Here is an 84,508-nt window from a genome sequence, read left to right on the forward strand (position 1 = left end):
CGATGCCGCGGCGGCCAGCCTTCTGCCGGTCTCGCGCACGAGCCGCTCCAGCTCTTCCGGGGAGTGCGTCGTTTCCAGCACGCGCAGCAGCTCGTTCAGCACCGGCTCGTAGGCCTTGGGGAACAGCGTTTCCGCGCCGGGCGTGGTTCCGTAGACGTAGGCCGGCTTGCCGACACCCTCGCGCCGCACGCCTCGCTGCTCGACGAGCCCGTCGCGCTGCAGCGCATCCAGGTGCAGCCGAACGCCATTGTCCGTCAGCCCCAGCGCTTCCGCCAGCTCGCTCACGGTGTGCTCCGAGCGACGCAGCCGGCTGAGCACCCGCCCACGCGTCGATTCGAGGAGACGCTTCCGCCAGTCCTGATCCGCCATCGTGCTGTTCCTCTCCCTGTCCCGCGCCTCGCGGCGCCGGGGACCAGTGCATGTTCCGGAATTTAACTGCGGTGCCGCTCCTTTTCCAGTTTATCAATAAATATATTGACATATTGCCACGAGCGGACGTAGGATGGGGGTGGCCCGGATGCAAGGGCCGATACCAACGAACCTCGAGGAGGTCGATCATGCGCGAGCATGGTGGATGGATGCGGGCAGCTGCGCTGCTCGTTGTGATGGCTGGATGCGCGAATGCGGACGGGGAGGAGCAGGTCGGGGAGAGCTCGACGCCGGCGGCCGAGGTGGGTGCCCCCGAGGGCGATCAGGCGGCGGCGCCGTCGCTGAACGACGCGCAGATCGCGGCGATCGTCGTTACGGCGAACGGGATCGACGTGGCGAATGGCGAGCAGGCGCTGGAGAAGTCGAGCAATGCGCAGGTACGGCAGTTTGCGGAGACCATGGTCGGCACGCACACGGCGGTGAACGAGAGCGCGGCGGAGCTGGTCGCCCGGCTCGGGGTGACGCCGGAGGAGAACGACGTGAGCCGCTCGCTGCAGGCGGACGCGGAGCAGACGCGGGCGCGCCTGGCTGCTCTTTCGGGTGCGGAGTTCGACCGGGCCTACATCGAGAACGAGATCGCCTTTCACGAAGCGGTCATCGATGCGGTCGATTCACTGCTGATCCCGAACGCGACCAATGGTGAGCTGCGCCAGACGCTGGTGGACGCGCGCCCGGTCTTCGAGGGACACCTGACGCACGCGAGGACGGTGCAGCAGCAGCTCAGCGGGTCCTGATCGTCAGCCCGGATCCGCTTCGCCGACACCGGCGCGGCGGAGCAGGTCCTCCGCGCCGACCGGCATGCGCAGCACCACGCGCACGCCGGCGGCGCGGTACTGTTTTTCGGCGACGGGATCGGGCCCGGGCAGAAGCACGACGATGCGTGTGCGGCGGGGTGCGCCCAGCTCTCCCATGATGGTGAGCAGGCCATCCACACCGCAGCGTCCGGTGATGACGAGCAGGTGGGGAGGCGTCGTGCGGACGCGCAGTACGGCGTGGTCCGGGCCCGGCACGTTTTCCACCTCGAAGCCGTGCCGCTGGAGCAGGTCGCCGATCGCGGCCTGCAGTCCGCGGGCGAACCCGACGAGCAGGGCGGAGCGTCCGCCGCTCATCCCCCGCGCTCCGCGTGGGAGGTCACTGGCGGAGGTCCACGCCTCATGCTGCTGATTCCAGCTGAGGCAGCAGGGCGTCGATCGCGGCCAGGAACGCATCGGTATCGAGCGCGCGGGGGTCCAGCACCGCCTGCACGGCGGCGCCCTTGATCAGAGCGACGAGTGCGGCCGCCATGGCGTCGACCGTGATGCCACGCAGCCGATCGGGCTCCGCGCGACGCAGTTCCTCCAGCATCGGCCGGAACGCGTCCCGTCGGCGGGCGAACTCGGCGAGCATGCGGCTCCGGATGCCGGGGTGCCGCGTGCCGATCAGCCAGAAATCGAAGAACAGGTGCACGCGACGCCGATCGCTGGTGAGGCGGGAGATCTCCTGGCGCAGCAGGGCGAGCAGCCTGGCGACCGGACCCTCCATCCTGCGGGCAGCGGGCGCCAGTGTGTACTCGGGCGTGCGTTCCAGCACCCAGTCCAGGAGCGCCAGGAGCAGCTCCGCCTTGGTGCGGAAGTGGAAGTGCACCAGGCCGTGGCTCAGGCCCGCCTCGGCCGCGACACGCCGCACGGTAAGTCGGGCGAGTCCGTCGCTGGCCGCGATCTCGTACGCTGCGGCCAGGATCTGGGCGCGACGCTCTGCCTCTCCAGCCTTCTGTCCGGGCATGCTCCCTCCATTGACCCGGTGACCAATCAAGCGTAGCGTATCCGGTATTGGCCGGCCGGTCAATAGCCTGCGCTGCCGGAGGCGATGATGCCGCCGCGGGCGCATGCAGCCGGGTTGCAGATAGAGGTCACGTGCTCGTTCCAAAGCTGGTCACCACCCTTCGCAATTACACACGCGCACAATTCACGGCTGACCTGACGGCGGGACTGATCGTCGGGATCGTCGCCCTGCCGCTGGCGATCGCATTCGCGATTGCGAGCGGTGTCACGCCCGACCGCGGTCTGTGGACGGCGATCATCGCGGGCTTTCTGATCAGCGCGCTCGGCGGCTCACGCGTGCAGATCGGCGGCCCGACGGGCGCGTTCGTCGTGATCGTGTACGGCATCGTGCAGCAGTACGGTGTGGACGGCCTGCTGATCGCGACCATCATGGCGGGGCTGCTGCTCGTCGCACTGGGGCTCACGGGACTGGGCAACGCGGTCAAGTTCATCCCGTACCCGGTCGTAATCGGATTCACGAGCGGCATCGCGCTGATCATCTTCTCGAGCCAGGTGAAGGACCTGCTCGGGCTGCGTATGGGTGAGGTGCCTGCGGATTTCCTGGAGAAGTGGGCCGCCTACCTGGACAACCTGGGCAGTGCGAATCCCGCGGCGATCGGGGTCGCCGCGCTCGCGCTCGGGATCATCCTGCTCTGGCCGCGCGTGAGCCGGCGCATTCCCGGACCCTTCGTCGCGCTCGTGGTGACCACGCTGCTCGTGCGGTTCACGCCGCTGGATGTGGAAACGATCGGCTCCCGGTTCGGCTCGATCTCCGCCTCGCTGCCGTCACCGTCGCTACCCGACGTCGATCTTGCGACGGTCCGTGCGCTGGTGGGGCCCGCCCTGGCGATCGCGCTGCTGGGCGCGATCGAATCGCTGCTCTCGGCGGTGGTCGCGGACGGCATGATCGGCGGCAAGCACCGCTCGAACATGGAGCTGGTCGCGCAGGGCGTTGCGAACGTCGTCACGCCGGTGTTCGGCGGCATTCCTGCGACGGGCGCGATCGCACGCACCGCGACCAACGTGCGCAACGGCGGCCGCACCCCCGTCGCGGGGATGGTGCACGCGGTGACGCTGCTGCTGATCACGCTGTTCTTCGGTCGGCTCGCCGCATACATCCCGTTTGCGACGCTGGGCGCGATCCTGGTCGTCGTGTCGTGGAACATGAGCGAGGCTCACGCGTTCAGGGCGGAGTTCCGCGGACCGAAGAGCGACATCCTGGTGATGCTTTCGACGTTCGGTCTCACGGTTCTCGTGGACCTCTCGGTGGCGATCCAGGTGGGTATGGTGCTGGCGACGTTCCTCTTCATGAAGCGGATGTCGGAGGTCACGAACGTGCAGGTCATGACGCGTGAGTTCCAGGACAACGGAGACACCTACCAGTCGGACCCCAACGGACTGCGCGGCCACACGATCCCGCCCGGCGTGGAAGTATACGAGATCAACGGTCCATTCTTCTTCGGTGCGGCGAAGACGTTCAAGGAGCAGGTCGAATCGGTCCTCGGGAAACCGAAGGTGCTGATCCTGCGCATGCGCAACGTGCCTGCGATCGACTCGACGGGCCTGCACGCGCTGCGGGAAATGGTACACAGCTCGCGGCGTGCGGGCACGCTCATCCTGCTGTCGGACGTGCACTCGCAGCCGATGGTAGCGCTCGGCCGCTCGCACCTGCTGGAAGACATCGGCGAAGAGGCGATCATTCCCACGCTGGAGGAGGCGCTCGCACGGGCGCGCGAGCACCTTGCGGGTGTGCAGCCCGTCGCGCACGCAGGCGCGGAGTAGCCAGGAGTCGTGCTGATTCTTCTGTTCAGAGCGTCGCGTACTTCATCGTCACACCGAGCTGCGACGCGCACGACGAACTCGCGCTTCACCTGGTCGCGGCCGCAGCACTGCTGATCGCGGCGGGGGCTGCACTGGCCGGGTATGTGCGGTGGCGTTCTGGCGACCGCGGCACTCGAGCCCTGCTGGAATCTGCCACGCCTGCCCGACCGGCCGGATGCGATGGCACCGGCGAGCATTCCGTCGTGGTCTTCGTGAGCCGCGGCGAGGAGGTGACCGGTGCAGGAGACCGAAGGGATCCAGCATGCCACGGCGCACAGGCCGTGGCCGAAGCCGCGCATGCCGTGGGTCATGTTCCAGAGCTGGCAGCGCCTCCTATTCGCACACTGGCCGCTGCCGGCTTCGGTGTTGCGGCCGCTGGTTCCGCCGCAGCTCACCCTCGAGGAGTTTGAGGGGAGTGCCTGGCTGGGCCTGACGCCCTTCATCCTGCGCGACCTGCGTCCTCGCGGGATTCCCGTGTTCCCCGTCATCTCCGATTTCCCCGAGATGAACCTGCGTACGTACGTGCGCCATGGCACGCGCGCGGGCATCTGGTTCTTCACGCTGGAAGCGGCGAGCACGCTTGCGGTGATCGCTGCGCGCACGCTGTTCCGCCTGCCGTACCACCACGCACGAATGGAAGTGCAGGACCGGGATGGCTGGATCGAGTACAGCAGTTACCGGAGGGAGGGCAATGCTGCGTTCGAGGGGCGCTACCGCCCGATGGGGACGAGCTTCGAGCCCCGGTACGGCACGCTCGAGCACTTTCTGACGGAGCGGTACGCGCTGTTCACCGTACTGCGCAACGGCTGGGTCCTGCGCGGCGACATCCACCACGTGCCCTGGCGGCTGCAGCGTGCGGAGGCCGAGATCGGGCTGAACACCGTGCCCGCAGCACACGGCATCACTCTCCCCGACGTGGCGCCGCTGCTGCATTATTCGGAGCGGCAGGACACACTGATCTGGGCTCCCGAGCTGGATGATGCACGCCCGAGCTGAGCACCCGACGCAGCTGACGCTCGTTCAACCGTCTTTCATCGACCAGGCGTTCTCACGCACCGCCGGCGTCCGGCGCAGCGAGGGCAACGCCGTGCGTGTGCTCAACAACGCGGCGGAGAACTATCCCGCCTGGCTGGACGCGATCGCCGCGGCGCAGCGTTACATCTACTTCGAGAGCTACATCCTGCGCGATGACAGCAGTGGCCGAACGTTTGCCGATGCGCTCATGGCCAGGTCCCGTGCGGGTGTCGTGGTCCGCGTCGTCTACGACTGGCTCGGGGCGATCGGCAAGACTGCGCCGGCATTCTGGCGCGCGCTGCGCGAGGCGGGCGTGGACGTGCGGGCATTCAATCCGTTCCAGGCGCTGCGGCCGTTCGCGTGGGTGCACCGCGACCATCGCAAGTCGCTCGTGGTGGATGGCGACGTCGCGTTCGTGACGGGGCTGTGCGTCGGCGATGAATGGGTCGGCAACGCGGCGCGCGGCATCGCTCCCTGGCGTGATACAGGGGTGGAGCTGCGAGGGCCCGCTGTGTCCCAGGTCGAGGATGCGTTCGCGCGCATCTGGTCACTGGCCGGGGAGCCGATCCCGGCCGGCGAGCGTGTCGACCCGGAGCTGACCCTCGCCGGCGATGTGGCACTCCGGGTGGTCGCGAGTGAGCCGGTGCGTGGTGCGCTGCTGCGCTTCGATCAGCTGCTCGCGTCCGCGGCACGCCGCACCCTGTGGCTGACCGACGCGTACTTCGCGGGGATGCCGTCCCACGTCGAGGCGCTCCGGTCCGCCGCGCTGGACGGCGTGGATGTGCGACTGCTGGTCCCCGGCACGACGGACATTCCGATCATGCGCGCGTTCTCGCGCGCGGGCTACCGGCCGCTGCTCGAGGCGGGCGTGCGCGTGTTCGAGTGGAACGGGCCGATGATCCACGCCAAGACGGCCGTTGCAGACGACCAGTGGGCGCGCATCGGCACGAGCAACCTCAACGTGGCGAGCTGGCTCGGGAACTACGAGCTGGACGTGATCGTGGAGGACCCGCGCGTTGCTGCCGCCATGAGCAGGCAGTACCTCGCCGACCTGGAGAACGCGACCGAGATCCTGCTGCGCGAGCGACGGCGTCTCCCGCGACGCGACGGGCAGGTCGTGCGCGCGCCCGGCACCGTGGGCAGCGCGGGACGGGCCGCGGCGGGTGCGCTGCGCGTGGGCAACACGGTCACCGCCGCAGTCACCAACCGGCGCGTGCTCGGGCCTCCCGATGCGGGGATCGTTTCGGGCGTCGGTGTCGTGCTCGTCGGCCTTGGCGCCGCGGCGCTGCTGTGGCCGCGCATCGTCGCAATTCCCGCCGCCGTCATAACGGGCTGGATCGGCGTTGCGCTCTTTGCGCGCGGCGTCCGTCTCTGGCGCTCGCGCCGCCGGCAGCCGCCGGTGCCCCATCCCCGGCCCCCTGATCCGTGACCCGCTCGGGCCCAGATCGAAGGACAGCCCGCGGCAGGGCCACCGGACTCACGAACCCGTCTCCACCCGGGTTTGCGCGGGAACGCGCGTTGCATGCTTGAGGGTGCGCGTAACCCCCAGCAGGGAGAGACTTTATGAATACGAAGCGGCCCCGGTTTTCGGTCCTGAGTGCACTGCTCGTCGTTCCGGCACTCGCCGCATGCGGCAGCTCGACGGCGACCACGGCCGTCGGCGCAGGCGCCGCAGCGGCGGCGGCGATCGCATACAATGACCGCGGTGCGACGTCGAACCTCGATGCCTCTGTCGGCGACATTGCGAACGCGACGACGGAAGCGTTCACTGCACTCGGCATCACGCTGACGGAACGCAAGACGGAGGACGATGGTATCGAGGTGCAGGGCACGGAGGGCGAGTGGAAATACGTCGTAGACATCGAACGCGATTCCGGCGATACACTGTCGGAGGTCGAGGTGACGGTCAGCAAGGACGTCGCCGACTACAGCCAGGACCGCGCGGAAGAACTGTTGCGCGCGATCATGCAGCGACTCTGACCGCACGCGGCGCCGGTTGCGGCCGGCGCCGCACAGCCGTGCAGGCATGAGCAGAGGACCGATGATGGAGCGGCCCTCCGCGTGGCGAGTCGCCATCGCGTTCGTGCTGACCACGCTCATCCTCCTCGTGATCGTTCCGTCCGTCGTGCAGCAGCGCGTCACCGCCCTTCGTTCACAGATCACACTCTCCGAACCGGCACGTACGCTGGTCATGCAATGGCAGTTCGATCTGGTGCGTGAGATTGCCGCACTGAACCAGCTGCTGCTCACCGGCGACAGCGTGCAGGTCACCATTTACGACGAGGCGTTTGCGGACGAGCAGCGCATCAGCGAACGCCTGGGGGAGATGGTCCAGGCACTGGGGCAGGATGTCCAGGCGCAGTTCATCGAGGCGCGCACACTTGCCGACCAGTGGCATGCGCGCGTCAACGAGGACGTGGTGCTGAGCGCGGACGCCGTGCAGCAGCCGGATCTGCTGCAGGGGGAGAGCCAGCTCTTCGTGCAGACGATGCGTAGCGTCTGGGAGGTGGACGAATCGATCCGGGACTTCACGGCTGAGGTGCGCCTCGACATCGCTTCCGCGGAACGGTTGGGGCTGGTGTTCACGGTCGCGCTGGGGCTGCTCGCGCTGGTCGCCGCCGGCGCGGTGATCGCGATCGAGATGCGTGTGCGCAGGCTGGCTGCCGTGGCCGACTATCGGCGTGCGGAAGCGGACGCGGCGCTGCAGGAGACGGAACGGCTTGCCGATGCGCGGACGCGGCTGTTACGGGGCATCACGCATGACGTGAAGAACCCGCTTGGTGCCGCGAAGGGGTACGCGGAGCTGCTGGGCATGGAGATCAAGGGGCCGCTCACGGACGGGCAGCGGCCGCTGGTGGAGGGGATCGAGCGGTCAGTCGACAGCGCTCTCTCGATCATTGCCGATCTGCTCGATCTCGCCCGCGCGGATTCCGCGGTGACCTTGCGTCGTGAGCAGGTGGAGGTTGCAGCGCTGTTGCGGGAAGCGGTGGCAGATCATCGGGCGACGGCCGTGCACACCGGACACGAGATCGAGGCGATCCTGTGCGACGAACCACTGATCGCCCACACGGATCCGATTCGCCTGCGACAGGTGCTGGACAACCTGCTGTCGAACGCGTTGAAGTACACCCCGGCCCCCGGCCGGATCGAGGTGCGCACGCGCGTCGTGCGCGATCTCGGCACGGAGCGGCCCGGGGAGTGGCTCGTCGTGGAGGTGGCGGACAGCGGCCCCGGCATTCCGCCCGAGCACCGCGACGCGATCTTCGACGAGTTCACGCGCCTGCACGACAACTCGCCGATCCGGGGGCACGGCCTGGGGCTGCCGACGGCGCGCGCCCTGGCCCGTCAGCTGGGCGGTGATCTTACGATCGAAGACTCGGTCGAGGGCGCGACGTTCGCGATCTGGATCCCGCAGCGCGACGAGGCGGCGCCGGCGGGATCACGCGATCGCCGCCGGTCCGCCACAGTCGGTTAGCCGCGCGGCACCAGCTTCCAGAGCTCGCCGTTGTCCTCGTCGGTGACGATGTAGAGAGCGCCGTCCGGACCCTGGCGCACATCACGGATGCGCTGTCCGCGATCATGCAGCAGGTGCTCCTCGCCGGTGACGCGCTCGCCTTCGACTTCCAGGCGGACCAGGCGGGCGCTCGCCATCCCCCCGATGAACAGGCTGTTCTGCCAGCGCGGGAACAGCTCCCCGGTGTACCACTGCGCACCGGACGGCGCGATCACGGGATCCCAGTAGTAGACAGGCTGCGTGAAGCCCTCCGGAGCCGGTGATGAGCCCGCGATCGGGTCGCCGCGATACTCGATGCCGTAGGCCTGGACGGGCCAGCCATAGTTGACGCCGGGGCGGATGAGGTTGAGCTCGTCGCCGCCGCGCGTGCCGTGCTCGATGAGCCACAGGCGGTCCTGCGGATCGAACGCCAGCGCCTGGATGTTGCGGTGCCCGTACGACCAGATCTCGGGCTGTGCGCCCTCCCGGCCCACGAAAGGATTGTCCTGCGGCACACTGCCATCCGCGTTGATGCGCATGACCTTGCCCAGGTGGTTGTCCAGCTCCTGGGCGTGGTGGCGCATGTCGGCGACCGAGCGGTCGCCGGTCGTGATGTAGAGTGTACCGTCGGGGCCGAAGGCGAGCCGTGAGCCGAAATGTGCCCGGCCGTCATACGTCGGTTCAACCCGGAAGATCACCTGGACCTGGCTGACGCTGGATCGGTCGTCCGAGAGCACGCCGCGGGCGACGGCGGTGCCGTTGCCACCCTCACGCGGCTCGGCGTAGCTCCAGAAGATCGTGCGGTCTTGCTGGAAGGTGGGGCTGAGCGCAACGTCGAGCAGCCCGCCCTGCCCGCGCGCGTCCACGCGCGGCAGCCCCGTGATCGGCTCGCTCACAGTCCCGCTCGCCGAAACCACACGCATCCGGCCGGGTCGCTCCGTCACGAGCAGGCTGCCGTCGGGTAGCGGCTCCACGGCCCATGGATGCTCGAGTCCGCTGGCGATCACCTCGACATCGAATGCGACACCGGAACGAACGCCGCAGGTCCGTGTCTGACCTTCGAATGCGGGCTGCTGATCCGGCGCGTTCGGGTCGTTCGTCTCCAGCGGCACACACTGCGACTCGGCGGCAGGCGCATTCTGCGCGCTTTCGGCGCCGCTCGCCCCGTCCTCCAGTTGCTGTCCGCACCCGAACAGGAGCGCGAGACCGGCGGCAAGGTGGGGAGCAGCGTTGCGGTTTCGTACCATGAGACCTCTCGCAGGAAAGCTGGTCATGTTGTCAGCGGGTCGTTCAGAACGTCATACGCCGGGACCGAAACCGCCAGTGCTGCAACGCTGTCACGCGGTATCCGCCCCTGCGGGGGCTTGTCCCGGCGCGGGAAAGCCGCGAGCGTTCCCTGACTCCCCGACGAACCCGACCCCTGTGCAATGACACGGCACCAGAAGATCGCCGCGACCGCGGCCGCGACCGTTCTCCTCGTACTGCTGCTCCTCCTGGCGCTGCCGCTGCTGTTCGGCGGCCGGATCGAAGGGCACGTGCGCACCATGATCGCGCGCAACCTGAATGCGGACGTGAGCTGGCAGGACGCCAGCGTCAGCCTGCTGCGTGGTTTCCCGCATGCGACGCTGCGCCTCGAGCGGCCGGAGATCGTCGGCCATGAGCCCTTTGCCGGCGACACGCTGCTTGCCGCCGACGGCATCGGTGTCGTGCTGGATCTCGGCAGCGTGCTGCGCGTGGTGCGAGGGACGGGTGCTCTCGAGATCCGCTCGATCACCGTCGATCGGCCGCGCGCCCGTCTGCTCGTGCTGGAGGACGGGACGGCCAGCTGGGACATTCTGCGTGCGCAGGAAGGCACACAGGAGACGGAGGAGCGGGCACTGGCGCTGCAGCTTCGCTCGCTGGAGCTGCGCGACGGGGCCGTCGTGTTCGAGAACCGGCAGTCGGGCCTGCATGCGCGGCTCAATGGCATCCGGCACGACCTGGGCGGCGATTTCACGAGCGAGCGGTTCACGATCGACGCGAGCCTTCACGCGGACAGCGCGAGCATCGAGTTCGCCGGCATGCCCTACGTGAGCAACGTCGAGCTGGAGCTGAAAACGAAGCTGGACGCCGACCGCTCCGCGCAGCGCATTACCCTTTCGGATGCAGGCCTGCGCCTCAACCGCCTGGTCCTCGCCTTCGGCGGATCCGTCGCTGCAGCGGGTGACGACGTCGCGCTGGACCTGGCGTTTCAGACGCCCGGCACGTCATTCGGCGACATCCTGTCGCTGGTGCCGGCGGTGTACGCGAACGACTTCGCGGCGCTGCAGGCATCCGGGCGGATGCGCGTCGACGGATTCGTGCGCGGGGCGTATGGACCGGCATCATTCCCGTCGTTCGCACTGAATGCGACGGTAGACGAGGGTCGGTTCCGCTACCCCGACCTGCCGCTGCCGGCGCGCGAGATCGGTGCTTCACTCGTGATCACCAATCCCGGCGGCCACGCGGACAGCACCGTGATCGCGCTGGAGCGCTTTCACATGGTGATCGGCAGCGATCCGGTGGATGCGTCCTTCACACTGCGCACGCCCGTGTCCGATCCCCAGCTCGATCTGCGCGCCGCGGGCACACTCAGGCTCGACGACCTGGCCGGCACCGTGAAGATGCCGGACGTCGAGCAGCTCGCCGGCGTGGTAACGGCTGACGTCGCGGTGCGGGCACGCTACTCCGCGCTGGACACCGGCAATTTCGAGCAGGTGGATGCGAGTGGAACGGTGGCGGCGTCGGGTGTTGCAGTGCGCACGGCGACGCTGCCGCACCCCATCCAGGTGCAGGAAGCGCGGCTGCAGCTCTCGCCGCAGCACGCGGAGCTGACGTCGTTCCGCGGCACACTGGGCAGCAGCGAGGTCCGCGCGGACGGACGGCTGGACAACCTGCTCGGCTTCGTGCTGCGTGACCAGGAGCTGCGGGGGCGCGCCAGCGTACGCAGTCCGCGCTTCGACCTCAACGAATGGCGCTCGGAGCAGGAGGACCGCGAAGTCATTCCGGTTCCGGCTGGTATCGACTTCACGCTGGATGCCGCTGCGGAGGAGCTGGTGTTCGGCCCTGTCGAGTACACGGATGCACGGGGCGCAGTGCACATCCGCGATCAGCGGATCACGCTGGACGGGTTTCGCATGAACATGCTCGGCGGCTCGGCCGTTGCCAGCGGCTGGTACGAGACGGTGCGGCCGGACTCGCCCTCGTTCGACGTGCAGCTCCGGGTCGAGGAGATCGATATCCCCTCGGCATTCGCATCGCTCAACACGGTGAAGGTGCTCGCTCCGATCGCGGAGTACGCGCAGGGGCGCGTGTCCGCGGACGTGCGGCTGAACGGCGCCATGGGCACGGACATGATGCCATTGTACGAGGCGCTCACGGGTCTGGGCTCGTTCGAGACGTCGCAGCTCGTGATCAGCGGGTTTCCCGCGTTCGCGCTGCTGAGCGACAGGCTGAACGTGAGCGCCCTCGAGCAGCCCGCGCTGAACGCGATCGCGTCGTCCTTCGAGATCCGCGGCGGGCGACTGCACGTCCAGCCGTTCGACGTCGGCATCGCCGGCGCGAAGCTGCACGTGGCCGGCTCCAACGGCATCGACCGCTCACTGGACTACGACCTGCAGCTCGAGCTGCCGCGGAACCTGCTGGGCAGCGATGCGTCGCCGATTCTGGCCAGCCTCGGCGCCGACGCATCACGGCTGGGCATCGACCTGTCGAGTGCCCAGCGCATCGCACTTGGGATCGACCTGGGCGGGACCGTCAACGATCCGACGATCGACACACGGCTTGCAAACGTCGCCGAGAGCGTCACTGGCGGGGTCGAGCAGGCGCTGCGCGACGTCGCAACGGAACGCCGCGAGGCCGCAGCCGAGCGGATCGACTCCGCGGCCGCTGCGCGTGCGGCCCAACTGGTCGCGGAGGCGGAGCAGCGTGCGGAGCAGGTCCGCGAGGAGGGACGCAGGCTCGCCGAACAGGTGCGGAGCGAGGGACATGCGCGGGCGGACTCACTGGAGGCGCGCGCGTCGAACCCCGCGACGCGCATTGCCGCCCGCACCGCCGCGGCGAAGCTGCGGCAGGAGGCGGACGAATCGGCGGACCGGATCATGGCGGAGGCCGATGCGCGCGCCGAGTCGATCGTCGCCGAGGCGCGGCGCAACGCGGAGGCCGTGCAGGGGTGAGCCGCCCGCGGCAGGGTCGCCCTGCGACGCCGTGCGCCGCGGCTGCCAGGCCTGCGTGTGCGCTTCTCGTCGCGCTTTCGGCCGGCTGCGCGACGTCCGCAGCGGCGCCCGGCATCGCAGCGGATGCGTGCACCGCCGCCGCGACGTCCGCGGCGCCCGCCATCCGCATCGCCGTGGGCGACCGCATCGACCCGCGCAACGCACCGGTTCCGACGAACAGCGACGAGCGACTGCTGTTCGCCCAGATCTATGAAGCACTCCTCCGCGTCGACTGCAACGGTGCACCGGTACCGGCGCTCGCAGAGTCGTGGTCCGCTTCGCCCGATCGGCTGACGTGGAGCTTCCGGCTGCGCCAGGGGATCCGTTTCTCGGATGGCACGCCGCTCGACGCGGCCGCAGCCGCGACATCCTTGTCGACTTCGAACCTGCCGGCGCTCGCCGCGGTTGCCGCAGCCGGTGAGCAGGAGCTGCACGTGCGGCTGAACGAGCCGCAGAACGCCTTCTTCTTCGCGCAGCCCGCGCTCTCCGTCACACGGGTCACCGGAGCGGGCGCCTGGCCGGTCGGCACCGGCGCGTACCGGCCGGAGCCGGACACGCGCGGCCTGCGGCTCGTGCGGACGCAACCGGATCCCGCCGCACCGGATACACTCCGCGCCGTACGCGTCCCGGGCGATGATCCGCGCGGCGCACTCGACTCGGGCGTCGACCTGCTCATGACAGCGCATGCGGCGACGATCGCGTATGCGCGGCTTCTCGCTGAGTATGCAGTCCGACCCCTGCCGTGGAACCGCACCTATGCCCTGGTGTCGCCGGCGGGAGAGGGCTCCATCCTTCCGGAGGAATCCGAGCGGGAGTCGCTGGCGCGGGATGCGGCGGCAACCGGAACGCGCGCGGCGGGCATGACCTCACCGGCATGGTGCACCACTGGCGCCGGGAGTGTGTCGTCTCGACCGGCGGCTGCGACCGTCGCGTACCCGCGCGGCGACGACATCGCGAGGGGCATGGCGGAACGCATTGCGGCACTGTCGTGGCCGGTGGACCGCACGCCGACGTGGCTGCGCATGCTGTTGCCGCCCACCGTCAGCGCACCGTTGACCGCGCGAGCCGTCGATGCCGATGCGCTGCTGGAAGAGATGCGTGCCGGAGCGGGCGGGCTGTTCGTCGTCGCCATGCGGCACTGCAGTGGAGCGGACCCCGCATACTCCGCTGTTGCCGCCGCGGGACTGCGCACGACGCCTCTCGTGGACGCGCGCGATCACCTGGTCCACCGCGCCGGCATCGGCAGCATCACCACCGACGCAGCAGGCACACCCCGGTTCGGCCCAGTGCGATGAGTGTCCGCACGCGAATTCTGCTCGCAAGCGTGGCGGCAGCGGCTGTCCCGCTGCTCGTCTTCGCGATCGGCGCCCGGCGCGAGGTCGCGGAGCGGCTCGGTGCGCAATACCAGGCGCGCGTGGACGGCGCCGTCGAAGTCATCCGCGCTGACCTTGCAGGGATTGCCGTCGACCTCGACGCGCGGCTCGCGGCGCTCGGCTCAGCGATCGTCGACGATGCGGCCGTACGCGCGGCGCTGATGCAGGAGGGCCGCGCCGGCGGATTGCGCGATTATGCGACGCGCGTGATGCCTGCGGCAGGCCTGGACTACCTGCTGCTGCTCGATGCCGAGGCCACGGTTCTGAGCTCGGGCCATTTCCGCAATGACTACGGACGCCGTGCCTCGGCCCTGCGTGACGCAGGATCGAGCGGCCCCATCCTGGTGCAGGCGCGACGCGCCTCGGGACGCTTTCTGGCGCTGGCGCGCGTGCACCGCTTCACCATCGCAGGGCGCACGTTCCTGCTGGCCGGTGGCATCGAGGTCGACAGCGCTTTCGTGCGGAGACTCGCACGGGACGAGTCCGGTACACTGGTCGTAACCCTGTCGCACCCCGGAGGCGAGCTCGCATCCGCTGCGGTGTCAGCAGGTGGCGGTGATTTCCTGGAAGACGTTTCGACGCCGTTCGTGGACGACATCGGCACCGCGGGGGATTCGCCGGGCGCGCGCGAACCGGTTGCGACGTGGACGATCCGGCACTCGACCGCGCCCCTGGCGGTGATCCGGCGCGGCATGGATGCCTGGCTGCTTGCTGCAATCGTTGCCGCCGTCCTGCTTGCGATCCTGATTGCGCGTGTGCTCGCGGCGCGCGTGAATCGACCACTGGAGGAGCTGGCGGCGCGCGCGCGTCGCATCGATCTCGAGCGACTCGACACCAGCTTCGCGACGCGGCGCTTCGACGAGGTCGGCTCGCTGGCTCGCGTGCTGGATGCAATGGTGCAGCGGCTGCGCGCGAGCGCGGCAGAGCTGCGCAGCGCCGAGCGCCGGGCCACCGTCGGCGACATCGCGCGCCAGGTGAACCACGATATCCGGAACGGCCTGCTCCCGATCCGCAACGTGATCCACCACCTCGACGAGGTGGCGCACGAGTCGCCTGCCGACCTGTCCCGGGTGTTTGCGGAGCGGGCACCGACGCTCCGCTCCGGCGTCGGCTACCTCGAGAAGCTCGCCACCAGCTATGCGCGGCTCACACCGGCGGCTTCGCGTGTTCCGGTCGACGTCAACGACGTCATCCGCAGTGCCGTCGACTCCACGCGGGCGGTCACGCTGCGGCTCGCCGCCGCACCGCTCGTCGTGTCGGCGGATCCCGTGTCGCTGCGACGCGTGGTCGAGAACCTGGTCGTGAACGCACTCGACAGCATCGGCAACGGCAGCGGCACCGTCACGGTCACGACGGCTGCCGAAGTCACTGCCGACGGCTCACGCGTCGTGATCAGCGTGGCCGACACGGGCAGCGGCATTGCGCCCGACGATCTCGACCGCATCTTCGACGACTTCCACACGACCAGGCCGCACGGCACGGGGCTCGGACTCTCGATCGTGCGGCGGCTCGTCAATGACATGGGCGGGCGGATCCGCGTCGCGAGTGAGCCGGGTCGCGGCGCGACCTTCCGCATCGAGCTGCCGGAGGCGGGGTGAGCGAACGCATCCTGATCGTAGACGACGTCGCCGCGATGGCCGAGCAGTACGCATACGACCTGCGCCGCCTCGGGGGCTACCGCACCCGTACCGTCGCCAGCGGCCGGGATGCGATCGCTGCGCTGGTCGAGGAGGACGTCGACTGCATGATCCTGGACCTCGAGATGCCGGGCATGGACGGGTTCGAGGTGCTGCGCACCATGCGCGAGCGCGGCCTGGACGTGCCCGTCATCGTCTATACCGGGACCGGCGACTTCGACCGCTGTGTGCAGGCGGTGCGGCTGGGCGCCTGGGGCTTCATCGACAAGGCCGAGCCGATGCAGCGTGTCGTGCAGGAGGTGCGCAACGCCCTCGAGCGCGGCCGGCTCGAAGGCGAGGTCAAGCGGTTGCGGGCGCGCGTGGAGGGGGAGAGTTCGCTGATCGGAGACGGCAGCGCCATGCGACGTCTGCACGACGAGATCCGTCGCCTCGCACCGATCCCCAGTCCCGTCCTCATCCTCGGCGAAAGCGGATCCGGCAAGGAGCTCGTCGCCCGCGACCTGCATCGCCTCGGCACCGAGCCGAAGGCGCCGTTCGTCGCATTGAACTGCGCGGCCCTGCCCGAGTCCCTCGTGGAAAGCGAGCTGTTCGGCCATGAGAAGGGCGCCTTCACCGGCGCGGACCGCGCGCGCCGCGGTGCGTTCGAGCTCGCCGGGCGGGGTACGCTCTTCCTGGACGAGATCGGAGAGCTGCCGCCCGCCGCACAGGCAAAGCTGCTGCGCGCGCTCGAGGCCCGCGAGATCACCCGGCTCGGCGCCGAACGAACCACGCCGGTCGAAGCGCGCGTCGTCGCCGCCACGCATCGTGACCTCGAGGCCGACGTCGCCGCAAAGCGATTCCGCCAGGACCTCTACTACCGCCTCAACGTGCACGTGCTGCGCGTACCCGCGCTGCGCGAGCGCTCGAGCGACGTCCCCCTCCTCGTCGATCATTTCCTGCGTTCCATCTGTGAGCGCTTCGGCATGCGCACGAAGCGGATCGACGACGAGGCACTCGCTCTCCTCCAGCGCTACGACTGGCGTCGCAACAACGTTCGCGAGCTGCGCAACATCGTCGAGCGGCTCGTCATCGCCGCGGACGACGACCTCATCCTCGCCGAGCACGTGCCGCCCGAGATCGTTGCCCCGGAAGGAAGCGAGTCGCCCACGTTGCAGGCGCGCCGCGCGGAGGCAGAGCGGCAGATCATCGTCGATGCACTCGACCGCAACGGGTGGCACATCACGAATACCGCCCGCGAGCTGGGACTGGCGGATCATGCAAGTTTGCTGAAGGTCATGCGGCGACTTCGCATCGAGCGGTCGTGAATCCCTGATATTTTCAACCACAGAGAACACGGAGCCCACGGAGTATTCCCCGAGTGCAGCCCGCGCACATCGGCCGCATGGCTTCGAGTACACGCAGACATGCCGTGGTAGAGCGTTATCAGCCGTCTCAGTTTGTTCTCTGTAGCTCTGTGTCCTCCGTGGTTAACCGATGTCATACGTGTCCATGCGGACACATCAGTCGCTGAGCCACGTGTCCGGGAGTACACGAAATCGACCTGGCCGGACCTCCGATCTCCGCCTCCGGATCTTCATAATCATCACGGACACAACGACATACAGCTGACCGGGCAGCTCCTTCCCGGAACGGTCGCACGCTTGCCTTTCCCTGGCGCCGCTGGACAACGCGAACCGCGCCGAGGGCGCACGAACAGGGGAGGAAGACATGCGGATCACGCACTTCAACGGGATGAACGGAATCGCCGCAGCACTGACGCTCGCGGGGACGGTGCTGGCCTGCGACGGCGGTGAGTCGGTGCCACGTGAGCGGCGGGTGGCAGCGGCCGCGCCCGTCTCGCAGCCGGTCACCGCCACGCCGGTGATGGATGTCGACACCATCGAGAGCGCGACACCCACCGTAACGGTGCCGGAGAACGTCACGTACTCGGACGCGGAGGCGGTGTACCACGCGGGGCGCTACGTCGACGCGACGGAGATGTTCGGTGTGTACACGACGACGCATCCCGGGAACGGCTGGGGTCACTACATGCTCGGGCTGTCTGCCTGGAAAGCGGGTGACGCCGAACGTGCGATCGCAGCGCTGGAGAGGACCGTGGAGCTGGACAGCGCGAACGTGAAGGCCCGCACCAATCTCGGCCGCGTGCTGATCGAGCAGGGCAGGGCAGAGGAGGCGCTCGCCCAGATCGAGGCCGCGCGCACGCTCGAGCCGCAGTCCGCACCGGTACTGCGCGTGATGGGCAACGCTCTCGGCGAGCTGGGCCGCGCAGAAGAGGCACTCGTCGCGTACCGCGAGGCACTTGCCATCGATCCGGAGGATGCCTGGTCGATGAACAACTACGCGCTGCAGCTGATCCGGCTCGGCCGCTTCGAGGATGCACTGCCACCGCTCGCCCGTGCAGTGGAGCTGAAGCCCGGCTCGGCGCTGTTCCAGAACAACCTCGGCGTCGCACTCGAGCGCTCGGGCGACCTGGTGTCTGCAGCCGCGGCCTACGAGGCGGCCCTCGCCGCCAACGACGCCCACGAGCGCGCTCGCGTCAGCCTCGCCCGCGTACAGCAGCGCATCAGCGGCGAGGATACGGCGTCGACGGATCTCGGCGCCCTGGCGATCGCGTTCATCAGTGAGGTCGAGTCCTGGCGGATGCCTGCCATGGAGGCGGTCGGCGTCCGGTGAGCTCCGGATACCGTGCGATGACGCACAGGGGGAACCGGGGAACGTGCACGGCCCCGCACCGATGCTGGTGCGGGGCCGTGCTGCGTAATAGCGGCTGCGAATGGAAGGCGCGTTCGCGCGCGGATCAGGTTGCGGAGATTTCCGCTTCAGGTGCCGCGGATGCGGGAGGCGGCGCCACGACGAGCGAGCCAACACCGAAGAGCAGCTCGAGATAGTTCCGGAACTGCCGCAGCTGACCGGGCAGCAGGGCAGCTTCCCGCAGCCCGCGCGCCAGCACGAAGCCGCCCTCGATCGCGGCGACCAGGCCGTCCGCCAGCTCGTCGGCTGTCACATCCAGGCGCGGTGGCTGCTGCGCCATCGCAGCCCGCAGCCGGGCAGCGACCAGCTCCCGCCAGACGAGCAGCTCGCGCCGGATCAGCGTGTGTACCTGCTCGTCGAACAGCGCTGCCTGGTAGCCGAAGGATGCGAAGAGACAGCCCGTTCGCTCGAGCGGCAGGTTCGACAGCGCCTCCTCCGCCAGCCCCACCATCAGCAGCACCTGCTGAACGGGGTCCCTGCTCAGCCGCTCCGCTCGCGCGATGGTCTGCTCCAGCATGCGACGGTCGCTCGTCGCATAGCGCTCGACCAGCGCGAGGGCGAGGTCATGCTTGGTGGGGAAGTGGTGGAACAGTGCGCCCTTGGTCAGGCCCGCCGCCTCCACCACGGCCTCAACGGACGTCGCGCCGTACCCGCGCTCCAGGTACAGCTGCTCCGCGGCGTCCAGCAGCCGCTCGCGCGTGTCCGCCCCGTTCTTCTGCATGCCGGACTTTAACATACCGCGTGGTATTTCGCAAGAAAGCGTCGTCCCGGAATATGAATCGCTCGTCCCATGGTGCTTGAGCAAGTCGATCTGTGCCCCTACATACCGCACAGTATGCTCGCAGATAGAACGACGTCGTTGTGTGCCGCTTCCGTGGGGCGCGGCCGAACGACGTCGTTTGCCTTTTCAGTCCCCGTTCAGGATGGAGACCATGAAGCCGAAGTATGTACTGATTGCCGCCGTGCTGATGGCCTGCGCGCCGGACACGGTGGACGCGCAGCACACCGGTCACGCGCCGGCGGATGTCCCGTTGTATGACAACCTTGGAACGCACGCGTACACGGTTACGACGAGTCAGCCGCGGGCACAGGAGTATTTCAACCAGGGGCTGCGGCTCTACTACGCGTTCAATCATGCCGAAGCGATCCGCGCGTTCCGTGCTGCCGCGGCGCTGGACGACACGTGTGCAATGTGCTGGTGGGGGGAGGCACTGTCGTACGGGCCGAACATCAACCTGCCAATGGACAGTGCTTCGGGCGCCGCGGCCTATGCGGCGATTGCCGAGGCGCGGGCGCGCAGTCAGCATGCGAACCCGCGGGAGCGTGCGCTGATCGAAGCGCTGGCGACGCGCTACGCGGCGGTGCCGGCGGCAGACCGCGCGTCGCTGGACTCCGCGTATGCGCGGGCGATGGCGGCGGTGGCCGCGCAGTATCCGGACGACAGCGAGGTCGCGTCGCTGTACGCGGAAGCGATCATGGATCTCAGCCCGTGGAACTACTGGGAGCGGGACGGCTCGCCGCGGCCGCAGACGAGTGCGCTGCTGAGCGCGCTGGAAACGGTGATCGAGAGGGCGCCGAACCATCCGGGCGCGAACCACTTCTACATTCATGCAGTGGAGGCGGTGGACCCGGAGCGAGCGGTGAGTGCGGCGGAGCGGCTGGCGGGGCTGATGCCGGGTGCAGGCCACCTGGTTCACATGCCGGGCCACATCTACGTGCGCGTGGGCCGCTACCGCGACGCGATTGCCGCCAACGAGCATGCGGTGCACGCGGATGAGACGTACATCCGTGATCAGAAGCCGGCGTTCGGCGTCTATGTGGCGGGCTATTACCCGCACAATTACGACTTTCTCGCGTTTGCCGCGAGCATGATCGGGCGACGTGAGCAGGCGATCGGCTCGGCGGACAGGATGATGGAGCTGCAGCCCGAGGAGATGCTTGGAGCGCCGGGGATGACGTTCATGCAGCATCACCGCACGCGCAGGCTGCAGATGCGGGTACGGTTCGGCGCATGGGACGAGCTACTTGCCGAGCCGGCACCGCCCGCCGAGTTGAAGCACGCACGAGCGATGTGGCATTACGCGCATGGCCGTGCGGCGGCCGCGACGGGCGACCACGCCGCAGCGGAAGCCGACCTCGCCGCCGTTCGCGCGGCCGCCGGGGATCCCGCGCTGGCGGACGAGCGCCTGGAGTTCAACACGGCAGGCGCAGTGCTCGCGATCGCGGCGGACGTGCTGGCGGGGCACATTGCCGCGTCGCGCGAGGACTATGAGACCGCAGTGGCGCACCTGGGCAGGGCGGCGGAGGCAGAGAGCGCACTGACGTACGGCGAGCCGCCGGACTGGTCGATCCCGGTTCACCAGGAGCTGGGCGCGGTGCTGCTCCTTGCAGGCAGGCCGGCGGAGGCGCAGCGCGCGTTCGAGAAGGACCTCGCCTTCTTCCCCGAGAACGGCTGGTCACTGCACGGGCTGGCCCGTGCGCTGCGCGCGCAGGGTCGCACGGGGGAGGCGGACGAGGTGGAAGCGCGCTTTGCACGCGTATGGGAGGGTGCTCCGATCGGAGCCGGCCGGCAGTAGAGCACGGCGACGCACGCCATCGAACGCGTCGTGATCATAAGCGGGCGGCCCGGCACCACCGAGGGATGCCGGGCCGCCGTTCGCGCGTCCGGGTGCCTTACCGCAATTTCAGTCCGTCATTCCTGAACGCGCTGCAGCACGCGCTGCATGCGTGCCCGGACGTCCTCTGCCAGTGGCCGGATATCGTCACGTCCGGTCAGCCCCAGGGCGGGGACCGGGTCCATGATGCTGACGACACTGCTGTCGTCATTCTCCGCATACACGACGACGTTGCACGGCAGCAGCAGACCGATGTCGAGCTCTGCCGTGAGAGCGCGGTGCGCGAGTGGCGGGTTGCATGCGCCCAGGATGATGTAGGGGCGGAACTCGACGTCCAGCTTCTTCTTCAGTGTTGCACGCACGTCGATTTCGGTGAGCACCCCGAAGCCTTCCGTCGCGAGCGCCTCGCGCACGCGCTCGACTGCAGCATCATACGGCACGTCGATGCGGGTACCGAATCCGTAGGACAGCGTGATGTCGTTCATGGGCAACTGGACTCACTGTTCGAGGAGCGCACGCCGGGTCGCGCACGCGACGTCATGCGAGCTGAGCTTCGCCGGCCGGGATCGTGATGCTGAAGAGTGCGCCGCCGCCGGGCCTGTTCTCGGCGCCGATGCTGCCGCCGTGAGCTTCGACCACACCGCGCGCAATTGCCAGGCCCAGCCCGGTGCCGCCGGGGCTCGAGCGGCGGCCCTGCCAGAACGCGGCGAAGAGGTTCGGCAGATCCGCGGGGGGTATGCCGGGGCCGGTGTCGGCGACCGTGTAGCGCACCCAGCCGTTGATTTTGGTGCACTGCACGTCGATGGAGCCGCCGCACGGCGTGTAGCGGATCGCATTGTCCAGCAGGTTCGAGAGCGCCTGCTGCAGGCGGTGCCGGTCCCCCCGGATCAACGGCAGGTCCGCGTCCGCGAAGAAACGCAACGCCTGGGAGCTGGCGGCGGCGCGCGTCGCATGCATCTCGACCGCATCACGCGCAATGTCGGCGGCCGGGAGCCACTCCTGGTGCAGGTTGAGCTGCGACGACTCGAGCCTCACGACATCCAGCAGATCCTGGATCAGGCGGTCCATGCGCAGCGCGGAGCGCAGGATCACGTTGAGCTGGCGGGTGCGCTGCTCCTCGTTCATGGGGAGCTGCAGCAGGTCGACGCTGGTGACGATGGTGTTCAGCGGATCGCGCAGGTCGTGCGCGACCGCGCCGAGCACCTGGTCCCGGACGGTGAGTGCCTGGCGCGCTGCGCGCACCTGGTTCAGACACGTGTTGGCGAGCGCCCGCACGAGCTCCCGTGCCTCGTCGCTCATGCCATGCGCAGGATCACAGGAGGCAGCGATCAGCCGTTCGGCAGCGAGCGCGAGCTGCTCCTCCTGCTCTTGCCGCGGCCGTGCAGTCGTAGCGGTGGACATGCGCACCTCCAGTAACGGGCTGCGGAGGGTCAACTTCTATAGTACCTCCGGCCTGTATTCCGGTCGTAGGAGTTTTCCTTACGTGCTGTGGGGAATTCCCTGCGCTCCGGCCGCTGCCGCCGCATTGTGCGCCGTGTCGCCGGCCGGGGCTCGATGGACACATCCGGAACGCGGCAGACCGGCAGAGAAAGCCCTACGTGATGTTCGTCGTTGTCCCGGCAGATTCCCTGTCTCGACCTGGGTATACTCACGTGTGCCGGACAGCTGCCCCCGCAGCGCGCCGGCGGCAGGGAGTTGGACGTGTACGGCAAGCAGACGGTGCAAATCGAGCCGGAAGGAGGAAATCGCGTGAGCGTCGACAGGGTAAAGCACACAATCGACCGAATCGTGGCCGGCACCGACTTCAGTGCGCAGTCGCTCGACGCAGTGGAGTGGGTGTGTTCGCGGTTCGCGCCCGACGCGCGGTGCACCCTCGTGCATGCGCTCGAGGTGCCGCCTGCGCCGGTGTTCCTGCGCGGCGTTTTTCCCTCACGTGACGAGGTGGTCGAACGCGAGCGGGTCGCGGCGCTGGAGCGACTGAACGCGCTGGTCGCGGAGCGGGGCTGGCAGAACGTGAGCGTCGAAGTCCGTGACGGCCGACCGGACAGGGTCATCGCGGATGTGGCGACGAGCACCTCCGCAGACATCGTGGTCGTGGGTGAGCACTCGCGCCCGCGCGGTCTCTGGCCCACGCTGGGCAGCACTGCGGAGGCACTCGTGCGCTGCGCGCCGGTCCCCGTTCTGCTTGCGCGCGCCGTGCCGCCGCACGCGCCGAAGCACATCCTGGTTGCCGTCGATGATTCGGAGCCGGCGCGGGCCGCAATGCGCTGGGCGTGCGGCTTTGCACGGGCCTTTGGCGCACACACGACCGTCTACCACGGTTTCCGTCCCGTGTACCTGAACCTGGCCGAAAGCGTATCCGGGATCGCTGCCGGGAAGCGACTGCGGCAGCAGCAGCTCGAGCAGGCAGAGGCGTGGGTGGAGCAGCAGGTGGATGACGTCGGGTTTCAGCAGGACGCGCTAACGATCCGGGTGCAGGAATCGGATCCGGCGACCGGCGTCATCTCGGCGCAGCGCGGTTCCGACGTGGATCTCATCGTGATGGGAAGCAGTGGCGCGGGTGGGGCCGGACGTCTCCTCCTCGGCAGCGTCGCGGACGGGGTGCTGCGCGGTTCGTCGTGTTCGGTCCTGGTCGTGCGCTGACGACCAGGCTGCTCGGCGCACCCATACGCCGGGCGCAGGCTCAGCGCGCGCCGCGCTCCCTGTCACTGGACGTAGCGATCACGGATCGCCGCGATCATGGCGGTGCGGGCCGCTTCGATATCCGCATCCGGGTCGTTGTGAAACCAGCGCTCGATGCCGCGCAGGCGCGAGCCGAGCTCGTCATCGGCAATCACTTCGAGAACCCAGCGGGAAAAGTCGCCTGCCCCGAGGTGCTCACGCAGCACCCCACTCGCGGCGCTCCTGATCTCGTCGCGGAACTCGGCAATGTTCGCGGCACTCGGGCGGTCCCCGTTGGCATGCCCGAAGTAGAACCGGAAGTTGGACGGCACCTCCGCATGCAGGTACTTCTGCTGGTGCCGCACGTGCGACACCGAGCGCGGAGCGATCTCGAATCGCAGCACGCCATCCGCCGTCGCGAGCAGCGCCTCCCCCGGCTGGAGCACGAATGGCTGCTCCGCCTGGTCCGCATCCTCCGGACCGCCGGCAGGGATACGGGCGAGCCGCTCTGCGCCCGGCAGCGCGAGGATGACATCGATGCCCGTCAGCAGGGGACCCGGCAGCACGGCCGGCCGGTGCGTAACCAGGCAGTGCGCGATCGGGGTTTCCTCCGGCCCTACCGTCAGCCCCTCTTCCGGGAGCAGCTGGTCCGCCTCCTCGACCACGATCCAGTGCGGGTACCCACGCTCCCGACGCAGCCGGTGCAGCTCGCGGATCACGGCGGAGGTGTACGCACGTTTCTCATCCGCCTCGAGCAGCGACATGTCCATCACGACGCTGCTGAACCGGTTGCGCACCAGGGCGGCAATGCGCTCCGGGCGCGGCAGCGGCTCCAGCCCGCCCACCGTGACGACGCCGGCCAGCGTTTCGAGATTCGCGTGGTCCCCCTCTGCGTCGAGCACGCACACCGCGTACTGGCGGCTGACCAGGCGCTCGACGATCAGCCCGGCAAGGCGTGACTTGCCCGAGCAGCTCGCGCCGGCAATCAGCACGTTGACGCCCGAGCCCGGCAGCAGTGCAGGGGTTCCGTCTGCGCTGCGCCCCAGCTCGATCTGCCACCGCTTCGGCCGCACGCTCAGCTCACCACGCAGGACCGGCCCCGCGAGGAATTCCGCGACGCCCTCACCGTTCGGCTCATCCAGGCAGAGGTCCGCATGGATCTTCAGCCCGGGCACGGCGTCGCCGACGGCAACTCCGATCTCGCACGCCTGCAGCAGAGAATGGTCGTTCTCGGCGTCGCCGATGCCGATCGCGGAGTGCCGTGACACTTCGAGCAGTCCGAACGCATGCAGCAGCCCCGATCCCTTGGACACGCCCGACGGCAGCACCATGAGCGCGCCCCTGTTGTAGACGAGCTGCGCTTCGAGTCCGAGATCCTCGATCGCCGTGCGGACCTCAGGGGCATAGTTCGCATCGGTCCCGATCAGCACGCGTCCGCGCTGGAACGGGACACACGCATTCGCGAGCACCGCGTCCAGCTCTTCCGGCAACGCCTCCGCCGACCAGAGGATCTCGGATGCCATCACGATGAGGCCTCCGTTCTCCGCAACGATCGCATCGAAGTGCCGGTCCACGTCCGGGAAGACCGCTCGCAGCTCCTCCACGCGACGGCCCGTGCAGAGCAGCACCTTTCGCCGCTGCCTGCGCAGCTCGGCGATCGCATCCAGCACCGGCGGATGCACGCGATCATCCCGCGCGATGGTGCCGTCGTAGTCCAGCGCGACGACGCGGAAGGTGTACGGCATGGCGCTTCTCCCTCGTGCCCTCTCGTCCCTCAGCGGCTGTGAACCGAGGCGGAGCCGCACGGCAGACATACCCACTCGAATCTAACGCACTCTGCCGGTCTACCGGTGAGGAGGGGGCGCATTCCGTGTCCGCAGGACCGCTGCGGATCGGTGGTCGTCCTCGTGGGAAATTCCGCCCCATCGAATGGGGAATTCCCCGACAGCGGACGGGGTGGGCGTACGGCATCTTGGCGGGCGGCAAATGAAGGACGCCCCGCCCGGACAGGCTCGCGAGGAGCATCCGGACGGGGCGTCGAATGGGCCAGGGTAGAGTTGAACTACCGACCTCACGCTTATCAGGCGTGCGCTCTAACCACCTGAGCTACTGGCCCGTGGGAGACCAGAAACATAAACACAGGGCGGAAGCCTTGCAACCCGCGGAGGGCCCTTTTTCCGTCGGCGGGCGGGCACGTCCGGCACCCCGAGAGGTACACCATGTCGAGTTCGCACAGCCCGGCGGCGAGGCCGGAGATCACGAGCGATGCGCCGGAGCGTGAGCTTGTCGACGGAGCATGGCGGGAGCGCTGGTCGCTGGCGCGTCTCGAGCGCGAGTACATCCTGATCGTGCTGAACGAGATGGGCGGGCATCGCGGCCGCACGGCGGAGATCCTGGGCATCGATCGGCGCACGCTGTACCGCAAGCTGCGCGAGTTCGGTATCAGGGGTGCGCGGCAGGCGCGGCGCGATGCGGATGCGGGGGAGGCCTCGATGCGCGTGTCACGCGCCGGGGACTAGCGCGACACCACCAGGAGGGGCCGTGCTGTCACAGACCGCGGAATACGCGCTGCGTGCGGTGTTCTACCTCGCGGAGCGGCCGGAGCAGGGGCCGGTGCGCGTGAACGACGTCGCCGAGGCGCTCGCCGTTCCGCAGAACTACCTGTCGAAGATTCTGCACGTGCTGGCGCGCGAGGGCGTGCTCTCGTCATTGCGCGGGCCGCACGGAGGCTTCCAGCTGGCGGTCGCGGCGAGCGATCTGCGGCTGATCGACGTGGTGAGTCATTTCGACGAGCTGACACTGGGCCGTCGCTGCGTGCTCGGCAGGCCGAAATGCAGTGACGCGAATCCCTGCGGTGCGCATGCGCGCTGGAAGCCCGTCGCTTCGCAGATCAGCTCGTTCTTTCGCGAGACCACGGTCGCGGATGCGCTGGCGAGTGCGCGTGCGATGGGCCATTCGGCGGCCGGCGCGGAGGTCCCGCTGCCTGCGCTGAACGGGCGTGGTCGTGATCTCGCGCCGGCCCGGAGCCTCGAGTCGTAGCGCTACAGGATCGGTCGGCCGATCGCCATGATGCCGCCGACCACCAGCACGATGGTGGCCAGCACGCCCGCGATGCGCAGTCCGGTTGCGGGCTGCATGCGTTCACGCTCGCGGTTGCGTGCGGCGACACCGAAGCCGTGCGCGACGGCGACGGCAAGGAGCATGGTGAAGATGTGCCCCATGAGCTGCGGATAGAAGCCGCGCAGCAGCAGGAGCACGATGCCGACGACGACCTGCAGGTCGAGCAGGCCCACGAAGATCATGTAGACGCGGTCGTGCGCGCGGCTGGCGGGCCGGCCGGGCCGGCCGGCCATGATCGCAGCGACGAGTGCGACCAGTGCGGCGAGCAGCACGAGGTAACGCACGCCAGAATGCAGACCGAGAACGAATTCGAGCACTGAGCCTCCGGGAAAGTGGCGCGCCGAAAGTAGGTGCCGGGTGCGTTAATGAAAAGCCTGTGCTGGCGCGGCCGCATCGTTTTTCGTACTCTACCGCGGTCGAGGCCGGCGCGCCGGCCCGTCCACGCACTTCCTCCACAATCAGGAGCCGCCATGCGGAGAGCCTGCCAGCGTACACTGGTTGCCCTCCCGCTCGTGTTCCTCCTCGCGTCTGGCGACGCGGAGGGGCAGAGCCGGGTCACGACACCGGAACAGCACTTCGGTCATGCGATCGGGAGCGACTACTGGCTGCCCGACTACACGGCATTCCAGGCCTACTGGCAGAAGCTGGCAGGCGAGTCGGACCGGATGGTGCTCGACACGATCGGGACCACGGCCGAAGGCCGGCCGCAGCTGATGGCGATCATCACGTCGCCGGAGAACCATACGCGGCTGGACCGCTACAGGGAGATCGCGCGCCAGCTCGCGCGGGCCGAGGGGCTCACCGATGAGCAGGCGCGCGCGCTCGCACGCGAGGGGAAGGCCATCGTCTGGTTCGACGGCGGTCTGCACGCCACGGAGGTGCTCGGCGCATCCCAGCTCACCGAGACGGTCTACCAGCTGCTGAGCCGCGACGACGAGGAGACGCTCCGTTTCCTGGACGACCTCATCATTCTGGCGGTGCACGCGAACCCCGACGGAATGGAGCTCGTTGCCGACTGGTACATGCGCGAGCCGGTGCCGGAGAAGCGCTCGACCAGTGGTGTGCCGCGCCTGTACCAGAAGTACGTGGGGCACGACAACAACCGCGACTTCTACATGTCGACGCAGCCGGAAACCGAGAACATGAACCGCGTCATGTTCACGGAGTGGTTCCCGCAGATCGTCTACAACCATCACCAGACCGGCCCGGCCGGTACCGTGATGTTCGCACCGCCCTTCCGCGACCCGTTCAACTACAACCTGCACCCGCTGATTCCGGCGGGCCTGGACATGATCGGCGGCGCGATGATGACGCGCTTCGTCGCGGAGGACAAGCCGGGCATCACGAACCGCCTGGGCGCGAACTACTCGACCTGGTGGAACGGCGGGCTGCGGACGATCACGTACTACCACAACATGTACGGGCTGCTGACCGAGACGATCGGCAACCCGACGCCGATCGAGATCCCGCTGATCGCGCGGCGCCAGCTCGCGAGCAACGATCTGCCGTACCCGATCGAGCCGCAGGTCTGGCATTTCCGCAACTCGATCGACTATTCGGTGACGGCGAACTACGCGGTGTTCGACATCGCTTCGCGTCGGCGCGAGCAGTTCCTGTACAACATCTACGTGATGGGGCGCGACGCGATCGAGGAGGGCAGCCGCGACACGTGGACGACATGGCCGCGCGAGATCGCCACGCTGGACGAGTCGTTGCGTGATGGTGGGCGTGAGAACGGCAACGGCTTCCGGGGTGGTGCCACCGGTTCACCCGCGGACTTCGAGCGTCACCTTCGCCGGCCCGAGGACCGCGAGCCGCGCGGCTACATCCTGCCGTCCGATCAGCCGGACTTCCAGACGGCCGGCAAGCTCATCGAGGCGCTGCTCGAGAACGGCATCATCGTGCACCGTGCGACCAGTGACTTCACGGTGAATGGCAAGCAGTACCCGAGCGGCTCGTACGTGATCAAGACCGCGCAGTCGTTCCGGCCGCACATCATCGACATGTTCGAGCCGCAGGACCATCCGGACGACATCCCCTACCCGGGCGGGCCCCCGACGCCGCCGTACGACGTGGCCGGCTGGACGCTTGCCTACCAGATGGGCGTCGACTTCGACCGCATCCTGGACGGCTTCGACGGACCGTTCGAGCGGATCACGGGGCTGGACGCGCCGCGCGTCGCCGGTCGGGTGGAGGACGCGCGCGCGGGGTGGTTCCTGAGCCACGAGGTGAACGACGCGTTCACCGCCGTCAGCCGCCTGCTCGCCGGCGACCAGCGCGTCTACTGGCTCACGCAGCCGGTGAGCGTCGATGGCACGACCTGGCCGGCCGGCACGTTCTGGATCCCCGCGCGCGGCAATGCACGTCGCATCATCGACACCGCGGCCCGGGACCTCGGCCTCGTCTTCGAGGGTGCGCAGCAGGCTCCGGCGTCCTCGGCGCTCCAGCTGCGCGAGCCGCGCATCGCGCTCGTCGATCGCTACGGCGGCTCGATGCCGTCCGGCTGGACCCGCTGGATCTTCGAGCAGTTCGAGATGCCGCACACCGTTGTGTATCCGCAGGAGCTCGACGCCGGCAACCTGCACCGGAAGTACGATGTCATCGTCTTCGTCGACGGGCTGGTTCCGCAGTCGGACCAGGCGGGCGGCTCGCGCGGCTTCGGCAGCTTCGACGAGAGCACCGTGCCGGCGGAGTTCCGGAGCTGGCTGGGCAGTGTCACCGTGGAAAAGACGGTGCCGCAGCTGCGCAGCTTCCTGCAGAACGGCGGCACGATCCTGACCATCGGCTCTTCGACCGCCCTGGCGCAGCATCTCGGGCTCCCGGTCGCGAGTGCTCTTGTCGAGAACGTGAACGGCACGGAGCAGGAGCTGCCACGCTCGAAGTTCTACGTGCCGAACTCGCTGCTCGAGGTGGCGGTGACGGAGGAGCATCCGCTCGCGCACGGCATGGACGAGCGTGCGATCGTCGTATACGACAACAGCCCGGTGTTCCGGATCACGGGTGATGGGGTCACGCCGATTGCCCGCTACGACTCGGCGACGCCGCTGCGCAGCGGCTGGGCGTGGGGGCAGCAGTACCTGGAGAACGGCGTGGCCATTGCAGAGGCGCAGGTCGGCGAAGGGAAGCTCTTCCTCTTCGGCCCGGAGATCGTGTTCCGTGCGCAGCCGCACGGCACGTTCAAGTTCCTCTTCAACGGCATCTACTACGGCACGGCGGAGGAGGCGCGCCTGCGCTGAGCCGGTGACGCTGATCGAATGATGGAGAAACGTCCGCACGTTGCGGGCGGGGAAGAGCGCGATCAGATCGATCGCGCTCTTCTGCCGTTCGCGCCACTGCTCTATATCGCCTGGGCCGACGGCGAGCTGACCGCCGAGGAAGCTGCCGTGCTGCGCCGGCGCCTGGACGAGGCCGGCGTCGAGCCGCGCACCGCAACGGCCCTGGCACGCTGGCTCGACCCTGTGCATCCGCCGACGCCCGAAGTGCTCGAGGCGCTGCTGCTCGATGTCCGTCGTGCGGCCTCCCGGCTCGGGCAGGGCGAGCACCTGTCGATCGCGACCCTGGCGCGCGCAATCGGTCGGGCGGAGGGCGTCAGCGCCGACGAGCAGACGCTGCGCGCGGTGAAGGTGGTCGAGGACGCGCTCGGTCTGCCCGACAGCGAGAGCGCCCGTGCGCTCCTGAGTGATGCGCTGGCCGAGCCGGCGCCCGCGGCGGCCGCGCCCAGCACCGCGACGCAGCCGCGTGACGTCGAGGCGATCGCGCGGGTGCTCGGCGGACCCTCGCGCGCGTTGCGCACCCGCGTGCTCGAGCGACTCGCCCGACCGGACTTCGCGCACATGGCACCGGACTCGCCAACAGCCGAACGCCGCGAGCGGGTCCTCGCGTGGTGCCACGCGCTCGCGGATGAGGGGTTGCCGGCAATCGCGTATCCGCGCGAGTTCGGCGGCGACCACGACATCGTCGCATCGTTCGCCGTGTACCGCGCCATCGCCAGCCACGATCTCTCGCTGTTCACGAAATACGGTGTCCAGTTCGGCCTGTTCGCCGGCAGCATCTACCAGCTCGGCACACGCTCCCATCATGAGCGCTACCTGCAGCGGGCACTCACGCTGGAGCTGCCCGGCTGCTTTGCGATGACGGAGACAGGCCACGGCTCGAACGTACGCGACATCGAGACGACCGCGCGCTACGATGCGGACAGCGGCGAATTCGTGATCCACACACCGCACGAGCGCGCACGCAAGGATTACATCGGCAACGCAGCCGTGCACGGCCGCATCGCAACGGTGTTCGCGCAGCTCGAGACGCCCGGCGGCCGCCATGGCGTGCACGCCCTGCTGGTTCCGATCCGTGACGCGGAGGGCAGGCCATCCGCCGGCGTGCGCATCGAGGACTGCGGGGAAAAGCAGGGCTTGAACGGCGTCGACAACGGTCGGCTGTATTTCGACAACGTGCGTGTGCCCCGCGAGAACCTGCTGGACCGGTTCGGCAGCGTCGATGCGTCCGGCGCGTACTCGAGCCCGATCGCGAGCCCCGGTCGTCGCTTCTTCACGATGCTGGGAACGCTCGTCGCGGGGCGCATCGCCGTCGCCGGCGCAGCAGCCAGCGCCGCACAGACAGCACTCACGATCGGCATCCGGTACGCAGCACAACGGCGCCAGTTCGGTCCGGAAGGTTCGCCCGAGGTGCCGATCCTGGATTACGTCTCCGTTCAGCGGCGGCTGCTGCCCGGCCTCGCGACGACGTACGCGATCGAGCTCGCGTTTCAGCACCTGACGCGCAGCTTCGCTGCCCAGGACGAGGACTCGGCGCGCGAGGTAGAAGCTCTCGCCGCAGGGCTCAAGGCTTACGCGTCGGATCATGCCGTCGCCGCGATCCAGCACGCGCGCGAGGTCTGCGGCGGGCAGGGCTACATGGCTGAGAACCGGCTGCCCGCACTGCGCGCCGACGCCGACGTCTTCACCACGTTCGAGGGCGCCAACGCGGTGCTCTATCAACTCGTCGCCCGTTCGCTGCTCGGCAGCTACCGCGCACAGTTCGGCGAGCTGCGACCGCTCGGCATCGCACGCTACCTCGCCGGCCGCGCGGCGACCGCCGTCACGGAACGCAACCCGATCGCCACCCGGCGCACCGACGAGGAGCACCTGCGCGACGCCGACACGCAGATCGCCGCCCTCGAGTACCGGGAACAGCGGCTGCTCGCCTCGCTCGCACGGCGTCTGAAATCCCGCATCGACGGTGGGATGGACGCCTTCCTCGCGCTCAACGAGTGCCAGGACCACGCGATCCACCTTGCCCGCGCCCACGTCGAGCGCGTGCTCCTCGGGCAGTTCGTCGCCGCCACTGCCGACGGCGACGTCGCTCGGCTCGAACCCGTACGCTCGCTGTTCGCGCTCTCCGCCATCGAGCGCGACGCCGCCTGGTTCCTCGAGGCCGGTTACATGGAGCCGGTCAAGACACGGGCAATCCGGGCCACAGTGAACCAGCTTCTCGCACTGAACCGCCCGAGGGCCCTGGAACTGGTGGGCGCATTCGAGCTGCCGGCGGCGGTGGTGGCGGCGCCCATCGCCTTTCCCATTGGCTGACAACAGGTTGCGCACCCGGCTCCGGGCTGGCCCCGGCGCTTCGTATACGATTTCCTTGTGCCGCGGCGAACCCCGGCGCAATCATTGGAGATCAACTGAACAGCCGAGGGTGTTGAGGCCCGCCATGACAGAAGCAGCGACAATCGATCGGTCCGGCGCGCATCGGGTGACAGCGCTCGAGCGGGCCTTCCGCACGCTGGCGCGTGACGTCCCCGGGATGACCGTCGACGTGGTAGGTCACGTACGGGGGCAGCGCCGGCTGGTGCATCCGGTCGCGGGGTTCACGGTGCGACTGGACGACGCTGCATCCGGCACGGGTGCAGCGCTCTACGTCTCTGCGGCCTACGGCGAGCTGTCACTCTGGCGCGACGCCAAGCGCGACGGCGTGACCGCCAAGGAGCATTTCACCGTCCGCCTGAACGACGGCTTCATGTGGGGCGACTCCGAGTATCCGGATGCGGCGCCGCTGGCCGCGGATCTGCTGGGGTACCTGCAGTTCAACCTGGACCGGGTACGGGAGTCAACGGCTTGATCCTTTGGTTCTACCACCGAGATCACTGAGAGCACCGAGGAGGAGCTGAGAACGGGTATTACGAAACGAAGATGAGCAGGTCCGCCGCGGCGAGCGTTCATTCCCAACGTCTGGCCGCACGGCAACGGATTTATTGTTTGTTGCCGCGCCTGCTTCACAGACTTCCCACCCTCCGTAATTGAATCGCGTCCCCGGAGCACGCCTCAAAGTTCGTTCTCTGTGACCCCCGTGCTCTCCGTGGTAGATACACGAACCAGAGTCACTCCAGCACCTTCGGCTCATGCTCCGGCGGCGGTCTGCCTGGCCCGTGGTCGCGTGAGCGCTCGATCCGGACGCCCTCGATCGATTCGGGTCTGACCCATCCCATGGAGGCAGCGTGCCGTGCGGCGGCGACGGTGTCCTCGACCAGGACGAGGGTGCTGCCGGCGTCGTGGACCTCCTGCGCGAGCTCTTCGATGGCGGTGCGTCGCTCGGCGTGGCCGGTGACGTCGCGGATGTAGATGCCGAGGATGCGGCGCGGGTAGTGCGCGACGATCTCGGCGTAGATCTCCGGGTCCTGCTGCCCGCTGTCGCCCAGGAGGAGAAAGGGCAGACCGGGATAGGTGTCGAGGATCTGCCGGATAGCGTCCAGCTTGTGAGAGCGGTGTCCGATGGGCAGGCTGCTGCCGCGGATGCCCCAGTCACGGAGGAACAGCGGGCCCATCGGGATGCGGCGGTGCTCGAGGAACTCGGTGATCACGTCGTAGAGGTTCCACGGGCTGCTGGACACGTAGAACACCGGGTTGGCAGACGTACCGGTTCCGCGGTGCAGCGCCTGGTAGAAGCCTGCGACGCCTTCAAAGGGCAGGCGAGTGCGCGCGTTGGTGAAGAGAACGCCGCGGAGCATGCGGAGCATGTGCGTGGCGTCCGTCCGAATGACGGTATCGTCCAGGTCGCTGATGATGCCGAAGCGCGCGGTCGTTGCGGGGATCAGCACGTGCGTGGTCGTTGTGCTGACGGGTTCGTCGTCGGCGAGCAGGTCGAGCTCGACAGGGTGCCAGAGGCGCTCGTGCGAAAGCGGCTCCGCGGGCGCGATCCAGGAGCGGAAATAGCCCTCGTCTCCGGAGACGGCTTCCCGTGCAGCCGCGTCGACCCGGACGCAGACGCGCGCGCCGGCGATCTCGTCGCTCTCCATGCGACGGTACGTGTTGGCGAGGTTGCGCCACCACGGATCCTGCTCGGCGGCGGGCCCGAGCGGCTGGCCGCGCAGCACGCGACCGCTCACGAAGACCTCGTCGGGGGTGCCGTACCCGCGGTATCCGACGACGTAGGTCGTGTCGGGTCCCGCGCCGCGCACCGCGTCGATAGCGCTGCCGACACCCCGTGCTGCGCGAAGCAGAAAGCTGCGCCGTCGGGTCATGCGTGGCGCGGCGCGTCGTGCGCGTCGAACTCGTCGTAGCGCGGTGGCTCCGGCGGCGCAAGATCGATCGTGAAGGTGGTGCCGCTGCCGACCTGGCTCTCGACTTCGAGCGAATAGCCGAGCAGGTGACAGAGGCGTCGCGAGATCGGCAGGCCGAGGCCGGTCCCGCCGTAGCGCCTGGCGGTCGAGCTTTCCGCCTGCTCGAAGGCCTCGAAGATCGGCCCGAGCCGGTCCGCCTCGATGCCGATCCCGGTGTCGCTCACGAGGATCCGGCGCGGAGCGAACGCCTCGGCGTCGACTTTCACCGTGACGTGGCCGCGCTCCGTGAACTTCACCGCATTGCTGACCAGGTTGATGAGCACCTGCTTGAGGCGCGCGCGATCGGAGTCGATCGGCGCGATTCCGCCCGGCACTTCCGCGCGCAGTGCGAGCCCGGCAGGCATCTGTCCATCCCACTGACGCAGCACCTCGTCGATCAGCTCGCTGAGGGAGAACGTCGTGATCTCCAGCTCGATCTTGCCCGCCTCGATCTTGGACAGGTCGAGTACGTCGTTGATGAGCGTCAGCAGGTGCCCGCCGTTCTCGTTGATGCGTTCCAGGTAGACCATGTCCTGCGGCCGGAGATTTCCGCCCTTGTTCCTGAGCAGGATGTTGGCGAACCCGATGACGGAGTTGAGCGGTGTGCGCAGCTCGTGACTCATGCGCGCCAGGAACTCGCTCTTGGTCCGGTTCGCCGCTTCCGCGCTGTCCCTAGCCGCGCGCAGCGCCTCCTCGGACCGGCGCTGCCCGGTGATATCGCTGAACACGGCGATCGCATAGGCGACGCGGCCGGTTACGTCGTAGATCGGGGCAGCGCTCACTGCGACGGGCACGACGTGGCCGTTGCGGTGGACTTCGGCATCGTCGATCGTGCTGCGGAACCCGGCGAGGGCCTGCACCAGCGGCAGCTCGGACGCAGGGTAGAGGGAGTCGGTGCCCGCCCGGTGGATCTGGTACGTCTGGTTCATGTCCTCCGGCAGTGCGTCCGGCACGATCCCGCGGCCCAGCAGTGCGCGTGCGGCGGTGTTGGCAAAGCGCGGCCGTCCCGCTGCGTCGATCACGTACGCGCCGACGGGCAGGCTTTCCATGAACTGGCCGAGCACCGCCTCGCTTTCCCGCAGCGCGCTCTCCACCCGCTGCCGGTCCGTGATGTCGCGACGGATCAGGTGAGTCGAGAGCAGGACGAGCAGCAGGCCGAACAGCGCGCTGCCGACGACGACCGCCTGCGCGCTGCGCGCGCTCAGCTCCGCCTGCTCGCTGCGCTCCTGCAGCAGCACGCGCTCGCGCCGCTCGAGCGACGTCGCGAGGGCACGGACCGTGTCCATCACCTCGCGCCCGGCACCGTCGAATACTCCGGTCCCGGCTGCATCGGGGCCGCTCGCGTCGTACGCAGTGATGCCTTCGCGGATCATGGCCATGCGCTGCGCGATGAGCGTGCCGAGGCGCGAAAGGCGTCCGGTCCCTTCGGTGTCGGCGAGCCGCAGCTCACGCAGCCTCACCAGCTCGCGCGAGATCTCCCGGTGTGCGCTCTGGAAGCGGGCGAGGTAGTCGTGGTCACCGGTGATGATGTAACCGCGCTGGGCGGACTCGGCGTCGAGCAGCAGCGACTGGGTGCGCTGCAGTGACGCGAGCACCTCGTGGGTCTCGGCGACCGCGGCCGCATTCGCCAGGGAGCGCGTCATGGCGCGGTACGAGACCGCGCCGATCAGCACGACGATCGCGATTCCCGCTACGAATCCGACGTTGATCTTCTCGGCGGTCGTCAGCGCCACGTTGGTATCAGTCGGTGCTGTCCACGACGGAGCGGACCTTGGTGATCAGCATGTCCACGGCCACCCGGTTCTGCCCGCCCTCCGGTATGATGACGTCGGCGTACCGCTTGCTCGGCTCGACGAACTCGAGGTGCATGGGCCGGACGTTCTCCGTGTACTGCCGGATCACCGATTCCGCCGTGCGGCCGCGCTCGCGAATGTCGCGCAGCAGCCGGCGGATGAAGCGCAGGTCCGCGTCGGTGTCGACGAAGACCTTGATGTCCATCAGTTCGCGCAGCGCCGCGTCCCACAGGATCATCAGGCCGTCCACGATCACGACCCTGGCCGGCGCGACGTGCTGCTTCTCCGCGCGGCGAACGTGAGAGGTGAAGTCGTAGACGGGTACCTCGACCGGCTCGCCGCGCCGCAGCTGCTCCAGGTGCCGGACCAGCAGCCCCGTCTCGAGCGCATCGGGATGGTCGTAATTGGTCGAGGTCCGCTCCTCGAGCGGCAGGTGACTCGCGTCCCGGTAGTAGCTGTCGTGATGGATCACCGCGACCTGGTCGGCGCCGAGGGCACTGACGATCTCGCGCACGACCGTGGTCTTGCCCGAGCCGCTGCCGCCGGCGACACCGAGAATGACCGGCCTCACGGGTGCGTATTCGCTCCATTCATGGCGCGCAAGGTGTCGAAACAGCGGCCTGCGCGAAAGGGCGAGCGCCGCGCCGCGCGGCTCAGCATGGCCCTCTGCCGCTGCGGGTCAGAGTGACTGGACGCGGCGGTCAAATCGTGCCGGTCTTCCGCCGCCGCGCCGGGGGCTGCACTATACACCCGCACTCCACCACGAGGTGAATCGCCATGCCGAAGCGTCTCGTCCTGCTCCTCTCCCTCCTGTTCGGTACCGGCTGCTACAGCTACAGCGAGGCCGCCATCGAGGACGTTGCGCCCGGCACGCCCGTCCGACTCCGCGTCACGGGGGCAGAGGCCGACCGCCTCGCGGAGCTGCGCATGAGCGACGACCGCGAGGTGCCGGGCACGCTGCTACGCCGCGAGAACGGCGCAATCCTGCTGGACACGCCCATCGCTGCGGCGGATGCGACGTCGCGTGCCGGGCGACTCACGCAGCGCGTCGAGATCCCGGTCTCCCAGGTGCAGGACGTCGAGGTGCGGCGTCTCGACCGGCTGCGCACCGGTGCGCTGGTCGGCGCCGTCGCGGCCGCCGCGGTCTTCATCGTGATGGAAGGCTTCGGCTCCGGAAACGCAAACGACGACCGCCCGCCGATCGAGAATCCCGAGATGCGTCGAGGACCGGCCGTGCAGATCCGCGTGCCGATCGGCTTCTGACCGCTCACTTCCGGAACTGCAATTTTACCGCAGAGAGCGCAGAGCACGCTGAGGAACGAAAGGAGTCGTGCGGCAGAGACGCGATGCAGCGCTTCCGCGACGCAGGTTCATTTCAAAACAAAACTAAAGGGTGACCGGCGTTTGCCGGCCACCCTCCGTTTTTCAGTTGATCAGGAATAACTCAATTCCGTTCTCTGCGACCTCAGCGCTCTCTGCGGTGAAAAAAGTGTAGTCACGGCTGGTCGGGCACGTTCGGATTGGACTGCCGCTCGTTCTGCGGGATGTCGTAGCAGAGTGAGCGCTCGGCGACCAGGTACGATGCCGGGTTGCCCGGCTCCTCGAGCGGGTGCAGATCGCCGGGCACATTGTCCTGCTCCCAGCGGCGCAGGTCGCCCATGCGACGTCCCTCGAGCCAGAGCTCGATGCCTCGCTCGCGCTTGTAGTGCGTCCACGCCTCGTCGAGCGAAGCTGCGGTGAAGGCGGGCACGCCGAGCGCGGTGCGCCGCGCGTTCAATGCGTCCATCGCGACCTGCCACGCGCCGTTGCGCAGCTGGTTCTCGATCTCCAGCAGTCGCATCTCGCGGCCGGACGACAGGTTGATGTCGTCGTCCTCATCGTCGTACTTCAGCTGCTGATAGAAGGGCACGCGCTGGTTGTCCAGGAATGCGAGTGCAGCGTCCCCCTGCGGGAATCCTTCCATCAGCCCCCACGGCGTGCGCGGGTCACCGGTCTGCTCGTAATAGTCTTCGTACACGGTGTTCCATACGGTGACCGCACGGTATGGCTGGTTCGCGCCCGCGAAGTAGATGCGGTTGTAGTGCGACTGCTGTGTGTTGTGGTAGCCGAGCTGGAAGACGAACTCGTCGGGTACCACCGCGGCGTCCTGCATCGCACCGGTCCAGTCGCCGAGGAACGCCCGGACGGATGCGCGCCCCGCGTGCGCCGCGGTCACCACGTTCGCGAGATCGGGGCTTCCGCCTGCCACCTCGATGGCCGTCGTGAACCAGTCCTCGGCGCGCTGGAGCCAGACGGAGCCATCCTCCACGCTGCCGCCGTCGATCACGGCCTCGCACCAGTTCTCGCCGAGCAGGCGGTTGGCGTAGCCTGCCCACAGTGCGGCCTCCGCCGAGGGGCGGTAGCCGTTGACGTTGCCCTCGCGCTGGGCGGAGAACCGTTCGAAGCCGCTTTCCGCGATGTAGCGCGAGCGCTGGTGCGGCGTCCAGGAATCGGCGTGCTCATCGTCGAACAGCAGCCGCCCGACCTGCTGGTTGGCGGAGATGCCGAAGGAGGACGTCGAGCCGGCGGGGAACAGCTCGCGGGTCACCGCCGACGTCGTGTACGCGACCTGGTTCAGCGCGTCCATCAGCTCGAGTGCCGCACCGTTTGCGTACGCCTGGTGTGCCTCCGGGCTGTCCAGGAAGTCATCCGGCGTGGGCCCGGGGTTCTGCACGTCGAAGTCACAGCCACCAGCGATCACCGCGACAGCCAGGATCGCGAGCGCGTTGCGCATGCTCAGCATGATCGTCTCTCCCGGTTCGTAATTCGCGGTGCGCATCAGAAGTTCACCCGGATCGATGCGACGAAGCTCGCCGCAGGTGGGATGTGCTCCGTGATGGACGGGTTCTGTTCACCGAAGCCCGCATTGGACACCATCTCGGGATCGAAGATCGGGAAGTCGTCGTTGCGCCAGCGGTAGAAGTTCTGCGCCGACAGCGTGAGCATGGAGCTGCTCGTGCGCGGGATCAGCGTCCCGAGCGGCACCTGCAGCGTCACGTCGCGGATCTTGGCGAAATCCGCCTTCCACGCCATCGTGCCGCGCACGTAGAAGCGGCCGTCGCAGAAGTAGCGCCGCTCGGCCGTCGCCTGGTCGCCGTTGCCGGCATCGGTGAGCTGGTAGTAGTCCAGGCATGTCGGCCACCGGATGCCGCGGTTGACCGCCTCGTTGGTCGGGCCGTCATAGATCCAGTGACCGCCCATGTACTCGGCGCGGGCCGACAACGTGATGCCGCGTGGCATGCGCAGTGTGGGCGCGATGCCGAACGTCAGAGTCGGCTGCTGGGGTCCGAGCGGTACGTCCAGCTCGTAGCATGCGCTGCCGGCGTCGAGTATCGCCTGCGTGCAGCGGACCGGGTCCTCGAGGCGATCGCCGTTGTGGATCTTCACGCCGCGCAGCACCATGACCGGCAGCCCCTCCTCGACCCATCCGCCGCCTGCTGCGAACGGAACGGCAGCGCCCAGGTCGATGACTTCCGACTTGTTGGTGTAGAGGTTCGCGCCGATGTCGAAGCCCCAGTTCTGACGGTCCAGCAGGGCAGCATTGACGTTCAGCTCCCAGCCCTGGTTCTGGATCGTGCCGACGTTCTCGAGCTGCGTCAGCGCGAACCCTTCCGACGGCGGCTTGCGGACATTGAAGAGTGCATCCGTCGTGCGCTGGCGGTACCAGGTCACTTCCGTGCTGACCCGGTTGTCGAGCACGGCCCAGTCGAAGCCGACCTCGGTCTCCGAGGTGCGTTCCGGGCCGAGGTCTGCGTTGCCGAGGTTCGCCGGCGTGTACGCCGGGTCGCCGCCGTACCCGACCGCGTCCCATGTGCGCACGGCGTCGAACGTTCCCGGCGCGCGCCCCGACTGGCCCCACGCGGCGCGCAGCTTCAGCACGCCCAGCGACGGGCTCCAGAACGACTCGTCCGAGATGATGTAGGAGCCCGAGATCTTCGGGTACGTCTGCAGGCCGAGATCCTCGCCGAACGCCGAGTTGCCGTCCACGCGGACACCGACGGTGAGGAAGTAGCGGTCGAGCAGATTGAAGAGCGCCTGGCCGAAGAACCCGGCGTTGACGACCCGCTCGCGTGTTTCCCAGCTCAGGCGGTTGGCGCCCGCGTCGATGTCAGGGTCGCCCGGTCCCGCGAAGTTGGTTGCTTCCGCCTGCACGCGCCGGTCCTCGGTCGTAACACTCTGCCCGCCGACCGACAGCGTTGTGCTCAACCCCTCCCGGATGCCGAGCTGGTAGTTCGACGCGAAGTCAGCCGTCAGCGCCGTGTACGTGTTGTGCGATGTGTAGAGCTTGCCCGTCGGAAGCTGGCGGTAGCCGTACGGCCGCAGGCTCCGGTTGTCCTGCACCGCCTCGTCGTAGCCGATCGTGAAGCGGTTCGTCCACTGATCCATCGGGTGGAAGTTCAGTGTGCCGCCCAGGATGAAGCGGTCGACACGTGTGGTCGTCTCCTGGTTCAGTACCAGTCGCACCGTGTCCGGGTCGCCGTTGGAGAAGTAGTTCCGCTCGCGACGATACGCATTCAGGATGAGCCCCTGTGCGTTGTTGCCCGCCGGTGTGTTCGAGATGTCCGTGCGCGTGTAGCCGGAGTTCACCTGCACGGTCAGCATGGAGAGCGGCGAGAAGGTGAAGTTGCCGCGGATCGCTGACTTCTTCTCCTCGTCGAGCGGCAGCACGCCCTCGTTCTGGTCGTACTGGCCCGACATGTAGTACTGCAGCGCCTGACCGCCACCGGACACGCTGAGCGCGTACTTCTGCCGGTGCCCGTCGCGCAGGTAGGGCTCCATGTTCAGCCGCTCGTACGAGTACTGCCCCTGCGGTATGTCTGCGAACGTCGGATCACCGGGAGGCCGTACGTCCACGTCCGGCGCGAACGGCATCAGGCGGTTGAAGCCCTGGTCGACCTGCATCGACCACTGCGCTGCACCGGCACGGCCGCGCTTGGTGAAGATCTGGATCACGCCAGCCGCGGCTTCGGTGCCGTACAGCGTCGACGCGGCCGAGCCCTTGAGTACCTCGATCCGCTCGATGTCGGCAGGGTTGATGTCGTTCAGCGGAGAGGCCGTGACGTTGCCGCCGCGGCCCGCGCCCTCCGTGGGCGAGATGTTGCGGGAGTACGCGTCGCTGCGGATGCGCACACCGTCCACGTAGATGATCGGCTGGTTCGACTGCGACACCGAGACTGCGCCGCGCAAGCGGATCTGCGCGCCCGAGCCCACGGCGCCGTTGCCCTGGCCAACCAGGATGCCGGCCGCCTGCGACTGCAGCAGTGCATCGACGTTCGCCGGCGGTGCAGGCAGTTCCGTCACGTTGATCTGTGCCACCGTGTTGCCGACCTCGCGCCGGCGCGCCGCGCCCGCTGTGCCGGTCACGACGATCTCGTCGAGGCCGAGGGCCTGCTCCATCAGCGTGAAACTGACCACCACGCTTGCGCCCGCCTCCACCGTGACCTGCTGGTCGACGCCCTGGAAGCCGATCCGCTCCGCGCGCACGGTGTGGGTGCCCGCGGCCACGTTGGTGATCAGGAAGCGGCCGCTCTCGTTGGTGAGCGTGCCCTGGTTCGTCGCGGAGATGTAGACCTGCACGCCCGGGATCGGTGCGCCCGACCGGCCCGTGACCTGGCCGGTGACCCGCCCGTTGTCCTGTGCTGCCACGGGTCCCGCGGCGAGGAGTGCAACGAGCAACGACAGTGCTGCCCCCCGGAGACGGCGTGTCTCCGGCCGAGATGTGATTCTCATTCCGGCGCTCCTGCTGGAGGGGAACGGTACGACGGACCCGGCGCTGCCGGGTCGTGGACACAGCTCTGCGAACTGCGTATCCAGCACGCCCGCGTTGACGGGCATCTGTGCTCGTATGCGATCTGCAGTGTTGCGCGCACCGCAGATCTGCCGGAAATGAAACGCTGGCAGGTTGATTCGGCTTCCAGTGTGATCCCGGCAACGGGTGGAAGTCAAGCACCGTGAGGGCGGTGCAGGGCGCCGCCGTTGCGTCGCCACCCGCGCGCGTGAGCCCTAGTCCCTCGGGGTGGTTCGTGCCATACTACCGGAAAGGTCCCCGAACCGTGACGAATATGCCGAATACCAAGCCATTCAATGCCCGCGCGACGCTGGACGTCGGGGGCAACCGCTATGACATCTTCCGCCTGGATGCCGTCGAGCGTGCCGGCTACACCATCAGCCGGCTGCCCTACTCGCTCCGCATCCTGCTGGAAAACCTGCTGCGTTACGAAGACCGGCTCGCGGGGGCCAGCGAAAGCGTCGAAGCGCTCGCGACGTGGGACCCGAAGGCGCAGCCCGACCGGGAGATCAGCTTTACCCCCGCCCGCGTGCTCCTCCAGGACTTCACCGGCGTGCCCGCGGTCGTGGACTTCGCCGCGATGCGCGACGCGATGGAACGCATGGGCGGCGATCCGAAGAAGATCAACCCCTTGCAGCCGGCCGAGCTGGTGATCGACCACTCGGTGCAGGTGGACGAGTTCGGCACGCGCATGGCGTTCCGCTACAACGTGGACATGGAGTACCGCCGCAACGGCGAGCGGTATGCGTTCCTGCGCTGGGGACAGAAGGCCTTCGAGAATTTCCGTGTCGTACCGCCGGGCACCGGGATCGTGCACCAGGTCAACCTGGAGTACCTGGCCCGCGTGGTGTTCCAGCTGGAGGCGCAGAACGGCGCCGCGCCGCAGCTCTACCCGGACACTCTGGTCGGCACTGACTCGCACACCACGATGGTGAACGGACTCGGCGTGCTCGGCTGGGGCGTGGGCGGCATCGAGGCGGAGGCCGCGATGCTCGGCCAGCCGGTCGCGATGCTGATCCCGCAGGTGGTCGGTTTCCGCATGACGGGCGAGCTGCCGGAGGGGGCAACCGCGACCGATCTCGTGCTCACGGTCACCGAGATGCTCCGCAGGAAGGGCGTAGTCGGCAAGTTCGTCGAGTTCTACGGCCCCGGCCTTGCCAACCTGCGCCTTGCCGACCGCGCGACGATCGGCAACATGGCACCCGAGTACGGTGCGACGTGCGGCATCTTCCCGGTCGACGCCATGACGCTCGATTACCTGCGCTTCACCGGTCGTTCCGAGGAGCATGTGCAGCTCGTCGAACGCTACATGAAGGAGCAGGGACTCTTCCGCACCGAGGACACGCCGGACGCCGAGTACAGCGACACGCTGGAGCTGGACCTTGCGACGGTCGAGCCGAGCGTCGCCGGCCCGCGCCGGCCGCAGGACCGGCTGCAGCTTTCCGAGGTGAAGCCTGCCTTCCTGCAGTACCTGGACACCCTGGTCGGCAATGGTGGCGAGACCACGGCCGGTGCAGCTGGCGGCGCCACGGCGGTCGCGCCGGCGCATGCGCATCGCGGCGTGGACGTCGTGCTGAACGACGAGACGGTCCGGCTCGAGGATGGCGCGGTCGTGATCGCCGCGATCACGAGCTGCACCAACACGTCGAACCCGTCCGTCATGCTGGGCGCCGGACTCCTCGCGAAGAATGCCGTGGCGCGCGGACTGCGCAGCAAGCCGTGGGTCAAGACGTCGCTGGCCCCCGGATCCAAGGTTGTCACCGACTACCTCGCCGACGCGGACCTGACGCAGTACCTCGAGCAGCTCGGCTTCGACCTGGTCGGCTACGGCTGCACGACGTGCATCGGCAACAGCGGCCCGCTGCCCGGCCAGATCTCGCAGGCGATCGCCGACGGCGACCTCGTCACGGTGTCCGTGCTGTCGGGCAACCGCAACTTCGAAGGGCGCATCAACCCCGACGTCCGCGGCAACTACCTCGCCTCACCGCCGCTCGTCGTCGCGTATGCGCTGGCCGGCCGCATCGACATCGACTGGTACAACGAGCCCATCGGCGAGGACCGCGAGGGGCGATCGGTGTTCCTGAAGGACATCTGGCCGACGACGGCGGACATCGAAGCTGCTGTCAAGGGATCGGTCAAGCCCGAGATGTTCACGCGCCAGTACGCGACGGTCTTCGAGGGCGACGACCGCTGGCGTGCATTGCCGGCGCCGGAAAGCGACCTCTTCGAGTGGGACGACGCCTCCACCTACATCAAGCACCCGCCGTACTTCGTCGACATGCCGCGTGATCCTGCGGCGGTCCAGGACATCAGCGGCGCACGCGTGCTCGCACTGCTCGGCGACAGCATCACGACCGATCACATCTCGCCGGCCGGCTCGATCAAGGCCGACAGCCCGGCGGGCAGGTACCTGCGCGAGCACGGCATCGAGCCGAAGGACTTCAACTCGTACGGTTCGCGCCGGGGCAACCACGAGGTCATGGTGCGCGGGACGTTCGCGAACATCCGGCTGCGCAACCAGCTCAACCCGGAGATCGAGGGCGGCTGGACGACGCACCTGCCGACCGGCGAAAAGATGCCGATCTTCGACGCGTCGATGCGCTACCAGCAGGAGGGCACGCCGCTCGTGGTGGTCGCGGGCAAGGAGTACGGCTCCGGCTCCTCGCGCGACTGGGCGGCCAAGGGCCCGCTGCTGCTCGGCATCCGTGCGGTCATCGTCGAGAGCTACGAGCGCATCCACCGCTCGAACCTGCTCGGCATGGGCATCCTGCCGCTGCAGTTCCAGCCCGGTCAGACGTACACGCAGCTGGGCATCACGGGCCGGGAAGTATTCGACATCCATGGCCTGGACGCCGCGCTCAGCCGTCCGGAAGGCCCGGGCACCGTGCAGGTCATTGCCCGCAACCCGGATGGCGGTGCGGACATCCGCTTCGATGCCGTGGTGCGCATCGACACGCCGCAGGAGATCGCGTACTACCGCCATGGCGGCATCCTGCAGTACGTGCTGAGGCAACTGCTCAGGGCGTGATTCCTGTGTTCCTGCTCGAGTGAATCGAGCCCGTCAGGTCTGTTGGCCTGACGGGCTCGAATCTTTGCGGTGCCGAGTGAACGGATTCTTATTACCGCGAGAGCGCAGAGGACGCGGAGAACTACGCTGAGTCCCTCAGCGCAGTCTCAGCGATACCTCCGCGCCCTCAGCGGTAATAACAGGGCACCGATGCCAACGAAAACTCTGTGTTGCTCCGTGTTCTCCGTGGTAGAAAAAAACTAAGTCCAGCCACGCGCGACGACGGGCCAGCAGCGCTCGATCGATTCACCGCGGACGCCGTACACGCGGGGATGCAGGTTCACCGACACGCACACGTGATTCGGCACGATCCGGACCCTGTCGCCTACCTGCGGCCGCCAGTCCGTGCCGGACAGATCGAGGATGCCGTGCTCTTCCGACAGGCCGCTCACCACGACGTCGGGGCGGTCGAGCAGGGCGCCGAAGCCGCGTGCGTCGGGGCCGCGCAGCTCCTCGCGGGACAGCGCCTTGGAGCCGGCGTCGACGACAGCCTGGTTGGGCACCGCGGTGCTGACTACGGTCGCGACGACGGTGTAAGCGCAGTCTTTCCACTCGCACGCGCCGATCGCTTCCGTGGTGCGGTCGTTGTAGACGTAGGTGCCCGGACGGATCTCGTTGACGCCGTGCATGCGATGCGACGCAAACGCGGCGGGGGTGGAGCCGGCGCTGACGATTTCGGGCTCGAGGCCGTGTTCGCGCAGCGCCTCCAGGTGCTTCTGCAGGTCCTCGCTGACCCGGTCGATGGCGGTGGCCTGCTCGCTCACGTGCTGCCGGATGTGTCCGGGATAGAACATGATGCCGCGCCACTCGACGCCCGGGCGACGCGCCGCCTCGGCTGCGAGCTGTGCCAGGCGCCGCGGGTCGGGCTCGCCGACGCGGTGCATGCCGAGGTCCGCCTCGATCAGCACGCCGAACGTGCGGCCCGCACGGGCGGCCGCCCCGGAAAGGGCGTCGAGTGCGGCGGTCGAATCGAGCGCGACGGTCACGCGGACGTCGTCAGGAAGTGCGAGCAGGCGCTCGAGCTTGGGTGCGCCGACGGGCGGGTGTGCGATCAGCAGGTCACGCGTGGCCTCGGTCATGACGTGCGCCTCGCGCAGGGTCGCGACCGTCAGGCCCGCGGCGCCGCGGCGCATCTGTTCGGCGCCGATCTCGGGTGACTTGTGCGTCTTGGTGTGTGGCCGCAGCGCGAGCCCGTGCGATGCGGTGTAGTCCGCCATCCTCGCGAGGTTGGCGTCCATGATGTCCAGGTCAACGGCTGCGGCAGGCGTCATCACACCTGCCAGCGTATCCGGGATCCGCTCCACGCTTCACTCCTTCCGGGGGAATCGCACAACGCCTCGGGCGGGAGAACCTAGGCGGCACCCGCACGGCGAGCCAGCGGCTTGACCCTGCGCCGCGAGGCGGGGTAGCGTTCCGTATGCAACGCAACTTCCTGGTCGGGATGCTGGTGGCCCTGGTGCTCCTCGTCGCAGGCGTGCTCGCCTGGTTGCGCCAGCGCCGCGCAGGGCGCGCCCTGTACCATGAGCGCCTGCTGGACGCGGTCGCCGACGGCGTGATCACGCAGGAGGAGCTCGCGGAGCTGGATGCACTGCGGAGAAAGCACGACCTGAGCAGCACCGAGGCGCGCGTGGCCGCGCTGGTCGCGTACCGGCGGGTGCTCGCGGATGCACTGGAGGATGCGGAGCTGACGCCGGACGAGGATCGAACGCTGGAGCGGCTGCAGGAGCAGCTCGGCCTCGACGAGCGGGAGCTGCGGGCCGACAGGACGCAGCTCTGCCGGGCGCGGCTGCTCACGCGCGTCGTCAATGGCGAGCTGCCGCACGCGGAGATTCCGGGCATCCAGCTCGTACCGGGCGAGCAGGGCCACTGGTTCGTGCGCGCCACCTTCGCGGAACGCACCGGGATCGAGCGTGGAGCGCGGGCGCTGCGTGCCCTCGAGTTCGACGTCGACGCGGACGTCGCGTTCTCGCCGCTCGGCGAGCGCGATGCGCTCGGCCCGCGCGCGGAGATCCTGCCCAGCGACGTCGGGGTGCTCGCGATCACCAGCCGCCGCGTGGTCTTCCAGGGCGCGCGCCGCACGATCAGTCTCCCGCACGCGCGCCTCGCGCTCGTTGCGCTGCACGCCGACGGTGTACGACTCGACGAGGCCCCCAGCAACCACGCCGATCCGCAGGCGGTGTGCACCGCCCGCTTTTTCCTGGTCGACGACCCGGAGCTGACCGCCGCGGTGGCACTGTACTCCGCGCGCCAGCGCCGCGTGGAGATCCGCCCCGCGACCCGCCCGCCACGCACGGCGTAGGGGGTTCCGGACGCAGTGGAAAGGCGCGTCTGCGCAGGGGTTCCGCGGTTGACGCGCACCCCCCGTTCCGGTACATTTCCCAGCTGTACGGCGTCCGAAAGGTGCGCCATGACGGGCCTGTAGCTCAGCTGGGAGAGCACCTGGTTTGCAACCAGGGGGTCAGCGGTTCGAGCCCGCTCAGGTCCATGACCAGGTGAGCCATGATCGACCGGGCGGCCCGATGGGACCGCCCGGTTTCTTTTTCGATGTCCCGGACACCGACGATTCGTGCATAGATGACGGTCAGCAGCATACCGGTCGTGCGGGCTGTGCCTCGCGCGCTCGAGCATCTCGGCGGCGCGACCGTCATGGCGGGGCAGATCCTGCGGGTACTGCCGCGGCCGCGGCTGTACATGACGAGTGCGCTGCAGCAGGCCTACACACTGGGCATCCAGTCGCTGCCGCTCGTGCTGCTCATGGCGTTCCTCGGCGGTGCGGTCACTTCACAGCAGACGGGTGCGCAGTTCTCCGGGGGGCTGCCGCTCTGGGTGATCGGCAGTGTGCTCGCGGCGAGCATGCTGACGGAGCTCGGGCCGCTGCTGACCGGCATCGTGCTCACGGCGCGCGTTGGTGCATCGATCGCGGCCGAGCTGGCCACGATGAAGGTGACGGAGCAGGTCGACGCGCTGATCGCGATGGGGCGAGATCCTGTCGCATTCCTCGTCGTGCCGCGCGTTGTTGCAGGCGCACTCGTCTTTCCGCCGCTCGTCATGGTGGCGGACGCGATGGGCATGTTCGCCGGCTGGGGCATCGGGCTGCTCGCGGTGGATGGCCTGACCACGGCGGACATCGTCTACGGCGCCCGCTTCTACTTCCGCCCCTGGGCGCTCTGGTTCAGCGTGATCAAGGGCGGTGTATTCGGCATCGCGATCACGTTCATCGCGTGCTACGTCGGGCTGACCGGGCGCGGCGGCGCGGAGGGCGTGGGGCGCACGACGACGCTGGCCGTCGTGACGACGACGATCGTGCTCATGATCATCGACGTGCTGATGATTCCTGTGCTGAAGGCGTTCTGATGATCGAATTCCGCAACCTGCACAAGAGCTTCGGCGACCTGAAGGTGCTGGACGGCGTCGACCTGGTGGTGCAGGAAGGCGAGACGCTGGCGCTGCTCGGGCCGTCGGGAACGGGCAAGAGCGTGCTGATCAAGCACGCGATCGGGCTGCTGGAGCCGGACCAGGGCGATGTGCTGGTGGACGGCATCTCCATCGCGACGGCATCCCCGAAACAGCTTCGCAAGGTGCGGCGGGAGCTCGGCTACGTCTTCCAGAACGCGGCGCTGTTCGATTCGCTCACCGTCGCCGAGAACCTGCGCCTCGCACAGGAGGACGAGACCAGGCTCCGCGATCCGGGGGACTGCCGGCGCGAAGCCGCCGAGCTGCTGCGGCGCGTGAACCTGGACGAGAGTGTGCTCGACAAGTACCCGGCCGAGCTGTCAGGCGGGATGCGCAAGCGGGTCGGTGTCGCGCGCGCGATTGCGAGCCGGCCGAAGTACCTGCTCTGGGACGAGCCCACCACGGGTCTCGACCCGGTGAACGCGGACAACATCGACGATCTCATCATGGAGCTGAACAACACGCTCAACGTGACGAGCATCGTCGTGACGCACGACCTGGACACGGCGTTCGAGGTCGGCGATCGCATCGCGCTCCTGTACGAGGGGAAGATTCGCGCGAACGCGCCGCCGGACGAGATCCTGAAGAACACAGATCCGATCGTCGCCCGTTTCGTGCGACGTTCACGACTCGAGGCGGAAGTCGCCTGACGGATATTCATGGACAAGCGCAAGCGTAACATCATCGGACTGGGCGCACTCACGGCTGTCGCCCTCGTGCTCTTCGTCTGGGGCATGTACTTCCTGCTGGGCAATCCGATGTTCCGCGAAGGCATGGACCTGGTGGTCTGGCTGGACGACGGCGCCGGCCTGAAGCGGGGCGACCGCGTGCACATGCAGGGCGTCGAGATCGGCACCGTCCAGTCGATGGCGCTCAATCGCAATGGCGTCTTCGCGGGGCTGCGGCTGAACCAGGTGCTGGAGCTGCCCGAGGACACGCGCGCGACCGTCACCGGCGACGTCTTCGGCGCACACACCGTCGACCTGCTCCCGGGCAACGCCCCGGCGGCGCTGGAAAGCGGGGACACGATCCGGGGTGCGCCGGTGCCCGAGCTGCTCAGCATGGCGGGCACGCTGGGCGCACGGGCGGAGGGCGTGCTTTCGAGCATGGACGCGCTGCTGTCACCGCAGACGATCTCGGACCTGCAGGCAACCACCGAGGTGATGCCGGGCGCCGCACGCGAGCTGCAGGCGGCGTTCGTGGAGCTGCGTCGCGCCTCGGCAGCACTGTCGCGCAGCACGGCGAACCTCGAGGACGCGCAGGCAGGCGACCGCCTGGCCGCCGCGCTCGACGAAGTGCAGACGAGCGCGCGCGCGCTCACCACCGCCGCGGAGCGCATGCAGACGTCGCTCGAGAGCTTCGGCAGCATTGCCGGCAAGATCGACAGTGGCACCGGCACGCTCGGCATGCTCGTCAACGACAGCACGCTGTATTTCGAGATGAACAACACGCTGCGCGAGATCCGCGCGCTCGCGACGGACGTGCGTGAGCGGCCGACGCGCTACTTCAACGTGCGGGTGTTCTGAAGGCGCCGTCGCGCTGCTTCAACGTGCGGGTGTTCTGAGGGCGCCGACGCGCTGCTGCGACCCGCCTGTATTCAGCCGCCGTCGCGCTGCTTCGACCTGCGGGTGCTCCGCCCGCCGACGCGCGCGTTCCACACCCGCTTCTCCCGGGCGGCGGCGCTGCTGCCGCCCACTGTCCCGAAAAGCCGCTGGTAGCGCCCGCTTTTCCTCCCGATCGTGCGTGGGGCATGCCCTTTGCCCGCTTTCCCGCGCGGACAGGAGGAACGAGCATGATCACCGGAACGGAAGTCACCGCGATCCGACGCATCTCCGACGACAGGGCGAAGTGGCGCGTGCTCGTGGAAGCCTGGCCCGACGAGCCCGGGTACCGGGGACGCCTGGTGTTCGCACCGGACGGCGCGGACGCGCCGCTCGGCCCGCGTGAAGGTCCGCCCGCGTTGCGTGGTCGCACCCGGGAGGACGTGCTCACGCAGGCCTACGAGATGCCGGAGCAGCGACTGCGCGTGATGCTGCACTCGCTGGGCTGAGCGCGCGGCCCGGCGCCGCGGCGCAGGTCGTACCGGGGTGAGAACGGCGCCCCGACCCCGCTGTTGCATCCCGCTTTCCTCGAACGTTTTCCGGGTGTGTGGTGACGCCGGTTGTGGAGTTCCGGTCGTGTCGCCACGTTGCTGCAGGAGCAGGGCGACCGGTTCGGTTCTTGCGCTTCGATGGCACACGGCGGCGAGCCGCGCCGCCCGGAACGGAACCGTCCGCACCCAGCGGGCAGGGAGCGAGGCAGGTATGACGACGGGTCTCCGATTCATTCTCCTGGTGTTCGCAACGGTCGGCTTTGCCGGGACCGGTGCGTCGCTGGCGATCGCGCGGCAGCGCCAGCTCACCGACGGCGAGCGGGACCTCGGCATGGTGGGCGTTTCCGCCATGCTGTTCGTGTTCGGTGCGCTCTGCACGGCGGTCGGCGCGGGGCTCTCCGGGATTCTCGCGTTTGGCGGTGTGGTCCTGTGGGCCGCGTACGTGATTACGGCGGATCGGATCGGCATGTTCAAGGTTTCCGCGGCCGGTGTGGAGGAGCACACGCCGGCTGAGCCGCGGCAGACGACCTGAGCCGCCAGGACCGGAGGCAGCATTGCGGCCGCGCCCCCCAACGGGCGCGGCCGCTCGTTTTCCCGGATTCGCGCATCCGGGTTCCCGCGTTCGCCAGCGGCCACGGCGCCGCGCGGGCGTGGCCACACGCCGCTCCCGCTCGGTTGCTCCCCCTCTGCCGCGCCCCTAGTTTGCGCCGGCCGCGCAATCGCGGCGGATTCCCCTGCACCTGCTGGACATGGCGAACGGTTCCGAACTGATGGACAGGCTCGTGTCGCTCTGCAAGCGACGCGGTTTCATCTTCCAGTCTTCCGAGATCTACGGCGGCACGGGCTCCGTGTGGGATTACGGCCCGCTCGGCGTCGAGCTGCAGCGCAACGTGAAGGAGGCGTGGTGGCGCTCGATGGTGCACGAGCGTGACGACATCGAGGGGCTCGATGCCGCGATCCTGATGCATCCGCGCGTCTGGGAGGCGAGCGGTCACGTGTCGGGATTCACGGACCCGCTCATCGACTGCCGCACCTGCAAGGCGCGCTTCCGTGCGGATCACCTCGAAACCGCGCAGTGCCCGCGCAAGCCGAGCAAACGCCCGGGCGAGCACAGCGAGTGCGACCTCACCGAGCCGCGCCAGTTCAACCTCATGTTCAAGACGTTCATGGGGCCGGTCGAGGAGGACGCAGCGGTGATCTACCTGCGGCCGGAAACGGCGCAGGGCAGCTACGTCAACTTCCACAACGTCGTCACGTCGGCTCGCCAGCGCGTGCCGTTCGGCATTGCGCAGATCGGCAAGGCGTTCCGCAACGAGATCACGCCGGGCAACTTCATCTTCCGGACGCGCGAGTTCGAGCAGATGGAGATGCAGTTCTTCGTGGAGCCCGGCACCGACGACGAGTGGTACGAGTACTGGAAGGCGAAGCGGCTCGAGTGGGTGCAGTCGCTCGGCATCACGCCCTCGAAGCTGCGCTTCCACGAGCACGGCCCCGGCGAGCTGGCGCATTACGCCAAGACCGCGGTCGACATCGAGTACGAGTTCCCGTTCGGCTGGTCGGAGTTCGAGGGGGTACACAACCGCACCGACTTCGACCTGCGACGCCACCAGGAGTACTCCGGCAAGAAGATGGAGTACATCGACCCGGTGGACCGGAACAAGCGCTACATCCCGTACGTCGTCGAGACGGCGGTCGGCGTGGGGCGCGTGGTGCTGGCTGCGCTCGCTGACGCGTATGCCGAGGAGGATCTCGAAGGCGAGACGCGCGTCGTGATGCGGCTGCACCCGAGGCTCGCACCGACCAAGGTGGCAGTCATGCCGCTCGTCAAGAAGGACGGCATGCCGGAATTCGCCGAGGAGCTGAACCGCTCGCTGCGCTCCGCCGCGATCCCCACGTTCTACGATGACGCCGGCTCGATCGGCCGGCGCTACCGGCGGCAGGACGAGGCGGGCACGCCGTGGTGCGTGACGATCGACGGTCAGACGATGGAGGATCGCACGGTCACCGTGCGGCATCGCGATACGCTGCAGCAGGAGCGCATCGCCGCGGATCACCTGGTGGGCTGGGTGCGCGAGCGGCTCGTCTGACACCGCCGCGCATCCTCGATGTTCCGGCGCGCTCATCGCGCCGGCGGCCGCGTGAGCGGACCGACTGAGCAGCAACGCCCGATCATCACAACACGGGAGCTGTCGTGACGGAACGCAGCGTGAGCTTCTTCACGAGCCGCTTCGGCATGTTCGTGGCCATGCTCGGCATGGCCGTGGGCACCGGCAACATCTGGCGCTTCCCGCGCGTCGCGGCCTCCAACGGCGGCGGCTCCTTCCTCGTCGCATGGGTCGTCTTCCTGCTGCTCTGGTCCGTGCCGCTCATCCTGGTCGAGTTCGCCATGGGCAAGAAGGCACGCTCCGGCCCCGTTGCAGCATTCGGCAAGCTGGTCGGCCGGCGCTACACGTGGATGGGTGCGTGGGTCGCGTGGACCGCGATGGCGATCATGTTCTACTACGCCGTCGTGACCGGCTGGACGATCCGTTACGTCTGGGGCGCACTGGTCGGTGAGCTGGGCACACAGGCGCCGGGCGCGGTCTGGGAGAGCTTCGCGTACTCGCCCTGGGTCGTCGTCTTCCAGGGCATCGCGCTCGGGCTCGCCGTGTTCGTCGTGGCGCGCGGCGTGCGCGGCATCGAGGCCGCCACCAGGGTGCTCATCCCCAGCCTCTTCGTGCTCGTCGTCGTTCTCGCGATCCGCGCGGTCACGCTGCCAGGCGCGGACGCGGGACTGAACTTCCTGTTCACGCCGACGCTGGAGGGCCTGTCCGATGCGAACATCTGGCTGCAGGCGCTCACGCAGAACGCCTGGGACACCGGCGCCGGCTGGGGACTGATCCTCACGTACGCGGTCTACCTGCGAAAGCAGGAGGACACGGCACTGAACGCATTCATGCTCGGGTTCGGTAACAACACCGTGTCCCTGCTCGCCGGGATCATGGTGATCTGCACCGTGTTCTCGATCATGCCGGATGCGGCCAGCCAGATCGTCGGCGCCAGCAACGAGGGGCTCACGTTCATCTGGGTGCCACAGCTCTTTGCGCAGATGCCGGCCGGCCGCTTCTTCATGGTGCTGTTCTTCGTCGCGCTGTTCTTCGCGGCATGGACGAGCCTCATCTCCATGGTCGAGCTCGCGACGCGCGTGCTGCAGGACGCCGGCATCGAGCGCGGGCGCGCACTGCTGATGATCCTCGGCGTTGGTTTCGCGCTCGGCGTGCCATCCGCACTGAGCGAAGACGTATTCCTGAACCAGGACTTCGTCTGGGGCGTGGGGTTGATGGTGTCCGGACTCTTCTTCGCCGTGGCCGTGCTGAAGTACGGCGTGAAGCGCTTCCGTGAGACGCTGATCAACCACGAGTATTCCGACATCCGCATCGGCGCGTGGTTCGACGTCGTGATCCGCCTCGTGGTCGTGCAGGCGATCGTGCTCGTGGCGTGGTGGTTCTGGCAGGTGCGCGCCGAGAACATCTGGGGACCGTTCGGTGTCGCGAACATGGCACTGCAGTTCGCGCTCGCCATCGCGATCTTCCTGCTCTTCAACCGGCGGATCGCGAGTGCATCGGGGGTGTCGGAAGAAGAACCTTTGCTGGAAACGGCCGCAGGCGAGAGATGACTGCCCGCGGCGAACGAACCGGGTGTCGCGTGCAACAGACAGGGGGCGCACCGCCACCATGCGGAGCGCCCCCTCGTTCATGGCACGCGGGCGGAAGCGCAGCAGCGCAGCGCGTCCCGCGTGAGAATGTGGTCTACGCGCGCAGCTCCCGGCTGCGCAGCCCGTCCTCGGCCTCCTCGTAGCGGGCCGTCGCCCGCTCCATCAGTCCCACGCGCACGCCCTCGGGGTCACGGATGATCGCGATGCGTGCGTCGGCCATCTCGGTCGGCGGCAGCAGTGTCGAGGCACCGAGCCGCTCCGCTTTCTCGATGTAGCTCCGCAGGTCGTCCACCTGGACATAGAACAGCGCACCGCTCGGCCATGAGCCGTCGGTTTCCGCGATGCCGCCATTGATGCCATCGCCGGTGTCGACGCGCCGGTACGCGAGCGGCGATTCGTCGACGTGCCAGTCGAACATCTGACGGTAGAAGGTTTCGAGCCGGCGGGGATCGCGGGCGGTGATCTCCCAGTGGACGACGGGCTTACCCATGATGCACACTCCTGCTGCAGTGGGCGCAGCGGACCGTCCGCACGCTTGCGGTGCGGTCCGAGTGGACTCGGATACGGCGGGTGCGGGGTCGTGTGGCAATGACCCGCGGGGTACCCGTAACTTCACCCCGGTTCGCACTCGCTGCAAGGGACGCAAGCCTACCCTGTGTCGGGATTTCACTGATGGATTTCGAACCCTTCCGGAAACACGCAGAGGCCGCCTGGGCGCGCATACCGGACCGCTACAAGGCCGGTGTGGACGGATTGCTCGTTGAGCGAGAAGCGAAGCCGCACCCGGAGCGGCCGGAGGTATTCACCCTGGGGGAGTGCATCACGGAAAGCTACCCGTCGGAGTGGGGAGGCCCGGACACCACGCGTTCCTGGGTCGCACTGTACCATGGTTCCTTCCGCCACGTCGCCGCCGAGGATGACCACTTCGACTGGGACGAGGAGATCTGGGAAACGCTGACCCACGAGCTGCGCCACCACCTGGAGTCGCTGGCGGATTCCGACGAGCTGGGCGACGTGGATTACGCCGTGGACGAGAATTTCAAGCGGCGCGACGGAGAGCCGTTCGATCCCTGGTTCTACCGCGCCGGCGAGCCGGTCGGACCCGGGCTGTACCAGGTCGAGGACGAGATCTTCCAGGAGCACGCGTACCGCGAGCGGGCGCCGCACGTCGATGTAGAGTTCGACGGGCGCCGCTGGCGCGTGGACTGGCCGGCCGAGGACGCCGACGTCGTGTTCGTGGAGCTGGAGGAGGTGGCGGATCCGCCGCTGCTGTACACGCTGGTGCTCGCGCGCCAGGCGGGTGCCTGGCAGGCACTGCGCTCGCTCCTGGCGCGCCGCGCACCGACGATCGCCGAGGTGCCGGGCCGTGCCGACCCGCTCGGGTTGGACCGCCCGACCGGGAGCGGCTAACCTGTGCGCATGAGCACAGCCGATCGTCGTCCGACACCGTGGGCGCTCATCTTTGATGCGCCCTTCTTCCAGGAAGAGCATTTCCCCCGCATCGCGCAGGAGGAGGACGCGCGCGAGGAGGAGGGGCGCGTCGTGGACCCGGCCACGATGCTCGCGCTGCCAGCAGGCCGCGCGCTCCTCGAAGCCATTCTCCCTGACGACGTCCGGGGGCCGGCCGCGGCGCCGGGCCGCTCCGCCAGCGCTGCATCCGCGTTCGTGGTGGATCGCTATGCCGCGCTGCTCTTCGTCGCGTACCGCTTCTGGCGCGGCGGCGGAAAGGAGCACGCCTTCGACGAGGCGACGGTCCGCCCGCTGCTCGAAGCGGGCAGCGCACCGGCGGACTGGTCGCTGGCCGGGGTACCGGAGACCGGTTACGTGGTGCTGCCGCGCAACCTGGTCTGGTCGCGTGTCGAAGACGCTGCCCCGGCAGAGCCGCTGGACGGGTTCTTCTGGGTTCGTTCCGAGGGTGCGACGCCGCAGCTCGCGGTCGTTGCCGCGCTCGGCGTGCGCGCCGAGCGCGGAGGGTTCAGCGTCCTCGATGCAGCAGCACCGCTCCCGCCGGAAGGCCACTTCGCAGCGGACGCGCCGCCTGCGGGCGAGTTCGACAACTTCCTGCCGGGTGGCGAGCTGCAGAAGCTCTTCGGCGTGCGCACCTCGGAAGCGCTGATGCGGCTCGCCACGCTGCTGCTCTGGCAGCTTTCGCAGCGGCAGGATGGATAAGCACGCGCTCGCGCTCGCGCTGGAGGAGATCGCGACGCTGCTGCGCCTGCAGGGCGAGTCCAACCGGTTCCGCGCCCGCGCATTCGCGACGGCTGCGCGTGCCATCGAGAAGCTGGAGGCCGAGCCGCGTGCGCTGCTCGAGGACGACCAGCTCGAACAGGTGAACGGCCTCGGCCCGGCGACTGCCCGCACGGTGCGCGAGCTGCTCGAGACCGGAACGTCGCGCTACCTGGAGGAGCTGCGCACGCGCGTGCCGAGCGGCATGCGTGACCTGCTGGCTGTGCCCGGCCTCGGGCCGACCAAGGTGGAGGCGCTCCACGACCGGCTCGGCATCGACACGCTCGACGATCTCGAGGCGGCTGCGCGGGCCGGGCGCATCGCACAGGTTCGCGGTTTTGGTGAGCGGCTGCAGGCGCGCATCCTGGAAGGAATCGCGTTCGTGCGTGGCGCGAGCGGACGCCGGCGGTATGCGCAGGCGCTGATCACTGCGAACCGCCTGCTGGCGTTTCTGCGCGCACAGCCCGGCATCGAGCGGGCGGAGCTCGCCGGCGAGCTGCGACGTGGCCTGGAGACGGTCGATGGTGCCGACTTCGTCGTTGCCGGCCGCGCGGACACATGCGACGCCGTCATCGAGGCGTTTCTGGGCGTCGCGCCCCCGTCCATGGCGAAGCGCACGGCGGACGGCGCGGAGTCCGTGCTCGCGGACGGACTGCGGATGCGCGTGCGTTGCGTGCCCGAGGAGCGGTTCGCGACGGCGCTGCTCTTCGCGACCGGCAGTGACGCACACCTGCAGGCACTGCAGCAGCGCGCGGAAGGCATGCGGCTCGCGCTTTCTGCGGAGGGGCTGCACAGCTGCAGCCGGCGCGTTCCGGTTCATACCGAGCGCGACGTCTACCAGGCGCTCGACCTCGCCTGGGTACCGCCGGAGCTGCGCGAGGACGACGAGAGCCTTTCGCTCGCCGCGATGGATGCGCTGCCCTCGCTCGTCACATGGGAGGACCTGCGCGGCTGCTTTCACTGCCACACCGTCTACAGTGACGGCCGCGCGACGGTCGCGCAGATGGCGGAGGCCGCGCTCGAGCGCGGGTGGAGCTACCTCGGCATTGCGGACCACTCGCAGAACGCCGGCTATGCGGGCGGCCTGCGCGCGCAGGACCTGCGGCGCCAGCGCGCGGAGATCGATGCGTGGAACGCCCGCAACGGCTCGCGCCTGCGCCTTTTCGCCGGCATCGAGGCCGACATCCTGGCCGACGGCCGCATCGATCTCGGCGACGAACCCGGTGTCCTCGACGCGCTCGACTACGTGATCGGATCGGTGCACTCCAACTTCCGCATGAGCCGGGACGACATGACCAGGCGCATGCTGCGCGCGCTCGATGACCCGCGGCTCACGATCCTGGGACATGCGACCGGCCGGCTGCTGCTCAGCCGCGCGGGTTACGAGCTCGACATGGACGCGGTGCTGGAGAAGGCGGCGGAGCGCGGCGTCTCGGTCGAGATCAACTCCGACCCGCACCGTCTCGACCTGGACTGGCGACACTGGCCGGCCGCAAAGGCCCGCGGGGTGCCTGCGGCGATCAACCCGGACGCCCACGCGACGGAGCACCTCGATTATGTGCACTACGGCATCGTGATGGCGCGCAAGGGCGGGCTCGAGGCGACCGACGTGCTCAATACACGGACACTCGAAGACGTGCAGCAGGCGCTGCTGCGAAGGAAGGCATAAGTGGCGAAGAAGCAGATCGCGAAGAAGCAGTCAGCCAGGAAGTCTCCGCCCCGTCCGCGCTCCTGGCGCGAAAGCAAGGCCGCGCGCAGGGCGCGCGTAGAGGAAATTCTGAAGCGCCTGCACGCGGCATACCCGGACGCGAAGTGCTCGCTGGATTTCCGCAATCCGTACGAGCTGCTCGTCGCGACCATCCTGTCCGCGCAGTGCACCGACGAGCGGGTGAACATGGTCACGCCGGTTCTCTTCCGGCAGTACCCGGCTCCCGAGGACCTGGCCGGCGCGCGCCAGGAGGATGTCGAGGAGATCATCAAGTCGACCGGCTTCTTTCGCAACAAGGCGAAGAGCCTGCTCGGCATGGCCAACGCCGTGGTGGACCGGCACGATGGTCGCATCCCCGAGGAAATGGACGAGCTGGTGCGCCTGCCCGGTGTCGGTCGCAAGACGGCGAACGTGGTGCTCGGCAACGCGTTTCGCCGCAACGAGGGCGTGGTCGTCGATACGCACGTGACGCGCGTGTCGAACCGGCTCGGCCTGACGAAGAACACGGACGCGGTGAAGATCGAGAACGACCTGATCCCGCTCGTGCCGCGCGAGGAGTGGACCGACGTGTCGCACCTGTTCATCTACCATGGCCGCGCGATCTGCAAGGCCCCGACACCGCGCTGCGAGGAGTGCATGCTGACCGACATCTGCCCCAGCTCGCGCGTGTGAGCGCGTCGTGAGCACGGACTCAGCGGCGCGCAACGCGCTGGCCGGCGAGGCGAGCCCGTTCCTGCAGCATGGCGCCACGCAGCCCGTCGACTGGATGCCGTGGGGGAGGGAAGCGTTCGAGCGAGCGCGCGCCGAGGACCGGCCGGTCCTGCTCGACATCGGCGCCGTGTGGTGCCACTGGTGTCACGTCATGGACGCGGAGAGCTACGACGATCCGGAAACGGCAGCGCTGATCAACGAGCATTTCATCGCGATCAAGGTCGATCGCGACGAGCGGCCCGATGTCGATGCTCGCTACCAGCGTGCCGTGCAGCTCATGACGGGTCAGGGCGGCTGGCCGCTCACGGCGTTCCTCACTCCCGACGGTGACGTCTTCTACGGCGGCACCTACTTCCCGCCGCGCGACAGCCACGGCAGACCTTCCATGAAGCGCGTGCTCACGGAGCTGGCGCGCCTCTGGCGCGAGGACCGCCAGCGCGCGCTGGAATCGATGATGTCAGTGCGCGAGAACCTGGCGCGCGTCGCGGAAGCGGAGTCGCAGCCCGGCGAGCTGGATCCCGCAGTGCTCGAGCACACGCTCGAAGAGCTGGCACAGTCGTTCGATTTTCGAAACGGCGGCTTCGGCCGTGCGCCCAAGTTTCCGAACGCGCCCGCGCTGGAGCTGCTGCTCGATCACGCTGTCGAGAACGACATTGCCTGGGCGCAGCGCGTGGTGGTCGAGACGATGCACGCGATGGCGCGCGGCGGGATCTTCGACCAGCTCGGCGGCGGGTTTCACCGGTATGCGACGGACGCGCGCTGGCTCGTGCCGCACTTCGAGAAGATGGCCTACGACAATGGCCCGCTGCTGAGCGTGTACGCGCGCGCGGCCGAGGCGCTGTCGGACCCGGAGCTGCGCATGACGGCCGAAGGCATCATCGCGCACTACCTCGACGTGGCCCCCGTGCTGCGCGACGAGGGCGGCTTTCCGGCGTCGCAGGATGCCGACTACGGCTTCGACAACGACGGCGACTACTGGACGTGGACGCGTGAGGAGGTGCGCAACGCGCTCGGCGGAGACGAGCTGCTCGTGCGTGCGGCCGTCCTCGCGTACGGGCTCGACGACGCGGGCTCCAGCATGCACCTGGATCCGAGCCGTCACGTGCTCTTCCGCGCGGCGGATGCGGACGCAGTGGCGCGCACGCTGGAGATCGACGTCGCCGAAGCGAAGCAGACGCTGGAGGAGGTGCGTGGCCGGCTGAAGCAGGTGCGCGACGCGCGGCCGCGGCCGTTCGTCGACGAGACGCTGTATGCCGACTGGGTCTCGCTCGTGGCATCCGGGCACATCGCCGCGGCGCGCTGGATCGGCGACGATGACGCCGGTGCGGCTGCACTGCGCGCGCTCCACCGCGTGTTCGGCACGGGGTTCGACGATGGCATCGGGCTGCGCCACCGCGTGGGAGACACCGGATCCGGCCCGCTGCTGGACGACCAGGCGCACGGGCTGCTCGCCTGCCTCGACGCGTTCGAGTACACCCAGGACGCGCAGTGGCTGATGCGTGCCCGTGCGCTCGCGGACGTGCTGCTCGATCGGTTCCGCGATGAGCGGACCGGCGCGTTCCGCGACCGGCCGGCGGACGCCGCGGCAGATGTGGACGTGCTGGATCAGCCGGTGCTGCCCATCGCCGATTCACCGACTCCCGCCGGCAACTCGAGCGCGGCCCTCGCACTGCTGCGCCTGCACGCGCTGACGCAGGAGAAGCGCTATGCGGATGTCGCGCATGCCGCACTGCGTGCCTTTGCCGGTGCTGCGCAGCGACTCGGCGGCTCGGCCTCGACCTACGCGCGAGCTCTGGCCTGGGTCGTTCTGCCCGTGACCAGCGTGGTGATCGTCGACAGCGGCGATGCGCAGGGCGACGCCCTGTTCAGTGCAGCGCTGCGCTCGACACGACCGCGCACCGTGCTCCGCCGGATCCGGCCGGGTGAGGTCGAACCGGCAGCGCTGCCGCCGGAGCTGCGCGCAATGGTTACGGGTGAGGCGCCGCGAGCCTACGTCTGTGCCGGTCGTACGTGCGCGGCGCCCGTCAGCGAGCCGGCGGCGCTCATCGACGTGCTGCATACACTCCGCGGCTGAGTCACCGTTGCGCCCGCTGCGCGGGCGCCGCATGATCAGCAGCTCACGCATATCTCCCGAGAGGTCGCGATGCCGACACGCGAAGACGCACTCGCGCTGCTGCACGAGTGGGTGGACAATGAAGGGCTGATCAACCACATGAAGGCAGTGGAGGCCGCCGTGCGGCAGTACGCGCGCGAGCTGGGCGAAGACGAGGAGACCTGGGGACTCGCAGGGCTGCTGCACGATCTGGACTGGGAGAAGTACCCGGACGAGCACCCGCTCCGCGCCGTCGACGAGCTGCGTGCGCGCGGCTATCCCGAGGAAGTGCTGCAGGCGATCCTCGCACACCGCAGCGACTTCACCAGCGTGCAGCCCGAGTCGAAGCTGGACCGGGTGCTCGTGGCCTGCGATGAGCTGACGGGCCTGGTCAACGCAACCGCACTCGTGCGGCCGACCGGCATCGACGACCTGACGCCGAAGTCGGTGAAGAAGAAGATGAAGGACAAGGCCTTTGCCGCCGGCGTGGATCGCGAGGACGTGCGGCGCGGCGCGGAGCTGCTGGGCGTCGAGCTGGACGAGCACATCGCGAAGGTGATCGCGGCAATGCAGGAGATCGCGGAGGAGCTGGGGCTCCGGAAAAGTCCCGCCGCGGAGCAGTCACCAGGACCGATCTGACCACCCCTGCCCGGCAGCGCGACCCGGCGCTTCCAGGCGCCGGAGCTCGGCGGCCGCGTCAGGGCGGCGGCAGCGCCGGAACGCGATGTTGGACCCAGCAGCCTGCCCCAGCCCACCCGCTCCCACCGCCGTGCTCAGCCCACCCGCTCCCACGGGCTGCCCAGCCCACCCGTTCCAACGGCCGGTCCAGCCTGAACCGACGCCGGACTGACCTGATCACTCATCGCTGACCGCGCTGCTCGCCGCTCGCCCGGGGGTTCCGTGACAGCCCTTGCGCGCGTTGGGCGCCTCCCCGATCTTCGGTTGATAATGAGTCTCAACCTCAATCCAGGTACCATGATTCGTCGGAATATCTGCAGCATCGCCTGCGCCTGCGGCCTGATTGCGGCCGCACAGCCCGCCGGGGCGCAATCGAACGAGGTCACCATGTCGGGCACGGTTCGCACGGCGGAGGGATCGCCGGTGGCGGCCGCGTTCGTGTCCGTGTCCGGCGTGGCCGAGCGCAGTGCCGAGACGAACGCCGCCGGCGTGTTCCGCCTGCGTGTACCACCGGGGCAGTACACGTTGCGTATCGAGGCGGTGGGGTTTGGCGCGTCGACGCGCCCGGTGGACGTACCCGCGGCGGGGCTGCGGTTGGACGTCGTGCTCGAGGCGTCTGCCTACGCGCTTGCGCCGTTACAGGTGGTCGCTGCGACACGGACCGGCACCAGCGCGGCGACCCTGCCGATCAAGGTGGAAGTGATCGACAGAGCCGAGATCGGCGTGCAGCAGACGCTGAGCTCGAACCCGACGGAAATGCTGTCGAACCTGATCCCGAGTTTTTCGCCTGCGCGGCAGAAACTGAGCACGGCGGGCGAGAGCTTCCGGGGTCGGCGTCCGCTGTTCCTGATCGATGGTGTGCCGCAGTCGAATCCGCTCCGTGATGGGCGACGGGACGGGTTCACGATCGACACCGAGGTGATCGAGCGGGTGGAGGTCGTGTTCGGTGCGAACGCGATCCAGGGGCTGGGCGCGACCGGTGGCATCATCAACTATGTGACGGTGCGTCCGCCGCTGTCGGGAGCACTGGAGCAGAGAGCGTCGCTCGCAGCGACGAGCGGTGACGCGTGGGACGGCGATGGTCTCGGCTGGCGCGCGCACTATTCGGCGGCAAAGCGCGTTGGTGAGCTGGACGTGCTGGGCGCGGTCAGTTACGAGCAGCGAGGGCTGCAGTACGACGCCGAGGGTCGGCCGATCGGGGTGGACAACGTGCAGGGCGACGTGGCGGACTCGCGCGCCTACAACGTGCTTGGAAAGTTCGGGTGGCAGCCGGCCGCGGGGCAGCGCCTGCAATTGATGGTGAATGATTTCAGGCTGAAGCAGGACGGCAACTTCGAGACGGTGGCGGGCGACCGGTCGGCGGGCATCCCGGCGGTGGCGGTCGAGGGCAACCCCGAAGGCGTCGAGCCGATCAACGATGTCACGACGGTGGCGCTGGACTACGAGAACTCGGGATTTGCCGGCGGCTCGCTTTCGGCCAAGGCGTACTACCAGGACTTCGCCGCCCTGTATGGAGGTGGTCGTTTCGACAGCTTCCAGGATCCGGCCATCGCACCGGTGGGCGAGCTGTTCGACCAGTCGGAGAACAACTCGGAAAAGCTGGGAGCACGGCTTACGTATGCGCGCTCGCGCGTGGCGGACACGCGACTCGATGTGATTGCGGGATTCGACGTCCTGCGCGATCGCACGTATCAGCGGCTGGTGCACACGGACCGCAACTGGGTGCCCGAGACGAACTTCGTCAACTATGCACCCTTCGTGCAGCTGGATCTGCAGGCCCACGAGTGGGTGTCGCTCTCGGCTGGCGCGCGCTGGGAGATCGCGCAGCTCGACGTCGACGACTTCACGACGCTTGCGGGCAACCGCGACGACTTCCAGCGCATCGAGGTTGCGGGCGGCAGCCCCAGCTTCGACGAGCCGCTCTTCAATGTCGGTGCGGTGGTGACGCCGCTGCCGGAGCTGCGGGTCTACGGAACGCTGTCGCAGGCGTACACGATGCCGGATGTCGGTCGTGTGCTGCGTGGCGTTTCGGAACCGGGCACGGCGGTCGCTGATTTCCTCGCGCTGGAGCCGATCAAGACGGACAACCGCGAGGTCGGCGCAGCGCTGGGCAGCCGGATGGGCCGCATCGGTGTGACCTACTTCGAATCGGAGTCGGATTACGGCTACCGGCTCGTGCCCAACACGGATGGGATCTTCCAGGTGATGCGGGAGCCCACGCGCACGAGCGGCTGGGAGGCGAACGTCGGCGTCGATCCGCTCCGCCACCTTTCGCTCACGGCCGCATACTCGCGCCTGGACGGCAGCTACGACGGGGACGGTGACGGCGAGCTGGAATCCGACCTGGGCGCCGCCGACATCGGCCCGGACCGCCTCAACCTGACGGCGGACATCAACCGCAGCGGGCGCGTGCGCGGCCGGCTGCAGAGCTTCACGTACTTCGACGAGACGTTCCGCGACGGCACGGGCGCCGAGACCGCACGCTTCGACGGCTACACTACGCTGGACGGCTCGGTCGCGGCGGACGTCGGCATCTCCACGGTCACGCTGTCCGTCTCGAACCTGTTCGACGAACAGTACATCACGTACTTCGGGCAGGCCGCGACCAACCTCGCCGATCGCTACTTCGCCGGCCGTGGGCGGACGCTCACGCTGCGTGTGGACACGAGGTTCTGAGTCGCGCGATGCGGCGGCTGCTGCGCGCCATCCACGTCTACGCGGGCCTGATCCTGTCACTGCTGCTGTTCGTGCTGGCGGTGACAGGGAGCGCGCTCGTCTACAAGGAGGCGTACTGGCGCCTCGTGTATCCGGAGCTGCGTGCGCCGGCGCTCGAACTGGACGCGGCGCACCACGCGCGCGGAGTGGCCACGGCGCGCGCGCGTTTCGGTGACGAGCTGCGCTCGATCAAGCTGCCGGAACCGGGTGTCGGTGGCTATCACCTGTACCTGAACGACGGCGAGGCATTCCTCTCGGCAGCGGACTTCAGCCTGATCGATGCGTGGCGCACGGGCGAGCGGTCGATGAGCCTGCTGTTCGACCTGCACGCGCACCTGATGGCGGGTGACGCCGGCGAGCGTGTTGGCGGCGTCATCGGCCTGCTCGGCGTCGTGATGGCGCTGACCGGGCTCGTGCTCTGGTGGCCCGCGCGGCGTCGGTTCTCGCTGGCCGGGCTCATCCCGCGCGACGTTTCGCGACGCACGCTGCTGGTCTGGCACCGCGACATGGGCATGGTCGCGACACCGCTGCTGCTGGTCCTGCTGCTCACGGGCAGCGGGCTGGTCTTCTACGACACGGCGCTGGCCATGCTGCGCGGTGTGTTCGGTCGTGAGGCGGATACCAGTGCGGCGCCGGCGATCGCGCCGCACGCATCAGCCGGGGCTGTCACTGCCGCCATGATCGAACGGGTGGGATCCGCACTGCCGGATGCGCGCATCGTCTTCTACTATCCGCCGGCGGGTGAGGGCGCGGGCGTACACGCGTTCCGGCTCAAGCGACCCTGCGAGCTGCACCCCAACGGCCGTTCGTACGTCGATCTCGATGGCAGGGGCCAGGTGATGCGCGTGGTCGACGCATGCGCCCAGGCGAACGGCGACCGTGCCGCGCACGCGATGTACCCGCTTCACGCCGGCAAGACCCCGAGTGCCATGTACAAACTCGCAGTGTTCCTGGGCGGCGTCGTGCTCGCGCTCCTCTCGGCCTCGGGTGTGATCACGTATGCGGCAAAGCTGCGACCGCGCCGCAGCCGGCGTGCGCACGCAGCTGCCACGGGTTAGGACGCAAACGCGCTGCAGAACGAAACGGCGGCCGGGCTCGATGCCCGGCCGCCGTCGCACGTTGCGAACCGGTCGACCTCTACAGATTCCCGCGGCCGTTCACCCCGGCATTCGCACCCACGGAGATCAGCCCGCGTGCCCGCAGGGACGCTGCCGCTTCCGCGCGCAGGTTGACCAGCGCTTCCGGCGCTCCTGACAGCGCCCCGTTCAGCCGCGCGCTTGCGGCGCCCTCGTCGTAGCCAAGCCGGACCAGATCCGCCAGCACGGCCGTCGCGACCGCGCGCCGCTCGGCAGGCGCATCGCGCGTGACCTGGATGAGTGCGCGCTCGCTCACCCCTGCGCTGAGTGCTTCGGATGCAACGAGCAGCTCACCGCTCGATGCAGCGGCCAGGCCGGCCTGCTGCAAAGCGGTCTGTGCGCGGGTGAGGCCCTGGAGCCGTGCCTCGACGGCGGCGGCGATGCGCTCCATGGGGATGCCCTTTGCCTTGCCCTCGCTCACCTTGCTCTCGAGCAGCGACGTCGGGATGCCGGCTTCCAGTGCGGTCTCCATCGCTGCGTCGATGCGTGCCTGCGGTGCTGTGACCTGCGCGCTCGCCGATGCTGCAGCGGATCCCGTCGTGCTCTGCGCACTGGCCGCGGCCGGCGTGAGTGCGAGCATGAGGATGAATGCGTTGCGCTTCATGTTGTCGGCTCCATCAGAGGTTGCTGTATCGTCTTCATGTAAGTGACGACTGGCGTCACCCGGATTGTCACATCGCCTCGACGCGTTCGTCGCGGAACATCGAGCGCAGCTCGTCGCGTGCACGCTGCACGCGCATCTTCACGGCGCTCGGCGAGGAGTGCGTGATGCTCGCGATCTCGTCGTACGTGTAGCCGGCCTCGTGCTTCAGGAGAAACGCCTCGCGAAGCAGCGGCGAAAGTGCATCGAGCGCGCTGTCGATCTCGTGACGCAGCTCCGGTCCGGCCGTCGCGCGTGCTGCAGCATCTGCGGCCGGTGTTTCGTCCAGGCGCAGCACGCGCTGGCGCACGTTCTTCAGGTGGTCCAGGCAGAGATTGCGCAGGATGCGCAGCAGCCAGCCCTCGAACCGCTCCGGCTCCCGGCATTCACCCAGCGCGGTGTACGCTTTGACGAAGCAGTCCTGCGCCATGTCCTGCGCGGTGTCGGGATCGAGACCCATGCCGCGCGCGTAGCGGTACAGCAGCCCGCGGTGGCGCTCGACGAGCGGTGCGTACGCCTCCCTGTCACCGCGCAGCACGCGCCTGATCAGCGCCGCATCGTCGCCTGCGTGACGGCCGATCATGATTCGCCTCCGACGACCAGCAGGGCGACGAACCCGCCCATGCCGTCGTCCCGACGGCCGGGCGTGGACGGTGGCACGAACCACGTGCCGTTCCCGTCCACGAACGCATACTCGTAGACACCCGGCGCGAGAGCCGCCTGGTACGACCACGTGTCGCCATCGCGCGTCATCGGCACCGGTTGCCAGTCGGTGAAATCGCCAGCGATCCGTGGTACGCCACGCGCACTCGATGCAGGAAGCGCGATCGTCGCCACCCCCCGCTCGTACGACGCCGGAACGGGTGCCGCGGTCGACGGGACGTCACCCAGGCGCACGCGCACGCCCAGCGTCCACGACCGGCGGGGCGCACTCGCATACAGCGGATCGAAGCTGTCGTCGCGCGCCTGGAGTGCGAGCTCCAGCCGGCGACCCACGGGAACCTGGGCACCCGCAGACCAGGACAGCGGATGGTCCGCCGGCTCGAGCCAGCGGCCGGCCGTTGCCCAGAGCGTGACGGACGGGTGCGCCCACATGAGCGAGCCGCCTGCTAGCGTGTACTCGGTATCATCCGCCCAGTAGCGGCGAGCGGAAGCGCCGACCAGGACCGAACCGGTGGGTCGGCCGGTGAGCTCGATTCCGGCCAGTGCGACGTGACGCGTCAGATCCGTGTCCTCGAGACCGCTTCGGTAGCCGGACCAGCCACCCTGTGCGCGCAGCGTCACCGGCCCGGCGTGGGCTACGGCGAAGGGCAGCGCCTGCAGGGCCACGCCGAAGCCGGTCGCCGTGCCCTCCGTAACCGTCGGCGGCTGCAGGACCCCGCCCGGATGCTCGAGCTGCCGGGTGTAGCGCTGCAGAAATCCCTGGGCGGCGACGTCCACGCCGAGCGTGACCGGGCCGGCATCCGTGTCGAGGCGGCCGCCGGTTTCCGCGGCGCCCCAGAGCGGGTCCTCGGCGCCGGTCGGCACCCCGGCCGACAGGCGGAACCAGCCGGCCGATGCTTCATACGCGACGCCGAGGCCGACACTGGTGGTCGCGGCCGCGCTCTGCTCGCCGAGCCGGAAGTCGAACTGGCCGACGCGCGCCTCGGCGTGCCACTGCGCCGATACAGGCAGTGGCGCCGCTGCCAGGGCGCCAGCGACCAGGGCCATGCGCCACCCCCTCACAGCCCCAGCCCCCCGGTCGCCAGTACGTCGAGCCGGCTGTTCCGGCCGCCGAACCCGTCATCGACGGGCGGCGCAAGCGGATCCACAACCCAGCGGTCGCCGTCGACCACGAACCCGTACTCGTGGACGCCCGCCGAGACAGGCAGCGTGATCGTCCACATCCCGTCGACCGCCTGGTGGAGCGCGTGCTCAGGGCGCCAGTCGGTGAAGTCGCCGGCCAGGTGCACTCGCTGCGCATCCGGGGCATGCAGGCGGAACTGGACGAGCACGACCGGCGCGGGCTCCGCGGGACCGCCCGGGTTCGAGTCAACGGCCACTGGCGGGGTTACCGGCACGGCCGGTCCATCGACGCGCACGGGTCGAACGGCCAGCAGCGTCAGGGCGGCTGCTGCGGCAACGAGCCAGGCCGGCCGGATCGCGAGCTGGAACGTGCGCGGCTGCCAGAGCGCCCGCAGGCCCTGGTGCAGGCGCTCGACGACGGCCGGCTGGGCTGCCGTGTGCGCCGGGAGTTCCCGGACCCGCGCCATTACCGCGGCGGACATCTCCGGAACTGGTTCCGCGCGCAGCCGGCTGAGCGCGTCCCGGACCGCCTCCTCCATCTCGTCCAGCTCGCCCGCCTCCCGGGACGTGAGGCGATCGGCCGGCAGCTCGCCGTCCATTACTTCGTGAATTCGCTGCGCCATCCCGCTCCTCCGTGCCTGCTCGTTGGTTCTCCACAGCAGGGACGAGTGACGTCCGGCAATTGTCACATCGGGGTGATCGTATCCCGGGGAGCCACGCCGACCCTCTTCATGTGCCGTTCCTGCGTCGGGGGGATCATCGCCCGGTCAGGCGGGACTCCAGCTCTTCCACGCGTGTCCGGCTCACCTTGAGCTCGATACCTGAGGTCAGGCGCACGGTGTAGTCACCGCCGCCCGCCCGACGCAGCGTGTCGATGTGATCCAGCCGCACGATCGTGGAGCGGTGGATCCGAAAGAAGACGTCGGGATCGAGGCGTTCCTCCAGCGCCTGCATGCGCTCGCGCACTGCGAAGCGGCCGTCGCTGGTGTGCAGCGTCACGTAGGGCCCCTTCGCGGCGATGAACTCGATCTTCTCGACGGGTACGATGCGGAGCTGGCCGCGCGATTCGACTGCAACGCGCTCGAGGTAGGTCGAGCCCCCGGCGGGACGCGGTGCGCGCCGTTCGGCAGACGTCCCGTGGTCGAGCACGCTGCGCAGACGATCGGCGAGCTGGCCGACCTGCTCGAGCTGCACGATCCGCCGTGCGCGCTGGAACGCCTGTTCGAAACGTTCGTCGTCGAAGGGCTTGACCAGGTAGTCCACGGCGGCGATGTCGAACGCGGCGAGCGCGTACTGATCGTACGCGGTCACGAAGATGGTGTGTGGCATCTGGTCCGGCCCGATCTCGCGCACGACGTCGAGGCCGGAGCGTCCGGGCATGTGGACGTCGAGAAACACGAGGTCGGGGTCGAGCTCGCGGATCTCCTCGATCGCGCCATCGCCGTTCGTCGCCTCGCCCACGACCTCCACGTCCGGTTGCTCGGCCAGCAGCTCGGCGATGCGTGCGCGGGCGAGCGGTTCGTCGTCCACGATCAGCACGCGGATCGGCTGTGGCATGCTCACTCCTCTCCTGTGGCACGGGCGGGAAGCCGCAGGTCAGCCGCCGTGTGAAACGGAAGTCGTACCACCACACGCAGTCCCCCAAGGCTGCCGCGACCGAGCGTCAGCCGCTGCGCGTCGCCATACAGCGCGGCAAGTCGTTCGCGGGTGTTGCGCAGCCCGACGCCCTCCGTGGCGCCAGCGGCCATTCCCTCCCCGTCGTCTTCCACGCCCACCACCAGCTCGTCCCCCTCACGGTGTGCGCTGATTTCGATGTGGCCTTCCCGCGCCGCATCGCCGAGGCCGTGCCGGATCGCGTTTTCCACGAGCGGCTGCAGGAGCAGGGTCGGCACCAGCGCATCCAGCGTTTCCGGGGCCGCCCGCGTTTCGATGACAAGACTTCCCTGGAAACGGATCTGCATGATCTCGAGGTAGCGTCCCGAGAACTCGAGCTCGTCGCGCAACGGGACCTCGGCCTTGCTGCCGCCATCGAGTGAGCGGCGCAACAGCTCGCTGAGCAGCGAGATCATTCGTCGCACACCGCGCGGGTCTGTTGTGACCAGCGCCGACACCGCGTGCAGGGTGTTGAAGAGGAAGTGCGGATCGAGCTGGGACCGCAGGACGGCGAGCCGCGACTCGGCGAGCTGCGATGCCAGCCGCGCGGCCTCCGCCTGCAGCCGCGCCGACTCCTCCTGGCGCGCGCGCAGCCGTATCGAATAGCCGCGTGCGAAGCCAGCTGCCAGGACACCGGCGAAAATGACGAAGTCGTCGAGGAACCAGAGGCGTCGCAGCCCCTGCAGGGGCCGGATGCGCATCGGGCCGAACCGGCGCGGGCGCGGGAGAGGAAACAGCTCCATGCGAATCACGGCGAGCACCACGTCGACGGCCATCGCGATCAGCAGCCCGGCAGCGAGCAGCAGCAGCACGCGCTCGGCCGGAGGCCGTGTCCCCATTCCCACGCGCACGACCAGCATGAAGATCAGTGGAGTAAGCAGCGCCCACAGGTAGGCCTGGGCGAAGGGCAGCACGAGCTGCCCGGCATACGGCGCAGCGTCCAGGAAGCGGCTGCGCGGATCGAGCAGGGCGCCCGTCGCGGCAAGCACCGCATACAGCGTCCAGAACGCAAAGATGAGCGCGTACTCGCCCCGGGTGAGCGATGCATGCACCGTATTCACTGCGCCCCTGACGCCGCCCTCCATTCGAATCGCCTCCAGGCTGGTAGGTCCACAACGATACGCATGGGGACGGCGCACACGCACGCGCAGCGTACCGGCCGCATTGCCGGAGCCATCAGCTGCACCGCCGGCAGCACGAATCAGAGCCGCCGCCGACGACAGCGGCCCGGCGCAGGGCCGTGTCGGGTCGGCTGCCCGGCCGCGTGGCGGGTGTGACAGCGGGTGTGCCCGCAGCGCGACGCCGCCTCCGGGGACCGCCTCCGGCTTCCCGGCGGGTCGACCGGGCACCCGGTGGCGCTCGCAGCACCACCCGTGCAGCCGGTGCATGTCATTGTGACGCTCGTGATCCGCGCGGGAGGAATTGCCGTTTTCCCGATTATCGTATCGGAGGCCCCGTGCTATCACTCATATCAGGGAGAACGCCATGTCCAGAAGGATCAGGTTCCGGGCGGTGCTGGGCACCTTGGCAATGGCAGGTGCACTGGTCGTGACGTCGATGCCTGCGGAAGGGCAGCAGCGCCCGCGCGAGGGCGTCCGGCGCGAGCATGCGGACGGCGTGCGCGGCCGCATGCAGGATCCGGCCGAGCGGATCGAGCGACGCGTGCAGATGCTGACGGAGCGGCTCGAGCTCAGCAGTGAGCAGGCCGCGCAGGTGAAGTCGGTGCTTCAGCGCCAGCACACGCAGATGCGTGCGTTCATGGAGCAGCAGGGGTTCACGCCGGGCGAGCGCCCGGATCGGGCGCAGCGGACCCGTCCGGACTCGGCGCAGCGCGCGGCGGTCCGTGCGCAGATGGAAACGCTGCGGGCCGAGACGGAGGCAGGGATCGAGCGGATCCTGAATGCCGAGCAGAAGCAGAAGTACGAGGCACTCCGGGAGCAGATGAGGGAGCGGCGCGGCGATCGGCCGAATCGTCCCCCGCGAAGGCTCAGAGGGTGATGAGCATCCGGGCGATCGGCCCGGTGACACGACCTGAACAGGACGGAAGCCGTCGGATGCGCCGACGGCTTCTGCCGTTTTCCGCCGTGTCAGTCCCGGTCAGCGACCGGCCCAGGACGGCGGATCGCTGGCAGGAAACGAATCGTCCAGCGTGTCGTCCACGGGATCGCGGTACCGCCGCGGCTGGACCGGTGTGCTCCGGGCCGGGGCGTCCGCCTCTTTTGTGCTGCGCTTCGCAGGCTTTTCCACGCGCTTCGGCTTGTCGGCGCCCTGCTCCTTGCGACGTTTCATCGTCCCCTCGGTGTCCACATTGCTCGAGTGCCCCGGCCGGAAATCAGCGACGGTCGTCGAGATGGTCCGGGGCCAGTGCCTGAGCTTGCATTGTCCATACCCGCGGCCGCAGCGCGCGGCGTTCCTCCATGTGCTACACCGGCACCCGGATCGACAGCTGCGCCGCCGAGGTGAAGAACGTCCGCCGGTACCAGAGCACCACCCCGACGGCGGTGAGTGCGGTTGCGCCCGCCAGCATGAACATCACCACGATCTGGTAGCGGATCGCCAGCAGCGGCGAAACGCCGGCCAGGATCTGACCGGTCATCATGCCGGGCAGTGAAACGAGTCCGACCGTCATGAGTCCGTTGATGGTCGGGATGAGCGCGGCCGTCAGGGCGCGCCGCTCCGGCTCGGCAGCGGCGCGGGCCGGGCTGGCCCCCAGCGCAAGGTACGCCTCGACCTGGCCACGATGCGATTCCAGCTCGCTGGCGAGTCGCTCGGCGGCGAGGGCCGTCGCATTCATGGCGTTCCCGACGATCATGCCGAAGAGCGGAATCAGGTACTGCGGCTCGTACCAGGGCTCGACTCGCAGCACGACCTGCGTGACGAATGCGAGCGTCAGGCCGGATCCCAGGAGCATCGCTGTGCCACTGATCCGCCAGAGGATGGAGCGATCGTCGCGCAGCGGCTTGCTCCCGCGCGCGCGTCGCGACGCCGCCTGCGTCGCACTCAGCAGCATCACGCCGAGCGCGAGCATCACGAGCCACCACTGGTCCGCGGCAAAGATGTAGACCAGGACGTACCCCACGGCGATGAGCTGCACCACTGCCCGGATTGCGCCGATGATGAACCCGCTCTCCAGGTCGAGCCGCCGCCAGCGCGACACCCCGATGGCCACGAGAATCAGCCCGAACGCGAGCGCGAGATCGGTCCAGGTGACGTCGATGATGCCGGCGGGCACCTCAGCCGCCGCCTGAATCATTGCGGACACAGTGAACATCGGGATCACTCCGCGAGTGCGAGGAACGCACGGGTGCGCTCGTTCACGGCGGCTGTGAAAAGTCGCGATGTCGGGCCGGCCTCGACGACGCTTCCCGCCTCGAGCATGACGGTCCAGGTGCTCATGTCGCGTGCTTCGTACAGCCGGTGCGTCACCATCACGACGGAGACGCCGTACTCGCGCGGAAGGCGCGCGATCGTCGAGAGCAGGCGGTCTGCGATCTCGACGTCGAGTGCGGACGTCGGCTCATCCAGGAGCAGCACCTCGGGCCGCGTCATGAGCGCGCGCGCGATCGACACGCGCTGACGTTCGCCCCCGGAAAGTCGCGCGGCGTCGCGATCGGCATAGGCTGACGACAGCTCGACCGCCGCCAGCACGCGATCCATCGGCAGCGGGTCGGCCTGCGCTTCGCGACCGCCCAGCTCCACGGCGATACGCAGGTTGTCGGCGACGGTACCGCTGAACATGGCCGGCTGCTGGAAGACGAATCCCACGCGCCGCCTCAAGGCCGCAATCGGATACGCGGTGATCGGCTCACCGTGAAAGCGGATCATTCCGGAAGCCGGATCATCCAGCCGGTTGAGCAGCCGGAGGAACGAGGTCTTGCCGGAGCCCGACGGGCCGATCAGCGCCGTGATCTCCGTGCGCGGAATCTCGACCGCGACGTCGCGCAGGATGACAACGTCGCCGCGCGCCTGGTTGACGCCCTCCAGGGAGAAGAGCGGGGAGGTCTCCGCCACGACGAGTGACGCTCCGCTTCCGCTACTCGGACGCGTCTGCTTTGGTGCGTTGCACCGTCCCGTCCCGATGCTCCGGCGGGCTGTACAGCGTGTACAACCGGAGCGGCTCCGATTCGGACGTGTTGACCACGTTGTGCTTCGCGCCGGACGGAATCACGACGACGCTGCCGTCCTTCAACTCGCGACGCTCGCCGTCCAGCTGGACGTACCCTGTTCCCGCCTCGATGCGGATGAACTGGTCGTGTCCGTCGTGTGTTTCCAACCCGATGTCTTCGCCGGGTCGCAGCGTCATCAGCACGAGCTGGGTGTACGTGCCCGTATAGAGCACTCGCCGGTAATCCTCGTTCTCGAGCGTATCCCGCTCGATGTCCGTCACGTAGCCGTTCACGAGTCAGCCTCACGGTTGGTGGAGTCACGCACAGAAATCGCGTCTGCGACAACTGTGCCCCTCCACCGGGCCCGCGGCCTCCAGGCCTGCACGCGCGAGGTGGGTCGTCGACCCGGAGGGAGGCGGACTTTTTCTTGCGAGGCCGGGGGCAGGGCAATGGCCCATCCATTTTCCGGACGCTCACGCCGCGACGACGAGGTGACGCAAGACGTGCTGCATTCACGCAATCCCGACGACCATGCGGCTCCCCTGGCGTCCCACGACACCGCAGGGGCACGGCTGCGCCTGCTGACCGACAACCTGCCCAGCGCCGCAGCCTATCAGCTGACCAGAGACGCAGACGGGCGTGCGCGGTTTCTCTACGTCAGCCGAAGCATCGAACGTCTGCACGGCGTCTCGGCGGACGACGTCCTGGCCGATGGCGCTGCGCTCTTCGATCAGCTCCCGCCGGAGTACCGCCGTGCCGTGATCGAGGGGGAGCGCGAGTCGATCCGCAGGATGAAGCCGTTCCGCGGCGAGTTTCCCGCGAGGCTTCCCGACGGGGAACTTCGCTGGTTCGAAATGAGCTCAGCACCGCGACTGCTCGAGGACGGCAGCGTGGTGTGGGATGGGATCGAGATCGATATCACCTCACGCAAGCGGGCGGAGGCCGAGACCGAACGGCTGCTCGAGCGCGAGCGTCAGGCGCGCGAGGAGTCTGAGCGACGGCGTGAGGCGCTGGAGCTCGTGACCGAGAGCCGCGCGCGTCTGATGCGCGGGTTCTCGCACGACGTGAAGAACCCGCTCGGTGCCGCCGACGGTTACGCGGCGCTGCTCGAGGACGGCATCGTGGGCGAGCTGACGGACAGGCAGGCGGACAGTGTCCGCAGCATACGTCGCTCGATCCGCAACGCACTCCGGCTGATCAATGACCTGCTGGATGTTGCGCGGGCGGAGGCCGGCCAGGTCGTCATCGAGCACCTCGACATCGACGTTGCGGCGGTGGTGCGGGAGATTGCCGATGATTTCCGGGCGCAGGCCGAGGCAGCGGACAGCAGTCTCGACATCCGTGCAGCGGGGCCACTGCCCGCGACCACCGATCCATCGCGCGTCACGCAGGTGCTCGCGAATCTGCTCTCCAATGCAGTGAAATACGCGCCGGGTTCCCGCATCGAGGTTGCAGCCGAACTGCGCCGCGAAGAGGATGGGCCCCGCCGTGGCGAATGGATCGCGATCGCCGTGGCAGACCAGGGTCCCGGCATCCCGCCGGAGCGGCACGAACAGGTGTTCCTGGAGTTCACGCGGCTCGATCCCGATGCGCAGCAGGGGGCCGGGGTCGGGCTGGCGATCAGCCGCCGCCTCGCGCGCATGCTGGGTGGCGACATCACCCTGGCCAGTGAGCCGGGCAGCGGCTCCACGTTCACGCTCTGGCTGCCGCGGTCGCCCGCTTCCTGAGGTCGCTGATGGACGCTCCGATGCGCGCCGCACCGGCGCCCATCCGTCGCGCGACAGATCGCGCAGCTGTCGTACTGAATGCCGCGAATGCACTCAGCGCGCTTCGCTTTCCGCTCGCAGCCCTGTTCCCGTTCGTCAGTGGCGGCGCGCGCGTCGCCGTGGTCGCGGCCGCCGCGGTGAGCGACCTGGTCGATGGCCGCATGGCACGCCGCACGGGGACAGTGACGCGCGCTGGCGAATTGCTCGATCCGCTGGCGGACAAGACCTTCATGCTCAGTGCGCTCGTCACCCTCGCGGCCGAGGATGTGCTTCCCTGGTGGACGCTGCCCGCGCTGCTGACACGCGATATCGGCGTCGCAGCCGGCGCACTGATGCTGGCTGCACGAAAGCAGCGCGTCCGCATGCCGGCGCGGCGGGCCGGGAAGATCGTCACGCTCATGCAGTTCACGGCCATTGGTGCGATGATCCTCTGGCCGGAGACCAGCCGGTGGATGGCCCTGCCGATCGCGGCCGCGGGGCTGGTCGCGCTGAATGACTACAGGCACTCGATGATGGGGCGTCGGGAAATCCCCCATTGACTCCGGCCGGTGCAATCCGCGATCGTTGCGCCATGAATCGTCGCGTCCGCCTGCTCGGCTCACTGGTCGCACTGCTTGCGCTCTTCGCGTATTTCGCGCAGGGCGTGCAGGCGGCTGCCTGCGGGCCGACCATGAGTGCGGAAGCGCATGCGTCGTCGCACGACACGCACGGCGATCAGTCCCAGGAGGCACCGGCGGACGCGCAGTGCCCGCTCGGCATGCTCATGAGCGGGACCTGCAGCATCGCGTTCCTGCCCGCGCCGCTGGCCCTGGTCACCACGGACGTTCCGCAGGAGATCCTGCTGCTCGCCGCGCCCGCGGACGCGCACGATCTCATCATCGCAGCGCCCCCGTTCCACCCTCCGCGCGCATAGCTCTCCGGCCGGAGTGATACCGGCCGCGTTTCCCTGACAATCGAACGTTCCGCCGCCCGGCCGCCTGTGAGCCGGTGCGTCCACGCATGCGGTGGGGACGTCGCACAGTGAACGAGAGCCATGTCACGCCAGTTGTTGACGCTCGTGCTGCTGCTGCTGGCAGCCGGCGCGAACGCACAGGAGACGCCCTCGCGCACGTCCGCGGACGTGCCGCAGTCGACGCACGCGCCCGCGCTCACGCTCGAGCACGCCTGGGCCATCGCGGCGGAGCGCAATCCCATGCTTGCCGCAACACGCGCGGCCGTCGAAGCGTCGGCGGCACGTGAGGCCTCGGCGTCGCTGCCGCCGGATCCACGGGTCGAGATCGCAGCCATGAACCTGTCGCTGCCGGAGCTGTCCGACGACATGCCCGGCGCGATGGCGCCCTCGATCAGCGCGATGCAGATGATCCCGATCGCCGGGCAGCTCGGGCTGAACGGCAGGATCGCGGAGCAGAGCACGCAGATGGCCGACGCTGAGGCCGCGGAGACGTGGTGGATGCTGCGTGGCCGCGTTGCGGAGGCGTTCTACGAGATCCACGAAGCGGACGCTGCCCTGGAGGCCATGCGCGAAACGCTCGCCTGGCTGCAGCAGTTCGAGCAGGTCGCGGTCACGCGCTACACCGTGGGCGGTGGCAGTCAGAGCGACGTGCTCCGTGCCGGTGTCGAGGTCGCGCGCATGCAGGCCGATATCGCGCGCATGGAGGCGATGCGCACGAGCGCCGTGGCGCGGCTGAACGCGCTGCTCGGCCGGTCCGCCACGACACCCGTGGACACGGTCGTCCTTCCTGCACTGCCCGATTCCACTCCCGACGTTCCGACGCTGCAGGCGTGGGCCGGCGCAGACCGCCCGCTGCTCGAGCGCGGGCGCATCGCCCTGGAGCAGGCGCGCACGCGCGAAACGCTCGCGCGTCGTGAGATCTGGCCCGACCTCTCGATCGGCGTGCAGTACGGCCAGCGGACGGCCGACATGGGCACCGAGCGGATGGGCAGCGTCATGCTCGGCTTCACTGTGCCGATCTTCGCCGCGCAGCGGCAGCTCCGCATGCGCAGCGAAGCGCGAGCAATGCAGCAGATGGCCGAGGCCGAGCTCACGGATCTCGGCGTGCAGGTCGCCGCGCGCATCGTCGAGCTCGATGCGGCACTGGACCGGGCACGCAGCCTGGTCCGGCTGTATCGCACGGAGGTCCTGCCCCAGGCGGAGGCGAACGTCACCTCCGCGCTCGCCTCGTACCGCGTCGGCAGTGTGGACTTCATGACCCTCGTCGACGCGCAGATGGGACTGAACCAGTACCGCCGTGAGCTCGCAGCCCTGGTGGCGGAGTACGGCCGGACGATCGCTGATCTCGAGATGACCGTGGGCCGCGTGCTGCCGCCCGCGACCGCACTGATGGTGGAGGAGCCATGAAGACACGGAGCACGGGCGCGCGCCGCACACTGCTCATCGCGCTGCCCCTCGCGGCGCTGGCTGCAGCCGTCGCGTTCGCCCTGGTCGGTCGGCAGGGCGGTGAAGACGCGCGGGCCGTCGCTGCGCAGGCCGCCGACCCGCACGGCGGGCATGTCATGCCCGAGGCGCAGGCTGATGCCGGGAGTGCGGGGGAGACGGACCCGCATGCCGGGCACGACATGACGCCGGGCGGTGAGGTTCAGCTCACGCCCGAGATGGCGCGAACACTCGGCGTCAGTGTGGTCGCGGCGGAGATCGCGCCGGTGAGCCGCGCGATCCGCGCAACCGGAACCGTCGCCTACGACGAGAGGCGACTCGCGACCGTGACGTCGAAGTATTCCGGCTTCATCGAGAAGCTGTACGTCGACTTCACGGGGCAGGCGGTCCGGCGCGGGCAGCCGATGTTCGATGTGTACTCGCCCGAGCTGATCGCCGCGCAGGAAGAACTGCTGGGTGCACTGCGCATGCGCGCGCAGCTGGACGACGGCGCCGCGGACGCAGTGAGGTCGCGTGCGGAGACGCTCGTCGATGCGGCGCGACGTCGCCTGCTCCTGTGGGACGTGCCGCGTGAGCAGGTCGAGCGGATCGAGCGCTCCGGCGCGGCGCAGCGCACGCTCACCTTCCACGCGCCGGCGAGCGGGTTCGTCACCGAGAAGCTCGTGCAGAATGGCCAGGCAATCGAGGCGGGCATGCCACTCTACCGCGTCGCGGACCTGGCCGCCGTCTGGGTCGAGGCCGACATCTACGAACAGGACATCCGCTTCGTGCACGTGGGTGCACCGGCTACGGTGGAGATCAACGCGTATCCCGGGGAGCCCGGTCACGGGCGCGTGAGCTACGTCTACCCCGAGGTGCGTGCGGACACGCGCACCACGCGCGTCCGCATCGAGCTGGCCAACCCGGGCGCCCGCTTCCGGCCCGGGATGTACGCGACGGTCGGCATCGACGTGCCCGTGACCGAGCGCGCGGTGCTCGTGCCGCGCGACGCCGTCATGTACAGCGGCACGCACGCCATGGTCTTCGTCCAGCATGCGCCCGGCGTGTTCCGCGCACACGAGGTCGTCACGGGCTCCGACGCCGCCGGACGCACGCAGATCCTGAGCGGACTCGAGCCCGGCGACATGGTGGTCGCGCACGCCAACTTCCTGCTCGACTCCGAGAGCCGGCTCACCGAAAGCATGGGCGCAATGCCCGGCATGAACCACTGAGGAGGCATCGTGCTGAACCGCCTCATCGACTGGTCGATCCGCAACCGGCTGCTCGTGCTGCTCGCGACGCTGTTCCTCGCGCTCGCGGGCGTGTGGGCCGTGCGCACGACGCCGGTCGACGCGATCCCCGACCTGTCCGATGTGCAGGTCATCGTGCAGACCGAGTGGCCGGAGCAGGCGCCGCAGATCATCGAGGACCAGGTCACCTACCCGCTGACGACGGCTATGCTGTCCGTGCCGGGCGCGACGGCGGTGCGCGGCATCTCCAGCTTCGGGATCTCGTACGTCTACGTGCTGTTCGACGACGACACGGATGCGTACTGGGCGCGCTCGCGCGTGCTCGAGTACCTCTCGCAGCTCGCCGACCGGCTGCCCGCTGGCGTCACGCCCGAGCTCGGTCCGGACGCAACCGGTGTCGGCTGGGTCTACCAGTACACCGTCGAGTCCGACCGGCACGACCTGGCCGAGCTGCGCAGCCTGCAGGATTTCTTCATCCGCTACCAGCTCCAGAGCGTGCCCGGCGTATCCGAGGTCGCGACCGTGGGCGGCTATGTCCGGCAGTACCAGGTCGACGTCGACCCGCAGCGGCTGCACGGCTACGGGCTCACCATGCGCCAGGTCACGGACGCCGTGCGCATGGCGAACGCCGACGTGGGTGCGCGCGTGCTCGAGCTGGGCGGCCGCGAGTACATGGTGCGCGGGCTCGGCTACCTCACCGGCGTCGAGGACATCGAGAACGTCGTGCTGACTGCCGGCGCAGGCGGCACCCCCGTGCGGGTTCGCGACGTCGGCCGCGTGCAGATCGGGCCCGACATCCGGCGCGGCGTGGCGGACAGGAACGGGACCGGCGACGTGGTCACGGGCATCGTCGTGATGCGCCACGGCGAGAACGCCCTCGCGGTGATCGACGCCGTCAGGGAGCGCATCGCCGCCATCGAGACGAGCCTGCCCGATGGCGTGCAGATCCTCACGGCCTACGACCGCGCCCCGCTGATCCGGGCCGCGATCGACAACCTGCAGGCGAAGATCGCGGAGGAGCTGCTGCTGGTCGCGCTGATCACCGCGCTGTTCCTGCTGCACCTGCGCAGCTCGCTCGTCGCGGCGGTCTCGCTGCCCATCGCGATCCTCGCGTCCTTCCTCGTCATGCGACTGCTCGGTGTGCAGGCGAACATCATGTCCATGGGCGGCATCGCGATCGCGATCGGTGCGATGATCGATGCCGCGGTGGTGATGGTCGAGAACCTCCACAAGCACCTGGAGCGCGAAACCGGGCCGATCACGACCCGGCGACGCTGGGAAATCGCGGCCTACGCATCGCACGAGGTCGGCCCGGCGCTGTTCTTCAGCCTGCTGATCATCACCGTGTCCTTCCTGCCGGTGTTCGCGCTGGAGTCGCAGGAAGGGCGGCTGTTCCGGCCGCTCGCGTTCACCAAGACGTTCGCAATGGCGTCTGCTGCCGTGCTGGCCGTCACCCTCGTGCCCGTCCTGATGGGCTGGTTCATCCGCGGCCGCGTGCGCGCGGAGCACGAGAATCCGCTCAGCCGCACACTGATGCACGCGTACCGCCCGGTACTGACGCGCGCCCTGCGACATCGCAGGGTTACGCTCGCCGCCGCCGTCGGGCTGCTCGTGCTCACCATCCTGCCGTTCAGCAGGCTCGGCTCCGAGTTCATGCCGCCGGTCGAGGAGGGCACGATCCTGTTCATGCCCATGACGCTGCCAGGCGTGTCGATTCAGCAGGCTGCCGAGATCATGCAGCACCAGAACGCGCTGATCGCGAGCGTGCCCGAAGTCGAGAACGTCGTGGGCAAGGCGGGACGTGCGACGACCGCGACCGATCCGGCGCCGCTGGAGATGATCGAGACGGTCGTGAGCCTCAAGCCGGAGGCCGAGTGGCGCAGCGGCGTCACGTTCGATTCGCTGGTGAGCGAGCTCGACCACCTGACCCGCATGCCCGGTGTCACCAACATCTGGACCATGCCCATCCGCAACCGCATCGACATGCTCGCGACGGGCATGCGTACGCCTGTCGGTGTCAAGGTCTTCGGCCCCGATCCCGCAGAGCTGGAACGCATCGGTACGGAGATCGAGCAGCTGCTGCGCGATGTGCCCGGGACACGCAGCGCCGTCGCCGAGCGCGCGGCGAGCGGCTACTACCTCGACGTGGAAGTGGACCGTGCGGCCGCCGCACGTCACGGCCTCAACGTGCTGGACGTGCAGGAGGCGATGATGGCCGCGGTGGGCGGCATCGTCGCGACGCAGACAGTGGAGGGACGCGAGCGCTACTCCGTGCTGATCCGCTACCCGCGCGACCTGCGCCAGAGCGTGGCGGCCGTCGCGCAGGCCGCCGTGCCGGTGATGGGCGGCGCCACGCACGTGCCGCTCGGACAGGTCGCGACCGTGCGCATGGCGCAGGGGCCGATGGCGATCCGCACGGAGAACGCGTTCCCCCTGAGCAGCGTCTACATCGACGTCGAGGATCGCGACATCGGCGGCTACGTTGCAGAGGCACGGGCTCTGCTCGACGAGCGGCTCGACCTGCCCACCGGCTACACCATCTCCTGGTCCGGGCAGTTCGAGGCCATGGAGCGCGTGCGCGAGAAGATGCAGCTCATCGTGCCGGTCACGATCGGCCTCATCTTCCTGCTGCTCTTCCTGCATTTCAGGAACGTGACGGAATCGCTCATCGTCATGGGCACACTCCCGTTCGCACTGATCGGCGGCGTGTGGCTGCTCTGGCTGCTCGACTATGACACGAGTGTCGCCGTATGGGTCGGCTTCATTGCGCTCGCAGGCGTTGCGGCGGAGACCGGCGTCGTCATGCTCGTCTACCTCGATGGTGCGCTGCACCGGCGCGCACTCGAGCGCGGCCATGACCTGGACGGCGAAGACGTGCATGCCGCGGTCATGGAAGGCGCCGTCGACCGGTTGCGCCCGAAGATGATGACCGTGACGTCCACCATCATCGGACTGCTGCCGCTCATGTGGGCGAGCGGTACGGGTGCGGCCACGATGCAGCGGATCGCAGCACCCATGGTCGGCGGGCTCGTCACCTCGACGATGCTCACGCTGATCGTCGTGCCAGTCGTTTACGCGGCGTGGCGGGAGTGGCAGGTTCGAAGCGGGCGTTTTCCGGTCAGCATCACGGAGGCGTCCACGGCACATGCAACGGCGGCAGCGGAGGGGCGGGCGTGAACGAGCACAGACACGGCGGACATTCGGGACGGACGGGCGATCCGCATTCCGGGCACGGCACCGGCCCGGCGGACACGCACGGGCACGCGCACGAGCACCACGTTCCAGTGGAGCCCGGCTACCCGCTGCACCCCGAACAGGATGTGCACGCGGGCCACGACGCGCACGCTGGCCACGGCGCGCACGCTGGCCATGACGGCCACGACAAACATGCCGGCCACTCCGTCGCGATGTTCCGGGACCGTTTCTGGGTCAGTCTCCTGCTGACGCTGCCCACCATCGTGTTCGGGCACATGCTGGCGGAGCTGACGGCGTACCACCCGCCGACCTTTCCGGGGTCGAACTGGATCGCACCGGTGTTCGGCACACTGGTGTTCATCTACGGCGGACGTGTCTTCCTGCAGGGCGCATGGGGCGAGCTGAAGGCGCGCCTGCCCGGCATGATGACGCTGATCGCACTCGCGATCACCGTCGCATTCGTGTTCAGCGTGGCCGTTCTGCTCGGCTTTCCCGGCATGCCGCTCTGGGAGGAGCTGGCGACGCTGATCACGATCATGCTTCTCGGCCACTGGCTGGAGATGCGCTCGATCGAGCAGGCGAGCGGTGCACTCAACGCACTGGCGAAGCTGCTGCCCGCAACGGCCACGCGCGTGACGGACGCCGGGATGGAGGAGGTCGCCCTCGAAATGCTTCGGGAAGGCGACGTCGTGCTCGTGCGACCCGGTGCGCAGGTGCCGGCCGACGGCACGGTCATGGAGGGCGCCAGCAGCGTCAACGAATCGATGATCACGGGTGAGTCTCGCCCGGTCGACAAGCACGTCGATGATGAGGTCATCGCCGGCACCGTGAACGGCAACGGCTCCCTGCGCGTGCGCGTGACCGGCACCGGGGAGGGCACCGCGCTCGCCGGCATCATGCGTCTCGTGTCCGATGCGCAGTCGTCGCGCAGCCGCGCGCAGGCGCTCGCTGATCGTGCAGCGTTCTGGCTCACGATCATCGCGGTCGCGTCCGGGCTCGTGACGTTCGTCGTCTGGAGCCTGGCCGGTGCGGAGCCGGGCTTCACCGTCGAGCGGGTCGTGACGGTCCTCGTCATCGCCTGCCCGCACGCCCTGGGGCTCGCGATCCCCCTCGTCGTCGCGATCTCCACGACCCTTGGTGCGCGCGGCGGTCTTCTGGTGCGTGACCGGCGCGGTCTCGAGGAGGCACGCAACCTGGACGCAGTCGTCTTCGACAAGACGGGCACGCTCACCCTCGGTGAGCACCGGGTCGTCGAGGTCGCGAGCGACGGGATCAACGACGCCGAGGCGCTGCAGATCGCCGCAGCGGTCGAGCGAGACTCGGAGCACCCCGTCGCGCGCGCCATCGTGACCAGTGCGGCCGAGCGCGAGCTCGCAGTGCCCGACCCGCAGCACTTCCGCGCGATCCCCGGCCACGGTGTCGAGGCGCAGGTCCACGGCCGCACCTGGCGCGTGGGCGGACCGAACCTGCTCCGGCAACTCGAGGTCACGCCGCCAGCGGCGCTCGTGGATGCGGCCGATCGCTTCGCAGAGCGTGGGCAGAGCGCCGTGTACCTCGTCGACGACACGATCGCGCGAGCCGTGTTTGCGATCGCCGACCAGGTGCGACCGGAATCAGTGGAGGCGGTGCGTCGGTTGCACGAGGAAGGGATCGAGGTCGTGATGCTGACCGGCGACTCGCGCGCGGTCGCGGAGTCCGTCGCGACCCAGCTCGGCATCGACACGGTATTCGCCGAGGTGCTGCCGGAGGCCAAGGCCGAAAAGGTCCAGGAGCTCCAGGCTGCCGGGAAGCGCGTGGCCATGGTGGGCGACGGCGTGAACGACGCACCTGCGCTCGTCACCGCCGACGTCGGCATCGCGATCGGCGCCGGCACCGACGTGGCAGTGGAGGCCGGCGACGTCGTACTCGTGCGCAGCGACCCGCGCGACGTCGCACGCATCGTCCGGCTGTCCAGGGCAACCTACCGGAAGATGATCCAGAACCTCTGGTGGGCTGCTGGCTACAACATCGT

70 protein-coding genes and 2 tRNA genes are annotated in these 84,508 nt (G+C 68.7%); 45 read left to right on the forward strand and 27 right to left on the reverse strand.

Annotated features, from left to right (window positions below):
- Positions 1 to 369: helix-turn-helix domain-containing protein (locus tag VFU06_12975; GenBank protein ID HEU5210300.1), on the reverse strand; the 369-nt coding region annotated here is incomplete at its 3' end.
- 188 nt (positions 370 to 557) lie between these two features.
- Between VFU06_12975 and VFU06_12980 the strand changes: the two genes are divergently transcribed.
- Positions 558 to 1,163 carry a DUF4142 domain-containing protein gene (locus tag VFU06_12980; GenBank protein HEU5210301.1) on the forward strand — a complete coding sequence of 202 codons (606 nt, stop codon included), beginning with the start codon at positions 558 to 560 and terminating at the stop codon, positions 1,161 to 1,163.
- A 3-nt stretch (positions 1,164 to 1,166) separates the two neighbouring features.
- Here VFU06_12980 and VFU06_12985 read toward each other — a convergent pair whose 3' ends face one another.
- Both VFU06_12985 and VFU06_12990 read right to left on the reverse strand, forming a co-directional pair.
- Positions 1,167 to 1,538: a hypothetical protein gene (locus VFU06_12985; GenBank protein HEU5210302.1), complete on the reverse strand. Its 372-nt coding sequence runs from the start codon at positions 1,536 to 1,538 to the stop codon at positions 1,167 to 1,169.
- 43 nt (positions 1,539 to 1,581) lie between these two features.
- Entirely contained in the window at positions 1,582 to 2,190 is a 609-nt protein-coding gene (locus VFU06_12990; GenBank protein ID HEU5210303.1) for a TetR family transcriptional regulator C-terminal domain-containing protein, read from the reverse strand.
- Between the two features lie 131 nt (positions 2,191 to 2,321).
- Between VFU06_12990 and sulP the strand changes: the two genes are divergently transcribed.
- The 5 genes from sulP (at position 2,322) to VFU06_13015 (ending at position 8,538) form a co-directional block, all read left to right on the forward strand.
- Positions 2,322 to 4,010 (forward strand): sulfate permease, encoded by a 1,689-nt coding sequence (gene sulP, locus VFU06_12995; protein ID HEU5210304.1) that lies wholly within the window; start codon positions 2,322 to 2,324, stop codon positions 4,008 to 4,010.
- A gap of 276 nt (positions 4,011 to 4,286) precedes the next feature.
- Positions 4,287 to 5,045 (forward strand): DUF2071 domain-containing protein, encoded by a 759-nt coding sequence (locus VFU06_13000; protein HEU5210305.1) that lies wholly within the window; start codon positions 4,287 to 4,289, stop codon positions 5,043 to 5,045.
- Entirely contained in the window at positions 5,026 to 6,492 is a 1,467-nt protein-coding gene (locus tag VFU06_13005; GenBank protein ID HEU5210306.1) for a phospholipase D-like domain-containing protein, read from the forward strand. Before VFU06_13000 ends, VFU06_13005 begins: the two co-directional genes overlap by 20 nt.
- A 134-nt stretch (positions 6,493 to 6,626) precedes the next feature.
- The gene (locus VFU06_13010) at positions 6,627 to 7,043 is read left to right on the forward strand and encodes a DUF3568 family protein (GenBank protein ID HEU5210307.1); all 417 of its coding nucleotides are present in this window, start codon (positions 6,627 to 6,629) and stop codon (positions 7,041 to 7,043) included.
- Positions 7,044 to 7,089: 46 nt separating this feature from the next.
- The gene (locus tag VFU06_13015; GenBank protein HEU5210308.1) at positions 7,090 to 8,538 is read left to right on the forward strand and encodes a HAMP domain-containing sensor histidine kinase; all 1,449 of its coding nucleotides are present in this window, start codon (positions 7,090 to 7,092) and stop codon (positions 8,536 to 8,538) included.
- Here VFU06_13015 and VFU06_13020 read toward each other — a convergent pair.
- Positions 8,535 to 9,803, reverse strand: coding sequence for a PQQ-dependent sugar dehydrogenase (locus VFU06_13020; GenBank protein ID HEU5210309.1), 1,269 nt, complete (start codon positions 9,801 to 9,803; stop codon positions 8,535 to 8,537). The genes VFU06_13015 and VFU06_13020 overlap by 4 nt on opposite strands.
- Positions 9,804 to 9,983: 180 nt before the next feature.
- Between VFU06_13020 and VFU06_13025 the strand changes: the two genes are divergently transcribed.
- The 5 genes from VFU06_13025 (at position 9,984) to VFU06_13045 (ending at position 18,471) form a co-directional block, all read left to right on the forward strand.
- Entirely contained in the window at positions 9,984 to 12,749 is a 2,766-nt protein-coding gene (locus VFU06_13025) for an AsmA-like C-terminal region-containing protein (protein HEU5210310.1), read from the forward strand.
- Entirely contained in the window at positions 12,746 to 14,083 is a 1,338-nt protein-coding gene (locus VFU06_13030; GenBank protein HEU5210311.1) for an ABC transporter substrate-binding protein, read from the forward strand. Before VFU06_13025 ends, VFU06_13030 begins: the two co-directional genes overlap by 4 nt.
- Positions 14,080 to 15,759 carry an ATP-binding protein gene (locus VFU06_13035; GenBank protein HEU5210312.1) on the forward strand — a complete coding sequence of 560 codons (1,680 nt, stop codon included), beginning with the start codon at positions 14,080 to 14,082 and terminating at the stop codon, positions 15,757 to 15,759. Before VFU06_13030 ends, VFU06_13035 begins: the two co-directional genes overlap by 4 nt.
- Positions 15,756 to 17,102, forward strand: coding sequence for a sigma-54 dependent transcriptional regulator (locus VFU06_13040; protein HEU5210313.1), 1,347 nt, complete (start codon positions 15,756 to 15,758; stop codon positions 17,100 to 17,102). Before VFU06_13035 ends, VFU06_13040 begins: the two co-directional genes overlap by 4 nt.
- 403 nt (positions 17,103 to 17,505) lie before the next feature.
- Positions 17,506 to 18,471, forward strand: coding sequence for a tetratricopeptide repeat protein (locus VFU06_13045; GenBank protein HEU5210314.1), 966 nt, complete (start codon positions 17,506 to 17,508; stop codon positions 18,469 to 18,471).
- Between the two features lie 124 nt (positions 18,472 to 18,595).
- On the opposite strand, the gene VFU06_13050 is transcribed toward VFU06_13045, so the two are convergent.
- Positions 18,596 to 19,285 carry a helix-turn-helix domain-containing protein gene (locus VFU06_13050; GenBank protein ID HEU5210315.1) on the reverse strand — a complete coding sequence of 230 codons (690 nt, stop codon included), beginning with the start codon at positions 19,283 to 19,285 and terminating at the stop codon, positions 18,596 to 18,598.
- A gap of 196 nt (positions 19,286 to 19,481) precedes the next feature.
- Between VFU06_13050 and VFU06_13055 the strand changes: the two genes are divergently transcribed.
- Complete coding sequence (locus tag VFU06_13055) at positions 19,482 to 21,125, forward strand: hypothetical protein (protein HEU5210316.1); 1,644 nt, start codon at positions 19,482 to 19,484, stop codon at positions 21,123 to 21,125.
- A gap of 116 nt (positions 21,126 to 21,241) precedes the next feature.
- Here VFU06_13055 and VFU06_13060 read toward each other — a convergent pair whose 3' ends face one another.
- Both VFU06_13060 and VFU06_13065 read right to left on the reverse strand, forming a co-directional pair.
- Complete coding sequence (locus tag VFU06_13060) at positions 21,242 to 21,649, reverse strand: DUF302 domain-containing protein (GenBank protein HEU5210317.1); 408 nt, start codon at positions 21,647 to 21,649, stop codon at positions 21,242 to 21,244.
- Positions 21,650 to 21,701: 52 nt separating this feature from the next.
- On the reverse strand, positions 21,702 to 22,565 hold the full coding sequence (locus VFU06_13065) for a HAMP domain-containing sensor histidine kinase (protein ID HEU5210318.1): 864 nt from the start codon (positions 22,563 to 22,565) through the stop codon (positions 21,702 to 21,704).
- 348 nt (positions 22,566 to 22,913) lie between these two features.
- Between VFU06_13065 and VFU06_13070 the strand changes: the two genes are divergently transcribed.
- Positions 22,914 to 23,807 carry a universal stress protein gene (locus VFU06_13070; GenBank protein HEU5210319.1) on the forward strand — a complete coding sequence of 298 codons (894 nt, stop codon included), beginning with the start codon at positions 22,914 to 22,916 and terminating at the stop codon, positions 23,805 to 23,807.
- A gap of 62 nt (positions 23,808 to 23,869) precedes the next feature.
- On the opposite strand, the gene VFU06_13075 is transcribed toward VFU06_13070, so the two are convergent.
- On the reverse strand, positions 23,870 to 25,570 hold the full coding sequence (locus VFU06_13075) for an HAD hydrolase family protein (GenBank protein ID HEU5210320.1): 1,701 nt from the start codon (positions 25,568 to 25,570) through the stop codon (positions 23,870 to 23,872).
- 297 nt (positions 25,571 to 25,867) lie between these two features.
- Positions 25,868 to 25,941 (reverse strand) — tRNA-Ile (locus VFU06_13080).
- Positions 25,942 to 26,044: 103 nt separating this feature from the next.
- Between VFU06_13080 and VFU06_13085 the strand changes: the two genes are divergently transcribed.
- On the forward strand, positions 26,045 to 26,344 hold the full coding sequence (locus VFU06_13085; protein HEU5210321.1) for a helix-turn-helix domain-containing protein: 300 nt from the start codon (positions 26,045 to 26,047) through the stop codon (positions 26,342 to 26,344).
- Positions 26,345 to 26,366: 22 nt separating this feature from the next.
- Positions 26,367 to 26,864: an Rrf2 family transcriptional regulator gene (locus VFU06_13090; protein HEU5210322.1), complete on the forward strand. Its 498-nt coding sequence runs from the start codon at positions 26,367 to 26,369 to the stop codon at positions 26,862 to 26,864.
- Between the two features lie 2 nt (positions 26,865 to 26,866).
- Here VFU06_13090 and VFU06_13095 read toward each other — a convergent pair whose 3' ends face one another.
- On the reverse strand, positions 26,867 to 27,262 hold the full coding sequence (locus VFU06_13095) for a hypothetical protein (GenBank protein ID HEU5210323.1): 396 nt from the start codon (positions 27,260 to 27,262) through the stop codon (positions 26,867 to 26,869).
- Positions 27,263 to 27,415: 153 nt separating this feature from the next.
- On the opposite strand from VFU06_13095, the gene VFU06_13100 reads away from it, so the two are divergent.
- The 3 genes from VFU06_13100 to VFU06_13110 all read left to right on the forward strand — a co-directional run bounded on the left by VFU06_13100 (position 27,416) and on the right by VFU06_13110 (position 33,059).
- Entirely contained in the window at positions 27,416 to 30,181 is a 2,766-nt protein-coding gene (locus VFU06_13100; protein HEU5210324.1) for a M14 metallopeptidase family protein, read from the forward strand.
- A gap of 18 nt (positions 30,182 to 30,199) precedes the next feature.
- Entirely contained in the window at positions 30,200 to 32,527 is a 2,328-nt protein-coding gene (locus VFU06_13105) for an acyl-CoA dehydrogenase (protein ID HEU5210325.1), read from the forward strand.
- Between the two features lie 124 nt (positions 32,528 to 32,651).
- Positions 32,652 to 33,059, forward strand: a complete 408-nt coding sequence (locus VFU06_13110) for a hypothetical protein (GenBank protein ID HEU5210326.1) — start codon at positions 32,652 to 32,654, stop codon at positions 33,057 to 33,059.
- 259 nt (positions 33,060 to 33,318) lie between these two features.
- On the opposite strand, the gene VFU06_13115 is transcribed toward VFU06_13110, so the two are convergent.
- From VFU06_13115 to udk, 3 genes are read right to left on the reverse strand one after another with little or no spacing between them, the layout of a single operon-like run.
- Positions 33,319 to 34,458: a phosphatase domain-containing protein gene (locus tag VFU06_13115; protein ID HEU5210327.1), complete on the reverse strand. Its 1,140-nt coding sequence runs from the start codon at positions 34,456 to 34,458 to the stop codon at positions 33,319 to 33,321.
- Positions 34,455 to 36,269 carry a CHASE3 domain-containing protein gene (locus VFU06_13120; GenBank protein ID HEU5210328.1) on the reverse strand — a complete coding sequence of 605 codons (1,815 nt, stop codon included), beginning with the start codon at positions 36,267 to 36,269 and terminating at the stop codon, positions 34,455 to 34,457. The genes VFU06_13115 and VFU06_13120 overlap by 4 nt, the downstream gene beginning before the upstream one ends.
- Positions 36,270 to 36,276: 7 nt before the next feature.
- On the reverse strand, positions 36,277 to 36,900 hold the full coding sequence (udk, locus tag VFU06_13125) for a uridine kinase (protein ID HEU5210329.1): 624 nt from the start codon (positions 36,898 to 36,900) through the stop codon (positions 36,277 to 36,279).
- A 206-nt stretch (positions 36,901 to 37,106) separates the two neighbouring features.
- Here udk and VFU06_13130 point away from each other — a divergent pair, with 206 nt between their 5' ends.
- A complete protein-coding gene (locus VFU06_13130; protein ID HEU5210330.1) occupies positions 37,107 to 37,592 on the forward strand; it encodes a hypothetical protein in 486 nt (161 codons plus the stop codon).
- A gap of 232 nt (positions 37,593 to 37,824) precedes the next feature.
- On the opposite strand, the gene VFU06_13135 is transcribed toward VFU06_13130, so the two are convergent.
- Together VFU06_13135 and VFU06_13140 are read right to left on the reverse strand one after the other, a co-directional pair.
- Complete coding sequence (locus tag VFU06_13135) at positions 37,825 to 39,147, reverse strand: RagB/SusD family nutrient uptake outer membrane protein (GenBank protein ID HEU5210331.1); 1,323 nt, start codon at positions 39,145 to 39,147, stop codon at positions 37,825 to 37,827.
- Entirely contained in the window at positions 39,147 to 42,098 is a 2,952-nt protein-coding gene (locus VFU06_13140; GenBank protein HEU5210332.1) for a TonB-dependent receptor, read from the reverse strand. Before VFU06_13140 ends, VFU06_13135 begins: the two co-directional genes overlap by 1 nt.
- A 332-nt stretch (positions 42,099 to 42,430) precedes the next feature.
- On the opposite strand from VFU06_13140, the gene acnA reads away from it, so the two are divergent.
- Positions 42,431 to 45,184, forward strand: coding sequence for an aconitate hydratase AcnA (acnA, locus tag VFU06_13145; GenBank protein ID HEU5210333.1), 2,754 nt, complete (start codon positions 42,431 to 42,433; stop codon positions 45,182 to 45,184).
- Positions 45,185 to 45,423: 239 nt separating this feature from the next.
- On the opposite strand, the gene VFU06_13150 is transcribed toward acnA, so the two are convergent.
- Positions 45,424 to 46,527: an alanine racemase gene (locus VFU06_13150; GenBank protein ID HEU5210334.1), complete on the reverse strand. Its 1,104-nt coding sequence runs from the start codon at positions 46,525 to 46,527 to the stop codon at positions 45,424 to 45,426.
- A gap of 113 nt (positions 46,528 to 46,640) precedes the next feature.
- Between VFU06_13150 and VFU06_13155 the strand changes: the two genes are divergently transcribed.
- From VFU06_13155 to VFU06_13195, 9 genes are all read left to right on the forward strand, one after another.
- Positions 46,641 to 47,522, forward strand: a complete 882-nt coding sequence (locus VFU06_13155) for a hypothetical protein (GenBank protein ID HEU5210335.1) — start codon at positions 46,641 to 46,643, stop codon at positions 47,520 to 47,522.
- Between the two features lie 113 nt (positions 47,523 to 47,635).
- Positions 47,636 to 47,708 (forward strand) — tRNA-Ala (locus VFU06_13160).
- 89 nt (positions 47,709 to 47,797) lie between these two features.
- Entirely contained in the window at positions 47,798 to 48,577 is a 780-nt protein-coding gene (locus VFU06_13165; protein ID HEU5210336.1) for an ABC transporter permease, read from the forward strand.
- Positions 48,577 to 49,326, forward strand: coding sequence for an ATP-binding cassette domain-containing protein (locus tag VFU06_13170; GenBank protein ID HEU5210337.1), 750 nt, complete (start codon positions 48,577 to 48,579; stop codon positions 49,324 to 49,326). Before VFU06_13165 ends, VFU06_13170 begins: the two co-directional genes overlap by 1 nt.
- A 9-nt stretch (positions 49,327 to 49,335) precedes the next feature.
- Positions 49,336 to 50,202: an MlaD family protein gene (locus VFU06_13175; protein ID HEU5210338.1), complete on the forward strand. Its 867-nt coding sequence runs from the start codon at positions 49,336 to 49,338 to the stop codon at positions 50,200 to 50,202.
- A 266-nt stretch (positions 50,203 to 50,468) separates the two neighbouring features.
- Complete coding sequence (locus VFU06_13180; protein ID HEU5210339.1) at positions 50,469 to 50,726, forward strand: hypothetical protein; 258 nt, start codon at positions 50,469 to 50,471, stop codon at positions 50,724 to 50,726.
- 253 nt (positions 50,727 to 50,979) lie between these two features.
- The gene (locus VFU06_13185) at positions 50,980 to 51,300 is read left to right on the forward strand and encodes a hypothetical protein (GenBank protein ID HEU5210340.1); all 321 of its coding nucleotides are present in this window, start codon (positions 50,980 to 50,982) and stop codon (positions 51,298 to 51,300) included.
- A gap of 238 nt (positions 51,301 to 51,538) precedes the next feature.
- On the forward strand, positions 51,539 to 52,855 hold the full coding sequence (locus VFU06_13190) for a glycine--tRNA ligase (protein HEU5210341.1): 1,317 nt from the start codon (positions 51,539 to 51,541) through the stop codon (positions 52,853 to 52,855).
- 104 nt (positions 52,856 to 52,959) lie between these two features.
- A complete protein-coding gene (locus VFU06_13195; GenBank protein ID HEU5210342.1) occupies positions 52,960 to 54,423 on the forward strand; it encodes a sodium-dependent transporter in 1,464 nt (487 codons plus the stop codon).
- 133 nt (positions 54,424 to 54,556) lie between these two features.
- Here VFU06_13195 and VFU06_13200 read toward each other — a convergent pair whose 3' ends face one another.
- Entirely contained in the window at positions 54,557 to 54,952 is a 396-nt protein-coding gene (locus VFU06_13200) for a VOC family protein (protein HEU5210343.1), read from the reverse strand.
- 182 nt (positions 54,953 to 55,134) lie between these two features.
- Between VFU06_13200 and VFU06_13205 the strand changes: the two genes are divergently transcribed.
- The 8 genes from VFU06_13205 (at position 55,135) to VFU06_13240 (ending at position 65,650) form a co-directional block, all read left to right on the forward strand.
- Positions 55,135 to 55,872 (forward strand): metallopeptidase family protein, encoded by a 738-nt coding sequence (locus tag VFU06_13205; GenBank protein ID HEU5210344.1) that lies wholly within the window; start codon positions 55,135 to 55,137, stop codon positions 55,870 to 55,872.
- A gap of 9 nt (positions 55,873 to 55,881) precedes the next feature.
- Positions 55,882 to 56,631 carry a hypothetical protein gene (locus tag VFU06_13210; GenBank protein HEU5210345.1) on the forward strand — a complete coding sequence of 250 codons (750 nt, stop codon included), beginning with the start codon at positions 55,882 to 55,884 and terminating at the stop codon, positions 56,629 to 56,631.
- On the forward strand, positions 56,624 to 58,357 hold the full coding sequence (locus VFU06_13215; GenBank protein HEU5210346.1) for a helix-hairpin-helix domain-containing protein: 1,734 nt from the start codon (positions 56,624 to 56,626) through the stop codon (positions 58,355 to 58,357). Before VFU06_13210 ends, VFU06_13215 begins: the two co-directional genes overlap by 8 nt.
- Positions 58,358 to 59,068, forward strand: a complete 711-nt coding sequence (gene nth / locus VFU06_13220) for an endonuclease III (protein HEU5210347.1) — start codon at positions 58,358 to 58,360, stop codon at positions 59,066 to 59,068. It begins immediately after the preceding gene.
- A gap of 7 nt (positions 59,069 to 59,075) precedes the next feature.
- Entirely contained in the window at positions 59,076 to 61,181 is a 2,106-nt protein-coding gene (locus VFU06_13225) for a thioredoxin domain-containing protein (GenBank protein HEU5210348.1), read from the forward strand.
- A gap of 69 nt (positions 61,182 to 61,250) precedes the next feature.
- Positions 61,251 to 61,838, forward strand: a complete 588-nt coding sequence (locus VFU06_13230; protein ID HEU5210349.1) for an HD domain-containing protein — start codon at positions 61,251 to 61,253, stop codon at positions 61,836 to 61,838.
- 426 nt (positions 61,839 to 62,264) lie between these two features.
- On the forward strand, positions 62,265 to 64,553 hold the full coding sequence (locus tag VFU06_13235) for a TonB-dependent receptor (protein ID HEU5210350.1): 2,289 nt from the start codon (positions 62,265 to 62,267) through the stop codon (positions 64,551 to 64,553).
- Positions 64,554 to 64,561: 8 nt separating this feature from the next.
- Complete coding sequence (locus VFU06_13240; protein ID HEU5210351.1) at positions 64,562 to 65,650, forward strand: PepSY-associated TM helix domain-containing protein; 1,089 nt, start codon at positions 64,562 to 64,564, stop codon at positions 65,648 to 65,650.
- Positions 65,651 to 65,729: 79 nt separating this feature from the next.
- On the opposite strand, the gene VFU06_13245 is transcribed toward VFU06_13240, so the two are convergent.
- The 6 genes from VFU06_13245 to VFU06_13270 form a co-directional block, all read right to left on the reverse strand.
- Positions 65,730 to 66,332 carry a hypothetical protein gene (locus tag VFU06_13245; GenBank protein ID HEU5210352.1) on the reverse strand — a complete coding sequence of 201 codons (603 nt, stop codon included), beginning with the start codon at positions 66,330 to 66,332 and terminating at the stop codon, positions 65,730 to 65,732.
- A 67-nt stretch (positions 66,333 to 66,399) separates the two neighbouring features.
- Positions 66,400 to 66,951, reverse strand: coding sequence for an RNA polymerase sigma factor (locus VFU06_13250; protein HEU5210353.1), 552 nt, complete (start codon positions 66,949 to 66,951; stop codon positions 66,400 to 66,402).
- Positions 66,948 to 68,078 carry a glycogen-binding domain-containing protein gene (locus VFU06_13255; GenBank protein HEU5210354.1) on the reverse strand — a complete coding sequence of 377 codons (1,131 nt, stop codon included), beginning with the start codon at positions 68,076 to 68,078 and terminating at the stop codon, positions 66,948 to 66,950. The genes VFU06_13250 and VFU06_13255 overlap by 4 nt, the downstream gene beginning before the upstream one ends.
- Positions 68,079 to 68,089: 11 nt before the next feature.
- Complete coding sequence (locus VFU06_13260) at positions 68,090 to 68,776, reverse strand: glycogen-binding domain-containing protein (protein HEU5210355.1); 687 nt, start codon at positions 68,774 to 68,776, stop codon at positions 68,090 to 68,092.
- A gap of 133 nt (positions 68,777 to 68,909) precedes the next feature.
- Positions 68,910 to 69,710, reverse strand: a complete 801-nt coding sequence (locus VFU06_13265; protein HEU5210356.1) for a LytTR family DNA-binding domain-containing protein — start codon at positions 69,708 to 69,710, stop codon at positions 68,910 to 68,912.
- 2 nt (positions 69,711 to 69,712) lie between these two features.
- Positions 69,713 to 70,891: a histidine kinase gene (locus tag VFU06_13270; GenBank protein ID HEU5210357.1), complete on the reverse strand. Its 1,179-nt coding sequence runs from the start codon at positions 70,889 to 70,891 to the stop codon at positions 69,713 to 69,715.
- A gap of 400 nt (positions 70,892 to 71,291) precedes the next feature.
- Here VFU06_13270 and VFU06_13275 point away from each other — a divergent pair, with 400 nt between their 5' ends.
- Positions 71,292 to 71,804 carry a Spy/CpxP family protein refolding chaperone gene (locus VFU06_13275; GenBank protein ID HEU5210358.1) on the forward strand — a complete coding sequence of 171 codons (513 nt, stop codon included), beginning with the start codon at positions 71,292 to 71,294 and terminating at the stop codon, positions 71,802 to 71,804.
- A gap of 99 nt (positions 71,805 to 71,903) precedes the next feature.
- On the opposite strand, the gene VFU06_13280 is transcribed toward VFU06_13275, so the two are convergent.
- The 4 genes from VFU06_13280 to VFU06_13295 form a co-directional block, all read right to left on the reverse strand.
- Positions 71,904 to 72,095 (reverse strand): hypothetical protein, encoded by a 192-nt coding sequence (locus VFU06_13280; protein ID HEU5210359.1) that lies wholly within the window; start codon positions 72,093 to 72,095, stop codon positions 71,904 to 71,906.
- 133 nt (positions 72,096 to 72,228) lie between these two features.
- A complete protein-coding gene (gene fetB / locus VFU06_13285; protein HEU5210360.1) occupies positions 72,229 to 73,077 on the reverse strand; it encodes an iron export ABC transporter permease subunit FetB in 849 nt (282 codons plus the stop codon).
- A gap of 5 nt (positions 73,078 to 73,082) precedes the next feature.
- Entirely contained in the window at positions 73,083 to 73,817 is a 735-nt protein-coding gene (locus VFU06_13290) for a phosphate ABC transporter ATP-binding protein (GenBank protein ID HEU5210361.1), read from the reverse strand.
- A 22-nt stretch (positions 73,818 to 73,839) separates the two neighbouring features.
- A complete protein-coding gene (locus VFU06_13295; protein HEU5210362.1) occupies positions 73,840 to 74,205 on the reverse strand; it encodes a cupin domain-containing protein in 366 nt (121 codons plus the stop codon).
- A gap of 156 nt (positions 74,206 to 74,361) precedes the next feature.
- Between VFU06_13295 and VFU06_13300 the strand changes: the two genes are divergently transcribed.
- The 7 genes from VFU06_13300 to VFU06_13330 all read left to right on the forward strand — a co-directional run.
- Positions 74,362 to 75,639 (forward strand): PAS domain-containing sensor histidine kinase, encoded by a 1,278-nt coding sequence (locus VFU06_13300; protein ID HEU5210363.1) that lies wholly within the window; start codon positions 74,362 to 74,364, stop codon positions 75,637 to 75,639.
- Between the two features lie 8 nt (positions 75,640 to 75,647).
- Positions 75,648 to 76,217 carry a CDP-alcohol phosphatidyltransferase family protein gene (locus tag VFU06_13305; GenBank protein HEU5210364.1) on the forward strand — a complete coding sequence of 190 codons (570 nt, stop codon included), beginning with the start codon at positions 75,648 to 75,650 and terminating at the stop codon, positions 76,215 to 76,217.
- 32 nt (positions 76,218 to 76,249) lie between these two features.
- Entirely contained in the window at positions 76,250 to 76,591 is a 342-nt protein-coding gene (locus tag VFU06_13310; protein ID HEU5210365.1) for a hypothetical protein, read from the forward strand.
- A gap of 120 nt (positions 76,592 to 76,711) precedes the next feature.
- Positions 76,712 to 78,037, forward strand: a complete 1,326-nt coding sequence (locus tag VFU06_13315; GenBank protein ID HEU5210366.1) for a TolC family protein — start codon at positions 76,712 to 76,714, stop codon at positions 78,035 to 78,037.
- Positions 78,034 to 79,284, forward strand: a complete 1,251-nt coding sequence (locus VFU06_13320) for an efflux RND transporter periplasmic adaptor subunit (protein ID HEU5210367.1) — start codon at positions 78,034 to 78,036, stop codon at positions 79,282 to 79,284. Before VFU06_13315 ends, VFU06_13320 begins: the two co-directional genes overlap by 4 nt.
- A gap of 9 nt (positions 79,285 to 79,293) precedes the next feature.
- Positions 79,294 to 82,479, forward strand: a complete 3,186-nt coding sequence (locus VFU06_13325) for a CusA/CzcA family heavy metal efflux RND transporter (protein HEU5210368.1) — start codon at positions 79,294 to 79,296, stop codon at positions 82,477 to 82,479.
- On the forward strand, positions 82,476 to 84,508 hold a 2,033-nt coding region (locus VFU06_13330; protein HEU5210369.1), incomplete at its 3' end, for a heavy metal translocating P-type ATPase. The genes VFU06_13325 and VFU06_13330, both read left to right, overlap by 4 nt.

Source organism: Longimicrobiales bacterium (assembly GCA_035764935.1).
Lineage (GTDB): Bacteria > Gemmatimonadota > Gemmatimonadetes > Longimicrobiales > RSA9 > DASTYK01.

Coding starts and splice junctions, on each gene's coding strand:
- VFU06_13205 (HEU5210344.1), top strand. CDS start 55,135: ATGGATTTCGAACCCTTCCGGAAACACGCAGAGGCCGCCTGGGCGCGC.
- VFU06_13155 (HEU5210335.1), top strand. CDS start 46,641: ATGCAACGCAACTTCCTGGTCGGGATGCTGGTGGCCCTGGTGCTCCTC.
- VFU06_13190 (HEU5210341.1), top strand. CDS start 51,539: ATGGACAGGCTCGTGTCGCTCTGCAAGCGACGCGGTTTCATCTTCCAG.
- VFU06_13255 (HEU5210354.1), bottom strand. CDS start 68,078: ATGGCCCTGGTCGCTGGCGCCCTGGCAGCGGCGCCACTGCCTGTATCG.
- VFU06_13310 (HEU5210365.1), top strand. CDS start 76,250: ATGAATCGTCGCGTCCGCCTGCTCGGCTCACTGGTCGCACTGCTTGCG.
- VFU06_13270 (HEU5210357.1), bottom strand. CDS start 70,891: ATGGAGGGCGGCGTCAGGGGCGCAGTGAATACGGTGCATGCATCGCTC.
- VFU06_13300 (HEU5210363.1), top strand. CDS start 74,362: ATGGCCCATCCATTTTCCGGACGCTCACGCCGCGACGACGAGGTGACG.
- VFU06_13275 (HEU5210358.1), top strand. CDS start 71,292: ATGTCCAGAAGGATCAGGTTCCGGGCGGTGCTGGGCACCTTGGCAATG.
- VFU06_12980 (HEU5210301.1), top strand. CDS start 558: ATGCGCGAGCATGGTGGATGGATGCGGGCAGCTGCGCTGCTCGTTGTG.
- VFU06_13110 (HEU5210326.1), top strand. CDS start 32,652: ATGACAGAAGCAGCGACAATCGATCGGTCCGGCGCGCATCGGGTGACA.
- VFU06_13200 (HEU5210343.1), bottom strand. CDS start 54,952: ATGGGTAAGCCCGTCGTCCACTGGGAGATCACCGCCCGCGATCCCCGC.
- VFU06_13085 (HEU5210321.1), top strand. CDS start 26,045: ATGTCGAGTTCGCACAGCCCGGCGGCGAGGCCGGAGATCACGAGCGAT.
- VFU06_13165 (HEU5210336.1), top strand. CDS start 47,798: ATGACGGTCAGCAGCATACCGGTCGTGCGGGCTGTGCCTCGCGCGCTC.
- VFU06_13115 (HEU5210327.1), bottom strand. CDS start 34,458: ATGACCCGACGGCGCAGCTTTCTGCTTCGCGCAGCACGGGGTGTCGGC.
- VFU06_13260 (HEU5210355.1), bottom strand. CDS start 68,776: ATGGCGCAGCGAATTCACGAAGTAATGGACGGCGAGCTGCCGGCCGAT.
- VFU06_13105 (HEU5210325.1), top strand. CDS start 30,200: ATGATGGAGAAACGTCCGCACGTTGCGGGCGGGGAAGAGCGCGATCAG.
- VFU06_13230 (HEU5210349.1), top strand. CDS start 61,251: ATGCCGACACGCGAAGACGCACTCGCGCTGCTGCACGAGTGGGTGGAC.
- VFU06_13250 (HEU5210353.1), bottom strand. CDS start 66,951: ATGATCGGCCGTCACGCAGGCGACGATGCGGCGCTGATCAGGCGCGTG.
- VFU06_13175 (HEU5210338.1), top strand. CDS start 49,336: ATGGACAAGCGCAAGCGTAACATCATCGGACTGGGCGCACTCACGGCT.
- VFU06_13065 (HEU5210318.1), bottom strand. CDS start 22,565: ATGTCCACCGCTACGACTGCACGGCCGCGGCAAGAGCAGGAGGAGCAG.
- VFU06_13135 (HEU5210331.1), bottom strand. CDS start 39,147: ATGCGCACCGCGAATTACGAACCGGGAGAGACGATCATGCTGAGCATG.
- VFU06_13035 (HEU5210312.1), top strand. CDS start 14,080: ATGAGTGTCCGCACGCGAATTCTGCTCGCAAGCGTGGCGGCAGCGGCT.
- VFU06_13015 (HEU5210308.1), top strand. CDS start 7,090: ATGAGCAGAGGACCGATGATGGAGCGGCCCTCCGCGTGGCGAGTCGCC.
- VFU06_13075 (HEU5210320.1), bottom strand. CDS start 25,570: ATGCCGTACACCTTCCGCGTCGTCGCGCTGGACTACGACGGCACCATC.
- VFU06_13245 (HEU5210352.1), bottom strand. CDS start 66,332: ATGAAGCGCAACGCATTCATCCTCATGCTCGCACTCACGCCGGCCGCG.
- VFU06_13185 (HEU5210340.1), top strand. CDS start 50,980: ATGACGACGGGTCTCCGATTCATTCTCCTGGTGTTCGCAACGGTCGGC.
- VFU06_13280 (HEU5210359.1), bottom strand. CDS start 72,095: ATGAAACGTCGCAAGGAGCAGGGCGCCGACAAGCCGAAGCGCGTGGAA.
- VFU06_13235 (HEU5210350.1), top strand. CDS start 62,265: ATGTCGGGCACGGTTCGCACGGCGGAGGGATCGCCGGTGGCGGCCGCG.
- VFU06_13240 (HEU5210351.1), top strand. CDS start 64,562: ATGCGGCGGCTGCTGCGCGCCATCCACGTCTACGCGGGCCTGATCCTG.
- VFU06_13060 (HEU5210317.1), bottom strand. CDS start 21,649: ATGAACGACATCACGCTGTCCTACGGATTCGGTACCCGCATCGACGTG.
- VFU06_13305 (HEU5210364.1), top strand. CDS start 75,648: ATGGACGCTCCGATGCGCGCCGCACCGGCGCCCATCCGTCGCGCGACA.
- VFU06_12985 (HEU5210302.1), bottom strand. CDS start 1,538: ATGAGCGGCGGACGCTCCGCCCTGCTCGTCGGGTTCGCCCGCGGACTG.
- acnA (HEU5210333.1), top strand. CDS start 42,431: ATGCCGAATACCAAGCCATTCAATGCCCGCGCGACGCTGGACGTCGGG.
- VFU06_13025 (HEU5210310.1), top strand. CDS start 9,984: ATGACACGGCACCAGAAGATCGCCGCGACCGCGGCCGCGACCGTTCTC.
- VFU06_13130 (HEU5210330.1), top strand. CDS start 37,107: ATGCCGAAGCGTCTCGTCCTGCTCCTCTCCCTCCTGTTCGGTACCGGC.
- VFU06_13005 (HEU5210306.1), top strand. CDS start 5,026: ATGATGCACGCCCGAGCTGAGCACCCGACGCAGCTGACGCTCGTTCAA.
- VFU06_13010 (HEU5210307.1), top strand. CDS start 6,627: ATGAATACGAAGCGGCCCCGGTTTTCGGTCCTGAGTGCACTGCTCGTC.
- VFU06_13050 (HEU5210315.1), bottom strand. CDS start 19,285: ATGTTAAAGTCCGGCATGCAGAAGAACGGGGCGGACACGCGCGAGCGG.
- VFU06_12990 (HEU5210303.1), bottom strand. CDS start 2,190: ATGCCCGGACAGAAGGCTGGAGAGGCAGAGCGTCGCGCCCAGATCCTG.
- VFU06_13020 (HEU5210309.1), bottom strand. CDS start 9,803: ATGGTACGAAACCGCAACGCTGCTCCCCACCTTGCCGCCGGTCTCGCG.
- VFU06_13100 (HEU5210324.1), top strand. CDS start 27,416: ATGCGGAGAGCCTGCCAGCGTACACTGGTTGCCCTCCCGCTCGTGTTC.
- VFU06_13170 (HEU5210337.1), top strand. CDS start 48,577: ATGATCGAATTCCGCAACCTGCACAAGAGCTTCGGCGACCTGAAGGTG.
- VFU06_13265 (HEU5210356.1), bottom strand. CDS start 69,710: ATGCCACAGCCGATCCGCGTGCTGATCGTGGACGACGAACCGCTCGCC.
- VFU06_13320 (HEU5210367.1), top strand. CDS start 78,034: ATGAAGACACGGAGCACGGGCGCGCGCCGCACACTGCTCATCGCGCTG.
- fetB (HEU5210360.1), bottom strand. CDS start 73,077: ATGTTCACTGTGTCCGCAATGATTCAGGCGGCGGCTGAGGTGCCCGCC.
- VFU06_13180 (HEU5210339.1), top strand. CDS start 50,469: ATGATCACCGGAACGGAAGTCACCGCGATCCGACGCATCTCCGACGAC.
- VFU06_13045 (HEU5210314.1), top strand. CDS start 17,506: ATGCGGATCACGCACTTCAACGGGATGAACGGAATCGCCGCAGCACTG.
- VFU06_13140 (HEU5210332.1), bottom strand. CDS start 42,098: ATGAGAATCACATCTCGGCCGGAGACACGCCGTCTCCGGGGGGCAGCA.
- VFU06_13210 (HEU5210345.1), top strand. CDS start 55,882: ATGAGCACAGCCGATCGTCGTCCGACACCGTGGGCGCTCATCTTTGAT.
- VFU06_13315 (HEU5210366.1), top strand. CDS start 76,712: ATGTCACGCCAGTTGTTGACGCTCGTGCTGCTGCTGCTGGCAGCCGGC.
- VFU06_13215 (HEU5210346.1), top strand. CDS start 56,624: ATGGATAAGCACGCGCTCGCGCTCGCGCTGGAGGAGATCGCGACGCTG.
- VFU06_13055 (HEU5210316.1), top strand. CDS start 19,482: ATGAAGCCGAAGTATGTACTGATTGCCGCCGTGCTGATGGCCTGCGCG.